Genomic DNA, 114,887 nt, shown 5'->3' with positions numbered 1-114,887 from the left:
CCAGCGCGGGGGCGGTACCACCAGAGCTGGTCACGCCGGTAGCGCCTGTTATGCCCGTTGATCCGGGGGTGCCCGTCGATTCGGGAACCCCGGTGGCACCGGTCACGCCGGTCACGCCGGTAAATCCTGTGATTCCCGCTGATCCGGTCAAGCCACTGGACCCGATCACGCCGCCACGGCCGGTCGATCCGGCACCGGCGCATCTGTCCAAGGGAGCCAACGCGGCCATCGCCGCGCACACCGCTGGCGCCAGCCTCTGGGGCGCGCAAATGAATGCCTTGGTCAAACGCCTCGGCGAGCTGCGCATGGGCGAGGATGACGGCGGAATCTGGAGCCGTGCCATCGGCAAACGCCTGGAGGTCAGCGAACGCTCCAGCCGTGCCTACGCCCAGGACATCAGCGGCGTGGAGATCGGCGCCGACAAGGCGTTCGCGGTGGACGGCGGCAAGCTTTATGTCGGTGGCATGTTCGGCACTGCCCGCTCCGACCTGGATTTTGGCGAAGGCGCCAGCGGCAACATCGAGAGTCGCATGCTCGGTGTCTACGCCACCTGGCTCAACGACAACGGTGTGTATGTCGACAGCGTGTTGAAGTACAGCCGTTTCGATAACGAGATCAAGACGCCGACCAATCTCGGTCAGGCGGTGAAGGGTTCTTACAACAGCAACGGCATCGGCGTGAATGTTGAAGTCGGCAAACGCATCAAATTGCGCGATGGCTGGTTCGTCGAGCCGCAAGTGGAGCTGACGGCGACCCGCACTGAGGGCGCGAGTTACACCGCCAGCAACGGGCTGCGGGTCAAGACCGACGACCTCGACTCGCTGCAGAGCCGCGTCGGCGCGATGTTCGGCCGCAGCCTCACGCTGGGCAACGGCATGCAGGCCCAGCCCTATGTAAAAGCGTCTTACATCACCGAGCACAAAGGCAGCAGCCAGGTCAGTGTTAACGGCAACCGCTTTGATGCCGAACTGCCCGGCAGCCGTGTCGAACTCGGTTTCGGCGGCGTGTTGCAGCTCAGCGAGCGCAGCAAGGTCTCGCTGGATGCCGAGTACGCCAAGGGCAATGGTATCGAGCAGCCGTTCGGTGTAAGTGTCGGTTATCGCTACCTCTGGTAGTGCACGGCCGCCACCTCGGCCGGCGCCGACGTGGCGTTTACCCGTAGGGCGCTCGGAGAAATCCCGGTGTCTTTTCAGATCCGTCCTACATGCTCCGGCGACTTATTTGCCTAGTGTGGGTTCTCGCGCGAGCTAGTGCGGTAACTTTTCCTCTGACAGCCGATACCAATGACCTACAAATGCTGGCGAATCCTGATAGCCGAAGAGCAGCCCCTGCTGCAACTCAGGGTCGGGCAATGTCTCAGAACGCTGGGCTACCGTGCGCTGACACCGGTGCGCTCGTTCCGCGAGCTGTTGGGCATGACCCATTACTCGTGCGAGCCCTTCGAGCATTTCGATCTGCTGTTGATCAACGGCGAACTGCTGGCGGCCGCGGGAATCGATCCGGTGGGTTTTTTTGTCAGCAATTCGCAGATCCGGCATGGCGTGATCTACGACGCACGACGCGGTCAGCCCCGCGCCGAATCGATCTACGCCAATCAACGACGCCAGTTGAGCCTGATCCATACGCCGGACCGCCGAACCCTGGTACCTCTGTTGGAGCAGCTCAATGGCCAGGCAATTTTCCGAGGTAACCGAGATGTTCACTGACCAATCGATCACTGCCGGGTCCGATCTGCCGCTGCGGGTCCTGGTCCTTGAAGACCAACCTTTCCAGCGCTCCGTCGCGGTCAAGATGTTGCGTGGCCTCGGTTGTCGCGAAGTTTTCGAGGCGAGTGACGGCGCCCAGGCGCTGGCGTTGCTCGACTCAGTCGGCAGCGTCGATGTCGCCCTGTGCGACCTGCAGATGGAGGGCATGGACGGTCTGGAATTTCTGCAACGGGTCGGGGCGTCCGCCCAGGTCAGGTCGGTGATCATCAGCAGTTCGTTATCGGTGGATTTGCGCCGTGCCGTGCAGCAGATGGTGGCATTGCTCGGCCTTGATCTGCTAGGCGACGTCGGCAAGCCGCTGCACCAGGACGTGCTCGCGGATCTGTTGCGCAAGTTCGTCGCCAGGCCTGTCGTGCCTATGCCCGTTGCGGCGGCGCCGACGCTGGCCAGCGAGTCCGAGGTGCGTCAGGCGTTGGCCAGTCAGCAGTTGCATGCCTGGTATCAGCCCAAGTTCAACCTTCGCAGCGGTGAAATCTGTGGTGTTGAAGTGTTGTGTCGCTGGCTGCACCCGGCGCGCGGCATCCTTTCGCCGGCGCTGTTCATGCCGGTGCTCGAGCGCTGCGGTTTGCTCGATGAGTTGCTGTTCGCTCAGGTTGAACAGGCCTTGGCCGTGCAACGTAGCGCCCGCGAACAAGGTTTTATGTTGAACATGGCGTTCAATCTGCAGGCGGTGCAGCTGGCCAATGCCGAGTTGACCGGCAGTCTCAAAAGCCTGTTGGCCGGGCAGGGGGCTTGCGGCGCGGGCCTGACGTTCGAACTGACTGAAAGTGGCTTGCTCGAAGCCCCGGCCACCAGCCTCGAAAGTCTGGTGCGCCTGCGCATGATGGGCTGTCGGTTATCGATCGATGATTTTGGTGCAGGGTTCTCATCCTTGCAGCGCCTGTGTCAGTTGCCCTTCAACGAGATCAAGCTCGACGCCGATTTTGTCCGCAACCTTGCCCATGAACCGCGTTGCCGCGCCGCTATCAGCAGCACCCTGGCGTTGGGCGAAACCCTGGGCATGAGCGTGGTGATCGAAGGCATCGAGACCGATGCGCAGCGCCGCGAACTGCTGGCACTGGGCTGCACGCAAGGCCAGGGTTACTGGTATGCGCGACCGATGGCTGGGGCAGATCTGCTGGTGTGGCTGCGACAGCGCCGCGCCCGCACAGCCTCGGATAAATGACTGCTTTTTTAGGAAAAGTCCTACAGAGCCCGGTACGGGCGATTGCGTAGCCTTGCCGCACCCAGAAACCCTGGAGGGAGAATGACCATGATCAACAAAGCCCTGCGAATCCTGATCGCCGATACTCAGCATTTTCACCGGATGAAAATCGAGCGCCTGTTCAACAGCCTCGATTATTACCGCGTGGCTCCGGTGCAAAGCCTTGCCGAGCTGTTGACGCTGGTCGACTACGGTTGCGAGCCGTTCGATGCGGTCGTCATCAATGCCGATCTGGCGGGTCCGCTCGACCTGCTGGGTTTGTTCCTCGATAACCCGCAGGTGCGGCAGGCAATGATCTACAACGAACGCACGGCGCCGTTGCAGTGCGCTGCAGGCTTCGCTCAGGACAACGTGCAGATCAGCCCGCTGGCCCTGCCGAGCCTGCAGTCGGTCGAGCAGCTGATGGCGTTGATCGATCCGCCCGCCAACCGGCGCGAGACGTTGCTCGTGCAGCCATTTGCGGCGGTGCGCAGGGCAGCTCATGCATAAAAGTTCAATGCGCACAACTGTCAGACCTGACAGGTGATTTACCCATCGTTCCGTGTAACAGTCCCGGCGCAGCCACTGAGTCCGGATCCGCCCACACCGGTGCGCTGTTCGTCCGGCTTTGCACTGGGAGTGGCCATGAAGTCAGCGCTGATCGTCGACGATCATCCGGTGGTGCGTGCCGCCATCCGGATCGTACTGCAAGCTGAAGGATTCAAAACGATTCACGAGGCTTCCCAGGGCAACGAGGTGCTGGCGCTGATTCGTGAACATCAGCCGCAACTGGTGATCCTCGATATAAACTTGCCGGGACTTGGCGGGCTTGAGGTGCTGGCGCGGATCAAGGCCAATAACCTGCCTTGCCGCGTACTGGTTTTCAGTACCCACGATCCGTTGTTCTATCAGGAGCGCTGTCTGCGCGCCGGGGCCATGGCGTATGTGACCAAGACCAATCAGTTGCAGCAGTTGCACAAAGCCATTCAGGCACTGATGTCCGGTTACACGTATTTTGCCGCGCTGTCGGATAACGCCAGCGTGCTGAATGCGGTGCAAACCACCGAGAAGGAAATGATCGATCAGCTCTCCAACCGTGAGCTGATCATTCTCGAGCAATTGGGGCACGGCAAGTCCAACAAGTCGATTGCCGAGGGCATGCACCTGAGCCACAAGACCGTCAGCACTTATAAAACACGGCTGATGAAAAAAATCGGAGTCTGTTCACCGATGCTCTTGCGCGATTTCGCCAAGCGCAATCATCTCATCTGAGCGCGCGATCATGTGCCAGGGAGGCTGGATCGTCGGGCTGTGGCTGAGCCTGACTGCGTTGTGCGCGGCGAGTGAGCCACCGCAGGTGCTGCAAGTGCTGACCCGGACTGGCCTGGAAAATGTCCAGTTGCGCCTCGACGCCCAGGACCGGCAATGGCTGCGTCAGCACCCGCTGTTGCGCATGGGCATTTCCGGGCCGGATTACCCGCCATTCGAACTGACCCGCAACCAGCATGAACTCGAAGGATTGACCGCCGATTACGCTGATCTGTTGGCGCAGTTGCTCGGGGTCCGCATCGAGGTGCGCCGGTTTACCGACCGGGAGGCGTTGATGGCCGCGCTCAAACGTGGCGAGCTCGATCTGCTCGGCACCTCCAACAGCTTCGAAATCGCCGATCCGGCCTTTGTGTTGTCTCGGCCGTACGCCGAAGATCAACCGATGCTGGTCACTCGCTTCGACGAGCAATTGCCGGCCGATCTTGCCGGCAAACGCCTGGCGATGGTCGAGGACTATTTGCCGCTGGCGACCGTGCGGAGCTTTTATCCGCAGGCTCAGGTGCAGCGTTACCCGTCGGCGATGGACGCACTCGGTGCGGTGGCATTCGGCGCGGACGACGTGTATCTCGGTGATGTCATCAGTGCCAACTACCTGATCAACACCAATTATCGCAACGACTTGCAACTGGCCGGGCCGTCAGGCCTGGACGCCAATGCGTTCGGCTTCGCCCTGCTGCGCAGTGATGCGCGCCTCAAGCGCATCGTCGATGTGGCACTGGCGGCCATACCCATGGAGCGCCGACAACGCATCGAACAGCGTTGGAGCGCCGGTCTGGCGGAAATGGCGGAGCAATCGCGGGTACAACTCAGCGCCAGCGAACAGGCCTGGCTCGACCAGCACCCGGTGGTGCGAGTCGGCGCTATCGAAGATTTCGCGCCGCTGACGTTTTTCGATTCCGACGGCCGTCTCAGCGGGCTCACGGCGCAATTGCTGAGCCTGATCAGCCAGCGCAGCGGGCTCAACTTCGAGATCGTGCGCGGAACCTCGCTGGACCGTCAGATCGAACAGCTCAAGGCCGGCGAACTGGACTTGCTGCCGGTGGTAACGCCGAGCAGCGAGCGCGAAACCGAGCTGCAATTCACTCGCGCCTACCTGAACAATCCGTTCGTGCTGGTCAGCGCAAGCGCCTGGCAGGGGCCGCTCCCGCTGGACGAACTGGCGGGCAAGCGGCTGGCTATCTACCGCGGTCATCCGTTGCGCAGTTATCTGTTGGCTCGTGTGCCGCGCTTGCGTCTGGTCGAAACCGCGAGCCCGGCCGACGGCATGGCAATGATTCTCAAGGGCCAGGTCGACGTCACGGTGAGTTCGTTGGTGGTGGCGCGTTTTCTGATTGGCCGCCATTACCGCGAACGGCTGCGCATTACCGGCACAGTCGGCGATCAACCGGCGCGCATTGCCTTGGCGACCGCACCACAAATGCCGGCGCTGCATTCGATCCTGAACAAGGCGCTGTTGAGCATCGCCCCGCAGCAGATGGACGAACTGATCGAGCGCTGGAGCCATGAGGTGGTGGTCGATGACAGTTACTGGCTGCGCCATCGCCACGAAATTCTCCTCGGTTTTGCGGCAGCGGCGCTGCTGTTGGCACTGGCGTTGGGCTGGATCGTCTGGCAGCGCCGCCAGCTGCGCCGCCGCCAGCAATGGCTGCAGCAATTGCAGGACGCCAAGGATGCGGCGGACGATGCCAATCGCGCCAAGACCACGTTTCTGGCGACCATGAGCCATGAAATCCGCACGCCGATGAACGCCTTGATCGGCATGCTCGAACTGGCCTTGAAACGCGCGGAGGAGGGCGTGACCGATCGTTTGGCGATACAGGTGGCGTCCAACGCCGGGCAACAATTATTGGCGCTGATCGGCGACATACTCGATATCGCGCGGATCGAGACCGGGAATCTGTCCCTCGCGCCCGAACGCGCCAACCTGCGTGAACTGGTGCTCTCGGTGTGTCGGGTCTTCGAAGGGCTGGCGCGGCAGAAGCACCTGCTGTGGCATCTGCAACTCGATACCGGCAGTAATGTCGACGTGCTGATCGACCCGACACGTTTCAAGCAGGTGCTGTCGAACCTGCTGAGCAACGCGATCAAGTTCACTGACGAGGGCGAAGTCTGTCTGCATCTGACAGTGAGCGCCGCAACGGCCGAGCACTTGGCGGTGAAGGTGCTGATCGAAGACAGCGGCGTGGGAATCAGCTATGCGGACCGTAGACGGTTGTTCAGCCCGTTCGTACAGGCGAGCAATCACGCGCAATCGGCACGCAGCGGTTCCGGGCTGGGCCTGGTGATCAGCCGCAACCTGTGCGAGATGATGGGGGGCACGCTGCGACTGGACAGCGTACTCGGTGAAGGCACGCAGGTGGAAGTCAGCCTCGAATTGCCGCGGCTGGCGGCGCTTGCGCAAGCCTCTTCGGCTCCCGTCGCGGTTGTCACAGCGGCGCGTTCGCTCAATGTGCTGGTGGTTGATGATCATCCGGTCAACCGTTTGCTGCTGTGCTGGCAACTGAGTGAACTGGGCCATCGGACGGTAGACACCGACAACGGCGACGACGCACTGCAGCGCTGGCGGACGCAGGCGTTCGAGGTGGTGATTACCGACTGCAACATGCCGCGGCGCAATGGCTATCAGCTCGCGCGGGCGATTCGTGAGGAAGAAATGCGGGCCGAACGCACACCGTGCCTGCTGCTCGGCTTCACCGCCAATGCACAGGCCGAGGAACGTGCTCGCTGTCTGGCCGCCGGCATGGACGATTGCCTGTTCAAGCCTATCCGCTTGCACGATCTGGCACAGGCATTGGCCCCAGCCAGCCACTGCGCCATGCCGGCGGATCACGTTGCAACGGCTGCGCTGGTGGAAATCGACTTGAGCACGCTGGAGCAAATGGCCGGTAATGACCGCAACTTGATCGAACGTCTGCGTGAGGAAGTGCTGAGCAGCTTGCACGTGGATCGACAACGGTTGGCGGTATTGCAGAATGACCGCGACCGCGCCGGGTTGCGCGAGCTGGCGCATCACATCAAGGGCGGCGCGCAAATGGTCGGCGCGTCGCGGGTGGTGGCAGCCTGTGTAGCACTCGAGCAGGCCTGCGCTGACGGGCAAGCGCCGCTGTCGGGCACGGCAATCGAGGCGTTGCGCGAGGCCATGGACAGCCTCGCGCAACGTCTGCAAGCCTGACTGAGCCGTTTCGGTTGTTGTGGGAGCCAGCCTGCTGGCGATCGCAGCACCGCAGATTCTGTTGGGAGGCCACTGTTCCTCTGATGGGACGCTGAAGCTGGTTTTCGCCATCTAGTCCGATACTGGTCTGGCGGTTAGGATTAATCCAATGCTTTTATACAGATTGGAGTTCCCATGAAAAACCTTATCGGTATCTACACCAGCCCGCGCGGCCATTGGGTTGGCGATGGTTTTCCGGTGCGCACGCTGTTTTCCTACGACAACCTGGGCAAACACATCAGCCCGTTCCTGCTGCTCGATCATGCCGGCCCGGCCGAATTCACGCCGACCACGGAACAACGCGGCGTGGGCCAGCATCCGCATCGCGGTTTTGAAACCGTGACGATCGTTTACGACGGCGAAGTGCAGCACCGCGATTCGACCGGCAGTGGCGGGCTGATCGGCCCCGGCGATGTGCAGTGGATGACGGCTGCGTCGGGCATCCTGCATGAAGAGTTTCACTCGGAAAACTTCGCCAGAACCGGTGGCAAACTGGAAATGGTTCAGTTGTGGGTCAACTTGCCCGCCAAGGACAAGATGGCTGCGCCGGGGTATCAGACCATTCTCGACCGTGACATTCCGCGCATCGCGCTCAAGGACAACGCTGGCAGCCTGCGTTTGATTGCGGGTGAGTTCGGGGGGCATAAAGGCCCGTCACGTACTTTTACCCCTATTGATGTTTGGGATTTGCGGCTTAACGCTGGCAGGTTGGTGACGTTTGATCTGCACGATGGCCGCAATACCGCGTTGGTGGTGTTGAAGGGCTCGGTGCGGGTCAATGATGGGGAATCGGCGTCTGTCGGGCAGTTGGTGTTGTTCGAGCGCGCGGGGCGGGCGGTGTCGCTTGAGGCGGCTGAGGATGCGGTGGTGTTGCTGCTCAGCGGCGAGCCGATCGATGAGCCGATTGTCGGGCATGGTCCGTTTGTGATGAATTCGGAGGAGGAGATTCATCAGGCGTTTGTTGATTTTCAGTCGGGGCGGTTTGGGCGGATGCGGGGTTGAGGCCGCGCTGAAGCACTGTGGGAGCGAGCCTGCTCGCGAAGGCTTTTTTCCAGGCGCTGGTTTTTTGTTTTGTGTACATATCCGTTGCTGCGGGTGTGGCTTCTGGCGGTTTCGCCCTTACGGCGAGGCACTTTTTCCAGACGCCGAAAAAGTACCCAAAAAGGCTTGCTCCTGCGTTCGGCCCTCGCAGGCTCGGGTCCCTTCGCTGCGGGATCGATCCGGGCGCAGCGGCTACGGTTTGCTTCGCTGCACCTCCTTCCGCTGTGTCTGGCTGCGCCAGACGGTCGCTGCGCTCCCACGCCCGGAGCAATCCCTCCGCTCAGCCTTCCGATGTCGCTGGTTAGGCAAGATCAAGATCAAGGGCACTCGAGCTAACGCTCATTGTTGAGTGGTTAGAGGCGGGTGGTTGGCTTGGGATTTTCGGTGGATTCGCCCCTCACCCCAGCCCTCTCCCCCTGGAGAGGGAGCCGATTTGTGTTGGCTTTGAAGTTTGGGTTCGACTCGGTATTGCGCGTCGGCGTATTTCTCGAATTCGTCGAGGTCAATCCCCTCTCCCTCCGGGAGAGGGCCAGGGTGAGGGGCTTTTGATTTTCAGGATGATTTCAAGCATTACTCAGCCTCCAGATGTCGCCGGTTAGGCAAGATCAAGGGCACTCGAGCTAACGCTCATTGTTGAGTGGTTAGAAGCGGTTGTTCGGCTTGGGATTTGCGGTGGATTCGCCCCTCACCCCAGCCCTCTCCCCGAGGAGAGGGAGCCGATTTGTGGGCCGTTCAAAACCTGAGTTCGACCCGATATTCCAGGTCAGCGTATATCGCACATCCACCAAGGTCAGTCCCCTCTCCCTCCGGGAGAGGGCTAGGGTGAGGGGCTTTTGATTTTCAAGCATCACTCAACCTCCGGACGTCACGGCTGTACCGAGATCAAAACTGCACCGAAATCATTTGCTCCTACACTGTGCCAATCTGTGCGATCTTTTCGCGATTGGCCTTCGTCGGAGTTGTTTGATGCTGTCTCTGCTGACCGAACATCCGCTGTTTTGCGCGTTCATCCTGATCCTGCTCGATCTTGGTCTGTGGCGGTTGATCAGTTCTCGTGGCAGTGAGTGGAAGCTGTTGGTGCGGGTGCTGATTTTTGCCTTGTTCAGCGTGTTGCTGTTCAACGAAGGGCTCAATCCGATGGAGCCGGCGCCGTGGGCCGAGAATGTGCCGCTGCACCTGGCAGCGACCGGGTTGCAGATCGGTTGGTGGCTGTTCGGTGCGCGGACGCTGACGGTGTTGATCGGTGCGGTGATGATGCAACGGGTCGGGCATACCGGGCGGCTGTTGCAGGATCTGCTCGGGGCGGTGATCTTTCTGGTTGCGATCATTGCGGCGCTGGCCTATGTGCTCGATCTGCCGGTCAAAGGTGTGTTGGCGACCTCTGGTGCGTTGGCGATCATCGTTGGCCTGGCGTTGCAGAGCACGCTCAGCGATGTGTTCTCCGGGATCGTCCTCAATACCACCAAGCCTTATCAACTGGATGACTGGATTTCCATCGACGGCACCGAGGGCCGGGTGACCGATATCGATTGGCGCGCCACGCGTCTGCAAACCAGCCAGGGCAGCATGGCTGTGATACCCAACTCGCTGGCGGCCAAAGCCAAGATCATCAACTTCAGCCGGCCGAGCAATATGTTCGGCGTTGCGGTGAGTGTGCAGGTCAGCCCGCATGCGCGACCCAGTGCGGTGATCGAGGCGCTGGAACGGGCGATGCAGGGTTGTCGGCAATTACTCGACACGCCGGCACCGAGCGTGGCGCTGAAGAGCTCTGCCAGCGCTGGCGCGGAGTACGAGATCAGCGGTTTCGTCGCGTCGATGGGCGAGAAGCGCGTGGTGCGCAATCAGCTGTTCGATCTGGCGTATCGGCATTTGCAGGCGTCCGGGGTCAGTCTGCTGTCGAGCAACGAAACCAGCGCCGCGCCGCATTTGTCGCGGCAGCGGGCGTTGCTCGACAGTTCGCCAATTTTCTCGACCCTGCGCGAGGAGGAGAAGGACACCTTCAGCCAGAACATGAGCCTGCAGACCTTCCGCGCCGGCGAGATCATTCTGGCGGGCGGGGAGGTCAGCGATCATTTGTTCATTATCGAGTCCGGGGTAGTCTCGGTGACATTGAAGCGCCACGGCACTACGTTCGAATCCGGACGCATGGGCCCCGGCGAGGTGATCGGCGAAGCGGGGATCCTGTCTGACACCGCGCTGCCAGCGGATTTTTCGGCGAAGACTTTCTGCGCCTTGTACCGCATTGAAAAGTCCTATCTGAAACCTTGTCTGGATGCCCGCCACGACATCCACGACGCAATGCAGGCCTTGCTCGATTTCCGCCTGCACAAGGCGCAAGCGCTGACCGAGGAAACCCCGGTGATTGCGCCCAAACGCGGCTTCCTGCAATGGCTGCGCAATCGCACCTGAGGTCACCGCTGTTATCGAATGCAACCTGCGCGGCGCTCTCAGGGTCACTATTGGCATACCCACTGGCCGGAGTTGCAGACGATGAAAAACCTGCGGATCGCCACCTTCAACGTCAACGGCATGCGTGCGCGGCTGCCGAATCTGCTGGAATGGCTCAAGCGCGAGCAACCGGACATCGTTTGCCTGCAAGAGCTCAAATCGGTGGACAGCGCCTTTCCCGCCGCCGAGCTGGAAGCTGCCGGTTATGGCGCGATCTGGCAGGGCCAGGCGTCGTGGAACGGCGTGGCGATTCTGGCACGTGATGCGCAGCCGCTGGAGAGTCGCCGCGGGCTGCCGGGCGACCCCGATGACGCGCAGAGCCGCTACATCGAAGCGGCGGTGCACGGCGTGCTGGTCGGGTGTCTGTATCTGCCCAACGGCAACCCGCAACCAGGGCCAAAATTCGATTACAAACTGGCGTGGTTCGAACGGCTGATCACCTACGCCAAAGACCTGCAAAGCGGCGATCATCCGGTGGTACTGGCCGGCGATTACAACGTCGTGCCCACCGACATGGACATCTACAACACGCGCTCATGGCTAAAAGATGCCTTGCTGCAACCCGAGAGCCGCGAGTGCTACCAACGGCTGCTCGATCAAGGCTGGACCGATTCGCTGCGTCATTTGTATCCCGAGGAGCGCATTTATACCTTCTGGGATTACTTTCGCCAGCATTGGCAGACCAACTCCGGCCTGCGCATCGATCATCTGCTGCTCAACCCGGCGCTGAGCCCGTATCTGCATGATGCCGGGGTAGACGCCTGGGTGCGTAACGAGCCGCATGCCAGCGACCATGCCCCCACGTGGATTCGCATTGGCTCGCGGAAGAAGCGCTGATGGCGATTGGCGAAATCAATTGTCGAAAAGTGCGCCCGATCCGTATACATGGCGAGCAGCAACGCAGTGATCTGCGGCCTCCCTGCATAAGGACCGAGCAATGAGTGCGCCACGCCTGAAGAATTTGAAACTGTACCTGCAACGCCTGGGGTTCGATTCACCGCCGCCCGCGACGCTGGAGACGCTGCGCCAGTTGCAGTTGCGCCATACCGGGGTTTTTTCTTTCGAAAATCTGGCGACCATCACCGGCGCGCCAGTGCTGATCGATCTGCCGTCCATTGAACAGAAAATCCTGCTCGGTGGTCGCGGCGGTTATTGCTACGAACTCAATCATCTGTTCTTCGCGCTGTTGCTGGAATTGGGCTTTGACGCACGGGCGATCAGCGGGCGCGTGGTGATGAATCAGCCCGAAGGCAGCTGGACGGCACGCACCCATCGTTTGAGCCTGGTGACAATCGACGGCGAGCGCTACATCACTGACGTCGGCTTCGGCGGCATGGTGCCCACCGCACCGTTGCTGCTCGACACCGAAGCCGAACAAGCGACCCCGCATGAACCCTATCGCTTCGAACAACAGGCCGATGGCTACTTGCTCCGCGCCAACGTGGCCGATGAGTGGCGGCCGATGTACCTGTTCGACCTGCAACGTCAGGAGGACATCGATTACACCGTCGGCAACTGGTACGTCTCGACGCACCCGCAATCACCGTTCACTCAGCGGCTGATGGTTGCCCGTACTGGCGATGGCTGGCGCAAGACGCTGAACAATGGCTTCTTCGCTATCCATCACATGGGCGCGGAGAGTGAGCGGCGCGAGGTGGCCGAGGTCGATGAGTTGCTCGATGTGCTGCAACGCGAGTTTGACCTTCACGTCTCTGAATTGCCGGGTGTCCACCAGGCGCTGGCGCGGGTAATGGCGCCTGTCTCGGCCTAGGGTTTGACGTCCGGTTCGAGCACGCGACGGATTTCGCCGATCGCTGCCGAGAGTTTCCTTTCCAGGCTTTTGAGGTCGGTGGCCGTGATGCCTTTTTTGAATTGCCCGCTCAGGCCCGAATCATCAGGCGGTTGGCGGGCAGTTTCGAGAAGGGCGTGGCGCAGCGTGTTGTTGATGACCGTCTGATAGCCGAACCCCTCATTCTCCGCGGCGGTACGCGCCGCTTCGATCACCGCGTCATCCAGCATGATGGTGATGCGCGTCTTGCCTTTGTTGGGCGCCACTGCGCCGCGTTTGCCCGCGGAAAAATCATATTCGTCTTGCATGGTTCAAGCCTCCTGAAAAAAGGCACGTCGTTCGCTCGGTGTGGCGAGGCGTGCGGAAATGATTCGAACCACAGTATGCATATTTTATATGTATAAAAAAGAGCGCGACCGCACCGCCGGTCGCCATGAACACTTCAGCCTAGTGGTCATGGGCACGGACGCCGTCGAGGATGTGTTGCCGGATTTGTGAAGGTAAAAGCCGCGGACTAGAAGGTTGGGTGGCTAACTAACCATTATGTGACCGACAAGTTGTATACAACTCTATGGACATTTGTCACGAGTATTGAATACAGTGTGCGCATAACAAAAACCAGGGAACCCCCCACCATGAAAACGCCCCATGTTTCACACCCACGGCCCGAGGACGAAAATCTCGGGGTCGGCGCGAATATGGCTTACGGCCTGCAACATGTGCTGACCATGTACGGCGGTATCGTTGCGGTGCCACTGATCATCGGCCAGGCGGCCGGCCTGTCGCCGGCGGACATCGGTTTGCTGATTGCTGCTTCATTGTTTGCGGGGGGGCTGGCGACGCTGCTGCAAACCCTGGGTCTGCCGTTTTTTGGCTGTCAGTTGCCGCTGGTGCAGGGCGTGTCGTTTTCCGGCGTGGCGACCATGGTCGCGATCGTCAGTAGTGGCGGGGAGGGCGGCTTCCAGTCGGTGCTCGGCGCGGTGATTGCGGCGTCCTTGATAGGGCTGTTGATCACCCCGGTGTTCTCGCGCATCACCAAGTTCTTTCCGCCGCTGGTCACCGGCATCGTGATCACCACCATCGGCCTGACGCTGATGCCAGTGGCGGCGCGCTGGGCGATGGGCGGTAACAGTCATGCGCCGGACTTTGGCAGTATGCAGAACATTGGTCTGGCGGCGGTCACGCTGGTACTCGTGTTGCTGCTCAGTAAAGTCGGCAGTGCGACCATTTCCCGTCTGTCGATCCTGTTGGCCATGGTGATCGGCACGGTGTTGGCAGTGTTCCTCGGCATGGCCGATTTCTCAAGCGTCACCACCGGGCCGATGTTCGGCTTCCCGACGCCGTTTCACTTCGGCATGCCGACCTTCCACTTCGCCGCCATTCTGTCGATGTGCATCGTGGTCATGGTGACCCTGGTGGAAACCTCGGCGGACATTCTGGCGGTGGGTGAGATCATCGGCACCAAGGTTGATTCCAAGCGCCTGGGCAATGGCTTGCGCGCCGACATGCTGTCGAGCATGTTTGCGCCGATCTTCGGTTCGTTCACCCAGAGCGCCTTCGCGCAGAACGTCGGTCTGGTGGCAGTGACTGGCATCAAGAGCCGTTACGTGGTGGCCACCGGCGGCCTGTTTCTGGTGATCCTCGGCCTGTTGCCGTTCATGGGCCGAGTCATTGCCGCAGTGCCGACTTCGGTGCTTGGCGGTGCCGGTATCGTGCTGTTCGGTACGGTGGCCGCGAGCGGTATTCGCACCTTGTCGAAGGTGGATTACCGCAACAACGTCAACCTTATCATTGTCGCCACCTCGATTGGTTTCGGCATGATCCCGATTGCCGCGCCGAGTTTCTACGATCAGTTCCCGAGCTGGTTCGCGACGATTTTCCATTCGGGTATCAGTTCGTCGGCGATCATGGCGATCCTGCTCAACCTGGCGTTCAACCACTTCACCGCCGGTAACTCGGATCAGCAATCGGTGTTCGCTGCAGCGGAGGAGCGCACCTTGCGCTACCGCGATCTGGCCGCGCTGCGTGAAGGCGACTACTTCAGCGACGGCAAGCTGCATGATTGCGATGGCAAGGAAGTGCCGGTGATCGAGCTTGACGAACACGACCATGGGCACGGCGCAGCGAAAGTGCAGATCAAAAGCAGCGAACACGTTTGACGGCTGCGACTGAATAGAAAAGGGCCGGTCTGTCATGGACAGATCGGCCCTTTTCATTGGCGCTTTTCGAGCGCCCACAAAAAAGCCCCTGAATCTTTCGATTCAGGGGCTTTGCTATTTGGCTCCACAACCTGGACTCGAACCAGGGACCCAATGATTAACAGTCATTTGCTCTACCAACTGAGCTATTGCGGAATTGGTGCGTATGTTACTGATTTAAAAAGACTAGTCAAGCGCCTGATGCAAAATTTCAGGAATCGTCGGGATGGACGGTGATTTGTCCGTGATTGGCGGTTACCAGAAAAGCCTCAGAGGTCTACCATGACCGCCCGGAAGTGGTCACACGCGCTACCGGCCATTCGCCGCAAAGGTACGCGCCATGCCTCAAAACACTCGCAACACCGAGGTGCTCGCATGAGCACTGCACAGATCAGCTTGCCCAAAGGGATCGGCCCGCACGCGGAAAAACTCTTCGATGCAATCGCCGGGGCCGGTACTGCCGAAGAATTGAACCGCGCCGGCGGCAAGGCCGAAGGGTTCGTCCTCGGGCTGGAAAGCAGCAAGACCATCAAGAGCCAGGTGGCCGAATCGCTGTATGTGATTTACGACGATGCCGCCGCTCAGCGCTCGGCTGAACTGGCTTAACTGCCGAAGGTAATCGTGCCCAGCATCAGCTTGGCATACGCCGCCGTTGCCGCCAGTTGCACCAGCCACAGGGCCAGGCCGCCGAGGAATACCCCGGTGGCGACTTGCAGCACCAGGCTCTTTTCGCGTTTGGCCGAGGCGCGCGGGATGAAATCATCCAGATCGTCACGGTCGGCGCGCAGGTTGTCGTTTTTCATGTGGGTTCTCACAAAATATTCGGATGTTCACAAAACCCTGTAGGAGTGAGCCTGCTCGCGATAGCGGTGTGTCAGGCAAACATACTCATGCTGAAAGAACGCTATCGCGAGCAGGCTCACTCCTACAATTTGAATGGTGTGCAGTCTAGAGGTTGCGGGGCGTTTTCAAAGACAAATAAAAAACGGGAAGCCCAAGGCTTCCCGTTTTTCATCAAGCTGCGAAATCAGATGACCTGAACAATCGCATCCGTCACAGCCTTGATGTTGCTCTGGTTCAACGCCGCCACGCAGATGCGGCCGGTGTCCAGGGCGTAGATGCCGAACTCGTTGCGCAGGCGATGAACCTGTTCAGTGGTCAGGCCCGAGTAGGAGAACATGCCGCGCTGACGACCGACGAAGCTGAAATCACGGTCGGGTGCTTTCTCTGCGAGCAGATCAACCATTTGCGTGCGCATGCCGCGAATACGCAGACGCATTTCCGCCAGTTCGGCTTCCCACTGTGCGCGCAGCTCAGGGCTGTTGAGCACGGCGGCGACGATGCTCGCGCCATGGGTCGGCGGGTTGGAGTAGTTGGTGCGGATCACGCGTTTGACTTGCGACAGCACGCGCGCGCTTTCTTCTTTCGATTCGCTGATGATCGACAGCGCGCCAACGCGCTCGCCGTACAACGAGAACGATTTGGAGAACGAGCTGGAGACGAAGAAGGTCAGACCCGACTCGGCGAACAGGCGCACCGCGGCGGCGTCTTCGTCGATGCCGTCGCCAAAGCCCTGGTAGGCCATGTCGAGGAACGGCACGTGGCCTTTGGCTTTGACCGCTTGCAGTACGTTGTTCCAGTCCGCCGGGCTCAGGTCGACGCCGGTCGGGTTGTGGCAGCAAGCGTGCAGGACAACGATCGAGCCGTTCGGCAGGGCGTTGAGGTCTTCGAGCATGCCGGCACGGTTCACGTCGTGAGTGGCGGCGTCGTAGTAACGGTAGTTCTGTACCGGGAAACCGGCGGTTTCGAACAACGCGCGGTGGTTTTCCCAGCTCGGATCGCTGATCGCCACAACGGCATTCGGCAGCAATTGCTTGAGGAAGTCAGCGCCGATTTTCAGTGCGCCGGTACCGCCGACAGCCTGGGTGGTGATGACGCGGCCAGCATTGATCAGCGGCGAGTCATTGCCAAACAGCAGCTTTTGCACGGCCTGGTCGTAGGCGGCGATGCCGTCGATCGGCAGGTAACCGCGCGAAGCGTGTTGCGCGACGCGAATCGACTCGGCTTCGATCACTGCGCGCAGCAGTGGAATTCGCCCCTCTTCGTTGCAGTACACACCCACGCCCAGGTTGACCTTGGTGGTCCGGGTGTCGGCGTTGAATGCTTCGTTGAGGCCCAGGATTGGATCGCGGGGTGCCATTTCGACAGCGGAGAACAGGCTCATTATTGCGGCGGCTCTGAATGGGATAGGGAGGGACGTGTCGCGCTCCAGCCGGATGCACTAGAGCGGTGCACAAACGGGGAGCTAGTATAGAGGCCATCAGCGCGCAATGGCGACAGGCGAATCGGTTTTTCCGGTAAGTTTTTCCGATTATTTCTTGACCGTTAGTCGATTGCCTTTGTCAGACTCTTTACCCGGATGTAGGACGTTTGCCTTGAAAGCTCAGGCAATCGCCACCACATTACGAACTATCCAGGTTTTTTCTTGCGCGACATAGGTCGTTTGCGGTCGTCCCCGTGGTACTCCGTCTGACCCGGAACGCCGCGATTCCAGAGGTGTGTATGTCGGAATTCCAGCTAGTCACCCGCTTCGAGCCCGCCGGCGATCAGCCGGAAGCGATCCGCCAGATGGTCGAAGGCATCGAGGCCGGGCTGGCGCACCAGACGCTGCTCGGTGTGACCGGCTCGGGCAAGACCTTCAGCATCGCCAACGTTATCGCCCAGGTGCAGCGCCCGACACTGGTGCTGGCGCCGAACAAGACCCTGGCCGCGCAGTTGTACGGCGAATTCAAGGCGTTCTTCCCGAACAATGCCGTTGAGTACTTCGTTTCTTATTACGACTATTACCAGCCGGAAGCCTACGTGCCGTCGTCCGATACCTTCATCGAGAAGGACGCGTCGATCAACGATCACATCGAGCAGATGCGTCTGTCCGCGACCAAAGCGCTGCTGGAGCGCAAGGACGCGATCATCGTTACCACGGTGTCGTGTATCTACGGTCTGGGCAGTCCGGAAACCTATTTGAAGATGGTGCTGCACGTCGATCGCGGCGACAAACTCGATCAGCGCGCGCTGCTACGGCGTCTGGCCGATCTGCAATACACGCGCAACGACATGGATTTTGCCCGCGCGACGTTCCGTGTGCGTGGCGATGTGATCGATATTTTCCCGGCGGAGTCCGATCTGGAGGCGATCCGCATCGAGTTGTTCGATGACGAGGTCGAGAGCATTTCCGCGTTCGACCCGCTCACCGGCGAAGTCATTCGCAAGATGCCGCGTTTCACTTTTTATCCGAAGAGTCACTACGTGACGCCGCGCGAGACCTTGCTCGACGCCATCGAAGGCATCAAGGTCGAACTTCAGGAACGTCTGGAATACCTGCGCAGCAACAACAAATTGGTGGAAGCTCAGCGCCTGGAACAGCGCACCCGCTTTGATCTGGAGATGATTCTCGAGCTGGGTTACTGCAACGGCATCGAAAACTACTCGCGCTACCTGTCCGGGCGCCCGGCCGGTGCCGCGCCGCCAACGCTTTACGATTACCTGCCGGCCGACGCCTTGTTGGTCATCGACGAATCCCACGTCAGCGTGCCGCAGGTCGGCGCGATGTATAAGGGCGACCGCTCGCGTAAAGAAACGCTGGTCGAATACGGCTTCCGTCTACCTTCGGCGCTGGATAACCGGCCGATGCGTTTCGACGAGTGGGAAGGGGTCAGCCCGCAGACCATTTTCGTCTCGGCGACGCCGGGTAATTACGAGGCCGAACACGCCGGTCGCGTGGTCGAGCAAGTGGTGCGTCCGACCGGTCTGGTCGACCCGCAGGTCGAAGTGCGTCCGGCGCTGACCCAGGTTGATGACCTGCTCTCGGAAATCACCAAGCGCGTAGCGGTGGAAGAGCGGGTGCTGGTTACCACGCTGACCAAGCGCATGGCCGAAGACCTCACCGATTACCTCGCCGACCACGGCGTGCGCGTGCGTTATCTGCACTCGGACATCGACACCGTCGAGCGCGTCGAGATCATCCGCGACTTGCGCCTTGGCGTGTTTGACGTGCTGGTCGGCATCAACCTGCTGCGCGAAGGCCTGGACATGCCGGAAGTGTCGCTGGTGGCGATTCTCGATGCTGACAAGGAGGGGTTCCTGCGTTCCGAGCGTTCGCTGATCCAGACCATCGGCCGCGCGGCGCGTAACCTCAATGGCCGGGCCATTCTGTATGCCGATCGCATGACCGGTTCGATGGAACGGGCAATTGGCGAAACCGAACGCCGCCGTGAGAAACAGATCGCTTTCAACCTCGAGCACGGCATCACTCCAAAGGGCGTGATCAAGGACGTCGCCGACATCATGGAAGGCGCCACCGTGCCGGGCTCGCGCAGCAAGAAGCGCAAAGGCATGGCCAAGGCTGCCGAGGAGAACGCCAGGTACGAAGCCGAACTGCGCTCGCCAAGCGAAATCACCAAACGCATCCGCGCGCTGGAAGAAAAGATGTATCAATTGGCGCGCGATCTGGAATTTGAAGCGGCGGCGCAAATGCGCGATGAAATTGCCAAATTGCGCGAGCGGCTTCTCACTGTTTGATGTGGGTCGCCTGGTCGGGCCTCTTCGCGAGCAGGCTCGCTCCCACAGTGGAATAGTGTGACTCACCTATCTCCTGTGGGAGCGAGCCTGCTCGCGAATGGCGGCGACACGGTCTCAATGAGACTCCCCAGCCTTCAGCCCTTGCGGCAACTTCTTGGTCAGCAAAATCGCCAGCATGCTGATCCCCAGCGCAATCCCGACAAAGTGAAACGCATCGTTGTAGGCCATGATCGCGGCCTGCTGATGGACGATCTCACTCAGCTTGCCCAGCGCTGCCGTGTCACTGCCAAAGCGATCGGTCATCGACGCGAGCCGCTCGGCCACCTGCGGATTGGTCGGCACCACCGCCTCACGTAAATAGTCGAAGTAAGTCTTGGTTCGTGCATCCAGCAACGTTGCCAGCAACGCAATGCCGATCGCGCCGCCCAGGTTGCGCAGGATGTTGAACAGGCTTGACGCCGAACCTGCGTCCTGCGGCTGTATATAAGCGGTGGCGATCAGCGAAATGGTGACCATGATCAGCGGCTGGCCGAGGGCGCGGATGATCTGGATCTGATTGAACTGCGGCCCGGCGAAATCCGGATTCAGCACGCCTGACGAGAAACTCGCCAGCCCGAACAAACCGAAGCCCAGCGTGCACAACCATTTCGGCGAGATGAACTTCATCAGTTTCGGCACCAGCGGAATCAGGAACAGCTGCGGCACGCCCATCCACATGATCACTTCGCCGATCTGCAGGGCGTTGTAATTCTGAATCTGCGCCAGGTACAGCGGCAGCAGATAGATCGAGCCATACAAACCGACGCCCATGCCGAGGCTGGAAATGCTCGACAAGCCGAAATTGCGATTACGCAGAATGCCAAGGTTGATCAGCGGATTGGGTTTGGAAATCTGCACGATGACAAAGGTGATCAAGCTCAGCAGGGCGATGCTGCCCAGCGTGACAATCAGGCTCGACTCCAGCCAGTCCTTGCGATGACCTTCTTCGAGAAACACCTGCAAACACCCCAGGCCAATCCCCAATGTGAGAATGCCGGTGTAGTCGGTGCTTTTCAGCAATTCCCAATGCGCGGCTTTTTTCTCCAGGCCATACAGCAGCCCGGCGATCATGATCAGCCCCGGCGGGATGTTGATATAGAAGATGTATTCCCAGCCCCAGTTTTCGGTTAGCCAGCCGCCCAGCGTCGGCCCGATGGACGGGGCGAAGGTGGCGGTCATGGCGAACATTGCCATGCCTTTGGCACGGTGATGTTCGGGGAGCTTGATCAGGGTCAGGGTGAACGCCAGCGGGATCAGCGCGCCGCCGGTAAAGCCTTGCATCGCACGAAAGACGATCATGCTTTCCAGGCTCCAGGCCATCGAGCACAGCAGCGATGAAACCAGAAAGCCCAGCGACACCCAGACCGCCAGACGCCGCGCCGAGAGTAGCTGCACCAGCCACGCGGTCAGCGGAATCATGATGATTTCCGCGACCAGATACGACGTTGAAATCCACGAACCTTCTTCCAGCGTCGCCGACAGGGCGCCCTGAATATCCTTTAGCGACGAGTTGGTGATCTGAATGTCGAGCACCGCCATGAAGGCGCCGAGCATCACACTCATCACCGCAATCCAGTCGCGCCGGGTCGGTTCGCCGACCGGGCGGATCAGCGCATCACCGGCCATTGTCCGGGGCGTCTTTGATGTTCACGGTAGCGGTGACGGACATTCCCGGACGGATTTTGCCATGCAATGGATTGTCGGTCTGGAAGGTCAGTTTCACCGGGATTCGCTGCACGACTTTGGTGAAATTGCCGGTGGCGTTGTCCGGTGGCAACAGGCTGAACTGCGCGCCGGACGCGGCGAACAGGCTTTCGACACGCGCCTCGATCGGCGTGTCGCCGTACGCGTCGAACACCAGTTCGGCTGTTTGCCCCGGCTGCATATGGCCGATCTGGGTTTCCTTGAAGTTGGCCTGCACCCAGATGTCTTCGTCCGGGACGATCGACAGCAGATAGGCGCCGGCCTGCACCACCTGCCCATTGCGCGCGGCGCGCTGACCGACGAGGCCGCTGATCGGCGCATGGATTTCGCTGCGGGTCAGGTTGAGTTCGGCCTGGGCGAGGTCGGCGCGGGCGTTGGCGATCTGCGCGTCGAGGCGTTTGATTTCTGCATTCAGCGCGTTGACCTGCTGGCGCTGACTCTGCGCATCGGCCTGCGCCTTGGCCACCTGCGAGCGTGCGATGTGCGCATCGGCGGAAAGCGTGGTCACGCGTTCTTCGGAGACGTAACCGGGTTTGCGCAGCGCCTGCACGCGGGACAAATCGATCTGCGAACGGCCCAGTGTCGCTTGGGTGGTTGCCACTTGCGCGTCGCTGGCGGCAATCAGGCTCGCTTGCTGGGTCAGTTTGCTTTGCGCTTGCAGGCGCTCGGCTTCGCGGGTGGCGAGGGCGGCGTTGGCGCGATCGACCGCGAGGCGAAAATCATTCGGCTCGAGGCGCACCAGCAACTGGCCTTTTTCGACGTGCTGGTTGTCTTGCACCAGCACTTCATCGATGCGCGCGCCCAACTGGCTCGAGACGCGGGTGATCTCGCCCTGGACATAGGCATTGTCGGTGCTTTCATAAAAGCGTCCCTTGAAGAACCAATGGCCAAAAAAACCCCCGGCGATCAGCGCGACGAGCAAAAGAAGCAGTAACAGGCGACGCTTGAGTTGGGCAGGCATGGGCAAACTGTAGTCGAGGAATTGTAAGGAAAGTTATCAGCAGGCGAATCTGGCATACAGCCGATAGGCGGTAAATGGCCTTCGCTGATATTCGCCCATTCACTGCGGCTAAGCGGCGTTTCAGGCGCAAACTTGGCTTAAATGCCCTGCCTGCTGGAGCCGGGCGGGTGTCGCCTGTTACCATTCGCCGCTTGATTGTTCTGCTTTTCATTCTTTTCGAGACATGCCATGACCACCGTCCGCACTCGCATCGCGCCATCGCCTACCGGGGATCCCCACGTAGGTACCGCTTACATCGCATTGTTCAACTACTGCTTTGCCAAGCAGCATGGCGGTGAGTTCATCCTGCGCATCGAAGACACCGACCAGTTGCGTTCGACCCGCGAGTCCGAACAGCAGATCTTCGACGCCCTGCGCTGGCTGGGCATCGACTGGAGCGAAGGCCCGGACGTCGGCGGCCCGCACGGCCCGTACCGGCAGAGCGAGCGCGGCGACATCTATCAGAAGTATTGCCAGCAACTGGTCGACATGGGCCATGCCTTCCCGTGCTTCTGCACCGCTGAAGAACTCGACCAGATGCGCGCCGAACAAATGGCCCGCGGCGAAACCCCGCGCTATGACGGCCGCGCACTGCTGCTGTCGAAGGAAGAAGTCGCGGCGCGCCTGGCCGCTGGCGAACCTCACGTGATCCGCATGAAGGTCCCGAGCGAAGGCGTTTGCGTGGTGCCGGACATGCTGCGTGGCGACGTCGAGATCCCGTGGGACCGCATGGACATGCAAGTGCTGATGAAGACCGACGGCCTGCCGACGTACTTCCTTGCCAACGTGGTCGACGATCACCTGATGGGTATCACCCATGTGCTGCGCGGTGAAGAATGGCTGCCGTCGGCGCCGAAACTGATCCTGCTTTACGAGTACTTCGGCTGGGAACAGCCAGAGCTGTGCTACATGCCGCTGCTGCGTAACCCGGACAAGAGCAAGCTGTCCAAGCGCAAGAACCCGACTTCGGTGACGTTCTACGAGCGCATGGGGTTCATGCCCGAGGCGATGCTCAACTACCTGGGTCGCATGGGCTGGTCGATGCCGGACGAGCGTGAAAAGTTCTCGCTGCAGGAAATGGTCGATAACTTCGACCTCAAGCGCGTATCCCTCGGCGGGCCGATTTTCGACATCGAGAAACTGTCGTGGCTCAACGGCCAGTGGCTGCGCGATCTGCCGGTGGAGGAATTTGCCGCGCGCGTGCAGAAGTGGGCGTTCAATTCCGAATACATGATGAAAATCGCGCCGCACGTTCAGGGCCGCGTCGAGACCTTCAGTCAGGTGGCACCATTGGCCGGGTTCTTCTTTGCCGGTGGGGTCAATCCGGACGCCAAACTGTTCGAGTCGAAAAAACTCTCCGGCGATCAGGTGCGTCAGTTGATGCAGTTGATCCTGTGGAAACTGGAAAGCCTGCGTCAGTGGGAAAAGGACAGCATCACCGCGACGATTCAGGCAGTGGTCGAATCCCTTGAGCTGAAGCTGCGCGATGCGATGCCGCTGATGTTTGCGGCGATCACCGGCCAGGCCAGTTCGGTGTCGGTGCTCGATGCGATGGAAATTCTCGGGCCGGACCTGACCCGTTTCCGTCTGCGCCAGGCGATCGACCTGCTGGGCGGCGTGTCGAAGAAAGAAAACAAGGAGTGGGAAAAGCTGCTGGGCGCCATTGCTTAAGCAGGTCTGACCCAGTGTGATGGCAGCCGAAGGGCGCGATCTTTTGATCCGGCCTTCGGCGCTTCTGCCTGATTTACGGGGGGAGGGCGGTAAGTGATTGTTATCCCGACGAAAAATTTTGAAATTTTTCAAAAATAAGTTTGACAGGGTTTCGATACGCCCTTAAGATTCGCCCCGTCCTCAGCGATGACATCAACGATGAGGGGCTATAGCTCAGCTGGGAGAGCGCTTGCATGGCATGCAAGAGGTCGACGGTTCGATCCCGTCTAGCTCCACCAATTTACACTTCAAGGCCTGGCCACACCGGCCTTGAAGCGATCAACACTCAGCGTTGATCAGTTGTATAGAAGGGTTTGCGTCCCCTTCGTCTAGTGGCCTAGGACACCGCCCTTTCACGGCGGTAACAGGGGTTCGAGTCCCCTAGGGGACGCCAGTTTTACAGAAGTGCTGTTGCAAAACGTCACTCCGCCGCGAGGCGAAAAATCCGGGGCTATAGCTCAGCTGGGAGAGCGCCTGCATGGCATGCAGGAGGTCAGCGGTTCGATCCCGCTTAGCTCCACCAATTTTACAGTTCAAGGTCTGGCCACACCGGCCTTGAATCGATCAGCACTCAGCACTGATCAGTTGTATAGAAGGGTTTGTGTCCCCTTCGTCTAGTGGCCTAGGACACCGCCCTTTCACGGCGGTAACAGGGGTTCGAGTCCCCTAGGGGACGCCACGATTACCCGCTCTGCGGGATTTTATAAGGGTCATTCAATTATTGAATGGCCCTTTTGTTTGTCTGGCGTTTGGCCAACTCTCCTTTTTCCTTACACTGTGCTTCAGACCAGCGGTCATATCCTTGACTTGCGGAATATTATTATGCGAATAATATTCTAGTCGTAATATTCGGAGGCAACGATGAACGATAAAAAAGCTCAAACCCGCGAACGCATCCTCAAGGCTGCCAGCGCCGCACTGATCCAGCGCGGCCCGGCAGACCCCAGCGTGGGCGAAGTAATGGGCGCGGCCGGCCTGACCGTCGGCGGCTTCTACGCGCACTTCGAAAGCAAGGACGCGATGATGCTCGAGGCGTTCAAGCAATTGCTGGGGCGGCGTCGTGACCTGATTGCCGACATGGATGCCGAACTGACCGGCGAAGAGCGTCGCGCTTTGGTTGCCGCGTTTTATCTGTCGCGCAAACACCGTGATTCCAGCGAGGCGGCGTGTCCGATTCCCGCTTCGATCGGTGAGCTGGGTCGTTTGCCGGAGTCGTTCCGCCTGGCGCTGAACGAGCATTTGGAGCTGATGGTCGCGCAACTGGCGGCCAGCCCCGAAGACACCGACAAGGCCTTGGCTGACGTGGCGTTGATGGTGGGTGGCCTGGCGCTGGCACGTGCGCTCGGCCCTGGAGATTTATCCGATCGATTGCTGCGCGCCGCCAAGTCGGCGGTGCGTTGACCTGAAGGCATCCTGCCTGAGGAGAGAGCGATGAACGCGTTGAAGTGGGTTCGTGGCGTTAACGGCACCTTGGGCTGGATTGCACCGAAACGGGTGGCGAGCAAAATGCGTCTGGTGTTCATGACACCGCGCGCGCTGCCCCTGCGTGACTGGGAACTGCCGATGCTGGCCAGTGCTGAGCGCATTACCTTGCGCTTCGGCCTCTCCGCATTGCGCTGGGGTCAAGGCCCGGCCGTGCTGCTGATGCATGGTTGGGAAGGGCGGCCAACCCAGTTCGCCGCGTTGATCACGGCGCTGGTCGATGCCGGTTACACCGTCGTTGCTCTGGACGGCCCGGCCCATGGCCGTTCGCCGGGGCGCGAAGCCAATGTGGTGTTGTTTGCCCGGGCCATGCTCGAAGCAGCGGCAGAGTTGCCGCCGCTGCAAGCCGTCATCGGCCATTCCATGGGCGGCGCCAGCGCGATGCTCGCGGTGCAAATGGGCTTGCGCACCGAAACCCTCGTCAGCATCGCCGCGCCGGCACGCATTCTCGGCGTGCTGCGCGGTTTTGCGCGTATGGTCGGCATGCCGCCGCGCGCGCGCTCGGCATTCATTCGCCAAGTCGAACAGGACGTCGGCATGCGCGCTGCCACTCTTGATGTAGCGCGCTATCAACTGGATATGCCCGGCCTTATCGTGCACGCCGAGGACGACAATTTTGTCTCGGTAAAAGAATCGCAGTTGATCCACGAAGCCTGGTTTGACAGCCGTCTGCTGCGCCTGGAAAGCGGCGGGCATCAGCGCGTGCTGGCCGACCCTCGGGTGATTGATGGCGTGTTATCACTGCTGGCCGGTCGCAGCCTTCAGGCGCGCCAATCGGCGTAGGCATCCGTTACACTGCCCCGGTTCAATACATCGACCGGGAGTGGGGCATGGGTTGGGATCGGGCAACGCCGTTTATCATTGATCTGCAAGTAGGTGCCGAGGATATCGACGGACTGGGGCACGCCAACAATGCGGTTTACGTGACCTGGCTGGAGCGCTGCGCCTGGCGCCACTCACAGCGCCTGGGTCTGGATCTGGTCGAATACCGGCGACTGGATCGTGCGATGGCTGTGGTGCGTCACGAAATCGATTATCTCGCCGCTGCCTACGAAGGCGACGAACTGCAGTTGGCGACGTGGATCGTCGATTGGGACCAGCGCCTGAAAATGACCCGGCATTTCCAGCTCAAGCGCCCGAGCGACAATGCCACGCTGTTGCGCGCACAGACCACGTTTGTCTGCATCGAATTGTCGACGGGCAAGCCAAAGCGCATGCCGGCCGAGTTCATCGAAGGCTATGGCCCGGCGATTCAACTCCCGGCAACAACTCAAATTTGAACCTGTGGGAGCGAGCCTGCTCGCGAAGGCGCCGGATCAGTTATGCATCAATCAACTGACCGACCGCTTTCGCGAGCAGGCTCGCTCCCACAGGGCGTAATCCAGTAAACTGCCGCACGTTTTTCTTCAAGTAGTGTTTCCCATGCAAATTGCTCTGGCGCCCATGGAGGGGTTGGTCGACGACATCCTGCGTGACGTGCTGACCCGCGTTGGCGGTATCGACTGGTGCGTGACCGAGTTCATTCGAGTCAACGATCAGTTGCTCACACCGGCCTATTTCCACAAGTTCGGCCCTGAGCTGCTCAATGGCGCACGCACCGCAGCCGGTGTGCCGTTGCGCGTGCAATTGCTCGGTTCCGATCCGGTGTGCCTGGCGGAAAACGCAGCGCTGGCCTGCGAACTCGGTTCTGAAGTGATCGACCTCAACTTTGGCTGCCCGGCCAAGACCGTCAACAAGTCCCGTGGCGGTGCGGTACTGCTCAAGGAGCCGGAACTGCTCAACCAGATCGTCGAGCACGTCCGCCGCGCCGTGCCTGCGCACATTCCGGTCACGGCGAAAATGCGCCTCGGCTTCGACAGCCCCGACGGCTCGCTGGTCTGCGCCACGGCGCTGGCCGAGGGCGGCGCCGAGCACATCGTAGTTCACGCGCGGACCAAAATGGACGGCTACAAACCGCCGGCACATTGGGAGTGGATTCCGCGGGTACAAGACGTGGTCAAGGTCCCGGTGTTCGCCAATGGCGATATCTGGAGCGTCGATGACTGGCGTCGTTGCCGCGAGATCAGCGGCGTCGAAGACATCATGCTCGGTCGTGGACTGGTGTCGCGCCCGGATCTGGCCCGGCAGATCGCTGCGGCCCGCGCTGGCGAAGAAGTGGTCGAGATGACCTGGGCCGAGCTGATGCCGCTGATTCAGGATTTCTGGTTGCAAGCCAAAGCGCAGATGACCGCGCGCCAATCGCCGGGTCGCTTGAAGCAATGGCTGGCGATGTTGACGCGTAATTACCCGGAAGCCACCGAGCTGTTCACGGTTTTGCGCCGCGAAACCGAGCCTGAGCAAGTCTCGCGTCTGCTCGGTCTGCCGTTGGTCGAGGCCGCATAAAAAATTTGAAAATAATCTCTTGAAAACAAAACAGCGGTCCCTATCTAAGGGTTACGCGATGCCGAATCCGGGTCGCGGAGACACAAAAACTTGCTGATTGTTTTCAGGAGATTTGAATCATGAGTACTGCATTTTCTCTCGCGCCACTGTTCCGTTCCTCGGTAGGTTTCGACCGTTTCAACGACCTGTTCGAAACCGCCCTGCGCAACGAGCCAGGCAGCAGCTACCCACCTTACAACGTCGAAAAACACGGTGATGACCAATACCGTATCGTCGTTGCCGCCGCCGGTTTCCGGGAAGAAGACCTGGAACTGCAGGTCGAAAAAGGTGTGCTGACCATCAGTGGTGGCAAGCGTGACGCCAACGAAGGTGTGACCTTCCTGCATCAGGGCATCGCCCAGCGTGCGTTCAAGCTGTCGTTCCGTCTGGCCGATCACATCGAAATCAAGGCCGCGGACCTGAGCAACGGCCTGCTGAGCATCGACCTGCTGCGCGTGGTCCCTGAAGAGGCGAAAGCCAAGCGCATTCCAATCAATGGTGCGCAGCAGCCGGCGCTGCAGCACTGAGTAACGTGCAGCAACACAATCGTCTGAACAGACGATAAGCCGCTGAACAAAAGGCCCCGATACGTCGGGGCCTTTTTTGTGGGCGAAGGAAAACTGACGCGGCGTTTGCTGCTGTTGTCGGGGCTCTTTACAATCTGCGCAGTTTTGCCGACTCCCATTTCGCAGCAGTCGGCCTGGAGCCTTCTTTCATGGACGAGATTCAACAGCGCTGGCTGTGTGCGTTGTCCGCACCCATGGCCGCGCTCAATACCGGCGCCGGGTATGACGACCCCGCGTTCTGCAACGATCAATACATCAACCTCAAAGAGAGTTGGGGTATCGATGATCGCCAGCAATTGTTCGGCATGCTCGAAGCGATGACCGACGACGGCCATGCCAGTCATCTCGCTGCGGCCTATCTGGCGTGGCAGCGTTGTTTGCCGAGTGAATGGCAGTCGTTGCTGGATGATCTGAGCCCGCGTGAGCGTGTTCTCCATGAATTTGCCAGCCGCACGTTCGGCAGCTGCGGCCCCGGTGGAATTCTGTCATGGGATTACGGCCGCATGGGCTTTCTGTTGCGCTGTGCGGTGCGCAATCACTGGATTGATCTCGCCGAGAGCAACTGGTTGCACAGCCGTCTGGCCGTCAGGGCACGGTTTCATTACGCGAGCTGGATGGCTTACTTCAACGGCTTTCTGGTAGGGCGAACCTTCTGGACCTGTCTGAGCAAAAGCGATGATGAAGTGGCTGTCGAAATGAGTCGCGAGGGTGCCAGCGCCTTCAATACGAGGATTGCTCGCGGTCTGGCGCTGAATATGCCGCATTTTCTCGCCGATCTGCCGTGGGAGATGGACATTGATCCTCTGCCGCGTCCGGCATCGCTTGAGGAGTTCGACTGGTCATGAGTTGCTGGATTCGACTGGGCATAGAGCCTACAACCGACGAAAGCCTGATCCGCAATGCCTATCGTGCGTCGTTGCCGGCACATCACCCTGAAACCGACCCTGAAGGCTTTCAAGCGCTGCGCACAGCCTATGAACACGCCTTGCGGCTGGCGCGAGAAGAAGAGACTGAGAAATTCGAGCCAGCGTTCGAAGCCTCCGGGCAGGCAGGCATTGAGATTCCTCAGGTCTTCGTGGATTTTTGCGAGTTGCTTGATGATTCCGCTCGCCGGTTCAATTTCGCAGCGTGGCAAGTATTTGTCCGGGAGCTGGACCAACAGCCGTTGGAAGTACTCGATGAGCTGAGTTGGGCTCTTTATCGCCGGCTGGCTGACGCGGGCCCTTTGTCGTACCGCTGCGCGAACCTGTTGGCCAAACGTATGGCTTGGGATCAGCAGTTGCTGGATCTGGAGTTCGACGACGCCCATCAAGTGGGATTTTTCCTGGAGCGAATCGCAACGCCTGACCCGTTCGACACGGATCTGATGAGCGCTTGGTCAGAAGCCGCGCAGACCGAATCACTGTGGTACGCCCGTAGCCTGGATTACATCTTCACCCACCGTCCCCTGCATGAGTTCGCCGATTTTGCCACTCGGCACACCTGCTTGCCGTTGCCGGATGATGCCGCGTACGTCAAACGTTTGCTGGTACAGCTCACGCAAGCGGGAATGGGGGCGCCGACGTTCTTGCAGTGTTGTGCCGAACAGCACCATGCCTCGCCGGATAACATCGACTGGCTTTACCTGCTCGCGTGTCAATACAGCTTGTTGGGACTCGATGACCAGGCATTTCCGTGCTGGATGCGGCTCTGGGTCGAGCACCGTCATCCGATGGCTGAGGGACGCCTGCTGGAACTTTGCGCCAGGCGCCAGCCGACTTTCCTGCCGCTGCTGATCCAGGCGTTCGACTGTCTGGAGGACTTCTGTGCGTGGTCTGCCGATCTTGGCGATCACTGCCAGCTATTTGGCAGTCCGTCGCAACGACCGGAGACGCTGGCTCGGTGGCTGGGCGTCGGACAGCTCAAGCTTGATCCATTGGCGCAAAGTTTTATCGATTGGCGCATGACGGGTGATGAACTGCCCTTGCTCGCGCAATTACTCGGAGAGAACCACGACAGCCGTTTGCTGCGTCTGTACCGGCACGCCTGGGCACTTCATCGAGGAGATTCGGCATTGCTACAGCAGATTGTCGATGATCCGCTGCCGGTGGACGCGCTCGAATGCCTGGTTCTCAACGCCTTCAAACATCAGGCCGGACAGCACTTGCGCTGGTTGAGCAGGGCGCCGATTGCCTTGGCGATGAAAGCGTTCACCGATGCGCAAGCGATGTCTCGACGCTTGCCGTCCGTGTTGTCAGAGGGCGAGCCGCATAAAGTCTGTCGTCTATGGTTGCGCCGCTTGCGGCCTTACAACGACAGCGCGCTGGAGCGACTGGCCGAAGCGTTCGAGCTGAACGCGGTCAAGGACGGTGTTGATCTGTCAGAACTCGATCTGATGCTGCAACTGAATCGTCGCACGTCGGGATTGCCGCCGATCGGGTTGGGAATGGCCACATGGGAGTGGCACGCTCAGACAGTGTTTCTGCTGGCATTGCTGGAGCAACCCGAGCGCTGGCTGCAGTTGATTGATGCGCAGTGTCTGGAGCGTTTGCCGTTCAATCCTGCTCACCCCTTGAACAGGCTGCAGCCATTGTTGCGGCGCTTGCTGCGTGAGCAGGGCAATTGCGCCGGTTTGCTGGGCTGGTTGCAGGGAGATGATCCCGTACACGGCTTGCTGATGCAGCGATTGTTCAGCGTGCAGCAGGCACTCGACAGTGTGCGGTTGCCGGCCAATAGCCTGCTTTACACCTGCGTCGAAAGCGACCGTGCCGCCTGCGGCGACGATCTGCTGGGCTTGTTGATGTTCTGGGGCGTGCTCTATCACGACCCAAGCCTGAGCGCGGAGCAACACCGGGCATTGTTGCAATCGATCGCAGCGGTCACGTGTGAGGACGACTGGTTCGAAGGCTTTCGTGATGGTCTGATCAAGGGCGAACCGGTGTGGCCGCCGCGCAAGGTATTGGCAGACTTCGGTGTCGACAAACTGTTGACCTACGAGGCGCTGGAGGCGCTGAAAAGCTTGATTCGCTACGGCGCTGCGGGTGTGCCAAAAACGCGAGTATTGCGCCAGTTGCAGCAGGGCAAGGATGACGTTGAGAACAGCGTGGGCATGCGCCTGGCCCTGTGTGCGTTGCTGTCCTGGTCGGAGCGTTTATTGCTGGCCAACAGTAATGTTCAGCCCGTATCGGCGAAGGCTTTCTGGCGCCTCGGACCGCGGTTGGGGCGCAAGGCTTTTATCGCTCAGGTCGTGGGATGCGTCGTGGCAGCACCGATAGCCGGACTGATAACGGGCACGACGATCGGCGGGATTATCATCTTGTTGCTGGGCGTTCTACTGTTGTTCGCGGCGGTGCTGCGCCGGTTGCATGACATGGGCCGTGGCATTCCCACGCTACTGCTATTTCTTGCGCTGTCGCCGTTTCTGCCATTCCTGCCGCTGGTGCTGTTCGGGTTTCCTGGAGACAAGTTGCCCAATCGGTACGGCGTGCCGCCGGACAGCGGGGAAGATATGTTGTCCGGCGGGCTGCAAGCCGCTTTACGACGACTGAATGGCTAAAGACGCAACTCATCCAGTGCGTCATTCAGCGCAGAGCGCTGGCTGGCGATCTCGGCGGATTGCTGGCCGCCGAGCACTGCGGTGAAGCTGTGCAACCATTCGGCGATCTGCTCGCGCTGGCTGCCCAGGCTTTGCATCCATGCTCGCTCCAGCCGCGCCAGTAACGTACGGTTGGGCAAAGCGTCGCGTGGGTGCACTTTTAGCGTCGAAAGACGATCGTGGCTGGCCTCCCGGGCCTGTTCGTCAAGACCGGTGGGGCTGCGGTCGATGATGTGGCTGTGACGTTCGCCTGTGTTGAGCAGCGTGACGTCAACTTCAAGCAGGCCATTGATGTCATAGCTGAAGCGCACGTCCAGCGCTTGTATGTCTTCGCTGGGCTGCAAGGTGACATCGAAGGCATCGATCAGAATGTTGTCGCGTACCCATGGGCGCTCACCTTGGTAAACCGCAATCCGGATCAACCCTTGCCGTGGATGAGCGGTGTAGTAACGCTCGACTCTAGAGGTCGGAATAATGGTGTTGCGTTCGATGATTGGCGAAAAAGCGCCTTCGATGCCTTTGCCGCGCAGGGTTTCAATCCCCAGCGTATAAGGACAGACATCCGTCAGAATCAGCTCCTCGACCGCACCGTCGCGCGCCTTGCACGCTGCCTGCGTCGCCGCGCCCAGCGCGACGATGGTGTCCGGATCGAGATGCCGGTAAGGCAGACGCCCGAAAAGCGTGGCGACCATTTGCTGCACTGCCGGCATGCGCGTTGCACCGCCGACCAGGACCAGGCTGTCGAGGTCGCGCGGTTTTAGCCGGGCATCGCGCAGGGCCTGTTCGATCGGTGCGCGCAAGCGCGCGAGCAGTGGTTCCCAGATCTTTACGGCAGCGGCTTCGTCCAGCGCCCATTCGAATGTCTGCTCGGCCTGGCGCCAGCTTAACTGTTGGGTGCCTTCGCCGAGCGTGCGCTTGAGTTGTTCCAGCGCATCACCGAGGCTGGCCATGGCTTGCGCATCGATTTGCGTTGCGTCCAGTTGCCAGTGCTTGAGGCAGGCCTGCAGCAGGGCGGCAGTGAAGTCTTCGCCACCGAGAAAATTGTCGCCGGTGGAGGCGTGCACTTCGATCAGCGGCAACGCATATTCCAGTACTGTGACGTCGAAGGTGCCGCCACCCAGATCGAAAATCAGCGTGCGTTCGAACTTCTGCTCGTGCAGCCCGTACGCCATGGCGGCCGCGGTCGGTTCATTGATCAGGCGGGTCACAGACAGCCCCGCCAGTTCGGCGGCAAACAAGGTGCGCTTGCGCTGCTCGTCACTGAAATACGCCGGGACCGAAATGACCGCCTCCGAGACCGCGTGGCCGAGGAAGGCCTCCGCGTCTTGCTTGAGCGAGCCGAGCACCAGCGCCGACAACTCTTCGGGGCTGAAGAGGCGAGCGCCGAGGCGGATTTGCCTGTCGCTGCCCATGAAGCGCTTGAACGCGGCGGCAGTGCGTTCCGGGTGCGTGGTCAGGCGGGCGCGGGCGGCTTTGCCAACCAGAATCGTCTCGTCTTCATCAAGGCTGACCACCGACGGTGTCAGCACATCGCCGAGGGCGTTGGGGATCAGTTCGGCGCGGCCTTCACGCCAGACGGCGATCAGGCTGTTGGTGGTGCCAAGGTCGATGCCCAGCAGGGCCGGGCGGGGAAGGGATGCATCCTGCATGGTTGATCTCGAAGCGGCGCAAAAAACGCGACCCTACAGGCTGACGCAAACCGTGGCAATTATTGCTCTGTTGCCAGGCTGTGCGGCCGCCGATTCAGGGCAGCAGTTTTTTCAGATCCTCTAACGCCACCGGTCGACTGTGCAGATACCCCTGATACAAATGACAGCCCAACCCCTGCAAAAACGCCAACTGCTCCGGCGTTTCCACGCCTTCGGCAATCACCTCCAGCTCCAGACTGCGTGCCATCGCGACAATCGCGCGGATGATCTCGGCATCGTTCGGGTCGGAGGTCGCGTCGCGGATGAATGACTGATCGATTTTCAGCGTGTCCACCGGCAAGCGTTTCAGATAAGTGAGCGATGAATAGCCGGTGCCGAAATCGTCCATGGCAAAACTGACGCCGAGCTTTTTCAAGCGGCGCATTTTGCCGATGGTGTCTTCCAGATTCTGGATGACGATGCCCTCGGTGATTTCCAGTTTCAGCAGCGAGCAGGGCAGACCGTGGCTGGTCATGCTGTGTTCGATCCGTTCGACGAAATCGTTCTGGCGGAACTGCCGTGGGCTGATGTTCACGCACAGGCTGAAAGCGAGCGGGTCGACGAGGTGCAGCGCGATCAGTTGTTTGAAGGCATTGCAGGCTTCGTCGAGAATCCAGGTGCCGACTTCGAGAATCAGCCCGCTGTCCTCCAGAACCTTGATGAACTCGGCAGGCGATTGCGCACCCAGCTGCGGGTGGTTCCAGCGTACAAGGGCTTCGGCGCCGATGATGCGGTTGTCGCGCGCATCGACCTGCGGCTGAAAGTGCACATTGAACTCGCCACGTGACAGCGCCAGACGCAGATCGGTCTCCATGCGCAGCCGTTCGCTCGCGGCTTTCTGCATGGTGTTGTGATACATCTGCGTGGTGTTGCGCCCCGAATCCTTGGCCCGATACAGGGCAATGTCGGCGCGTTTGAGCAGGTCGGTCGGCGTTGAGCCGTGATCGGGAATCAGCGCCACGCCGATGCTCGGCGTCACTTGCAGGCGCTGGCCGTCGAGAAACATCGGCTCGGAAAGCAGTTCGCGAATGGTGTCGGCCAGCGCGCGCACCTGCTCGCTGACTTCACTGCGCGAGCCTTCGAGGCCGCTGAGCAGCACGACGAATTCGTCGCCACCCAGGCGCGCCACGGTGTCCTCCATCCGCACGCTGGCTTCGAGCCGCGCGGTGATGATCTTCAGCACGGTGTCGCCGACCGGATGGCCGAGCGAGTCATTGATGTGCTTGAAGTGATCAAGATCGAGAAACAGCAGGGCGCCGCGCAGGTTATGGCGCTTGAGCAGGGCGATCTGCTGGCTCAGCCGGTCCATCAGCAAGGCGCGGTTGGGCAGGTTGGTCAGTGGGTCGTGATAGGCCAGATGGCGGATCTGCGCTTCGGCGTTTTTCAGCAGGCTGACGTCTCGTGCGGTCAGCAGCAGGCAGGCGGTTTCGTTGAGCGTGATCGGCTCGACCGAAACCTCGACGGTCAGCAATTCCCCGCGCTTGTTACGCCCGAGCATTTCCTGATGATGCACGCGCCCTTTGATCTGCAACTCGGCGAGCAGCGCTGAACGCTGCTTTTCCTCGGCCCAGATGCCGACCTGATACACGGTTTTGCCCACCACTTCGTCGGCGCGATAACCGGTCAGACGGCAGAAACCATCGTTGACTTCCAGATAACGACCGGTGTCGCGCTCCGTGATAGTGATCGCATCAGGGCTGGAGTGAAACGCCTTGGCAAACTTCTCTTCGCTGGCCTTCAGCGCCGCTTCCGAGCGTTGTTGTTGGGTGATATCGCGCAGGGTGGTGACGATGCACGGCTGATCGCCGACGCTGATCTGCCGACTGGAAATCACACAGGTCAGCGACTGGCCATCCTTGTGCTGGACGATGATCGCGACGTTGCTCAAGCCCTGCTCGCGAATGACCCGCTCAATGCGTTGCAGGCTTTTTGCCGAGGCGTCCCACAGGCCGATCTCTTCGGCAGTGTGGCCAATCACGTCAGCCGTGCTCCAGCCGAATGTCTGGGTGAAGCTGGAGTTGATCTCGATGAACTCACCGGTTTCCTGGCGGGTGACGCAGATCGGGTCGGGGCTGACTTGAAACAGCGTGGCGAATTTTTCTTCCGAGGCCACCAGTCGTTGTTCGCGCTCGACCTGATCGGTGATGTCCAGCAGCGTGCCGGCCATGCGCAGCGGCGCGCCGTTGTCATCGCGATACAGGCGCGCGCGACTTTCCAGATAACGCGAGCTGCCGTCCGGCAGTTGTACCCGATACGTCAGCTGATAATTACCTGCCGGGCCTTCGCGCAGGCTGCGGTAGGCATCGCGCATGCTGTCGCGTTCTTCACCGGGCACACCCTCGAAAAACGCTTCGAATGACTCATGAAACGGTATCGGGTCGAGCCCGTGCAATTGCGCGGCGCGTGCCGAGCCGTAAAGCATGCCGCTGGGGATGTGCCAGTCCCAGGTGCCGAGCTGCGCCGAATCCAGCGCCAGGTCGAGGCGTTCCTGGCTGTCTTTCAAGGCCAGTTCGGCGGCTTTGCGTTCGGTGGTGTCGAGAAAGGTGCTGAGCAGGTACGGCTGACCTTCGAGTTCGACTTTCTGCGCGCTGAGAATGCCGTCATGCACCTGACCGTTGCTCGCGCGAAACTGCACTTCCATGCTGATCAGTTCGCCTTTGGCCTTGGTCTTTTTCACCAGTTCGGCGCGTTGTTCGGGGTGCACCCACAGGCCGAGTTCGAGGGTGGTGCGACCAATGGCATTCTGCACTGGCCAGCCGAACAGGCTTTCAAAATACTGATTGGCCTCGCTGATCAAACCGTCTTCCTGACGGGTCAGCAGCACCATGTTGGGGCACAGGTGGAAAAGTGTGGCGAAACGTTTCTCCGAACTACTGAGCGCCTGTTCACGTTGACGCTGGTGGGTGATTTCGCGGATCACCCCGATCATTCGGGGGCGGCCGTTTTTGTCCGGCAGCAGGCTGCCGTTGATCTCCAGCCAGTGCAGGCTGCCGTCGGGCCAACGGATGCGGTGGTGCATCGCCTGCTCCAGGGGCGCGCCGGCGATCACCGCATGGAACGCGCGTACGGTCTTTGCCCGGTCCTCCGGTGGCAGCAAATCGAGATATTCCAGATCTTCGGGCAGCGGCTGCCGTGGATCGAAGCCGAACAAGGCCTGGGTGCCGCGCGACCAACTGATCTGCCCGCGCTCGATGTCCCAGTACCAGGCGCCGAGCCGGGCGCCGTTGAGCGCCGCCAGCAATTGCGGCGCGCTTTCCCAGCTCTGCTCGGAATGACGCGGATCAATCGCCTGGATACGCGGCATCGGCGGAGTTCGGTCAACAGATTTCGGCATTGTGGACAGGCCTTGAGCGGATGGTGGCGTTAGGCACAGCAATCGCGGCTCTACAGGAGTAGCACAAGTCGGCCTCAATTCCCTGGCAGATCGATTTGTGCATCCAGCAAGGCCATGAAGGCTCTTGCCGCATTCGAGAGCGTCCGTTCGGTGTGCAGGATATAGCCTAGCTGGCGACTGAGCTGTATGCCCGGCAATGCGATGCTTGCCACTTGCTCATCGAGCATGGTGCGTGGCAACACGCTCCAGGCCAGGCCGATCGAGACCATCATTTTTATGGTTTCCAGATAGTTGGTGCTCATGGCGATGTTTGGCGTCAGGCCCTGGGCCTCGAATAAACGCTGGACGATGTGGTGGGTAAAGGTGTTGCCGCCAGGGAATACCGCCGGATGGCCGGCAATGTCGATCAGACTGACGGCGCCGTTATTGATCAGCGAGTGCTCCGGGGCGACCACGAAATCCAGCGGGTCGTCCCAAACTGGCGTGGCCTTGACCAGCGCGTGAGGCTCCGGCGCCAGTGTGATCACTGCCAGTTCAGCGCGGCCGTGGAGAATCTCTTCGTAGGCCACTTCCGAATCGAGGAACTGAATATCCAGCGCGACCTGTGGGTAGCGGCGGGTGAATTCCCTCAATAAGGGCGGCAAACGGTGCAGGCCAATGTGATGACTGGTGGCCAGCGTCAGGCGACCGCTGACTTCGCCGGTCAGGTTGGTCAGGGCGCGGCGGGTGTCATCCAGCACGTTGAGAATCTGGTAAGCCCGCGGCAGCAGGGCGCGGCCGGCCTCGGTCAGGCCGACTTCACGGCCCAAACGGTCGAACAGGCGCACCTTCAGTTGCTGCTCCAGCCCGGCGATGCGCTTGCTGATCGCTGGTTGGGTCAGGTGCAGGCGCTCACCGGCACCGGAGAAGCTGCCGGTCTCGGCAATGGCGATAAAAGCATTGAGGTTGGCCAGATCCATTCAGTATTCCAGTCGGTTATCCAAAGCATGAAAAATATGAATTTGAGTTATTTAATCTAACCCCATAGGATCGGCCTCACAAGCCAAAGGGTTATTGATAAACCCAGGGCATAGAAACAAGCTGATGAGGAACCGTCTGATGGCCGGCAAAACGCTGTACGACAAGCTCTGGGATTCGCATTTGGTCAAGCAGCGCGACGATGGCTCTGCGCTGATCTACATCGACCGTCACATCATTCATGAAGTGACCTCGCCGCAAGCCTTCGAAGGCCTGCGTCTGGCCGGGCGCAAGCCGTGGCGCATCGATGCCAACATTGCGACCCCGGACCACAACGTACCGACCACCCCGGAACGCAAGGGCGGCATCGCAGCCATTGCCGACCAGGTCTCGCGTTTGCAGGTGCAGACCCTCGATGACAACTGTGATGAATACGGCATCGTCGAGTTCAAGATGAACGACGTGCGCCAAGGCATCGTCCATGTCATCAGCCCGGAGCAGGGCGCGACCTTGCCGGGCATGACCGTGGTCTGCGGCGACTCGCACACCTCGACCCACGGTGCCTTCGGCGCGTTGGCTCACGGCATCGGCACTTCCGAGGTCGAGCACGTGCTCGCCACCCAGTGCCTGGTCGCCAAGAAAATGAAAAACATGCTGGTGCGCGTCGAAGGGCAATTGCCATTCGGCGTCACCGCCAAGGACATCGTCCTCGCGGTGATCGGCAAGATCGGCACCGCCGGCGGCAACGGCCATGCGATCGAATTCGCCGGCAGCGCGATCCGCGATCTGTCCGTCGAAGGTCGCATGACCATTTGCAACATGTCCATCGAAGCCGGCGCCCGCGTGGGGCTGGTGGCGGCGGACCAGAAAACCATCGATTACGTGGAGGGCCGTCCGTTTGCACCGAAAGGCGCGGAATGGGACATGGCCGTCGAAGCCTGGAAAGACCTGGTCTCCGACGCCGATGCCAAATTCGACACCGTGGTTGAACTCGACGCTGCGCAGATCAAGCCGCAAGTCAGCTGGGGTACGTCGCCGGAAATGGTTTTGGCCGTTGATCAGAACGTGCCGGACCCGGCCAAAGAGATGGATCTGGTCAAACGCGACTCGATCGTCCGTGCCCTGAAATACATGGGTTTGACCGCCAATCAGGCGATCACCGACATTCAATTGGATCGCGTGTTCATCGGGTCCTGCACCAACTCGCGGATCGAAGACTTGCGCGCTGCAGCTGTGATCGCCAAGGGCCGCAAGGTGGCGTCGACCATCAAGCAGGCGATCGTGGTGCCGGGCTCGGGTCTGGTCAAGGCGCAGGCGGAAGCCGAAGGTCTGGACAAGATTTTCCTCGAAGCCGGTTTCGAATGGCGTGAGCCGGGTTGCTCGATGTGCCTGGCGATGAACCCGGACCGTTTGGAGTCCGGCGAGCATTGCGCCTCGACGTCCAACCGCAACTTCGAAGGCCGTCAGGGCGCCGGAGGCCGTACCCATCTGGTCAGCCCGGCCATGGCCGCGGCCGCAGCGGTGAACGGTCGTTTCATCGACGTTCGTGAATTGATCTAAAAGGAGCGCAGCATGAAAGCTTTTACCCAGCACACTGGTCTTGTCGCGCCTCTGGATCGTGCCAACGTCGACACCGATCAGATCATTCCCAAGCAGTTCCTGAAGTCGATCAAGCGCACCGGTTTCGGTCCGAACCTGTTCGACGAGTGGCGTTATCTGGACGTTGGCCAGCCGTACCAGGACAACTCCAAGCGCCCGTTGAACAAGGATTTCGTGCTCAACGCCGAGCGTTATCAGGGCGCCAGCGTGTTGCTCGCCCGCGAGAACTTCGGTTGTGGCTCCAGCCGTGAGCACGCGCCGTGGGCGCTGGAAGAGTACGGTTTCCGCAGCATCATCGCGCCGAGCTACGCCGACATTTTCTTCAACAACAGTTTCAAGAACGGCTTGCTGCCGATCATCCTCAGCGATGCTGAAGTCGATGAATTGTTTAAGCAGGTTGAGGCCGAGCCGGGTTATCAATTGCAGGTCGACCTGCAAGCGCAAACCGTGACCCGCCCTGATGGCAAGGTGTACCGTTTTGAGATCGATGCGTTTCGCAAGCATTGCCTGTTGAACGGTCTGGACGATATCGGCCTGACCCTGCAGGACGGCGATGCGATTGCGACGTTCGAAGCCAAGCATCGAGTTAGCCAGCCGTGGTTGTTCCGCGACGCCTGAGCAGGATTCGAGATTGATGTAGTCAGGGCCGGCCTCTTCGCGAGCAGGCTCGCTCCCACAGGGGAATGCATTTCAAATATGGGAGCGACGGTGCGACGATTCGACCTGCTCGCGAAGACGGTAGCTCAAACAACACAGATACAGGATGTGACCATGACCAGTACCGCCCAGCACACCCAGGTCGTCCAGAAGCAATTCGGCGAACAGGCCGCCGCTTACCTGAGCAGCGCCGTTCATGCGCAGGGCAGCGAATTCGCCCTGCTGCAAGCCGAGCTGGCCGGGCAGAGCGGGGCCCGGGTGCTCGATCTTGGTTGCGGCGCCGGTCATGTGAGTTTTCATGTCGCACCGCTGGTCAGCGAAGTGATGGCCTATGACCTGTCGCAGCAGATGCTCGACGTGGTCACCGCCGCTGCGGCCGAGCGCGGCATTGGCAATATTTCCACGGTCAACGGTGCCGCCGAGCGTCTGCCGTTCGCCGATGGCGAGTTCGACTTTGTATTCAGCCGTTATTCAGCGCATCACTGGAGCGATCTTGGTGTGGCCCTGCGCGAGGTACGCCGGGTGCTGAAGCCGGGCGGCGTCGCAGCCTTCGTGGACGTGTTGTCACCGGGCAGCCCGCTGTTTGACACTTACCTGCAAAGCGTCGAAGTGCTGCGTGACACCAGTCATGTGCGCGATTATTCCGCCGCCGAGTGGCTGCGCCAGGTCAGTGAGGCCGGGTTGCATGTGCGCAGTACCACGCGTCAGCGCCTGCGCTTGGAGTACACCAGTTGGGTTGAGCGCATGCGCACGCCCGAGGTGATGCGTGCGGCGATTGTTCAGTTGCAGCAGTCGATGGGCAACGAAGTGCGCGAATATTTCGAGATTGAGGCCGACGGCTCCTTCAGTACCGATGTAATCGTATTGATGGCCGAGCGATAAGCATTTTTCCGGGCGCGCCGGTGAAGGCGCACCGATTGAAGACACGAGGAAAACATGAGCAAGCAGATTCTGATTCTCCCAGGTGACGGTATTGGTCCGGAAATCATGGCCGAAGCGGTCAAGGTGCTGGAGCTGGCTAACGACAAGTACAGCCTGGGCTTCGAACTGAGCCACGACGTCATCGGTGGCGCGGCCATCGACAAACATGGCGTGCCGCTGGCCGACGAGACCCTCGACCGCGCCCGCGCTGCCGATGCCGTGCTGCTCGGCGCTGTCGGTGGGCCGAAATGGGACACCATCGAGCGCGATATCCGTCCTGAGCGCGGTCTGTTGAAAATTCGTGCGCAACTGGGCCTGTTCGGCAACCTGCGTCCGGCCATCCTGTACCCGCAACTGGCTGACGCTTCGAGCCTGAAGCCGGAGATCGTTGCCGGCCTGGACATCCTGATCGTTCGCGAACTGACCGGCGGCATCTACTTCGGCGCGCCGCGCGGTACCCGCACGCTGGACAACGGCGAGCGTCAGTCCTACGACACCCTGCCGTACAGCGAAAGCGAAATCCGCCGCATCGCCCGCGTCGGTTTCGACATGGCCATGGTCCGTGGCAAGAAGCTGTGCTCGGTGGACAAGGCCAACGTGCTGGCGTCCAGCCAACTGTGGCGCGAAGTGGTCGAGCAAGTGGCCAAAGACTATCCAGAAGTCGAGCTGAGCCACATGTACGTCGACAACGCCGCCATGCAACTGGTGCGCGCACCGAAGCAGTTCGACGTGATCGTCACCGACAACATGTTCGGCGACATTCTGTCCGACGAAGCGTCGATGCTCACTGGTTCGATCGGCATGCTGCCGTCCGCCTCGCTGGACTCCAACAACAAGGGCATGTACGAGCCTTGCCACGGTTCCGCACCGGACATCGCCGGCCAAGGCATTGCCAACCCGTTGGCGACCATCCTCTCGGTGTCGATGATGCTGCGTTACAGCTTCAATCTGCACGACGCCGCCGATGCCATCGAGAAAGCCGTCAGCGTCGTGCTCGATGAGGGCTTGCGCACCGGCGATATTTATTCGGCCGGTTGTACAAAAGTCGGTACGCAGCAAATGGGCGACGCAGTAGTCGCCGCGCTGCGGAATCTGTAATCTCTCGGGCCCGCTGCGAAATTCAATACAAAGCAGCGGCCCACTTTTCAAGAAGGTGTAGTTGCGATGAAACGTGTAGGTCTGATCGGTTGGCGCGGGATGGTCGGTTCCGTGCTCATGCAGCGGATGCTGGAAGAGCAGGATTTCGATCTAATCGAGCCGGTGTTTTTCACCACTTCCAATGTCGGTGGCCAAGGCCCGTCCGTGGGCAAGGACATTGCTCCGCTCAAGGACGCTTACAGCATTGACGAGCTGAAGACCCTCGACGTGATTCTGACCTGCCAGGGCGGCGACTACACCAGCGAAGTGTTCCCCAAGCTGCGCGAAGCCGGCTGGCAGGGTTACTGGATCGACGCAGCCTCGAGCCTGCGTATGAACGATGACGCGGTGATCATTCTCGACCCGGTCAACCGCAAGGTCATCGATCAGCAGCTCGATGCTGGCACCAAGAACTACATCGGTGGCAACTGCACAGTCAGCTTGATGCTGATGGGCCTGGGCGGTCTGTTCGAAGCCGGTCTGGTCGAGTGGATGAGCGCCATGACTTATCAGGCGGCCTCCGGGGCCGGCGCGCAGAACATGCGGGAACTGATCAAGCAGATGGGCGCGACCCACGCCGCTGTCGCCGATCAACTGGCCGACCCGGCCAGCGCGATCCTCGACATCGACCGTCGCGTGGCCGATGCCATGCGCAGCGAAGCGTATCCGACCGAGAACTTCGGCGTTCCGCTGGCCGGCAGCCTGATCCCGTGGATCGACAAGGAACTGCCGAACGGCCAGAGTCGCGAAGAGTGGAAGGCCCAGGCCGAGACCAACAAGATTCTCGGTCGCTTCAAGAGCCCGATCCCGGTCGACGGTATCTGCGTGCGCATCGGCGCCATGCGTTGCCACAGCCAGGCGCTGACCATCAAGCTCAACAAGGACGTGCCGATCGCTGATATCGAAGGGCTGATCAGTCAGCACAACCCTTGGGTCAAGCTGGTGCCGAACAACCGTGAGATCAGCATGCAGGAGCTGAGTCCGACCAAGGTCACCGGCACCCTGAATGTTCCGGTTGGCCGTCTGCGCAAGCTGAACATGGGGTCGCAGTTTGTCGGTGCGTTTACCGTGGGCGATCAGTTGTTGTGGGGTGCGGCGGAACCGTTGCGTCGCATGCTGCGGATTTTGCTTGAGCGTTGATTGGTTGATGTGATGAAGAAACCCGCGCCTTTTGTGAGGTGCGGTTTTTTTTTGTCGGGTGGTTGGGGGAGTACATATCCGTTGCTGCGGTAACGGCTTCTTATGGTTTCGCCCTTACGGCGACTCACTTTTTTTCAAACGCCAAAAAAAGTAAGCAAAAAACGCTTGCTCCTACGTACGGCCCTCGCAGGCTCGGGTCCCTTCGTTGCGGGATTGATCCGGGCGCAGCGGCTACGGTTTGCTTCGCTGCACCTCCTTCCGCTGTGTCTGGCTGCGCCAGACGGTCGCTGCGCTCCCACGCCCGGATCAATCCCTCCACTCAGCCTTCCGATGTCGCCGGTGGATCAAGATCAAAAGCACTCGAGCTGGCGCTCATTGTTGAGTGGTTAGAAGCGCCGCATGGCTTGAAATTTTCGGTGGATTCGCCCCTCACCCCAGCCCTCTCCCGGAGGAGAGGGAGCCGATCTTTGGGCTTTTCAGAATTTGTGTTCGACTCGGTATTTCAGGTCTGTGTTGCTCTTGCATCCACCACGGTCAGTCCCCTCTCCCTCGGGGAGAGGGTTAGGGTGAGGGGCTTTTGATTTTCGGACTGAGTCAGGCATTTGCCTGAGCGATCGCTGGCAGAAATTGCCTGCACGCCAGCCACCCGGTAAAGTGCCGCTCCCCCCGTTTCACCAGAGGCTCGCAGCATGACCCAGACCTTAGATATTGCCGTGATCGGCGCCACCGGTACTGTCGGCGAAACCCTCGTGCAAATCCTTGAAGAGCGCGACTTTCCCGTTGGCAATCTGCACCTGCTGGCCAGCAGTGAATCGGCTGGCAGCTCGGTGCTGTTTCGCAATAAGAACGTACGCGTGCGTGAAGTCGACGAATTCGATTTCAGCAAGGTCAAACTGGTGTTTTTCGCCGCTGGCGCAGCGGTCTCGCTGAGCTACGCGGCCCGTGCGCATGCCGCTGGTTGTACGTTGATCGACCTGTCTGGTGCCTTGCCGGCCGATCAGGCGCCGCAAGTGGTGCCGGAGGCCAATGTCGAGCTGCTCGCCACGCTGAGCGCGCCGTTCCAGGTCAGCAGCCCAAGCCCTTCGGCCACGTCGCTTGCCGTGGTGCTGGCGCCATTGCGTGATCTGCTCGATCTGCAATACGTCAATGTCACCGCCAATCTGGCGGTTTCCGCGCAAGGTCGCGAAGCCGTGGCCGAGCTGGCGCGGCAGACCGCCGAGCTGTTGAACATGCGTCCGCTTGAGCCGACCTTCTTCGATCGGCAGATGGCGTTCAACTTGCTGGCTCAGGTCGGTACGCCTGATGCGCAGGGCCACACGCTGCTGGAAAAGCGTCTGGTGCGCGAGTTGCGTCAGGTGCTTGCGCAGCCTTCGCTAAAGATTTCCGCAACTTGCGTTCAAGCCCCGGTGTTTTTTGGCGATAGCTTTAGCGTGACCTTGCAATCTGCACGGGCTGTCGACCTGGAAAAGGTCAACGCTGCGCTGGAAGCGGCGCCGGGCATCGAACTGGTCGAGGCTGGCGATTACCCGACCGCCGTCGGCGACGCGGTGGGGCAGGATGTGGTGTATGTCGGTCGCGTACGCCTCGGTGTCGACGATCCGGCGGAACTAAATCTGTGGCTGACGTCAGATAACGTACGCAAAGGTGCAGCGCTCAATGCTGTGCAGGTGGCTGAATTGTTGATAAAAGACCTGCTGTAAAAGATACTTGGCAACAATTTGTCGACTGATTCTAGGTCAGCGCTATGCTTGATCCGAAACGTCGATGACGTGTCAGCCCTCCGGGACTTTCCGGGGCATCAAAGAAATGATCGCGCGCGACATCTGTCGTCGTCGCGCGCAATGCCTTACGGCAGCGCTATTCAAAAGCTTCTCGCTGGCCGAGGAACGTTCAAACAAAGGATGAGGCTATGGTTCAAGTTCGCAAACTGGTGTTAGCAATAGCGGCCGCCTCGGCGCTGTCCTCCGGTATGGCGCATGCCCTCGGGCTCGGGGAGCTGACCCTGAAGTCGACCCTGAACCAGCCGCTGGTGGCTGAAATCGAGCTGCTCGATGTCAAGGATCTGACCGCGGCAGAAGTGGTGCCGAGCCTGGCGTCACCTGAAGATTTCGCCAAGGCCGGCGTTGACCGCCAGGCTTTCCTCAATGATCTGACATTCACCCCGGTGCTCAACGCCAGCGGCAAAAGCGTTTTGCGGGTGACTTCGAGCAAACCGCTGTCGGAACCGATGGTGAAATTCCTCGTGCAGGTGATGTGGCCGAACGGCCGCTTGCTGCGCGATTACAGCGTGTTGCTGGATCCATCGAAATTCTCGCCGCAGACCGCTGACGCTGCAGCCCAGCCGGCGCCGTCGCAAACCATCGCGGCACCGACCACGGGCGCCACGCACCGCGGGCAATACACCACCACGCCACGCGATACCCTCTGGGAAATCGCCGCGAAGGCGCGCAATGGCGGCTCGGTGCAGCAAACCATGCTGGCCATTCAAGCCCTGAACCCGGATGCGTTTATCGGTGGCAACATCAACCGCCTGAAAACCGGCCAGGTACTGCGTCTGCCAGACCCTGTACAAAGCACGGCGTTGCCGCAGTCTGCAGCCATCGCTGAAGTCGCGGCGCAGAACGAAGCCTGGCGTCAGGGCCGGCGTTATGTGGCCAAGCCGGGTAGCGGTCAGCAACAACTCGACGCTACCAATCGTGGTCGCGGCAATACCGGCGCTGCGCCGAATGCGCAGGACAACCTCAGCCTGGTCTCCGCCGAAAGCGCCAAGGCTGGCCGCAAGGGCCCGGCCGGCGACGCTCAGGCACTGAGCAACAAACTGGCAATCACTCAGGAAAACCTCGACACGACCCGTCGTGACAATGAGGAACTGAAAAGCCGCATGGCCGATCTGCAAAGCCAGTTGGACAAACTGCAAAAGCTGATCGAGCTGAAGAACAATCAACTGGCGAAGATGCAGGCCGACGGCGCTGTTGCTGCTCCTGGCGCTGCGCCTGGGGTTAATGGCGCGGTGCCGCCGGTACCGGCAATCACCGCTGAATTGGCGGCGACACCGCCAGCCACTCCGGCTGACGCTGCCTCGGCCTCGCCAACCCCGGAATCGGCCATCGCGCCACCGACTGAAACGCCGGTTGAGCCAGTGGTCGAGCCGGTTGTCGAAACCACCCCGAGCGCTGACAACGACAAGACCTTCAATGAACTGCTGACCAATCCGATCCTGTTGGGGCTGATCGGCGGCGGTGCGGTAGTGCTACTGCTTCTGCTGTTGCTGCTGGCCCGTCGCCGCAAAGCTCAGCAGGAAGCCGAGAAGCATGTGCGCATGGCTCGTGCGCTGGCTGAAGAGCAGGAGTTCTCCGCCGAACAGGATCTGCCGGAAAGCAGCTTCGAAGGCTTGGAAACCCCGGCAGCGAGCGTCAAGCTCAATACTCCGGCACCTGCGCCCGCGCCAATTCCCGCACCGATTGTGGCGCCGGTGGTCATGGCCGAGCCGATTGCCGCGCCGCTGGTCGCGCCGGCCGCGGATCGCTCCGATGATGTCCTCGACAAGGCCCAGTCGCATATCAATGCCGGTCGCCTGAACCAGGCCGCCGCGCTGCTGGAGGAGGGCGTCAGCCTTGAGCCGGAGCGCAGTGACCTGCGTCTGAAGCTGATGGAGGTCTACGGTCAGCAGGGCGATCGCGACGCGTTCGTCGCGCAAGAGCGGCAACTGGTGGCCAACGGCGACAACTTCGCCAAAGTTGAAGCGCTGAAAAGCCGCTTCCCGGCGATGGCCTTGGTGGCTGCGGGCGGTCTGGCCGCTGCGGCGGTCGCCGCCGAGCTGGACGCGCAATACGTCAAGGACCTGCTGCTGGACGAGCCTGAAGCGCCTGCGCCTGCTGAAGATGACCTGGACAGTGCATTCGACCTGAGCCTGGACGATCTTGACAACATCACCCCGGTTGAGTCCGCGCCAGTGGTCGAGCCTGAAGCGCCGGTCGAGCTGGATGCGTTTCCAGCCGACGATGAACTGAGTTTCGAATCGGTGCTGCAACAGCAGACCGAAGTGAAAGAGAATCTGGACGATCTGTCGGACTTCGACCTTGATATGGATCTCGGCGCCGAGCCGTCACCTGCAACCCTGGCTGAAGACGAGTTCCTGCTTGATCTGGACGAGGGTGTGAAGGATCTGCCGCCAGTCGAGGCGCCGGTGGTGGCCGACTTGCCGCAGGACGATCTTGAGCTGCCGGCCGATTTCGATCTGTCGCTGGCTGACGAAATGGACAGCAATCCGGCCACCGAGCCGAACGCGTTCACCACCGAGCTGGACGATGTCAACGCCGAACTTGATCGCCTGTCGCAAAGCATCGCCGAGCCGACCTTCACCGAAGCCGATGCGGCGCTGGGTGACGATCTGGGCGAAGACGATTTCGATTTCCTCGCCGGTACTGACGAAGCGGCGACCAAGCTCGATCTCGCTCAGGCCTACATCGACATGGGCGATGCCGACGGCGCGCGCGACATCCTCAATGAAGTGTTGACCGAGGGTAATGAAACCCAGCGGGGCGAGGCCAAGGACATGCTTTCCAACCTGGCGTAGGTTCTGCGTTGCAGCGAAAACGGCAGCCTTTGAGGCTGCCGTTTTTGTTTGTGCCCGAACATCTGTTGTCAGGGCTATTGCTATCGCGAGCAGGCTCACTCCTACATTTGGAATGCATTCCCCTGTGGGAGCGAGCTTGCTCGCGAAGAGGCCGGAGCTACCGATAGAGAACTCTGGCATCCCTGAACCGCCGCCTTATAATGCCCGCCTTTGTAAACACAGCAGGCTGTCCCACCTTGGCAAACATAGATAACCCGGTCGCCGAAATGGCCCCCGACGGCTTTTACCGCGTCGCGCTGGGCGTCGAGTACAAAGGTTCGCGCTACAGCGGCTGGCAGCGGCAACTGACGGGTGTCGCTACGGTGCAGGAAGAACTTGAAAAGGCCTTGTCGAAAGTTGCCAATTCGCCGGTTTCCCTGCAGTGCGCCGGGCGTACCGACGCCGGCGTGCATGCCTGCGGGCAAGTGGTGCATTTCGACACTCAGGTAGATCGCTCGCTGAAGGCATGGGTCATGGGTGCCAACATCAATCTGCCCCATGACATCAGCGTCAGTTGGGCGCGGGTGATGCCGGCGCACTTTCACGCGCGCTTCAAAGCGATCGCCCGGCGCTATCGTTATGTGATCTACAACGACCAGATCCGCCCGGCGCATCTCAACGAAGAAATCACCTGGAATCACCGTCCGCTGGACGTCGAACGCATGGCCGAAGCCGCGCAGTACCTGATTGGCACCCACGATTTCAGTGCGTTTCGCGCCGGCCAGTGTCAGGCCAAGTCACCGATCAAGAAGATGCATCACCTGCGTGTGACCCGGCACGGCAAAATGATCGTGCTGGATATTCGCGCCAATGCCTTTCTGCATCATATGGTGCGCAATATTGCTGGTGTGCTGATGACCATCGGTGCTGGCGAGCGTCCGGTGGAGTGGATGAAAGAAGTACTGGAAAGCCGCGAACGCCGCTCCGGCGGGGTGACCGCGCATCCTTACGGTCTGTATCTGGTGCAAGTCGAATACCACGATGAATTCCCGCTGCCGGAACGTTTCATCGGGCCACATTTCCTTACGGGTTTCTCCGAACTTGACGGCTGACGCCCTCGAGCGCTTTTGTTACCATCCGGGACTTTCCCGGATTTAGCCTCGGAGTTTTTCCACATGTCAGCCGTTCGCAGCAAGATTTGCGGGATTACCCGCATCGAAGATGCGCTCGCCGCGGTTGAAGCCGGCGCGGATGCCATCGGGCTGGTGTTCTACGCCAAGAGTCCGCGGGCGGTCAGCGTGCAGCAGGCGCGGGCGATCATCAAGGCGCTGCCTCCATTCGTTACCACGGTCGGCCTGTTTGTCAACGCCAGCCGTTGCGAATTGGGGGAAATCCTCGATGCGGTGCCGCTGGACCTGCTGCAGTTCCATGGTGACGAAGCCGCCGAAGACTGTGAAGGCTGGCATCGCCCATACATCAAGGCGTTGCGGGTCAAGGCGGGCGATGACATTGCCGCGGCCTGTGATGCCTATCCGGGCGCCAGTGGCGTGCTGCTCGATACATACGTTGAGGGCGTGCCTGGTGGAACCGGGGAGGCGTTCGACTGGTCACTGATTCCGCAGCATCTGAGCAAGCCGTTGATTCTGGCGGGCGGGCTGACTCCCGAGAACATTGCCGACGCGGTTACGCGGGTAAAGCCTTACGCGGTGGACGTCAGCGGCGGGGTGGAGCTGAGCAAGGGCATCAAGGATCACGCAAAGATTCGAGCCTTCATCGAGGCGGTACGCAAAGCACCATAAGGATGTGACGGCTGGCAGTCTGCCGCCGTCCATCAATGCACCTGCACACGGCAGGCGCGGCTGAGGGTTGTCGTTTCGCACGCAGGTCATTTTTCGCACTGATCGTGGCTTGCGGCAATCATCGCCACACACATGAATTTAGCTCAAGGGCATACGCGGGGCTGCGAACCAGAGCGTTCGGGCCGCCGGTACTGGAGAAAGAAAGCATGAGCAACTGGTTAGTAGACAAACTGATCCCTTCGATCATGCGCTCGGAGGTCAAGAAGAGCTCGGTGCCTGAAGGTCTGTGGCACAAATGCCCTTCGTGCGAGGCTGTGCTGTACCGCCCGGAGCTGGAAAAGACCCTGGATGTTTGCCCAAAGTGCAACCACCACATGCGCATCGGCGCACGCGCGCGCATCGACATTTTCCTCGATGCCGAAGGTCGCAACGAACTGGGCGCTGATCTGGAGCCGGTTGACCGTCTGAAATTCCGCGACGGCAAGAAGTACAAGGACCGCCTGACCGCGGCGCAGAAGCAGACCGGCGAGAAAGACGCGCTGATCTCGGTCAGCGGCACGCTGCTGGGCATGCCGGTGGTGGTTTCGGCTTTCGAATTCAATTTCATGGGCGGTTCGATGGGCGCTATCGTCGGTGAGCGCTTTGTGCGTGCTGCCAACTACGCGCTGGAAAACCGTTGCCCGATGATCTGCTTCGCCGCTTCCGGCGGTGCGCGCATGCAGGAAGCGTTGATCTCGCTGATGCAGATGGCCAAGACCTCGGCCGTGCTGGCGCGCCTGCGCGAAGAAGGCATTCCGTTCATCTCGGTGCTGACCGACCCGGTCTACGGCGGCGTTTCCGCCAGTCTGGCGATGCTCGGCGACGTCATCGTCGGTGAGCCGAAAGCCCTGATCGGCTTCGCTGGTCCACGTGTGATCGAGCAGACCGTGCGGGAAAAACTGCCGGAAGGTTTCCAGCGCAGCGAGTTCCTTCTGGAGCACGGCGCGATCGACATGATCATCCATCGTCAGGAGCTGCGCCCGCGTCTGGGCAACCTGCTGGCGCAAATGACTGGCAAGCCGACACCGAAATTCGTCGCTGCGCCCGTCGAGCCGATCGTCGTGCCACCGGTCCCTGCCGGCCTATGACCGAGCGCACCCTTGGCGAATGGCTCGCCTACCTTGAGCAGTTGCATCCCTCAGCCATCGACATGGGGCTGGAGCGTTCGCAACAGGTAGCGTCCCGCATGGGGCTTGGCCAGCCGGCGCCTCGGGTGATCACGGTCACTGGCACCAACGGCAAGGGTTCGACTTGCGCATTCGTGGCGTCACTGCTGCGTGCGCAGGGCTTGAACGTTGGTGTCTACAATTCTCCGCACCTGCTGCGTTACAACGAGCGGGTGCAGCTCAATGGCGTCGAAGCCACTGATGCGCAATTGTGCGAAGCCTTCGCTGCAGTCGAGGCCGGGCGCGGCGACACTTCCCTGACTTACTTCGAAATGGGCACGCTGGCGGCGTTCTGGCTGTTTCAACAGGCCGGTCTGGATGCTGTGGTGCTGGAAGTCGGCCTGGGCGGGCGGCTGGATACGGTCAACGTCGTCGATGCGGACATCGCGCTGGTGACCAGTATTGGCGTCGATCACGCTGACTATCTCGGTGACACCCGCGAATCCGTGGCCTTTGAAAAGGCCGGTATCTTCCGACAGGGCAAACCTGCCTTGTGTGGCGATCTCAATCCTCCGCAACCGCTGCTCGACAAGGCACGTGAACTGGCGTGCCCGTTTTTTTTGCGCGGGCGTGATTTCGATCTTGGTATCACTGATCAGCACTGGCAGTGGCGCGGTACCGATGCGCAGGGCCAAGTGGTTGAGCTGCACGACTTGCCGCTGCTCGACCTGCCGATGGAAAACGCCGCGCTGGCCTTGCAGGCGTATCTGTTGCTTGGGTTACCCTGGGATGCGCAGCGGATCGTGGCTGCATTGCAGGCCACGCGTGTAGTCGGGCGCCTTGATCGGCGGACCTTCGAGTGGAAGGGCAAGCGTCTGAACCTGTTGCTCGATGTCGGCCACAATCCGCATGCCGCTGAATACCTGGCCCGTCGTTTGGCTTCGCATCCGCCGCTCGGCAAGCGTCTGGCAGTGTTCGGTCTGCTGGCCGACAAGGATCTGGATGGTGTTGTCGGCGAATTGAATGCTAGTGTCCAGCACTGGGCGGTGGCGCCGCTGGGTTCGCCGCGTGCACGCCCGGTTGCGGAGCTGCACGCAGCGTTGCGGGGGCTTGGCGCCTCGGTCACGTCTTACGCCAGTGTCGCTGCCGCTTTGCAAGGGCAGTGCGCGCTGGCGACCGCTGACGACGAGATTCTGTTGTTCGGCTCATTTTATTGTGTCGCCGAGGCCCTTGAATGGCTGTCCCGGCGCTCCACGGAGGAAGCGGCAAATGGCTTTGCTGGATAAAGCGTACAAGCAGCGCATGGTTGGCGCACTGGTGCTGGTAGCGCTGGCGGTGATTTTCCTGCCGATGCTGTTTTCGCGTCAGGACGAACAGCGCCAGGTGACGGTCGATGCGCCCGCCGCGCCGCAAGCGCCGGTCGTGCCGCAAGTGCAGATGGAACCGGTGGCCGTGCCCGAGCCGCAAGCCTTGCCGCAAGAGCCCGTGCCCACCGACGAAGAAGTCGCCGAAGATACCGCGCCGGCCGCTCCAGCGGCGCCCTCCGCACCAGCGCCAGCGCCAGCACCCGCTGCGCCTATCGCAATCGCCAAGCCGGCAGCGCCGCCTGCGGTGTCCAAGCCGATTCCGGCACCGGCACAGCCGATCACCTCATCGTCGACCAAGCCTGACCCGGCGCAAAGCCGCGTCGATGCCAACGGTCTGTCGGTGAGCTGGTCGGTGCAACTGGCCAGTCTGTCGAGCCGCGCCAGTGCCGAAAGCCTGCAGAAAAACCTGCGCAGTCAGGGCTATAACGCCTACATTCGTTCCGCCGACGGCAAGAATCGGGTGTTCGTCGGTCCGCTGATCGAGCGCGCCGAAGCCGATCGTCTGCGCGATTTGCTCAGCCGTCAGCAGAACCTCAAGGGTTTTGTTGTGCGTTTCCAGCCCGAGCGCGGTTAAAAACTATCGCCTCGATTGAAAAGCACAGAAAATCGCAGCTTACCGAGAGGCATGCGCTCTGCTAAAATGCGCCGCCTTATCCGTCTGTAGGCTGCACTGTGCCATTTACCTGGGTTGACTGGGCGATCGTTGCAATCATCGCCATCTCCGCTTTGATCAGTCTGAGCCGCGGCTTCGTCAAGGAAGCATTATCGCTGGTGAGCTGGATCATCGCAGGAGCCGTCGCCTGGATGTTCGGTGGCTCATTGTCCGAGTACCTCGCCGGATACATCGAAACCCCATCGGCTCGCGTGATCGCGGGCTGTGCCATCATGTTTGTCGCCACGCTGATCGTGGGCGCAATGATCAATTATCTTATCGGCGAGTTGGTTCGCGTCACCGGGTTGTCCGGGACCGATCGATTCCTCGGCATGGCCTTCGGCGCAGCGCGTGGCGTGTTGCTGGTGGTCGTGGCGGTCGGGCTGTTGAGCCTGGGGCCGGTACAGCAGGACGGGTGGTGGAAAGAATCACAGCTCGTACCCAAGTTTCTATTGGTCGCCGACTGGTCCAAAAACCTGATTCTCGGGTGGAGCAGTCAGTGGCTTGCCAGCGGAATCAGCGTACCCGCTGATATTCCGTTCAAGGAGCAACTCTTGCCGACGGCGAAAACGCCTCAGTGAGTGTTGTTCAGTTCAGATCCATTAAGTAGGGGTTGCGTCGCATGTGTGGCATCGTCGGTATCGTCGGTAAGTCGAACGTCAATCAGGCGCTGTATGACGCGCTAACCGTGCTCCAGCACCGCGGCCAGGACGCTGCCGGTATCGTGACCAGCCATGATGGCCGGTTGTTCCTGCGCAAGGACAATGGCCTGGTGCGTGACGTGTTCCAGCAGCGTCACATGCAGCGTCTGGTCGGCCACATGGGTATCGGCCACGTCCGTTACCCGACGGCGGGCAGCTCGACTTCGGCCGAAGCCCAGCCGTTCTACGTCAACTCGCCTTACGGCATCACGTTGGCGCACAACGGCAACCTGACCAACGTCGAGCAGTTGGCCAAGGAAATCTACGAATCCGATCTGCGTCACGTCAACACCAGTTCCGACTCGGAAGTGCTGCTCAACGTGTTCGCCCACGAGCTGGCCCAGCGTGGCAAGCTGCAACCGACCGAAGAAGACGTGTTTGCCGCCGTGACTGACGTGCACAACCGTTGCGTCGGTGGTTACGCCGTTGTGGCGATGGTTACCGGTTACGGCATCGTCGGTTTCCGCGATCCGCACGGCATCCGTCCGATCGTCTTCGGTCAGCGTCACACCGACGAAGGCGTCGAGTACATGATCGCCTCGGAAAGCGTTTCGCTGGACGTGCTCGGTTTCACCCTGATCCGCGACCTCGCGCCGGGCGAAGCGGTGTACATCACCGAAGACGGCAAGCTGCACACCCGTCAGTGCGCGACAAACCCGTCGCTGACCCCGTGCATCTTCGAGCACGTCTATCTGGCGCGTCCGGATTCGATCATTGATGGCGTGTCGGTCTACAAGGCGCGTCTGCGCATGGGTGAGAAGCTCGCCGAGAAGATCCAGCGCGAGCGTCCAGAGCACGATATCGACGTGGTCATCCCGATTCCGGACACCAGTCGCACCGCGGCACTGGAGCTGGCCAACCACCTGGGCGTGAAATTCCGCGAAGGTTTCGTCAAGAACCGCTACATCGGCCGGACCTTCATCATGCCGGGCCAGGCGGCACGCAAAAAGTCGGTGCGCCAGAAGCTCAACGCCATCGAACTGGAATTCCGCGGCAAGAACGTGATGCTGGTCGACGACTCGATCGTGCGCGGCACCACCTGCAAGCAGATCATCCAGATGGCCCGCGAAGCCGGCGCGAAAAACGTCTACTTCTGCTCGGCGGCGCCGGCGGTACGCTTCCCGAACGTCTACGGCATCGACATGCCGAGCGCGCACGAATTGATCGCCCATAATCGTTCGACTCAGGACGTGGCGGATCTGATCGGCGCTGACTGGCTGATCTATCAGGATCTGCCGGACTTGATCGAAGCGGTCGGTGGCGGCAAGATCAAGATCGAGCAGTTCGATTGTGCGGTGTTTGACGGCAAGTACGTCACCGGCGACGTCGACGAGGCCTACCTGAACAAGATCGAGCAGGCACGCAACGATGCCTCGAAGGTCAAGACCCAGGCGGTCAGTGCGATCATCGATCTGTACAACAACTGAGTTTCTACCGGCCCTGAGGGGCCGGTTTCGTATCTGATATCAATCGAGAACAGGGCAAGGAGTGACAGCATGAGTCAGGAATGGGATGCCGGTCGGCTGGACAGCGACCTCGAAGGCGTAGCGTTCGATACTCTGGCCGTACGCGCCGGTCAGCACCGTACGCCGGAAGGCGAGCACGGCGATCCGATGTTCTTCACCTCCAGCTACGTGTTCCGTACCGCTGCCGATGCGGCCGCGCGGTTTGCCGGTGAAGTGCCGGGCAACGTCTACTCGCGCTACACCAACCCGACCGTGCGCGCATTCGAAGAGCGCATCGCTGCGCTGGAAGGTGCCGAACAGGCCGTTGCAACCGCCACTGGCATGGCCGCAATCATGGCGGTGGTAATGAGCCTGTGCAGCGCTGGCGATCACGTACTGGTTTCACGCAGCGTATTCGGTTCGACCATCAGCCTGTTCGAGAAGTACTTCAAGCGCTTCGGCGTGGAAGTCGATTATGTGCCGCTCGCCGATCTGTCGGCGTGGGATGCGGCGATCAAGTCCAACACCAAACTACTGTTTGTCGAGTCGCCATCCAATCCGCTGGCCGAGCTGGTCGATATCGCCGCGCTGGCGGAGATCGCTCATGTCAAAGGCGCGATGCTGGTGGTCGACAACTGCTTCTGCACCCCGGCGTTGCAACAACCGCTGAAAATGGGCGCCGATATTGTTGTGCACTCGGCGACAAAATTCATCGACGGCCAGGGTCGTTGCATGGGTGGTGTGGTCGCTGGTCGCAGCGAGCAGATGAAAGAAGTGGTCGGCTTCCTGCGTACCGCCGGGCCGACGCTGAGCCCGTTCAATGCGTGGATTTTCCTCAAGGGTCTGGAAACCCTCAACCTGCGCATGAAGGCGCATTGCGCCAACGCGCAGGAGCTTGCCGAATGGCTGGAGCAGCAGGAAGGCATTGAGAAGGTCCATTACGCCGGTTTGAAGAGCCATCCGCAGCACGAACTGGCGCAGCGTCAGCAGAAAGCCTTCGGTGCAGTGGTGAGTTTTGAGGTCAAGGGGGGCAAGGAGGGCGCCTGGCGCTTTATCGACGCCACTCGGCTGATTTCGATCACTGCCAACCTGGGCGACAGCAAGACCACCATTACCCATCCGAGCACCACCTCCCACGGCCGTCTGGCGCCGCAGGAGCGCGAAGCGGCAGGGATTCGTGACAGCCTGATCCGCATAGCGGTCGGTCTGGAAGATGTGGCCGACCTGCAGGCCGATCTGGCGCGCGGTCTGGCTGCGTTGTGATTGAGTTGTCTACGCCGAGCGCAGGCACCCATGGCCGCGTTGCGCTGGTCACGGGGGCCGCGCGGGGCATCGGTCTGGGGATCTCGGCCTGGCTGATCAGCGAAGGCTGGCAAGTGGTGCTGACCGATCTGGATCGCGCGCGGGGCTCGAAAGTGGCGAAGGTGCTGGGTGAGAATGCCTGGTTCATCGCCATGGATGTTGCCGATGAAAGTCAGGTCGCCTTGGGTGTGGCTGAGGTGCTGGGGCAGTTTGGCCGGCTCGATGCGCTGGTTTGCAACGCCGCTGTGGCTGATCCGCACAACATCACTCTGGAAAGCCTCGATCTGGCGTACTGGAATCGTGTGCTGGCGGTGAACCTCAGCGGGCCGATGCTGCTGGCCAAGCACTGTGCGCCGTACCTGCGCGCGCACAACGGTTCGATCGTCAATCTGGCCTCGACCCGTGCCCGCCAGTCCGAGCCGGATACCGAGGCGTACGCGGCGAGCAAAGGCGGGCTGCTGGCCCTGACTCACGCATTGGCGATCAGCCTCGGGCCAGAAATTCGCGTCAACGCCGTCAGCCCCGGCTGGATTGATGCTCGCGACCCGTCTGCGCGGCGCGCCGAACCCTTGGCGGATGCCGATCATGCCCAGCATCCGGCGGGCAGGGTAGGCACGGTCGAAGACGTCGCGGCGATGGTGGCGTGGCTGCTCTCGAGGAATGCCGGGTTTGTCACCGGGCAGGAATTCGTTGTCGATGGCGGCATGACCAAGAAAATGATTTACGAGCAGTGAGCATCAGCTTCAAGCTTCAAGCTTCAAGTTGAAGAAGGGCGGTGATGTCCCTGATTTGGGTGTTCATGCTTTTTCTTGCAGCTTGCAGCTTGCAGCTTGCAGCTAAAATCTGTTTTTGAAAAAAACTTCAATCCTGCTATTGACTTAGGTTCGCTACCTGCGTAAATTTCGCGGCCTCGGAGATGCAAACGGGTGATTAGCTCAGCTGGGAGAGCGTCTGCCTTACAAGCAGAATGTCGGCGGTTCGATCCCGTCATCACCCACCACTCTCGAGAAACTTGCGCAAGCAAGAACGTAGGTTGAAAGTGCCTGCACCGACGCGCAGCGGTAGTTCAGTCGGTTAGAATACCGGCCTGTCACGCCGGGGGTCGCGGGTTCGAGTCCCGTCCGCTGCGCCATATTTAACGAGTCAGATCAGTCTGGTTCGCGATTGTCAGGCACCGAAGCCTGCAGTCAAAACGAGTTACTTGAGCGCAAGCTCAAAGCGATACGCAGCGGTAGTTCAGTCGGTTAGAATACCGGCCTGTCACGCCGGGGGTCGCGGGTTCGAGTCCCGTCCGCTGCGCCATATCTGCTCCAGGGCCCACTGAACGCCTTGAAGCACCGAAGTCAACCAACAGTTGATTCGGAATCGATAGCAAAGACCCTGGTCGAAAGACCGGGGTTTTTTGTGTCTGAAATTTGGTTTTTCCTCTCTGCTCCTTCCTCCTGATTCTGAATCCAGCATAAATCCCTATGTGGGAGCGAGCCTGCTCGCGAATGCGGTGTATCAGCAAAAAAAAATGCACTGACTGACACTACGCTTTCGCGAGCAGGCTCGCTCCCACAGGGTCTGTGACATCGGGTGCGGTACCACGCCGCATTGATTTTTTGATTATTTAGTCAACTTTTTTGTGTCTGGTTGTTTGCTGCGGCCTCGGAAACCTTTAAAGTTAACCTTTCGGTCAGCTTTGCACTGTCAACACAGCTCTTTGCTTCGCCAGAAAGAGCTTCTGCAAGACTCGAGATCCCCAGTAGATAACCACAAGGGCGGATATATAACCGCCCAGAGGATGATCCATGTCCAACCGTGAAATATCCCGGCGCTCGTTCCTCCAGGGCGGGCTGGTGGCGGGTGTGAGCGTCACGCTCACGCCGCTCAGCAGTCAGGCGCTGGCTGCCTTGATGGAAAACAGCGTCACCGTGCCGTCCGAGCAGTGGCTCGGCAACAATGGCAAGGCGCGTCAGCGTAACGATGCCTTGTCCAAGGTCTGCGGCAGCAAAGTATTTGCACGCGATATTCGTTCCAAAGACATGCCGGGCTGGCCTGAACAACAAGGCCATGCCATGTTGCTGAAAACCATCAAGGCTGACCGAATCTACAGCGGCTTCGACCTGTCCTGGCTCGGCACCGAGTTGCAGCCGGACCGTATCGTCACCGCCGCTGACCTGGACAAGGACGGCATCGTCTTCCCCGAAGAGCACGCGCCCGATCCGTTGTTGCCGGAAGGCAAGGTGCCGATGTTCATCGGCCACCCGGTAGCCATCCTGATCTGGAACGATTTCGAGCGTTTCCGCCAGGCCAAGAATCAGCTCAAATTCAATGACAAAGCGATTCGTTACGGCGACAAAGTGCCGTTTTACGAAGGCGATCCCTACGGCAGCTTCCGCTATGTACGTGTCGGCGGGCCGACCTCGGCGGATGAAGACGAGTTTGCCAGCCTCAAGGACTCGATCCTGTTCCCAATGCTGAAAAACCGTCGCCCGGTGTGGAATTCCCAGCCGAACCTGCACGGCAACCTGACCGAGCGCGGCCTGTTCTACGCCGATCGCATGAAGAAAGAGATCGATACGCCGCCGGACAACTGGCTGGTGTTCGACGAGCGCTACAAGACGCCATCGATCGAGCCGGCCGCGCTGGAGCCTGACAACGGCAACGGCTGGTACGATCCGCAGACCAAGACCCTGCACTTCGTCGTGGCCACCCAGTGCCCGCTGGAAGTGGCGACCGAGACCGCGAAAATGATCGCGCCGTCGCGTTTTGGCCTCGCCAACCTGAACATGCACCCGGGTTACACCGTCGGCTACGGCTCCAAGGATCACAACATTTTCGTCTACTACGCAGCCCTCGCTGCGCTGTATGGCGCCGGGGTGCCGGTGCGTCTGGCCAACGATCGCTACGAGCAGTTCCAGAGCGGCATCAAGCGTCACCCGTTCGACATCCGCTACCAGTTGGCCATGGACAAGAACGATTACACCTTCAAGATTTTCCGCGCTGAAATGAGCGTCGACGGTGGCGGTCGGGTCAACTACAGCCCGTCAGTGGCGGCGGTCGGTGCGACAGCGGCGCAGTCGATCTACTACATGCCGCAAAACGATCTGCAGGTCACCGCGTACCACTCGCGTGCGGTGGAAGCGGGTTCGATGCGCGGTTACGGCACGCTGCAGAGCATGGCGTCGACCGAAATGATGGTCGATGAAATCGCCGATCGCCTCGGTGTCGACGCGATCGATCTGCGCCGCAAGAACGCCCTGCGTTCGGGCATGAAAAACACTCAGGGCGCGATTCCAGCCGGTGCGCTGCGTCTGCACGAAATCCTCGACAAGGCCGCAGTGCACGAGGTCTGGAAAAACCGCGACGCGATCAAGCAGCAGCGCGAAGCGGCAGACCCGGACAACTGGTATGGCGTTGGTTTCGCCATTTGCCAGAAAGACTTCGGTACCGGCTCCGAGGCGCCGATGGCCAGCATCGAATTCAGCGCTGACGGGCGCATCAGTCTGCGCCACATCGGTATCGAAATCGGCACCGGCATGTCCACCTCGCAAGCACTGGTTGTCGCCGATTTCCTCGGCAGCCCGGCCCATGAAGTGAAGACTGGCGAAACCGAATGGAAGGAAATGCAGCTGATCACCAGCGGCAACCCTTACATCATGAGTCAGGCCGAGCAGGACAACCTGCTGCGCAACCCGCGTTGGGTCGGCAAGCTGGCTTCGGCATCGTCGGCAACCAACTCGGCTTACTACTTCAGCCACGCCACCCGTGAAGCAGCGCGCGTGCTGTTCAATCATGGATTGTGGCCGGCCGCGCTGGAGATCTGGCGTCAGGGCCCGTATGGCGGCCAGGCCAACCCTTACGTGGTGCGTCGCGAAGATGCGCATTGGGTTGACGGCAAACTGACCGCCAACGGCATGCAGCCGTTGAGCTTTGAAGAACTGGCCAAGCGTGCTCACGAACGCGGTCTGGTCACCGCTGCCACCGTGCACGGTTTCAACCGCTGGAGCTGGGCCGAGGCTGAATACAGCATCGACGGCGTACGCGAGCGCTTGCCGCTCGATGGTCTGGCGGTGAAGTACGGTGATGGCGCGCCGCAAGCGAAAAAAGCGCAGATGAACAGCGCCGGTTTCCATTTGCTTGATCGTCAGAACATCCACTATCCGGTGGTGCAACTGAATAACGCCGCAGTGACTTATTACAGCCCGGTCGCCACGCTGGTCGAGCTGAAGGTCAACAAGGGCTCTGCAGAAGTTGAAGTGCTCAACCACCACTCGTGGATCGAGTGTGGTCGTGTGCTGGTCGAAGAACTGGTCAAGGGCCAGCTCGAGGGCGGTATCGCCATGGGCATCGGACACGCCTTGATGGAAGAGATGCCGCTTTACGAAGGCGGGCCGGGGGAGGGTGACTGGAACTTCAACCGCTATCGCTTGCCGATGGCCCGTCACGTTGCAGTGTGGAAGCAGACCGCGGAAATTCTGCCGCCGCTGTCACCGAGCGATCCGTCCAAAGGCATCGCCGAAGTGGTGATGATCCCGATTGTCGGTGCCATCGGTAATGCCGTGGCCCACGCCATCGGTAAACGTGTTCGCGATCTGCCTATCACTGCTGCGCGCATCAAGGAGGCCCTCAATGGCTAACCGTCCGCTTCAACTGACCCTCAACGGTCAATCCGTCGGCCCGGTGGACATCCCTGATGACCTGCCGATGATCGACTATCTGCACGAATACAAGAACCTCACCGGTTCACGTCTGGGCTGTGGCCAGGGCATCTGCCACGCCTGCGTGGTGATCGTCGACAACCCGGACGGCACCAGCGAAGAAGTGCGCACCTGCATCACCGGCGCGCATTACTTCGAGGGCAAAAAGGTCCGCACCATCGAATCCCACGCCAAGCGTGACGAGCATGGGCAGGTTACTGAGCTGAATCCGATCCAGCAACGTTTCGTCGATGAGTTTGCCTTCCAGTGCAGCTACTGCGCGCCGGGCTTCGTCAACGCCGCGACGGTATTGGTGGAAAAGCTGCAGCGTCAGCCAATCGTCAAAAGCCAGCTGGAGCAGGTCATCGAGGACAGCCTCGGCCATCACATCTGCCGTTGCACCGGGTACGTGCGTTATTACAACGCCACCCGCAACGTGCTGACCGATCTCGGCCTGGTCAAGGAGGGTTAAACATGAAGCGTTTACTGACCCGCCTGACGCTGGCGGTCGGCCTTGCCGCGCCAGTGCTGTTCGCCCACGCCGATGAGCAAGTCAAACGCGGCGAATACCTCGCCCGCGCGGCTGACTGCATGGCCTGCCATACCGCAGCGGGTGGCGCGCCGTTTGCTGGAGGACTGCCGATCGTCTCGCCGTTCGGCACGATCTACGGCACCAACATCACTCCGAGCAAAAAGTACGGTATCGGTTTGTATAACGATGACGAGTTCTTCGCGGCGCTGACCGCAGGCAAGCGGCGCGACGGGGCGAACCTGTATCCGGCGATGCCGTACACCTCGTATCACCTGATGCCTCGCGCAGACTCTGACGCGATCCATGCCTATCTGAAAACCATCGAGCCGATCGAGCGTGCCGCGCCAGTCACCAGCCTGAGTTTTCCGTTTAACGTGCGCCCGGGTCTGATGGGCTGGAACATGCTTTACGGGAAAGACTTGAAGCTGGACTCGGCCGAAGGCAAAAGCGAACCGTGGAAGCGCGGCCAGTACATGGTCGAAGTGCTCGGTCACTGCGGCGAATGCCACACCCCGCGCGGCCTGCCGGGCGCAATGCAGCTGGACAAGCGCTTGACTGGCGGCATCCTCAACGGCTACCTGGCGCCGAGCCTGCTCGCCACCGATCTGGCTGCGCGCGGCTGGAATCAGCAGGATCTGGCGACGTTTCTTAAACATGGCATGAGTGCGCAGGGCACGATGTTCAACGAGATGTTCCCGGTGTTTCACAACAGCACTCAAGGCCTCAAGGATGCGGATCTGGCAGCCATGGCGACTTTCCTGTTGGGCGAGCAACCGCCCGCAGCCAAGGCGCTGGTTGAGGTGCCGGTCGAGCAGCTCGGTGCCAGTGCCCAGCGCGGTCGTCAGGAATACCTGAACGTCTGCGCCGGTTGTCATGCGGCGGGTGGCGAAGGCAAGCCGCACATCGCGGTGGCCATGCGCGGCAATACCACGTTGCGTCTCGAAGATCCGCGCAACCTGCTGCGGGTGATCGAGGATGGCATCGGCGAACAGAAGTTTTCCGGGTTCGAGCGCATGCAACCCATGCCGGGTTTCGCCGACAAGCTCAGTCCTGAGCAACTGACCGATCTGCTCAACTACCTGCGTCAAGGCTGGGGCGGGCAATCGACAGAGCTGGCGGTGAGCGAGGTACAAAAGCTGCAAGCGGACGCACCGTCGATCGAGCACAAGGCGCACTGACATGCAGCATCTCGATCTGCAAGTGGTGCGCCGGGCGTTGGAGTGGTCACTGGCCGGGCAGCGCATCTGGCTGTGCACGGTGTTGGCCACCTACGGCTCGGCACCGCGCGCGCCGGGTTCGCTGCTGGCGGTGAACGACGGCGGGCAGTGGATCGGCTCGCTGTCCGGTGGTTGCGTCGAGGAGGATTTTCTCCAGCGCGTCGCCGAGGGTGCGTTTCACGATGCCGTCAACGTTGTGCGTTACGGCGAGGGGGATGATCCGCGCTCGCGGGTCAGTCTGCCCTGTGGCGGCATTCTTGATGTGCTGGTGGAAAAACTCGACGCCGACTGCGAGGTGCAGGCGCATCTGCGCGAACTGGAGTCGGCGCTGCTGGGGCAGCGTCGTTTGATTCGTGAGGTCGATCTGGCCGATGGTGCGCGTGGTCTGTTCGCTGACCGCGAGCAGGGCGCGCGAATCGAACGCGAGCTTGATCGGGTACGCATTCGTTTCGGCGCGGCGCAGCGCTTGCTGCTCGCCGGGTATTCCAGTGTCGCGCAGGCATGCGCCGAGTTCGCCGTAGGCCTCGGCTTCCAGGTGATTCTCTGCGACCCGCGCGATGAAGTGCTCGAAGGCGTCAGGCTGGATGGCGTGGAAATTCGCCGGCAGTTGCCGTCGGTGTTCATCGCTGACGGCGGCTGTCATCGCGACACTGCGGTGGTGGCGCTGACGCACGATCCACGCATCGACGATCTGGCGATGATGGAAGCAGTGCGCACCGAAGCGTTCTACATCGGCGTGATGGGTTCGCTGCAGACTTCGCAAAAGCGCTTCGAGCGTTTGCGTCGGATAGGCGGGCTGGGGGAGGGCGAGCTGGCGCGGATTCATGCGCCTATCGGTCTCAATCTCGGCAGCAAGACGCCGGCAGAAATCGCCTTGGCGGTGCTGGCCGATATCGTGCGGATCCGTAGCGGGATTCCTCGGGACCAGCTCTGAGTCACGTTTCATGAAAAAGGGGCCGCTGTTCAGCGGCCCCTTTTTTACATTCCGAATTTGTCGCGCAGTCCGTAATACCACGCGCCGAGTGCGGCGAACGGTGTGCGCAGCAGCTGCCCGCCGGGGAACGGGTAGTGCGGCAGATCGGCGAACGCATCGAAGCGCTCGGCCTGACCGCGCAACGCTTCGGCTAACACCTTGCCCGCCAGGTGCGTATACGTGACGCCATGGCCGCTGCAACCTTGCGAGTAATAGATGTTGTCGCCGAGACGACCAACCTGCGGCAAACGCGACAGCGTCAGCAGGAAGTTTCCGGTCCAGGCGTAGTCAATCTTCACATCCTTTAGCTGCGGAAAAGCCTTGAGCATTTTCGGGCGGATAATCGCCTCGATATTGGCCGGGTCCCGCGCGCCATACACCACACCGCCGCCGAAGATCAGGCGCTTGTCGCTCGTCAGGCGATAGTAGTCGAGCAGGTAGTTGCAGTCTTCAACACAATAGTCCTGCGGCAGCAGCGCCTTGGCCAACTCATCGCCCAACGGCTCGGTGGCGATGACCTGAGTGCCGCACGGCATCGATTTGGCCGCCAGCTCCGGCACCAGATTGCCGAGGTAGGCGTTGCCCGCGACGATGATGAATTTTGCCCTGACCTTGCCCTGCGGCGTATGCACAGCCGGATTGGCACCGCGTTCAATACGCACCGCCGGTGATTGTTCATAAATGGTGCCGCCAAGGGATTCAACCGCCGCAGCTTCGCCAAGAGCCAGGTTCAACGGATGGATATGACCGCCGCTCATGTCGAGCATGCCCCCCACATATTGCTCACAGCCGACGACTTCGCGAATACGACGCTGATCGAGCAGCTCAAGCTGAGTGTGGCCGAAACGCTCCCAGAGGCGCTTCTGCGATTCCAGATGGCCCATCTGTTTGGGCGTGAGCGCGGCGAACACGCCACCGTCCTTCAAATCACATTGAATAGTGTATTTGGCGACGCGCTCGCGAATGATCCGCCCGCCTTCGAAGGCCATCTCCCCAAGCAATTGCGCTTGCTTCGGGCCGACGCTGCGTTCGATGACGTCAATGTCCCGGCTGTAACTGTTGACGATCTGCCCGCCATTGCGCCCCGAGGCGCCGAAGCCGACCCTGGCCGCTTCGAGCATGGTCACGCGAAAACCGCTCTCCAGCAGAAACAGCGCCGAGGACAGCCCGGTGTACCCGGCGCCGATCACACAGACATCCGTCTCCACATCATCCTGCAGCGCCGGACGTGACGGCGCGGCGTTGGCCGACGCAGCGTAATAAGACTCTGGGTAAGGGGTGTTCGCCATCCTGCCGCCTCTGTTTAATATATTTTACGAGTGAGCTGATCCTACCTGAGTTGAAAAACCTCCGCCAGCCACCGGAAAAAACCGCGTCGCCAAGGGCAAATTAAATATTTTGCATATTCATAGGGTTAGGTGAAAAAAAGGTGTTGACACCCCTTCGGAATTCCGTAGAATGCCGCCTCACAGCAGGCACGTAGCTCAGTTGGTTAGAGCACCACCTTGACATGGTGGGGGTCGTTGGTTCGAGTCCAATCGCGCCTACCAAACAAAATCCGCTCTGCTGGGCGGTCTGGAAGGGCTCACCGAAAGGTGGGCCCTTTTTTGTTGTCTGCGATTTGCCAAATTCGCTTGGTGGCCAGCGTAGCTGAAAGGGCTTTCAAGCGTGTACGGTCAGGCACGCTGCGGATTGCTACGTGCGTTTTCTTCCCCTGCCAGATTTGTAAAGAATATGCAGCCTATGAGCCTTGCGAACAGCGTCAGTGTTTCGGCGAGGTCCGGGTTATCGAACAGCACTGCTCGAGAATCCAGCGCGCACAAAGCCCCCCACAATCTTCCGTCCGGCAGAAACACAGGTGCGCCGGCATAGCTCTCGATCGCAAATTGCTTGACGACTGGACGTGAGCACAGCCGACCGTCTTCACTGATTCTCGGCAGGAAAAGCACCTTGGGGTCGCGCCGGAACTCGCTGCAAAGCGTGGTCTCCAGATCCAGGGTATCGCCGACGTTGATACCTAGCTCAATCGGATCGTACGCCGAGCAAACTATCCATTCGGTCTCGGTAAATTTTGCGATCCCGGCAAAGCGTGTTCCGGTCAAGCGCGTTACGAGCTGCAAGATATTGGTTGTTGCTTCGATTTCGGCAATCGCCGAGCGTTCTTCTGCACTCAGGGATGCTTTGAGAACAGTCTCACTCATTTCCATGCGTTCAAATCTCCGGATTTCTTCTACGTTGCCCGGCCTGTCCCTGACATCGTCTCTTCCAAGGTTCTTGCCAGCGTCGTTAGCGTAGCCTTCCTCGCGTGCCTTTGTCACAGGACCATTTCCTGCATCGACCGTTCGCTTTCAGGTACGTTAGTCCAGCATCCACTAAAATAATGTGGATATTGAAGGGGTTACGGTCGTATTGAACCAGCCGGTTATCAGAAAATTGTTGTGACGGCAGATGGGATTGAGTAACATCCGCCCCGCGTTCACCACCACGGTTTATGCATTTTTAAATCCCAAGCTTCCATCAGCTGCTTGGGATTTTTTTTGCCTGCGATTTGGCTTTTTCTTTCGTGACGATTCGGTTCGACAAGGGCGTTACGCGTGTCACGATTCTCTGAACGGATAGCTTTGGCCCATGACGTGACATTTGTTTAGCGGTGCGAATTCGCTGCGCTCTATCGGAAACGTCCGACAGCCAGTCTTTGAGATGGCAGGTAGTATCTGGCGGGCAACGGGAGGATTGGCGTGATGAAGTGAAGGCGGGGCTTGCGTGTCAGGCGCCGTGCCCAGCGATGTGGGAAGCGGATGGCAAAACGGCGCGTAAAGCTCTAGCCAGTCATTCCACAAGGTAAACGGACTGGCTACTGACTGCGATGCGACTCAAGGCGTTTGGGGCTTGTCCGGAGCGGTCAGGCCAGCCTGGATGCGCTGGTAAATCTCTTCACGGTGCACGGCCACGTTTTTCGGTGCGTTGATGCCAATGCGGACCTGTTGGCCGCTAACGCCCAGAATCGTGATAGTGATGTCGTCGCCAATGTTTATGCTTTCACCGACTTTGCGGGTGAGTATCAGCATGGTCTTCTCCTTGATTGCTTTGTAGGGCACCTGATTCAGACAGTGCAGAGGTCGGTGGTACGTATAGATTAGTGCGAAGTCTCACGGTTTGGGTGCCTCTTTCTGACGCGCAGACGCGGCATTAATTCCCAGGGCGTAACTATACAGAGGCTGCAAGCATCAATCTCGTTGTTTTGTGCCCATTTTGCGGGGCTCGCGAAGATTTATGAATGATAAGATCGTGGCTTTGGCATTTTCGAGGAAAGCGTTGTGCGCAAATTGGTCTGGGTAATCGCAGCACTTGTACTGGCGGGCTGTGGAGAGGGCAAGCAAGGTGATCTGCCGACACCGAAAACTGCCGTTGCAGCGCCGGCAGTCGCCGCTGCTCCGCAGTGGGATCTCGAGGTGCGTGGAGAAACGCCGCAGGCGGTCAGTGATCTGAGTGGCTGGTTGATCGAGCATGCTTTCGTGCCGACGGTCATCAAGGACAGCAGCGGTAAAACGCGGATTCTGATTGGCCCGTTCAACTCCAGGGAAGAAGCTGAAGCCCGGAAGGTGCAGGTGGACGCGGCGCTGGTAAAGGCGAAAAAACAGAACATCGAATCGGTGCTGATCGAGCATCCGCTCGCGCCATAAACGATCCGTTCGGCGGAGCCTCCTAAAGGTTGTCAGGCGCGACTCGTTCCTTGTCCAGTCGCTGATGATTTCCAGAAGGAGTTCCCATGGCCTCCGCCAACCCGTACAAGCTGTTTGATACAACCCTGCATCGCAAGACCCGGTTGAGTCCGCACCTGATGCGCATCACATTGTCGGGCCCATCGGTGGCCGAGATGGCTACGTGGGCCCCGGATCAGCGAGTGAAACTGTTTTTCCCGGCGGCCAATGGTTCGCACGCGAAGCTCGCGCAGGAGGACGGCTGGTACGCTCGGTTTCGCGCGATGCTGGCGGATCGACGCCCGGCGATGCGCACCTATACCATTCGCAACTTGCGCGCCGGGCAGGGCGAAGTCGATATCGATTTTGTGCTGCATGGCGAGACCGGACCGGCATCGCGCTGGGCACTGCATTCGCAGCCAGGCGATGCGATGCAGATCCTTGCACCTGACCGGCAATTCTCGGCGAAGGAGGCGGGCGGTTTTGAGTGGAAGCCGCCGCAAACCCTCAAGCAAGTGCTGCTGGTTGCCGATGCGACAGCGCTGCCGGCCGCGATGGGCATACTGGAGCAGTTGGCGATGTCTTCGGCGCCGCCGCAAGTCAAGGCGTTTTTCGAAGTGGACAGCCTGCAGGACATGCTTGCCGTTCCTGATTGGCCGGGGTTGTCGGTGCAGTGGCTGGTTCGCGATCAGGCGAGCGAGTCGGTCGCAGGAACCTTGATGGTGCAAGCCGTGCGGGCGGCTGCTCTGCCAATCCATGCGGCCTCGGTTGCTCAATTACCTGAACTGGCTGATGTTGATATCGAAAAAGACATTCTCTGGGAGATCGCCGATACCGCCCCGGATGGATTTTATGGCTGGATTGCCGGAGAGTCTGCGGCGGTGATGAGCTTGCGCAGATACCTGATCAAGGACTGCGGCCTACCGCGCGAATCGCTCAATCTGATGGGGTATTGGCGGCAAAACAAGGCGGCCAACTAGCCAATAAAAAAGCCTCGAACATCACGTACGCGGCTTTTTTTGTGGCTGCCGATTCAGCCGCAGGCTTTCATGTTCACCGGGCCGACGAACTCATTGCCGCGTCCCATCACACACGCCACGCTCTGATTGCGCTGAAGCTCCCAGTCCTGCACCGGGTAAGTCTTGTCCCACGCCTCATACAATTTTCGATCCTGTTTAGAAAGGCGCAGGCCGTATTGCTTGCTCATATAGAAGTACGTCCGGGCAATCATGCCGCGGATGGAAGGGCGGGGCATGACCTTCTTTGCCTTGAAGTCGACTTGGGTCAGGCACGAGCCATATTGGCCCGATTGCACCGGCAGCCAGCCAAAGCTGAAGTTGCTGCGGTCGCCATTCACCTCGCCAATGCTCGGCACCAGGTTGTGCAGATCGGCCTCGGCTTTCTGATAGACCGGGTCGTAGCGTGTGCAGTTCTTGCGTCCACCGGTCTGCCAGCATTGGCGCTGATGGCCGATTTGCCAGGCCGGAACAATGTGTTCCCACTCGATGCGCGACGCACGCTTGGCATTCTTGCGCGGTACGTAGCCGCAGGCTTTCAGATCAACCCGGTTCCCGGTGTATTTGCACCCACAATAAAATTCGGTGGACTGTGGGGCATAGAGTTTCCAGGCCGCCTTCTTGGCTTCGGAAAAGGTTCGGGGGGCCCCAGCCTGAGCACCCACGGTGACAAACAACAGCAGCAACGCAAAACAGCGGACACTCATTGAATCAATCTTCCTTCGGCACAACCCAAAAAATCTGTACGCCACCGTCGTCGCGATAAGCGAGGGTGACATTGTCGTTCTCGTCGATTTCCTCGAGCAGGCGCTCCCAGTCATCCATCGGCTCGTCTGGCAGACGGAAGATCAGCGCGGCTTTGGCTTTTTGGGCGGTGGGGGAATTGATGATTTTCTGAACGCGCATACCCATGCGTTCGTAAGCGTCAGGAGCATCAGGGGAGGTAGCCACGAGGTTATCCTTATTAAGCTGTACGTGCATACAGTATTTAACTGTAAGCGTTTTCGCAACTGCTTAAAATTCAAGAAAATCCTCTGACAGTGGTTTTCCGGTTTTGGTGTGGGAGGAATCGAATTTTTTGTAGGAAAAGTGCGCGATGACGGTAAGCAGCGCATCACCCGCTTTTGTACACGGATGATGCGCAGATTGCCCGGTCAGGGATGGACCAGGCGAAGGTCAATCAGTATTCCCAGAACATCCGTTGCAGTTCTTTGCTGTCGTTGGTCTTGGTCAGCGCGACCATCGCCAGAATGCGGGCTTTCTGCGGGTTCAGGTCATGTGCAACGACCCAGTCGTACTTGTCGTCAGGTTGCTCTGCGTTGCGCAGAACGAAGCCGCCAGCGTTGACATGGGAAGAGCGGATGATCTGTACACCATCCTTGCGCAGCGCTTGCAGGGCCGGGACGACACGGGAGGACACCGAGCCGTTGCCGGTGCCGGCGTGGATGATCGCCTTGGCGCCGGACTGGGCAAGCGCTTTGTAGGCGGTATCGCTGACGTTGCCGTAGGAATAGGCGATTTCTACGTCAGGCAGGCTCTTGATGTTCTTGATGTCGAATTCCGAATCCATGGTGTGGCGCTTGGCCGGCAAGCGGAACCAGTAGGATTTGCCTTCAACGACCATGCCCAGCGGGCCCCAGGCACTTTTGAACGCCTCGGTCTTGATATTGATCATTTTGCTGACGTCGCGACCGGACTGGATTTCATCGTTCATGGTCACCAGTACGCCTTTGCCGTGCGCCTCTTTGCTGCTGGCCACGGCCACGGCGTTGTACAGGTTGAGCATGCCGTCAGCGGACATGGCGGTACCCGGACGCATCGATCCGACCACGATGATTGGCTTGTCGGTTTTTTCCACCAGGTTCAGGAAGTACGCGGTTTCTTCCAGGGTGTCGGTGCCGTGGGTGATGACGATGCCGTCGACATCCTTGCTGTCAGCCAGTTCGGCGACGCGGCGGCCCAGTTGCAGCAGGTTTTCGTTGGTGATGCTTTCCGAGGCGATCTGCATGACTTGTTCGCCACGCACGTTGGCCAGCTTGCTCAGTTCGGGAATGCCGGCAATCAGTTGCTCGACGCCGACTTTTGCGGCCTGGTAGGTAGCGCTGTTGGCGGCGCTGGCGCCGGCACCAGCAATCGTGCCGCCGGTGGCGAGTACCACGACATTGGCGAGCTTGGTCTGGGTTTCGGCTTCTTTTGCCTGAAGGGCGGTGGGCAGGAGTAGCAGGAGAGCCAATGCGCCCGGAACCAAAGTGTTGAAAGCAGATTTCATTATTTTTCTCTCTAGTAGTGAGACGGTGCTGATGCAGGTTCATCTAGATGCGCCCCAAGCCGATCTGGATGCCCGGGGTGCGATGAAGGGAGCAGGATCTGTACCAGCCGTACTGTGCCCCGCCAAAATGCTTAACCTGATGATTTACATCAAGATTTCAGGTGTAAGTAAAAGTGGGACGCAAGGGTTTATCCGGTTTCCCGAACAAAGCGCGCTTTCGTGTTCGGCTCTCCGAAAAAGACTACGACCGCTGTCGAGCCCGTCGGCTGGTCGATTTTCGATTTTCTGCTAAAGAAATTCGGCCAAGGGCCGATGGGTGTTCAAGGAATCTGAAATCTGGGGATACACATGTCACTGACGGTCGGCTTTGCAAATCCGGGTGCTGTCACCATCGGCGGGAAAACCGCAGCAACGATCAACACGTTGAACGAGGCGGGTAAAGACGCTTCTGCCGAAGCTCTGGGCGTTGAAAAAGACCAAAGCAATCAGGTCAGGACCGGCGGCGCTGCGCCAGAAGAAAGCAAAGCCGAGAGCAGCAGCAACCTCAGTACCACCGTGAAAATGCTGCTCAAGCGCATGCAGGAATTGCAAAAGCAGCTTCAGGAGCAGCAACAGCAGTTGGCCGCCGCCCAAGCCAGAAGCTACCCGACGCCGGAGGCGAAGTCGCAGGCGGTCATGTCGATTCAGGGGCAGATCGCGCAAACCAGCGCCGCAATGACGGAGGTCGCTGCTGCACTGGTCAAGGAAATGTCCAAGGGTTCAACCAGCGGCAATGTGGTGAACACCACGGTCTGACGCAGAAGGGGCGCATCGGGAGATTCGCCCTACAACAAATGACGATTTCTGATTGTTGACAAATGTCGGCGGGATTCGCATAGTTCGGTCTACGCAAACGTTTGCGTCGCTTGCCTCCGGTGCTGTCGCCCCGTTTGCAAGCGATGTAGCTTACGCCAGCGCAAGCGTTGCTCACAATAATCATAAGATCGGAGTGAACCCATGAAGCTGCCATTCGCTGGACGTCTTCTTGCTGTCGCTATGCTGGCTGCCACAGCCGCCGCGCTACCTGTCTCTTCGGCGTTCGCCGAATCCGCTGCAAAACCCAAAGTCGCCCTGGTCATGAAATCGCTGGCCAACGAATTCTTCCTGACCATGGAAGATGGCGCCAAGGCCTACCAGAAAGAACATTCCGCAGATTTCGACCTGATCTCCAACGGCATCAAGGACGAGACCGATACCGCAGGCCAGACAAAGATTGTCGAGCAGATGATCCTCGCCAAAGTCGACGCACTGGTTATCGCACCCTCGGACTCCAAAGCCATGGTGCCGGTGATCAAGAAGGCCGTCGACGCGGGCATCACCGTGATCAACATCGACAATCAGCTTGATCCGGCAATCGTCAAAAGCAAAAACATCAGCGTCCCTTTCGTAGGACCCGACAACCGTAAAGGTGCGCGACTGGTTGGTGAGTATCTGGCCAAGCAGCTCAAGGCCGGTGACGAAGTCGGCATCATTGAAGGTGTGTCCACGACCACCAATGCCCAGCAACGTACTGCTGGCTTCAAGGATGCGATGGAGGCTGCACAGATCAAGATCGTTTCCCTGCAATCCGGTGATTGGGAAATCGACAAGGGCAACAAGGTTGCCGCTTCGATTCTCAGTGAATACCCGGATGTCAAAGCGTTGCTGACCGGCAACGACAGCATGGCAGTCGGCGCCGTTTCCGCCGTCCGTGCTGCCGGCAAGGCGGGTCAGGTGAAGGTCGTCGGTTACGACAACATCAATGCGATCAAGCCGATGCTCAAGGACGGTCGCGTGCTGGCCACGGCTGACCAGTTCGCCGCCAAACAGGCGGTGTTCGGCATCGAGACCGCGCTGAAGATCATCAAGGGCGAGAAAGTCGACAGCGGTGCCAATGGTGTGATCGAAACACCGGTCGAGCTCGTCACTCAGTAAGCTTCTGGCGACACAATGGCGCTCGTCCGTCCGGACGAGCGCACGGAGAGTTTTCTATGTCAGTTTCCGCCCCGAACGCTGTCCTCTCGGTCAGCGGTATCGGTAAGACCTATGCGCAACCGGTGCTGACCGGCATCGACCTGACGCTGATGCGCGGTGAAGTGCTGGCGCTGACCGGTGAGAATGGCGCCGGCAAAAGCACTCTGTCGAAGATCATCGGCGGGCTCGTTACGCCGACCACCGGCCAGATGCAATTCCACGGCAAGGACTATCGCCCGGGCAGTCGCACCCAGGCCGAAGACCTCGGTGTGCGTATGGTCATGCAAGAGCTCAATCTGTTGCCGACCCTGTCGGTGGCGGAAAACCTGTTTCTCGACAACTTGCCGAGCAATGGCGGTTGGATCAGCCGCAAGCAACTGCGCAAAGCCGCTATTGAGGCGATGGCGCAAGTCGGTCTCGACGCGATTGATCCGGACACTTTGGTCGGCGAGCTGGGTATCGGCCATCAGCAAATGGTCGAAATCGCCCGCAACCTGATCGGCGATTGCCATGTACTGATTCTCGACGAGCCGACCGCGATGCTCACGGCGCGTGAAGTCGAAATGCTCTTCGAGCAGATCACCCGATTGCAGGCGCGCGGCGTCTCGATCATCTACATTTCCCACCGTCTCGAAGAACTCGCCCGCGTCGCGCAGCGCATTGCCGTGTTGCGTGACGGCAATCTGGTTTGCGTCGAACCGATGGCCAATTACAACAGCGAGCAACTGGTCACGCTGATGGTTGGTCGCGAACTGGGCGAGCATATCGATATGGGCCCGCGCAAGATCGGCGCCCCTGCCCTGACGATCAAAGGCCTTACCCGCGCCGACAAAGTCCGCGATGTTTCGTTCGAAGTGCGTGCCGGGGAAATCTTCGGAATTTCCGGATTGATCGGGGCAGGGCGTACAGAACTGCTGCGACTGATCTTTGGTGCGGACGCGGCCGACAGCGGCACCATCGCCCTTGGCTCGCCAGCGAAGGCTGTCAATGTGCGCTCGCCGGTCGATGCCGTGCGGCATGGCATTGCGCTGATTACCGAAGATCGTAAAGGCGAGGGTCTGCTGCTCAGTCAGTCGATCAGCGCCAATATCGCGCTGGGCAACATGCCAGAAATCTCCAGTGGCGGTTTCGTCAACAATAGCGATGAAATTTCCCTCGCACAGCGTCAGATCGACGCCATGCGCATCCGCAGCTCGAGCCCGACGCAACTGGTTTCTGAATTATCCGGGGGCAATCAGCAAAAGGTTGTCATCGGCCGCTGGCTGGAGCGTGATTGTTCGGTGTTGCTGTTCGACGAGCCGACCCGTGGGATCGACGTCGGCGCCAAGTTCGACATTTATGCCTTGCTCGGCGAGCTGACGCGCCAAGGCAAAGCGCTGGTGGTGGTATCCAGTGATCTGCGCGAACTGATGCTGATCTGCGACCGCATCGGCGTGTTGTCGGCGGGGCGTCTGATCGATACGTTCGAGCGCGACAGCTGGACCCAGGATGATTTGCTTGCCGCCGCTTTCGCCGGCTACCAAAAACGTGATGCGTTGCTCAATGAAGCGGCGCCTAGGGATCTCCCATGAAAACTGCATCTCCTGCCGGCAAACGTAGTGGCAACTTCTATGGCCTGGGCACCTATCTGGGTCTGGCCGGTGCCTTGCTGGCGATGATTGCGCTGTTCTCGGTCTTGAGCAGCCACTTTCTGTCCTATAACACCTTCAGTACGCTGGCCAACCAGATCCCGGATCTGATGGTGCTGGCGGTCGGCATGACGTTCGTATTGATCATCGGCGGCATCGACCTCTCGGTCGGTTCGGTGCTGGCACTGGCGGCTTCGACCGTCAGCGTGGCGATTCTGGGCTGGGGCTGGGGTGTGTTGCCGTCGGCGTTGCTCGGCATGGCGGTAGCGGCACTCGCTGGCACCGTCACCGGTTCCATCACGGTGGCCTGGCGCATTCCTTCCTTTATCGTGTCGCTCGGTGTGCTGGAAATGGCTCGTGGTCTGGCGTATCAGATGACCGGCTCGCGCACTGCCTACATAGGTGATTCGTTTGCGTGGCTGTCGAACCCGATCGCGTTCGGTATTTCGCCGTCGTTCATCATTGCCTTGCTGGTGATTTTCATCGCGCAGGCCGTGCTGACGCGCACCGTATTCGGTCGCTACCTGATCGGCATCGGCACCAACGAAGAGGCGGTACGGCTCGCCGGGATCAATCCGAAGCCCTACAAGATTCTGGTATTCAGCCTGATGGGCCTGCTGGCCGGCATCGCGGCGCTGTTTCAGATTTCCCGTCTGGAAGCCGCTGACCCGAATGCCGGCTCCGGTCTGGAGCTGCAGGTGATCGCCGCGGTGGTGATCGGCGGCACCAGCCTGATGGGCGGCCGCGGTTCGGTAATCAGTACGTTCTTCGGCGTGTTGATCATTTCGGTACTGGCGGCGGGTCTCGCGCAGATCGGCGCGACCGAGCCGACCAAGCGCATCATCACCGGCGCCGTCATCGTGATCGCGGTGGTGCTTGATACCTACCGCAGTCAGCGCGCCAGTCGGCGGGGCTAAGACATGGCAACGATCAAGGATGTGGCAGCGCTGGCCGGCATTTCCTACACGACCGTGTCGCATGTGGTGAACAACACCCGGCCGGTCAGCAAGGAAGTGCGCTTGAAAGTCGAGGCGGCGATCAAGAGCCTCGATTATGTGCCGAGCGCGGTGGCGCGTTCGCTGAAAGCCAAGACCACGGCAACCATTGGCCTGCTGGTACCGAACAGTCTCAACCCGTACTTCGCCGAGCTGGCGCGTGGAATTGAGGATTACTGCGAGCGTAACGGCTACTGCGTGATCCTTTGCAACTCCGACGACAATCCCGACAAGCAGCGCAGCTATTTGCGTGTATTGCTGGAAAAACGCATCGACGGTCTGATCTTCGCGTCTGCCGGCGGTGACAGCGCCCTGGCGCAGGGGCTGGCCGGGGTGAAAACGCCCATGGTCATCGTCGATCGCGGGCTTGAGGGCGTCGACGCTGATCTGGTGCGTATCGATCATGAATACGGCGCATACCTCGCAACCCGTCATCTGCTGGAATTGGGGCATCGCGACATCGCCACCATCGGCGGCCCGGCGAGCACCAGTGTTGCGCAGATGCGTCAGGCCGGATATTGCCGCGCGTTGGCAGAGGCGGGTATCGCGGTGCGGCAGGAGCGCATGCTGGAAAGTGACTTCACCAGTACAGGCGGTTACAACGCCGCGGCGAAGCTGCTGGAAAACAATCCGCCGAGCGCGATTTTTGCCGGTAACGACATGATCGGCATCGGTGTGTTGCGCGCGGCAGCAGAACGCAACGTGCGGGTGCCTGGCGAGCTGTCGGTAATCGGCTTCGACGACATTCAGATGAGCCGTTACGTGTACCCGGCGTTGACCACGGTGGGGCAATCGATCCTGCAGCTCGGTGAAATGGCGGCCGAGGTGCTGCTGCGCAGGATCGCCACGCCGAATCTGGGCACCGATCAACGCATCGTTACCCCGAGTATTGTCTTGCGCGAATCCACCGCACCGCTGTCCGGCGTGTTCACCGAATACCGCTGAAACCGAATTGATGAGTAATGATGTATGCCCGCAAATGTAGTGGTAATAGGCAGCCTGAACATGGATCTGGTGACCCGCGCGCCTCGGCTGCCGGTCGGCGGTGAAACCCTGATCGGTCATTCGTTTGCCACGGTGTCCGGTGGCAAGGGTGCCAATCAGGCGGTGGCTGCTGCACGGCTCGGCGCGCAGGTGGCGATGGTCGGCTGTGTCGGCAACGACGATTACGGTGTGCAGTTGCGCGATGCGCTGCTGGCCGAGCAGATCGACTGCCAGGCCGTGAGTAGCGTTGACGGTTCCAGCGGGGTGGCGCTGATTGTGGTGGATGACAACAGCCAGAACGCCATTGTCATCGTCGCCGGTGCCAACGGTGCAATGACGCCAACCGTGATCGATCGGTTTGACGCGATACTGCATGCGGCAGACGTGATCATCTGCCAGCTGGAAATTCCTGACGCCACGGTGGGGCATGCGCTCAAGCGTGCGCGGGCCCTCGGCAAGATCGTCATTCTCAATCCAGCGCCAGCCAGTCGTCCGCTGCCGGCGGACTGGTTTGCGGCGATTGATTATCTGATTCCGAACGAGAGCGAGGCGGCCGCACTGAGCGGCATGCCGGTGGACTCGCTGCAGACCGCAGAAAGTGCGGCCACTCGGTTGATCGCCATGGGTGCTGGCAAGGTCATCGTGACCCTGGGGGCGCACGGTTCGCTGTTTGCCAATGGCCAGAGCTTCGAGCATTTCCCCGCGCCGAAAGTGCAGGCTGTCGATACCACGGCGGCGGGGGACACGTTTGTCGGCGGTTTCGCCGCGGCCCTGGCCAGTGGGCAATCCGAAGCTTCAGCCATTCGCTACGGGCAGATTGCCGCCGCGCTGTCGGTCACCCGCGCGGGTGCGCAGCCGTCCATTCCCACCATTTCCGACGTACAGGCTTTTGAACCCGCATGAAAAAAACTCCTTTGCTCAACGTCGCCTTGTCGCGACTGATCGCGTCTTTGGGCCATGGCGACATGGTAGTGATTGGCGACGCCGGTTTGCCCGTCCCGCCGGGTGTCGAGCTGATCGACCTGGCGCTGACTCACGGCGTGCCGGATTTCATCAGCACGCTCAACGTGGTGCTCAGCGAGATGCAGGTGGAAAGCCATGCAATCGCCAAAGAAATCTTCGATAAACAACCGAGCGCCTTGAGTGCGCTCGAAGCGTTGAACGAAGAGGGGGCTCTGGGCCGGCGCGATCTGCTCGGCCACGAGCAATTCAAGGTACTCAGCCGACAGGCGCGGGCGATTGTTCGTACGGGCGAATGCCAGCCGTACTGCAACATCGTGCTGGTCGCGGGAGTTACGTTCTGATTTTTCGATTTCATCTGCACAAGGAATGCGCCATGCAACGCTATGCTCAGAAACTGCACCAACTGCTCCGGAGTCTTCTGCTTTTGTCCGTCATCACTGCCACCGGCGCCCAGGCGGCGGAGAAAATCGACCTGATCATCGACACCGATCCCGGCGCTGACGACGTGGTTGCCTTGCTGTTCGCACTGGCCTCGCCGGACGAGCTGAATATCCGCGCGCTGACCACCGTGGCCGGCAACGTGCGTCTGGACAAAACCTCGCGTAACGCCCGACTGGCTCGCGAATGGGCTGGGCGCGAAGATGTACCGGTGTACGCCGGTGCGCCGAAGCCGCTGATGCGCACGCCGATCTATGCCGAAAACATCCATGGCAAGGAAGGTCTGTCAGGTGTCACCGTGCACGAGCCGAAAAAGGGTCTGGCTGAAGGCAGCGCGGTCAACTATCTGATCGACACCTTGAAAAAGGCCAAGCCGCACAGCATCACCATCGCCATGCTCGGACCGCAGACCAACCTGGCGCTGGCGTTGATCCAGGAGCCGGAGATTGTTCAGGGCATCAAGGAAGTGGTAATCATGGGCGGCGCGCATTTCAATGGCGGCAACATCACGCCTGTGGCCGAATTCAACCTGTTCGCCGACCCGCAAGCGGCGGAAGTGGTGCTCAAAAGCGGGGTGAAGCTGACTTATCTGCCGCTGGACGTGACGCACAAGATCCTCACCAGCGATGCCCGCCTGAAGCAGATTGCCGCGCTCAATAACAATGCGAGCAAGATTGTCGGCAACATCCTCAATGAATACATCAAAGGCGATATGGAGCACTACGGCATTTCGGGTGGCCCGGTGCATGACGCCACTGTTGTTGCGTATCTGCTTAAACCGGAGCTGTTCACTGGTCGCGCGGTCAACGTCGTGGTCGACAGTCGTGAAGGTCCGACGTTTGGTCAGACCATTGTCGATTGGTACGACGGCCTGAAGGCGCCAAAGAATGCATTCTGGGTCGAGAATGGCGATGCCCAGGGGTTCTTTGATTTGCTGACCGAGCGTCTCAAGCGCTTGAAATAAACGACCCGCCCGCAGGTGCCAGCCTGCGGGTTTTTTTATCCTTTCCCGGTCAGTTCCTGCGCCGTTATCTCGACCGGGTAGCGCTCGAAAACCTGCTTGATGAATTGCTGCGCCGCTTCGGTGCCCAGAGCCTTGACCAGCAGATCAATGCCAATCAACGCAAGCTCCTCGGCGGTGCCCGGGCTGTAAGAACTGTGTCCGTCTGCCCATTTGGCTTTGATGTCGGCGTCGATGCTGATGGTGTTCATGGGGCGCTCGGAGAGTGGGAAGGTCTGTACGTCGAGTTAACCATTTTGTCGCGCGCTTGGCACTGCGACTTAGGCATGAGCGGGGCGCTATGCGACACTTGGTCTTTTTCAGCGATCCAGGGACCATGCTGTGCAGATTGATTTGAACACACCTGATGGCCTCAACCTTGAAGCTGTGCGCCAGTTATTGGCCTCGGCCAGTGATGACGTGCACGTGCAACTACGTGTGACCAAGGGCGGCATCGCCTATTTGTCGACGGTTACGGGTGGGCAGGATATCGACGGTCTGCTGTTTCGCCTCGAAACGTGGGCGAAGGGGTCGGGTTATGTGGGCAATGTGGCGGCCAGTGATGAGGTCTGGGTCATGCAGATCTACAACGCGCTCAAGGACAACTGGCCGAATCCGCCTTTCGACTACATCGACGTCTACTGAGCGCCATTAATACTCAGTCACGATTGCGGGCTGAGAACGTTGGTGCGCTCAGGCACACTCGGCATTTTTCCGATTGTGCGGCCGGGTGACGGCTTGGCTGGTGAAACCAAACGCCTGATTGGCGGTCGCACGATCTCAGCTTAACCATTTTGAAATCAAGGAGGCTTCATGCCTTTGAAGTTCGCGACACTGGGTGCACTTATCGCCGCTGCGCTGTTGGCCGGTTGCAGCACGAGCTCCAGCGAGTCGGCAAAGGAAAGCGTGGCGACCGAGACCGGTCACAGCCGCTGTGAAGCATCGGCGGCGCAGTTCACCGTCGGCAAGAAGGCTTCGCCGGAACTCTTGGAACAGGCGCGCGCCAAGGCCGGTGCGCAAAATGCGCGATTCCTCAAACCGACCGACATGATCACCCTGGAATATCGTTCCGATCGCCTGAATCTGAACACTGACAACAATCTGGTGGTCACCCGCGTCAACTGCGGCTGATCGCACCGCTTTTGTTGCAGGCATAAAAAACCCCGTCACATGGACGGGGTTTTTTTAGTGCGCCGGGAAATTACTCTGGGCGAACTTGTGCAGCTTGCATACCCTTTTGGCCTTTCTCAGCCACGAAAGAGACGGTCTGGCCTTCTTTCAGGCTTTTGAAACCGTCGGATTCGATAGCTTTGAAGTGTACGAACAGGTCGTCACCGCCACCTTGAGGAGTGATGAAGCCGAAGCCTTTTTCATCGTTGAACCATTTAACGGTGCCGGTTTGGCGATTAGACATGGTGTATCTCCAAGAAACATATATTTTCAGTAGTACTGTGCTGCTCAGGCCAACTGGGCACACCCGGGTATCATAGTCGAAATGTTCGCTTTGGGAGCCCCCCGGACGTGCTGTTTGCCAATCAGTCGTGTTTTCTTTACCACCTGTTTCTGCTGAAAGCCCCGGTTTGAAAGGCTTGCAGCGAAACGTAAAGACGATAAAAAAACCTGTAAAACCTGCATAAATCGTCTGAAAAGCTTCATTTCCAGCACTTTTTTCCAGCTTTTAGCCGATCAAAATGCCCGGTTTTCTCACTTTTTCGCTGGGGGATTTGCCTTGCATTTGGCGATCTGGCCGAGGGCTTTCTGTTGCAGTTCAGGGGTCGCCTTGTTGTCCATCAATGCCTGAATGTCGCTGGCAGGGTAGGACTTGATGGCATCGGCGCCGCAGGCGCAATGAGATTTGGCTGCGGCAGCGCCAATTTGCTGCGTTGCCGCCTGGGTGCACTGCGCCATATATTTTTCACGCTCGCCCTTCGGCCAGTCGGCGTGAGCGCTCAGCGGCAGCAATAGAGCAAGAGGGGCGACGACGGCGAATAAGGTGTTCAGACGCATACGAGGATGCTCCTTGTGGGTCAATGTCTTGTTATCTGAGGGCTGAAGTGCCGATCTAGTTCAGCACTCTGGCATAAATACGGACGGTTTGCCTTCTGCCAAATCAGCACGTAAGCGACCGCTCATCTGTGCTAGGATGCCGCTCTCATGCGTTTTCAGGTGTCGGATGACCTTCAGTCCCGGTCGCGGTCAGCGTACGAATATTCTGATTTGAATCCCAGTCACTCTGGTTCGGTTTTCCGGTTGGCCGCAAGGCTCCTGCCGCTGTAAGGCAGGCGTTCGTCATTGAATGGCCTGGACCGGATCTTGTACTGGCTCATCCCAACCCACGTGACCTTTGGTAGGGGTCACCACTAGGAGAGGAGGCGCCATGCCAACTATTACTCTTCCCGACGGCAGTCAACGTTCATTCGATCACCCGGTTTCCGTAGCCGAGGTCGCCGCATCGATTGGTGCCGGTCTGGCCAAAGCCACCCTGGCCGGCAAGGTCAATGGGCAACTGGTAGACGCCAGCGACATCATCAGCAGCGACGCGACCCTGCAAATCATCACGCCAAAGGATGAAGAGGGGCTGGAGATCATTCGCCACTCTTGCGCACACCTGGTTGGCCACGCGGTCAAGCAGCTGTACCCGACTGCCAAAATGGTTATCGGGCCGGTCATCGACGAAGGCTTCTATTACGACATCGCCTTCGAGCGTCCTTTTACTCCGGACGATATGGCCGCCATCGAACAGCGCATGCAACAGCTGATCGAGAAAGATTACGACGTGATCAAGAAAGTCACTCCGCGCGCCGAAGTGATCGAAGTGTTCAAGGCCCGCGGCGAAGACTACAAGCTGCGCCTGGTCGAGGACATGCCGAACGAGCAGGCCATGGGCCTGTACTATCACGAAGAATACGTCGACATGTGCCGCGGTCCGCACGTGCCGAACACGCGTTTTCTGAAATCCTTCAAGCTGACCAAGCTGTCCGGCGCCTACTGGCGCGGCGACGCCAAGAACGAGCAGCTGCAGCGCGTTTACGGCACTGCGTGGGCCGACAAGAAGCAACTGGCGGCCTACATTCAGCGCATCGAAGAAGCTGAAAAGCGCGATCACCGCAAGATCGGCAAGCGTCTGGGCCTGTTCCACACCCAGGAAGAAGCGCCGGGCATGGTCTTCTGGCACCCGAACGGCTGGACTCTGTACCAGGTGCTTGAGCAGTACATGCGCAAGGTGCAGCGCGACAACGGTTATCTCGAGATCAAAACGCCGCAAGTGGTTGACCGCAGCCTGTGGGAGAAATCCGGGCATTGGGCCAACTACGCTGACAACATGTTCACCACTGAGTCGGAAAGCCGCGACTACGCGATCAAGCCGATGAACTGCCCGTGCCACGTGCAGGTGTTCAATCAGGGCCTGAAAAGCTACCGCGAGCTGCCGATGCGTCTGGCCGAGTTCGGTGCCTGCCACCGCAACGAGCCATCGGGCGCGCTGCACGGCATCATGCGTGTGCGTGCGTTCACTCAGGATGACGCCCACATTTTCTGCACCGAAGAGCAGATGCAGGCCGAGTCCGCCGCGTTCATCAAGCTGACCATGGACGTTTATCGTGACTTCGGCTTCAGCGATGTCGAGATGAAGCTGTCCACTCGTCCGGAAAAACGCGTCGGTTCCGACGAGCTGTGGGATCGCGCTGAGGCCGCACTGGCTGCAGCCCTTGATTCTGCGGGCCTGCCGTACGACCTGCAGCCGGGCGAGGGTGCGTTCTACGGTCCGAAGATCGAATTCTCGCTAAAAGATTGCCTCGGTCGCGTCTGGCAATGTGGTACCTTGCAGCTCGATTTTAACCTGCCTGTCCGTTTGGGCGCTGAATACGTCTCCGAAGACAACAGCCGCAAACACCCGGTGATGCTGCACCGCGCGATCCTCGGTTCCTTCGAGCGTTTCGTCGGGATTCTGATCGAGCACTACGAAGGTGCGTTCCCTGCCTGGCTGGCGCCAACGCAGGCGGTGATCATGAATATCACTGATAAACAGGCAGATTTTGTTGCAGAGGTTGAAAAAACTCTCAACGAAAGCGGATTTCGTGCCAAGTCCGACTTGAGAAATGAAAAGATCGGCTTTAAAATCCGCGAGCATACTTTGCTCAAGGTTCCCTATCTTTTGGTTATCGGAGATAAGGAAGTCGAGATGCAGACTGTCGCTGTGCGTACTCGTGAAGGTGCTGACCTGGGCTCGATGCCCGTCGCCCGGTTCGCTGAGTTTCTCGCGCAAGCGGTTTCCCGGCGTGGTCGCCCAGATTCGGAGTAATTATTATTAAGCGTGAAATGAGACAAGATAAACGAGCTGCACCGAAAGCCCCGATCAACGAGAATATCTCGGCACGCGAGGTTCGGTTAATTGGCGCTGATGGCGAGCAGATTGGCATCGTCTCGATTGATGAAGCGCTTCGTATCGCTGAAGAAGCAAAGCTTGATCTGGTGGAAATCTCCGCAGACGCAGTCCCGCCGGTTTGCCGTGTGATGGACTACGGCAAGTCGATCTTCGAAAAGAAGAAGCAGATTGCCGCGGCGAAGAAGAACCAGAAGCAGATTCAGGTTAAAGAAATCAAGTTTCGTCCAGGGACGGAGGAAGGGGATTACCAGGTAAAACTGCGCAACCTGGTACGTTTCCTGAGTGACGGGGACAGGGCCAAGGTATCCTTGCGATTCCGCGGCCGTGAGATGGCCCACCAGGAGCTGGGGATGGAACTCCTCAAGCGGGTTGAACAAGACCTGCTCGAGTACGGTTCGGTCGAACAGCATCCTAAGATGGAAGGACGCCAGCTGATCATGGTCATCGCCCCGAAAAAGAAGAAGTAATCAACAGGGCACGGCAGGCCTTCTGATTATGTTTATCAACTGAATGCGGAGTATCCGAACATGCCAAAAATGAAAACCAAAAGTGGTGCTGCCAAGCGGTTTCTGAAAACTGCTAACGGCATCAAGCACAAGCACGCTTTCAAGAGCCACATCCTGACTAAAATGTCGACCAAGCGTAAGCGTCAACTGCGCGGTAGCAGCTTGCTGCATCCGTCTGACGTGGCAAAAGTCGAGCGCATGCTGCGCCTTCGTTAATTTAGTCAAGAATAGAGGAAGTAACTCATGGCTCGTGTAAAGCGTGGCGTCATTGCCCGTAAGCGTCACAAAAAAATTCTGAAACTTGCTAAAGGCTACTACGGCGCACGCTCCCGCGTATTCCGTGTTGCCAAGCAAGCGGTAATCAAGGCAGGCCAGTACGCCTACCGTGACCGTCGTCAGAAAAAACGTCAGTTCCGCGCTCTGTGGATCGCTCGTATCAACGCTGGTGCTCGTGTTAACGGTCTGTCCTACAGCCGTTTCATCGCTGGCCTGAAAAAAGCGTCCATCGAGATCGACCGTAAGGTTCTGGCTGATCTGGCAGTGAACGAAAAAGCGGCGTTTGCTGCGATTGTCGAGAAAGCTAAAGCCACCTTGGCTTAAGTACCCCCGACAGTCACCTGGCCTCACCTTTGTGGGGTCAGGTGTTAAACGTCATAAATAGGGGAAGAGCCTTCAAGCTCTTCCCCTATTTTGTATCTGGAGTCTGTACATGGAAAACCTGGATGCGCTGGTCGCTCAAGCACTAGAGGCTGTGCAAAGCGCTGAAGATATCAATGCCCTGGAGCAAATCCGGGTTCAATACCTTGGCAAAAAGGGCGAATTGACTCAGGTGATGAAGACCCTGGGCAATCTGCCGGCAGAAGAGCGTCCGCAAGTCGGCGCCCTGATCAACGTTGCCAAGGAGCGTGTCACAGGCGTTCTCAATGCGCGCATGGCTCTGTTTGAAGAAGCCGAACTGGCTGCCAAACTGTCCGCCGAATCCATCGACGTGACATTGCCGGGCCGTGGCCAGACCTCCGGTGGTCTGCATCCGGTGACCCGCACGCTGGAGCGTGTCGAGCAGTTCTTCACCCGCATTGGCTACGGCATCGCCGAAGGCCCCGAGGTTGAAGACGATTATCACAACTTCGAAGCGCTCAACATCCCAGGCCACCACCCGGCCCGGTCGATGCATGACACCTTCTATTTCAATGCCAACATGTTGTTGCGCACCCATACCTCGCCGGTACAGGTCCGCACCATGGAATCGAAGCAACCGCCGATCCGCATCGTCTGTCCGGGCCGTGTGTATCGCAGCGACTCCGATATCACCCACTCGCCGATGTTCCATCAGGTCGAAGGCCTGCTGGTCGATCGCGACATCAATTTTGCCGATCTCAAAGGCACCATCGAAGAATTCCTGCGGGTGTTCTTCGAGAAAGAGCTGGCCGTACGTTTCCGTCCTTCGTACTTCCCGTTCACCGAGCCATCCGCTGAAGTCGACATGGAATGCGTGATGTGCAGAGGTAAAGGCTGCCGAGTCTGCAAGCAGACCGGCTGGCTGGAAGTGATGGGCTGCGGCATGGTTCACCCGAACGTGCTGCGCATGTCCGGCATCGACCCGGAAGAGTTCTCCGGCTTTGCTTTCGGCATGGGCGTCGAACGTCTGGCCATGCTCCGTTACGGCGTGAACGACTTGCGTCTGTTCTTCGACAACGACTTGCGGTTCCTCGCGCAATTTCGCTAGTCGTAACGAATTTTTAGGAGAGCAGGATGAAATTCAGTGAACAATGGCTGCGTGGCTGGGTTAGCCCGCAGGTAGATCGCGACGAGCTGGTTGCCCGTCTGTCGATGGCCGGTCTGGAGGTCGACAGCGTGACCCCGGCCGCCGGTGTATTCAGCGGTGTGGTGGTGGGTGAGGTGCTGAGCACCGAGCAGCACCCTGACGCCGACAAATTACGCGTGTGCCAGGTCAGCAATGGCGCGGAAACCTTCCAGGTCGTGTGCGGTGCACCGAATGTGCGTCCGGGCCTGAAGATTCCGTTCGCCATGATCGGCGCGGAGCTGCCGGGTGATTTCAAGATCAAGAAAGCCAAGCTGCGCGGCGTCGAGTCCAACGGCATGCTGTGCTCGCAAGCCGAGCTGCAGATTGGCGAAGGCAACGACGGTCTGATGGAGCTGCCGGCCGATGCGCCGGTGGGCGAAGATTTTCGGGTTTATCTGAATCTGGAAGACGCGAGCATCGAGGTCGACCTGACCCCGAACCGTGGCGACTGCCTGTCGCTGGCCGGTCTGGCCCGTGAAGTCGGCGCGCTGTACACCGCGCAGGTAACCCGTCCGGTGGTGACCGCCGTGCCTGCCGCACATGACGAAGTCCGCTCGGTCGAAGTACTGGCGCCCGCCGCATGCCCGCGTTATCTGGGTCGTGTGATCCGTAACGTTGATTTGTCGAAACCGACGCCGCTGTGGATGGTTGAACGTCTGCGTCGCGCCGACGTGCGCAGCATCGACGCTGCCGTCGACATCACCAACTACGTGATGCTTGAGCTGGGGCAGCCGCTGCACGCGTTCGATCTCGCCGAAATCAATGGCGGTATCCGCGTGCGCATGGCGGAAGAAGGCGAGAAGCTCGTGCTGCTCGACGGTCAGGAAGTCAGCCTGCGTAGCGATACGCTGGTGATCGCTGACCATAGCCGTGCGCTGGCTATTGCCGGTGTCATGGGCGGTGAGCACAGCGGTGTGTCCTCGACTACGCGCGACGTTTTCCTGGAAAGTGCTTTCTTCGACCAGATCGCTGTCGCGGGCAAAGCTCGTTCGTATGGCCTGCACACTGATGCCTCGCACCGCTACGAGCGTGGCGTTGACTGGCAACTGGCCCGTGAAGCCATGGAGCGCGCCACTGGCCTGCTGCTGGACATCACCGGTGGCGAAGCCGGCCCGATCATCGAGACCGTCAGCGAGCAACACCTGCCGTCGATCGCGCCGATCACCCTGCGTTCCCAGCGCATCACGCAAATGCTGGGCATGGAAATGGATTCGGCTCAGGTCGAAAGCCTGCTCAGCGGGTTGGGTCTGAAGATTACCGCCGATGGGGCAGGGCAGTGGCGCGTTGAAGTGCCAAGCCATCGCTTCGACATCAGCCTGGAAGTCGATCTGATCGAAGAACTGGCACGTCTTTACGGTTACAACCGTCTGCCGGTTCGTTACCCGCAAGCGCGTCTGGCGCCACAAGCCAAGGCAGAAGCACGTAGCGATCTGCCGGAGCTGCGTCGTCTGCTGGTCGCTCGTGGTTACCAGGAAGCGATCACTTACAGCTTCATCGATCCGCGTCAGTTCGAACTGTTCAGTCCGGGCGTTGAGCCACTGTTGCTGGCCAATCCGATTTCCAATGACATGGCTGCCATGCGTTCGTCGCTGTGGCCGGGTCTGGTCAAGGCACTGCAGCACAACCTCAATCGTCAACAGGATCGCGTGCGTCTGTTCGAAAGCGGTCTGCGTTTCGTCGGCCAGCTCGACGGCCTGAAGCAAGAGCCGATGCTGTCGGGCGTGGTTTGCGGCAGCCGCCTGCCGGAAGGCTGGGCGCAAGGTCGCGATACCGTGGACTTCTTCGACGTCAAGGCTGACGTGGAAGCGGTGCTGGGCTTCGCCGGTGCGCTGGATTCGTTCACCTTTGCACCGGGCAAACACCCGGCGCTGCACCCGGGCCAAACCGCGCGCATCGAACGCGAAGGCCGTGAGGTCGGTTTCATCGGTGCAATTCACCCAGAATTGTCGAAAGCGCTGGGCCTGGATCGTCCGGTCTTCGTTTTCGAGCTGATTCTGGCTGAAGTGGCACTCGGTAAAATGCCGAAATTCCACGAGTTGTCGCGCTTTCCTGAAGTGCGTCGTGACCTTGCACTGATCGCGCACAAAGACGTCGCAGCCTCGGCTGTACTGGACGTAATCCGTGCAAATGCAGGCGAATGGCTCACAGATCTCAGGCTGTTTGACGTGTATCAGGGTAAAGGCATTGATCCTGATAGAAAAAGCCTCGCCGTTGGCTTGACCTGGCAGCATCCATCGCGCACTCTTAATGACGATGAGGTGAATTCGACGACGCAAAATATCCTCACCTCGCTCGAACAAAGGTTGAACGCCACGTTAAGGAAGTGACGTATGGGGGCTTTGACGAAAGCTGAGATGGCGGAACGTCTGTATGAAGAGCTGGGCCTGAACAAGCGGGAAGCCAAGGAATTGGTAGAACTGTTTTTCGAGGAAATCAGGCACGCTCTTGAAGACAACGAGCAGGTCAAATTGTCCGGTTTCGGCAATTTCGACCTTCGGGACAAACGCCAGCGGCCTGGCCGCAACCCGAAAACGGGGGAAGAAATCCCGATCACGGCTCGCCGTGTGGTCACCTTTCGTCCAGGGCAGAAGTTGAAGGCCCGAGTTGAGGCTTATGCTGGAACCAAGTCATAACGACGAACTACCCGTCATCCCGGGCAAACGCTACTTCACCATTGGTGAAGTCAGCGAGCTGTGTGCCGTAAAGCCACACGTGCTGCGCTACTGGGAGCAGGAGTTTCCTCAGCTCAACCCCGTCAAACGGCGCGGAAACCGCCGGTATTATCAGCGCCAGGACGTGCTGATGATCCGGCAGATCCGGGCGCTCCTTTACGATCAGGGTTTCACCATCGGCGGCGCACGCCTGCGCCTGTCCGGCGACGAAGCCAAAGACGACACCACCCAGTACAAGCAGATGATCCGGCAGATGATTGCCGAGCTCGAAGACGTGCTGGTAGTGCTCAAGAAATAAAAAGCAGCGTATGAATACTTCCAGTTTTCAAACGCTTGCGCTATATTCTTGAGCGTTCTTCGAAGCGAAGAACGAGATGCAACATCAGTCGGGGCGTAGCGCAGTCCGGTAGCGCACTAGCATGGGGTGCTAGGGGTCGAGTGTTCGAATCACTCCGTCCCGACCATATTTTTCAATGACTTAGCCGAACTCTAGCCAGTTCGGCTTTTTCATGGGCGGGGACTTTTGCGGGGCATGCTGTTTTTTTCTTGGAATGGTCAGCGCCGGCCCGCGTGGGTCGTGCTTAGAGTTTCCGTGAAGTAATGCTCTATGCCGTGCATGGCGGTAGGAGGCTCGCTTTCGCCTCACTGCTATGACGCGGCCGTGTTCATTGGCGCAGCCTCTGGTATATTCGCTGCGCCGAAGGACACATTGGATGCGCAGGTATGAAGGATAGCAATAGGCTTGAATCTTTAACGTTCTTTAGGTTTATCGCTGCGGCGTCTGTCGTGATATTTCACTATGGAAGAGAGACCCAGTTTTACAAAATGCTTCCTACCGTTCTTGCTGCTGGTTCAATCGCAGTAACGTTCTTTTTTGTTCTTTCGGGATTTGTTATTGCATTATCATCTATCAAGAAAGATTTTTCTGTTGGAAGTTTCTATCTTGATCGACTTGCCAGAATTTTGCCGGTGTATCTTATAGCGTTGGTTTTAACTCTAGCGCTGATAGGTGTTGTGGGGAAAGAAGTTGATTTGACTTTATCTGTTTTAATGTTGCAATCATGGTTTAGTCCATATCCATTGTCGCTGAACATGCCAGCGTGGTCTGTGTCCGTTGAGATGGCTTTCTATTTGCTTGCACCAGCGTTAATCGTGTTGGCGAGAAAAGGGGTGGGCTCGCCAGTAGTGTGGATCGCTGTGTCGTGCGTTTTTTGGCTGGCGACACAGTTTGTGTTGTCCTCGATCAACATGTCTGATTTCGCAACAGTCAACCCATCACGTGCGGTAGATATTGTTTACTATTTCCCACCTGCGCATTTTTGCAGCTTCGTACTTGGTTTTTCCGGAGGCTACGCGTATTCCAGGCTCAAAGCTGGTGGTGCTTATGAGCAGGCAAAGAATATCGTTTTATTTATTCTGTCAATTCTTGTTATCTACGCATTGTCAAGAACTGGCAGAATGATCAATGATTTTTTTGGGGAGAAGTTCGCATATGGATCAAGTTTCTATGCGGTAGTCTTTTTATTTTTTATTTATAGTTGTGCAGTTTGCAATCGGGCTATACCTGGATTCATGAAAGGCAAGATATCGACGTTGCTTGGGGATGCAAGTTACGCGCTTTATATCATGCAGATGCCAATGTATCTTTTGCTTTCCAGGTTTTATCCATCGTCTGCTACGGGATACGAACTCCAGTTTTGGACTTACTTTGCAATACTCGTTGCGGTTTCGGTGTCGCTTCACATTTTGGTCGAGAAGCCCATCGTAAAAGCCGTGAAAAAAAGACGCCTGGAAGCGAATGAGAAAATAGTGGTTGCCGCTTAGCGAGGTTAACTCCCGCTCGTCGAGCGAATCGCACTCCTTGGCGTGGGATCTTCTCTCAGTAGTAAGCGCAGACCTGCGCCAATGACGGGAGAGAATGATGATTGACGACAACAACGGCCCTGAAGCTCCATATCCGGGACCAAGCGAGCAAACGCCGGACTCTGGCGCGGGCCATGATTCTGGCCTGGAACAGGCTGTCTCTGAGCCAAAGCAGGGTGCGGACGAGCGACCAGAGGACTGGAATCCGCCACCCGGGAATCCTGGTTCCGATCAGGATGCCCAGACGGGGCGGGAGAACGGCGGCGCGAAACAGGCACCATGACCTTTTACCATTACAAGACCCGGCCACCGTGCCGGGTTTTTTGTTGCCGTCGACTGATGAACAAGTTCTGAAAAAGACGAACTCGCCACCCTGCGTTTCTTTCGAAAGCCGGAGCGCCAGCGCTGGATACTTCGATCCAGGCGCGGGCGGTCCGCACGTTCACTCCACGATACAGATCCAGCGATGGTTGTATCGGTAAGGTGCGCGGGTGAAATGGATGTCTGAAACTCTATTCATGCCTCGTTCTTGAAGCGCTTCAGTCAGTTTTGCGAGTGTCTCTGCCTGGATAGTCATTACTGTCACCTCGTCAGATTTACTGCATTCATAATTCTTGACCGAAGGATCAGGTGGCTAATTCATTTTTTCTAAGTTAATGATTGAGGTCGCGAAAATATCTTTGCGCCACTCCAAGGCAGTCGTAAAACCTCATCGGGAGCGACGCTAGCTTTCAGCCATTAGCACATCCGACCTAATTGCCCCTGTCCCGGCTCGACTTTAAAGTCCTATCGCCTGACAGCTTGCTGTCAAATATTCCGGCATAAAAATCAAAAAGGTCGATCTGCAATGAACTCATCAAGGACTGTCCCGGTTCTGGTTTTACTCGCAACATTCGCGCTCGCGGTCTCTGGATGCCAGACCGTCAAACCGGCAGAAAGTGATCTGAAGGATCGAGCGCAGACTACCATTGGCAAACCCGTTACCAAGGTTTCAAACATCCGCAACGACTTCAATACAACCTACTACACCGCTCAAACCGATGGGGGTGAGTACAAGTGCGAACTTCCGAGCGGCCCGATGGTTGCGCTGGGTTCCATGGGAATGGGGTTGGGCGCTCAGTGCACCAAGCAATAACACACCGGTTTCTTCGGCACTGAAATGAAAAGGCCAATGTCGATGACATTGGCCTTTTCATTTATGGAGCCCGAGCACAGACCGGACGGTCTGTGAGTTGTCCATTGGATATTACTGCGTGGGCTTTTTCTCCAGGTCTTTGGAGTCGCTGGACGTGGCGGCATCCTTCTGCGTCTCATGAGGCTCCGCCCCCGCGTTTGCGCCTGACGACTCTTCGCCTTTCTTGTTCGCCTTCTCATCATGGTCGCGGGAGCTTTCTGCATGATTGACACCGGGCAGGGCGGTGGCGGGGGTGGCGGCGCCCGCTGTCGTTTCTGCTGCCGATGCGTGAAGGGGGCCGATCAGAAACAGACTAACGAACGATAAGGCGGCGATTATCCTGTTCATTGCAAGAGCCTTCTGCGCGACGGGATGTATCGTTTTGGATAAGCCAGCCCGCCAAAGGTGCGAGGTACTGGACGAGCGGCAGAGCTCGGGATGTACTCGGGTTAAGGATTAGTCACCGCAAGAAGGCAAATTGCTGGCCCCCAGACTTGATCTGCCCCGGCAAAATCGCCTTTTTTCAAAAGGTTAGGTCGGCTAAATGCGGACGATTGTTATCACCGTTGCGACGCTTTCCCTGGCTTTGATCGTCTCGGGCGTACAGGCAAAAGAGCTGAGCAAGGGCCACCGCTTTGCCTGCACGTGGGGCTCGGACATTGCTGCCGGCGCGCAGCGGTCAAAACTGTCTGGAGTTTCGCTGTATGGGGCACGCAAACAATTGCAGGTTCGGCGGTTCCAGCAGCCCTGGATGCGCATGACCGCGATGGGCATTACCGAGCAAACCTATAACAGCAGTTCGAAGTTAAACCCCGCGGCGGTCAAGCAGACCTATTACGAACAGTGCGTACGTCACGAACTGGCACGGCGCTGATGCCGGTGAGCATAGGTTGAACAGCTCAGGAGTCGCGAGAGCCCTTGGCCACTGCCGGCCCGGCAACCCGCGGTGACGGTTTGGTCTGCATCAACGCATCCAGTGCCTTGCGATAGCCCTGGCCCCCGAGCGCCATGCTGTTGTTGTGCGTCGCACCGGGTACCAGCAGCAGGCGTTTGGGCTGCTCAGCGGCATTGAACAATTGCTCGCTGAAGCGCGGCGGTACGAAGGCATCAGCCTGGCCATGGACCACCAGCAGTGGCATGTGAATGTCGGCTATCTTGTCGATGGAGTCGAATTTCTGTGACAACAGCCAGCGCACGGGTAGCGAGGTATTGGCGACGGCGGCAGCTACGTCGGCCAGCGACGTGAACGTCGACTCAATGACCAGGCCGCGCACGGGTAAGGGGGCGTGGTTGCGAGCAGCGTGCTGCCCAAGTTCAGCGGCCAGATCAATCGCTACCGCGCCGCCGAGAGAGTGACCGTAAATCAGGCGCTTGTTCGGGTCCGGTTGCAGCAGTTGGAAGCGCTCCCATGCAACGCGAGCATCTTCATAAACACTGCGTTCCGACGGTAGATCACCTTTGCTCTGGCCAAAGCCACGGTAATCGATGGCCAGCACCGAATAGCCCGCCGCGCGCAACTGTTCGATGCGGAACAACTGCCCGGTGAGGTTCCAGCGCACGCCGTGCAGATAAAGAATCGCCGGCGCATCGGCTTTCTCCGCCGGCCACCACCAGGCATGAATGTTTTGTCCGGCCTTGAAGCTTTTCGGTTGCAGGGTGAGTTCCTGCACGCTGCCGGGCAAGCCGCGATACCAGCCAGCGTTGCCCGGTTCGATGCGAAACAGCAGGGTGCGCTCGGTGTGTTCGAGCACGGCACAACTGGTCGGCACACCGATGATCAACGCGGCCATGCAGACGAATGCCAGGCGGCGGCGGCGCAGTCGCGTCATGAAGGACCGGAACATTAAACGTTTCACCTGAGCGCAGACAAAGAACGCCTTTTACCAGATGCCTCGGTCTGCGCGTAATTTTTTCGACCGCTGTCCGGCGGCATTGATTACAAAATGCTGCGAGGCTCAACTCACCTGCAGCACGATCTTGCCGATATGGTCACCTGCCTCCATGTGAGCGTGTGCCTCCGCTGCCTCGGTCAGTGGGTAGACCTCGTCGATCATCGGCAGACAGCGTCCGGCAGCCAGCGCTGGCCAGACGTGTTCGTGCAGTTGTGCAGCTATCTCGGCTTTTTCTGCCGCGGTGCGAGCGCGCAGCAGCGAACCGGTGACCACCGCGCGTTTGCCGAGAATGGCCAGCAAATCAATGTCATTGGCTCGGGCACCACCAAGAAAACCGAGCATGACCAGCCGGCCGTCCATTGCCAGTGCGCTGACATTACTGTTGAAGTACGAGCCGCCCATGATGTCGAGAATGACGTTGACCCCGTGATTGTCGGTCTTCTCGGCGATCACTGCGGCGAAATCTGCATCGCGATAATTGATCGCCTCGCCACCCAACGCACGGATCGCTGCGCATTTATCGGCGCTGCCAGCCGTGGCAAAGGCTTCGATGGCGAACTCGCGGCACAGCATCAGCGCGGTAGTGCCGATGCCGCTGGTGCCACCGTGAATCAGCACGCGCTGGCCGCGACTCGCGCCGCCGAGGCCGAACAGGTTAGCCCAGACGGTGAAGAAGGTTTCCGGAATGGCGGCAGCATGCACCCAATCGAGCCCGGCGGGGATCGGCAAAGTCTGGCCGGCTGGAACCGCACAATATTCGGCATAGCCGCCGCCATTGGTCAACGCGCAGACTCGGTCACCAACAGCGAATTGCTTGACACCTTCTCCGAGCACGACGACTTCGCCGGCGACTTCCAGCCCTGGGATCGGGTTCATGCCGGGCTTCATCGGGTACTTGCCGGCACGCTGCAACGCGTCCGGGCGATTGATGCCGGCAGCGTGCACGCGAATCAGTACTTCGCCGGCGGCAGCGACCGGCAGCGGTACGCGCTTGGACCGCAAGACTTCGGGCCCGCCGGGCTCGGTGATTTCGATACGGGTCATTTCATTGGGCAGGGACATGTCGACTCCTGTAGGCGTACGTTCAGTAATGGGAGCTTGCCGGGCGGGCAATGATTCCCCTCAATTTGTGCAACGGTGTGGTTGAGCCGTGGCGGGCAGCCACTTCACCGCATGTTCCAGCAGCAGCGCTACGACGATCGCGCCAGCGGCGATCATGAACAACAACGCATGATGACCCCCACTGGCATTGAACAGCGCCGAGTAGGCAAACCCCGCCAGCGCTTGAAAGGTGGCGAATGACACCGTGGCGCGGCTCCAGGCGATCTGCTGGGGATGATGCTCCGGCACCAGCTCATGCACCCGCGCCAGGGCCAGCGGCACGATGCCGGGCGGGAAGGAACCGAGAATCACCGCCAGCAACGCCAGTGCCAGAAACGAGTGAGACACTGCCAGCAGACCGAGCGCAATCGCTTGCAGCACCAGCACCAGGCGGATGCCGGAGCGTGCGCCCAGGTGATCGGCGAGAAAACCATAACTCACCGGCCCGACAATCGCGCCCAGACCGTACATCACCCAGATCAGCGCACCGGTGTGCGCACCAGCGCCAAGACCCCGCGCTACAAAGTCCACCAAAAACACCATGGCCGGCACCAGACCTGCGGCCATGAAGGCGTACTGAGCGAACAGCAGATAGACCGCGCGTGGGGTTTGCTCGACGCCTGTGGTTTCGTGCATCACCACTGGATGCGCAAAGTCGTCCGGCCAGCCAAACCAGCTCAGTGCAGTCAGTGCCAGCGCCAGACCGCCGAGGCCCAGCCACGTAGCCTGCAAACCAAGGCTCAACAGCGGCGGCACCAACGTCCCGGAGCCAGCGATGCCCAGGCCGATGCCGAGGAAGATCGCGCCGCTGGCCAATCCCTTGCGTGCTGCCGGCACATGCGGCAGAACGGTCGCAGCCACCAGCACCATGATTGCGCCACCGGCAATACCTGACAGCAGCCGCCAGCCGAAAAACCAGCTCACCGACAACGGAAATGCACAGGCAAAAAACGCCGCCGTGACCACCAGCATCATCAGCCGCAAGGCATTTTTATTACCGAGCTGGCGCGCCGTCGGCCGACCGAGCAGGGCGCCGATCAGGTAGCCGACGAGATTGGCCGCGCCGAGGTAGACCACATCATTGGCGCTGAACCACCGGGCTTCAATCAGCGAAGGGATCAACGGGGTGTAAGCGAAGCGCGCCAGACCGATGCTGACCAGACTGGCACAGAGCCCGGCGAAGATCGGCATCCAAATGCCTGAGGAGGTTGAAGTACGCATGACAGCGATCTCGTGAAAGGTTTATGGCGTCGAGCATATCCGCTATCGTTGCTGCGATAACGCAGCGATTAAGCGGCGCACTGATGCGATTTTGCATCACGGGGGGACACATGAACTGGGATGATGCGCGAGTGTTTCTGGCGGTTTGCCGGGAGTCGACGCTGCGGGGCGCGGCGCGGGTGCTGGGCGTGGATCAGGCGACTGTCGGGCGACGTGTTACTGCGTTGGAAAAGACCCTGAGTGCAACGCTGTTCCTGCGCACTTCCGACGGTTACGCATTGACTGCAGTCGGCGAAGCGGCGCTCAAGAGTGTGGAGAAAATGGAGCAGTCGGCGCTGGATCTGCAACGGCAAATCGAAGGGCTGGACGATCGCCTGACCGGCACCGTGCGGGTCAGCACCACCGATTCGCTGGCCATCGATTTCCTGATCCCGGCCATGGCGCGCTTGCATGCCCTGCACCCGGACGTGCGCGTGCAACTGGAGGCGTCCACACAGATTTTGAGCCTGGCCAAACGCGAAGCCGATATCGCCGTGCGCAATACCCGGCCGGACAATCCCGACCTGATCGCCCGACGCATTGCCCGCTGGCCGGTGGGCCTGTTCGCTTCGCAGGCTTACATCGACGCCAACGGTTCTCCGCAGCCAGACACGGCGTTCGAAGGCCACGATCTGGTGGTCTATCAACCCTATCTGCAAAGCAAGAAGGACTTGACGCTGGGCTCCGAACCGTTGGGTCGCGGGCGAATCGTCGCCAGCCTCAGCTCCAGCCTGCTGGTGCGTCGCTCGATTGCGGCGGGTCTGGGTGTAGGAGAAATCCCGGTGTACATGGGCGAACGCGATGGCCTGATCAGATTGTGGCCGCAACGTACACGACCGCTGCCGTACGACGTGTGGTTGGTGACCCATGCGGATTTGCGCCACACGGCGCGGGTGAGGGCGGTAATCGAGCAGATTGTCGAAGCGTTTGCGCAGGAAAATCAATGAACTCAAGGCTGTTTGGATGAGGCTACGTCGGCTGACGAAAAAGACTACAAACGTGGCCGAATCGGCCGGCTTGTTGGTATTGGGTAACGGCTTTATCGTTTCCACAGTCTGGTGAGAGTCGCAGGGCTCGCACTGAAACGATCGACCACGGAAGGTCTCGGTAACCGCCAAAGGTGACGAATTGAAAGCCAGGGAATTGGGGCAATATTCAGACAGTGATCCATTCAACAACAGCCGGAATACGCACATCATGAGCAGTATAAGCCGCGAAGAGTTCGATGCCAGGATCGAGACCATAGAAGCGAGAATGGATGCGCGGATGGAGGGCGTATCGATGCGTATCGATGCATTTCTGGCGGCTCAGGCCGAGCGGGACAAGGCAGACTCCCGAATTCGGTCAGAGATGGACAGGGCGCAGTCGGAGCGGGACAGGGCTCAGTCGGAACGGGACAAACGCTTCGAATTGATGTCCTCAGCCATCCAGAACATTGCACAGGAATCGAAAGAAGCCATCAGGCAGGCAAGCACGACGAAAGCCAATGTCTGGGCGGCGGCCGCCGTCCAGTTGGTCGGGCTCGTCGCCATTGTCGTCGGTGCCTGTTATGCCAATCAGGCCAACACCTATGCAGCGGTCCAGACGACGTTGGCGGCGATTCAGGCCGGCAAGGAATTTACCGTACCCATGCCGCCCTCGCTGCCATGGAGTAAATCACCCGAATAAAAAACGGCCTTCATCGGTAGGCCGTTCTCGTAAGTGTAGAAACACTGCGTCATGGCATCTGCGGCAACTCCTGGGGTCGCAAGTCAAACACCAGCACCTCGGCATCGGCACCGTTGCTCAAAGTCAGCAACTGTTCTTCGCGAACCCGAACGCCATCGCCTTCCTGCAATGGCTGGCCATTGAGTTCAACACTGCCGCGTGCCACATGCACATAAGCGTAGCGGTTGGGCGGTAGTTTCAGCGTGGCGCTTTCTTCTCCGTCGAACAGCCCGGCGAACACACGTGCGTCCTGGCGTACTTTCAGCGAGCCGTCCTTACCGTCAGGCGAGATGATCAATTGCAGGCGACCGCGTTTTTTCTGCGCGCTGAAATGCTCCTGTTGATAGCGCGGTTTGGCACCGCTGACTTCCGGTACGATCCAGATCTGCAGAAAATGCACAGGCTTGGTGGCTGAATGGTTGAACTCGCTGTGCGCCACGCCGCTGCCGGCGCTCATCAGTTGCACGTCGCCGGGGCGGATGACCGAGCCGGTGCCCAGCGTGTCCTTGTGTTCCAGCGCACCTTCCAGCACGTAGGAAAAGATCTCCATGTCGCGATGCGGGTGCTGGCCGAAACCTTTGCCGGCAGCAACGCGGTCGTCGTTGATCACCAGCAGGTCCGAGAAACCTTGTTCGCGAGGGTTGCGATAGCTGGCGAAGGAAAAAGTATGAAACGACTTCAACCAGCCGTGATTGGCGAGGCCACGATCGGAGGCTTTGCGAAGAGTCAGCATGATTAGAATCTCCTGGCGGGACGTGAATTCGTCCGAGTGAGGAGAAGGTTACTATTTACCAAGCGATCCAATAAGCAGGTGAAAACTGAAAGACTGTCCCGTTCAGGTTGACAGTTGCGAGGCCGCTCACACATTTTTTCGCGCCTGAGAAGCCTCGCTTGGTCATAATGTCCAGCCTGTCTCATGTTCTCCGATTGAAGCGACGTACTCCCATGAAAACCGTGGCAATGGTGCTGTTTCCCGACTTTCTTTTGCTCGACATGGCCGGGCCGCTCGAGGTTTTTGCGGTTGCCAACCGCTACCTCAAGCCCGACGCGCACTATCAATTGGTCACTCTGGGTACCGAACCCGGCGCGCTGCGGGCATCCAACGGCGTGATGGTGCAGGCCGACCGGACAATCGACGAAGACACCGAGCGCTATGACCTGTTGCTCGTGCCCGGCGGCCCCGGCGCCTACAACCAGCAGTTTCCTGCCTTGTTTACCTGGCTCAAGGGCGCCGTGCAGCGGGCCGAGTATTACGGTTCGATTTGCACCGGCGCTTTTGTGTTGGGGCACGCCGGTCTGCTTGACGGTTATCAGGTGACCACGCACTGGAATTACACCGAGCGGCTGATCCGGGCGTTTCCCAAAGCCGATGTCGCCACTGATCAGATCTATATCGAAGACCGCAACCTGATTACCTCTGGCGGTGTCACCGCAGGCATCGATATGGCGTTGGCCGTGGTGGCCCGCGATCACGGCAAGAAGCTTGCCCAGGATGTGGCGAAAGTCTTGCTTGTGGTGATGAAGCGGCAGGGCGGGCAGGCCCAGTTCAGCCCGTTGATGGCGGCCGTGGCGCCGCAGGAAACCCCGATCACCCGCGCGCAGAGCTACGTGCTCGAACATCTCGACGAAGCGTTTACGGTCGAGCGCATGGCGGCTATTGCCAATATGAGTGCGCGGCATTTCGCCCGGGTTTTCGCCCGGGAAATCAACATGACGCCGATGGAGTTTCTGCAAAGCGCCCGCGTCGACTGCGCGCGAAATCTTTTGGAAACCAGCGAGTTACCGCTCAAGACCGTGGCCTACAAAAGCGGCTTCGGCAGCGTCCGGCACATGCGTTCGCTGTTCGCCGAAAAGCTCGGCCTGACACCGGCGCAGTACCGCGAACAGTTCAGTTAGAGCGTTTCTGTCCGTCTGGCGCCTCGGTATGTCCGTGTTGCGCCCCGTGTCGCCATTGTCGCGTCATTGAAGGCTGCCAAGATGGTTGGCATGAACAGCCCCAACGATTTCAACCTGGCGTCAGTGCTGCGTTTCGGCCCTTTCACCTTTCATGTGCGGCAAAGACTGATCCTCAACGGGGATCGGCCATTGCGCGTGGGCAGTCGTGCGCTGGACATCTTGCAGGTGCTGGTCGAGCGTGCCGGTCGGGTGATCACCAAGGAGCAATTGATCGCACAGGTGTGGCCGACGTCGGTGGTCGAAGAAATCAACCTGCGGGTGCACATCGCGGCACTGCGGCGCGCCCTGGGAGACGGTGGCAACGGTCAACGTTACATCGTAAACGTGCCGCAATGCGGCTACAGTTTTATCGCCCCGGTGCATCACGAGAACGCAGCATCGGATACGTTCGCCAATCGAGCACCGCCATCGCACAACCTGCCTGCGCGGTTGACCACGGTGATCGGCCGCGATGCGCTGGTGGGCAGTCTGATGCGACACGTGCCAGGGTGTCGGCTGCTGACCATCACCGGCCCGACCGGCGTGGGCAAGTCCACCGTGGCCCTGCGCGTAGCGGAACTGTTGGTGCAGTACTTTCGCCATGGCGTCTGGCATGTCGATCTTGCGCAGATCAGTGACGACATTTCATTGCTGGAGCATTGCCTGCACCGGCTCGGCAGCGATCTGGCCGGGCTGTGCGAACGTCATGCCTTGCTGGTTCTCGACAACGCTGAGCATCAGCATGCGGCCTGCAAGACGCTGATCGAAACCCTCGCAGGCGCGGCGCCACGTGTGTCCATTCTGGTCAGCAGTCGAGAGCCCTTGCAGGTCTGCGGTGAAGTCGTCACGCAACTGCCACCCTTGAACATGCCAAAGCCTGTGGCAGTCAATGATGTCGCCGAGGCCATGGGATGCCCGGCGGTGCAGTTGTTCATCAGTCGCGCGCGGGCGCGCCAGCATGATTTCCAGCTGCGCGCTCAGGATGTGCAGCCGCTGCGCGAAATCTGCCGACAACTCGACGGCTTGCCGCTGGCGATCGAACTGGCGGCGGCGCAGATCGATGCGCTGGGCGTGGTCGGGTTGCACACGCACGTGGCCAACGGTCTGCAAGTGCTCAGCCAGGGGCGGCGCACTGCCGTGCCGCGCCACCAGTCGATAAAGGCGGCGCTGGACAGCAGCTTTCAGCGCTTGAGTGAGCCGGAGCGGCGCGTATTTCAGCGTTTATCGATATTCAAGTTGCCTTTCACATTGGAGGCGGCGCTGGCAGTGGTCAGTTGCACGCAATTGGCGTCATCGGGCCTCGCCGCAATCATCACAAGCCTGGTGCACAAATCGCTGCTGACGGAGGAGGGTAGCGGCAGCGCTTGCCGATACCGCATGCTCAACACCACTCGACGTTATGCGCGCGAGCAGCTTGAGCGCAGTGGGGAAGAAGTCGAGCTTGAGCGGCGGCATGCGTGCTACGTCAATCGGCTACGCAGCACTTCAGGCGTGTATGTGTTCATTTAGGGTGTCGATCACCAAGCGTGCTCTGCGCAAATCCGGGGTCGCAAAACCTTCGCTGAACCGCTCAACCACAGGGCCCAGCAGATTCAGTGCTTGATGACCGCGCGACTGGCGTTGCCAGAGTTGCGCCAGTGATGTGGCGCTGCGCAGTTCCCAGGCGAGGGCGTCTTGGGCGCGGGCGGTGGTCAGAGCTTGTTGCAGGAGGTGTTCGGCTTGCTGAGTATTGGTGGTGCCGGTGATGGCCTCTTCGCGAGCAGGCTCGCTCCCACAGGTATTGGCAAACACAGATCTCGTGCGGGAGCGAGCCTGCTCGCGAAGGCCTTCCACCGAAGCCGAATCCTGCAATAGCAACGCCAGTGCTTGAGCGCGCAATATCTCCGCCGTACTCCATCCGGCCTCGCCAATCAGTGCCCGCTGCAGCAACGCATCATCGACAAAGCGTGGATCCAGCGTGACCATCATTTCACCGATCAACCCGCTGCTCTGCGTTGGTGGCAGGTCGATGGCGTCTGCATCGATGACCTGCGCGTACTGGCGACCCCAATTATTGAACAACAACACCGAATGCTTCTGCGATTGCTCCAGCAACAGGCGCAATAGCATCCGTGCGTTCTGTTGATCACCGTTGTAATGGGCGATCGGGCAACTGGCCAAGGCCAGCGTGTAACAGATCGAGGTGCCGTGGTCGATCTGCACGGCGATGTCCAGCGCTTGCCGCGCCGCACGCCACGCCTGCTCGGGCAGACCCTGCATCCACAAGACGCGCGCCAGCACCGTCAACGAGGCCACGCTCTGGTCGTATTGCACGCCAAAGCCGTGGGTGAAACGGTTGACGTTGCCGCTCTGCGCCATGCGTTGCAACACCTGCTCGGCATGCGCGCGCGCCTGCGACTGGTCGCCGGCATAATGCAACGCCAGTACTCGCAAGCGGTGCGTGCTCAGTGACAGCAGCGGGTCGCCGTGCAGGCCGAGGCGGTCGAACTGCTCGCTCTGCGCCAGCGCCAGGCGGTAATGCCCGCAACTGAGGTTGACCGCCATGTGCCCGGATACCGCACGCAATTGGCCGGCAACGTCGTTGTTCGCCTGCGCCAGTTGTTGCGCCTGTGCAAAGGCCTCGATGGTTTCGGCGGTGCCTCCCCAGGTGTGGTAGCAGGCACTGCCCAGTGCCAGTTTCAAGGTGATTTTCAGGCGCGGGCAAGGCTCGTCGCGTTCATCGAACAGGCGCAGTGCCCGGCGCACATGGCCGCCATATTCCTTGAGCAGTGAGAGTTCTTGCCACAACGGCGCCGAGGCCGCCGCCAGACGAATCCCCAACCCCGCGGAGCCGGCCCCGTGCAGGCTCCACTCCAGCGCCGCGCGCAAATCTTCCAGCCCACGGGCGTAGCGTTCGATCCACAGCGCCGTCGAGGTGTGCTCCCACTCGCTTTTCGCTTGCTGCATCAGCGCAAGACAGCGTTCGGCATGGCGGTCGCGAGTGTCATCGAATTCGGCGGCCTGCTCGAGTTTTTCCAGCGCATAACGGCGGGTGGTGTCGAGCAAGCGATAGAACACCTGTTCATCGCCGACCTCGACGCTGAGCAAGGATTTGGCGACCAATTGCGTGATCGAGACGAACACCACACTGGGGTCGATCTGCTCGCCAACGATCACGGCCGCCGCCGATTCCAGAGTAAAACCGCCGCGAAACACCGCCAGACGACGCAGGCAGGTCTGCTCGCAGCGCTCCAGCAGATTGAAACTCCAGTCCAGCGTGGCGCGCAGCGTCAGGTGCCGTTCGTGACTGCTTTGCCGGCCTTTGTTCAATGGTGGCAGGCGACCCTGCAACTGCCCGAGCAAACCGTCGAGGCCAAGCTCGGTAACCTGCGCGGCCGCCAGTTCCAGCGCCAGTGGCATCCCGTCCAGTCGGTGGCAGATTTCGATCACTTGCGGCAGTTGGCTATCGCTCAGTTCGAAACTTTCCTGGGCGGCCGTGGCTCGCTCGATGAACAGTTGCAGTGCCGAAAATTCGAGTACCTGTTCGCGACTCAGCATCGTACTCATCGACGGGTAGGCGAGCGCGTCCAGGCGCTGGACACACTCACCTTCGGCCCGCAGGCTTTCGCGGCTGGTGGCGAGAATGTGCACTTTGGGCGCGCCGCGCAGAATGCTTTCGCTGAGGGTCGCGACGGCCTCGATCAGGTGCTCGCAGTTGTCGAGCAGCAACAGCATCTGCCGTGGTTGCAGCGCGTCGACCAGTGCTGCCAGCGAGTCGCCCTCAGGCAGCACCAGATCAAGCAGGGTGGCGAGGTGCGAGCCGATCAGCGCGGGGTCGTTGAGCGGCGCCAGATCCACCAGGCGAATACCGTCGCGGTAAAAGCCGATCAACTGCTCGGCGACCCGCAGCGCGACGGTGGTCTTGCCGATTCCGCCAGGGCCGACCAGCGTGATGCAGCGTCGGCGCGGCAGCTCGCTCATCAGGCGGTCGACCAGTGGCTGGCGGCCAATCATGCGCGTGCGCCGCAAGGGCAGATTGTGGCGACCGCCGGCATCGTCCAAAGGACGCTCCTCCATGGAATGCAGCAGGAGCGGCGCGACAAAACTGTAGCCTCGCTGCGCCACCGTGACGATGTAACGCTGGCCGGCCTGACCGTCACCGAGCGCCTTGCGCAATGCCGCCATGTGCACGCGCAAATTGATTTCTTCGACAACACTGTCCGGCCAGACCCCGGCCATCAGTTCCCGCTTGCTCACCACTTCCCCGGCACGCGCCAGCAGAATCAGCAGAATGTCCATTGCCCGCCGGCCCAGACGCAGCGGTTGCTCGCCTTCGAATACGCGGCGTTGTCCGGGATGAATCCGATAGGGGCCAAAGCCGATGGCCTGATTCGGGGAAAGACTCAACAGCTCACTCCTGCGGCGCTGCGGCGGACGATACCGAACTGTCGCGCGCGCAGGCGCGGGCTCTCTGGTTCGGGTGTCTGGGCATGATCCTCAGGTTTGCGCATCGGTGCAACGGGCGTCTCGATCAGAACATGCCGGGCTGCGAACGCGGCGACCGCGGTTCGCGCATGATCTGGCAGCGCCAGGCGAACGGATTGATACCTTCGCTGCGGGTAAACATGTGACAGAAATGCGCCTGATCGCAGAAGCCGCATTCCAGGCTTATATGCGTCAGGCTCAGATCGGTGTGCTGGATCAACAGTTTGGCGCGGGCGATACGCTGAGTGCGAATCCAGTCCTGCGGCGAAAGCCCGGTGCTGCACTTGAAGGCGCGGGAGAAATGACTGCGCGACAGTGAGCAGGCGCGGGCCAGTTCGGCTACTTCCAGGCTGTCACCGAGGCGTTCGAGGATCAGTTGTTTGACCTGCCGTTCGCGTTGCGGACTGAGCCCGCCAATGGCAGGTGTATCCGGTTGGCGGGCAGGGGCGAGGGCGACGGTGGGTTGCAATTGAGCCATGGCCAAGGTCCGTGTCGATGGGGAATGCACGAAAGGCGCATCCCGTCAGGTCAAAAAACAACGCTGTGCGAGTGACGGCATTGTTCAGCGCGGGCGCCAGGCTGACGAGTTAATCGTTGTTAATTGCCGCGCATCGATCGGAACTCAGCACATGCTTGCAAGTCTGCGCCCGGCGTTTGCGCCACGATCAGGGCAAGCGTGGCGAACCGACAGGGCCGCCGCAGTCGGTCAGGTTCAGGAGAATTCGATGAAAAGCATGTTCAAAGCCGCGACAGCGATGACGCTCGCACTGGCGATGTCCTGCGCGATGGCGCAAGCGCCACAAGTGGGCACGCAGGCGCCGGGTTATTTCCGCCTGGCGGTGGGTGATTACGAAGTCACGGCGTTGTTCGACGGCTACAACGACTTGTCGCCCAAGTTATTGCAAGGCATGAGTCAGAGCCAGATTCGTGCGCTGCTGGCCCGCCGTTCGATTGAAACGCCGGGCGTGCAGACCGCGTTCAACGCTTTTCTGGTCAATACAGGCAAGCAACTGATTCTGGTCGACAGCGGCGCCGGCCAGTGCATTGGCGCCACTGCCGGCCAGTTGCTGAACAACATGCAGGCGGCCGGTTACAAGCCGGAACAGGTCGATACGATCCTGCTGACGCACCTGCATCTGGACCACGTCTGCGGTCTGGTCGACGGGCAACAGCAGGCGCTGTTCAGCAATGCCACGGTGTACGCGGCCAAGGCTGAAGCCGATTACTGGCTCGATCCGGCCGCACTGGCCAAGGCTCCGGCCGGCGCCAAAGAGTTCTTCAAGATCGCCCAGCAATCCACCGCCGCTTATGTCGCCGCCGGGCGTTTCAAGACCTTCAGCGCAGGCGAGTCGCCGCTGCCGGGCGTGGTCGAAGCGACGCTCGAAGCCGGGCATACGCCGGGCAGCACCACCTATCGTTTCACCTCGCAGAAGCAAAGCATCGTGTTCATGGGGGATTTGGTCCATAACCTCGCGGTGCAGTTCTTGCACCCGGAGGTGTCGATCGGCTTTGACGTCAACAGCCAACAGGCGATCAATAGCCGTCAGGCGGTGTGCAGTGCGGCTGCGGCGAGCAAGACCTGGGTTACCGCCGCGCACCTGCCGTTCCCGGGCATCGGCCACATCATCGCCGAAGGCAAACATTTCCAATGGGTGCCGGTGGAGTACGGCCCGTACAAACGCGCGGCCAAAGTGCCGTTGATCGAGTAAAGTGCCTGGCGCCGATCCGCTTGAGCGGCTGACATTGATAAGGACGACCTGCCCATGAACCGTAACGATCTGCGTCGCGTCGACATGAACCTGCTGGTGATTTTCGAAGCGCTGATGTTCGAGAAGAACCTGACCCGCGTCGCCGAAAAACTGTTCATGGGCCAGCCCGCAGTCAGTGCGGCGCTGGGGCGGTTGCGCGACCTGTTCGACGATCCGCTGCTGCTGCGCAATGGGCGTGGCATGGAACCGACCGCGCGGGCGCTGGCGATTCTCAAGGAACTGCAGCCGGCGATGGACGTGATTTCCGGAGCGGTCAGCCGGGCCAAGGAGTTCGAGCCGGCGAGCAGTTGCGACGTGTTTCGCATCGGCCTGTCGGATGACGCCGAGTTCGGTCTGTTTCCGCCGCTGTTGCGCCAGCTTCAACAGGAAGCGCCGGGGATTGTCGTGGTGGTGCGCCGGGCCAACTACCTGCTGATGCCAGCGCTGCTGGCCTCCGGGGAAATCTCGGTAGGGGTCAGCTACACCACGGATCTGCCGGCCAATGCCAAACGCAAGAAGCTGCGCGACATTCACTGCAAGGTATTGCGCGGCGATGACCGTCCGGGGCCGCTGACGCTGGACGAATATTGCGAGCGTCCGCATGCGATGGTGTCGTTCTCGGGGGACCTGAGCGGCAATATCGATCTGGATCTGGCGAAGATCGGCCGCTGTCGCCGGGTGGTTCTGGGGGTGCCGCAATTCAGTGGTCTGCGGGCTTTGCTCGCTGGCACCGAGATGATTGCCACTGTGCCGGATTATGCTGCCTGCGCCTTGGTTGAGGGTTGTGCGCTGCGTGCGGAAGATCCGCCATTTCCGATCGATGCGGCGCAGTTGTCGATGGCCTGGAGTGGGGTGCATGACAATGACCCTGCGGAGAAGTGGCTCAGGTCGAGGATCAGTCAGTTCATGGCGGCGCCGCTGGATATTCGGCCTAGCTGAGGCTTTGCGTTTCTGGATGGATGGGGGCATATCCGTTGCTGCGGGTGTTGCGGCTGGCGGTTTCGCCCTTACGGCGAGTCCCTTTTTCAGACGCCAAAAAGGAACCAAAAGGCTTGCTCCTACGTACGGCCCTCGCAGGCTCGGGTCCCTTCGCTCCGGGATCGATCCGGGCGCAGCGGCTACGGTTTGCTGCGCTGCACCTACGTCCGCTGTGTCTGGCTGCGCCAGACGGTCGCTGCGCTCCCACGCCCGGATCAATCCCTCCACTCAGCCTTCCGATGTCGCCGGTGACGCAAGATCAAGATCAAGGGCACTCGAGCTAACGCTCATTGTTGAGTGGTGAAAAGCAGGTGTTTGGCTTGGGAATTGTGGTGGATTTGCCCCTCACCCCAGCCCTCTCCCCCTGGAGAGGGAGCTGATCTGCGTGCCATTCAAAACTCACATTCGACTCGGTATCTCAGGTGGCGTACCTCGCCCAAACCACTCGGTCAGTCCCCTCTCCCTCCGGGAGAGGGCTAGGGTGAGGGGCTTTTGATTTTCGAGTTGGGCCGTTGGATCAAGGGCAACATCAACAGCAGGCGAGCTGGCACTCGGCCTTAGGGTGAGCGCGGTTCTTGTACGAGCTTGCCTGCAAGCGATGGCGGCCTGACAAACGATCCGTTGCGCACGGGTGTCACAGACTCCCTGTAGGCCGTCACCCGCATTTTTCATCACTGTCTGCACACCCTCCATGCCCTGAAAACCAACTAAGCACACCCATCCAATTTCTTCCGCCCTTGCCTTGGCATGATTCTCGTCAATGACATTCAAAGGGTCGGGTCATGATTAATTCGAGGGATGAACAGGCGCAGGACTTCGGTTTGCTGTTCCTGCGGGTCAGCGCCGGCTTGTTTCTGCTGTGGGTGCACGGCTTGCCCAAGCTGCTGGATTTCACCGCGCAGTTGCAACTGATCGAAGACCCGTTCCACCTCGGTGCCCATCTCACGCTGTGCCTGGCGATTTTCGCCGAAGTCCTCTGTCCGCTGCTGATCGTCGCCGGAGTTCTGGCGCGATTGGCCTGCTTGCCTATTCTCTTTGTGCTGCTCGTTGCGCTGCTGGTCGTACATCCGCAATGGAGTGTGGCTGAAGGGCAGTTCGGCTGGTTGCTGTTGATTCTTTTCACCACTGTATTGATCGCCGGGCCCGGACGGCTGGCGATTCCTGTTCGTTTGCCCGGAGTACTGCGTTATGCCTGAAGCCCTGAATCAACCCACACCGGGGGCCGATGAGACCGTCACGTTGATCATCAAGCACCGGGTCAAGGCCGGTTTCGAGTCGGCATATGAAGCCTGGCTGCGCAATATCGTCCGTGTGGCGGGGCAGCGTGAAGGGCATCTGGGGGTCGATGTGGTGCGCGGCAAGCGCGGGCGTCTCGACTTTTATACCTGCGTGCTGCGCTTCAGCAGCACCGAAGCGATGCAAGGCTGGCTGGAATCGTCTGAGCGTCAGGCGCTGGTCGCCGAGGCGGCGCCGATGCTGGCTGACGGCGATCAGACCGAAGTCGCGCCGGTCAACGAATTCTGGTTCTCGCCACTGGCTGACGCCGCTTCGCCACCGCCGCGCTGGAAACAAGCCGTGGTGTCGCTGTTGGTGATTCTGCCGCACACCCTGCTGGTGCCGCTGATCTGGGGGCCGTTGCTGGCGCTGCATCCAATCCTTTCCAACTACGTGGTCGCCACCTTTTTTATCACCCTGACCATCGTCCTCTCGGTGGTGTACGTGGTGATGCCGCCGGTCACCCGTTTGTTCACGCCATGGCTGGAAGCCAGCCAGGCCCATGAACACCTCGATTCCCAAGAAACCTCGCCGCGTTGAGCGGGGTTTGCTTCTTTTCACTTTTGCTTGAGGAACTGCGATGAACGCCGATCTGATTCTGTTCAATGGCCAATTTCATACGGTTGACCGCGAAAAACCGCTCGCCAGCGCCGTGGCGATCAAGGACGGCCGCTTCGTCGCCGTCGGTAACGACGCCGAAGCCATGGCCCTCAAGGGCAGCGCCACGCAAGTGGTCGACATGAAGGGCCGCTGCGTCATCCCCGGCCTTAACGACTCGCACCTGCATTTGATCCGTGGCGGTTTGAACTACAACCTCGAACTGCGCTGGGAAGGCGTGCCGTCGCTCGCCGACGCGCTGCGCATGCTCAAGGATCAGGCGGACCGCACGCCGACCCCGCAATGGGTGCGGGTGGTCGGTGGCTGGAACGAATTCCAGTTCGCCGAAAAACGCATGCCGACCCTGGAAGAGATCAACCAGGCCGCGCCGGACACCCCGGTGTTCATCCTGCACCTGTACGACCGTGCCTTGCTTAACCGCGCGGCGTTGCGCGTCGCCGGTTATACCCGCGACACGCCTAACCCGCCGGGCGGCGAGATCGTTCGTGACAGCAACGGCAACCCGACCGGCATGCTGGTTGCGCGGCCGAACGCGATGATTCTCTACTCGACGCTGGCCAAGGGGCCGAAGCTGCCGCTGGAATATCAGGTCAACTCGACTCGCCAGTTCATGCGCGAACTCAATCGCCTCGGCCTGACCAGCGCGATCGACGCCGGCGGTGGTTTCCAGAACTACCCGGACGATTATCAGGTGATCGAACAACTGGCCAAAGAAGACCAGTTGACCGTGCGCATCGCCTACAACCTGTTCACCCAGAAGCCAAAAGAAGAACTGACCGATTTCCAGAACTGGACCGGCAGCGTCAAGTTGCATCAGGGCGACGACTTCCTGCGCCACAACGGCGCCGGCGAAATGCTGGTGTTTTCGGCGGCCGACTTCGAAGACTTCCTCGAACCGCGCCCAGACCTGCCGCAGACCATGGAACAAGAGCTGGAGCCGGTGGTTCGTCATCTGGTCGAACAGCGCTGGCCGTTCCGCCTGCACGCCACCTACAACGAATCGATCAGCCGCATGCTCGACGTGTTCGAGAAGGTCAACCGTGACATTCCGTTCAACGGTCTGCCGTGGTTCTTCGACCACGCCGAAACCATCACCCCGCAGAACATCGAGCGGGTGAAAGCGCTGGGCGGCGGCATCGCGATCCAGGATCGCATGGCGTTCCAGGGCGAATACTTTGTCGATCGCTACGGCAAACAAGCCGCCGAAGCCACGCCGCCGATCAAGCGCATGCTCGCTGAAGGCGTGCCGGTAGGCGCCGGTACCGACGCCACACGAGTGTCGAGCTACAACCCGTGGACTTCGCTGTACTGGATGGTCAGCGGTCGCACCGTCGGCGGTCTGGCTCTGTACGAAGAAGGTCTGCCACGCAGCACCGCGCTGGAACTGTTCACCCACGGCAGCGCCTGGTTCTCCTCGGAGCAGGGCAAGAAGGGCCAGATTCGCGTGGGCCAACTGGCGGATCTGGCGGCACTGAGCGCGGACTTCTTCAGCGTTGAAGAAGAAGCGATCAAGTGGATCGAGTCGGTGATGACCGTGGTCGGCGGCAAGATCGTCTACGCCGCCGGCGATTTCGAAGACCTCGGCCCGCGCTCCATTCCGGTGCTGCCGGACTGGTCGCCCGTGGTCAAGGTGCCGGGTCACTGGCGGCCGAACTCGCCGTTGCAGGCGCAGGTTCACCAGTGCAGCGGACCGTGCGCGGTGCACACCCACAGCCATGAAAAGGCGCGGATGTCGAACGCGCCGGTCAGTGACTTCGCCGGTTTCTGGGGCGCGTTCGGCTGTTCCTGCTTCGCCTTCTGATTTCGACAAAAGCGCCGGTCATCAGGGCCGGCGCTTCACGCAACAACCATCCATCCAGGAGTTTTGCCATGAGCGTTCCTTACAAGCGTCTGAACAAAGATGATGCCGTCGTGCTGCTGGTCGATCACCAGACCGGTCTGATCTCGCTGGTCCAGGATTTCACCCCGAACGAGTTCAAGAACAACGTGCTGGCACTGGGCGACATCGCCAAGTTCTTCAAGCTGCCAACCATCCTCACCACCAGCTTCGATGCAGGTCCGAACGGCCCGATCGTGCCTGAGCTGCGCGAGCAGTTTCCGGATGCACCGTTCATTCAGCGTCCAGGCCAGATCAATGCCTGGGACAACGAAGACTTCGTCAAGGCGATCAAGGCCACTGGCCGCAAGCAACTGATCATCGCTGGCGTGGTGACCGACGTCTGCGTGGCGTTCCCGACCCTGTCGGCGATTGCCGAAGGTTTCGAAGTGTTCGTGGTCACCGACTCGTCCGGCACCTTCAACACCACCGTGCAGCAAGCGGCGTGGGCGCGCATGTCGGCGGCCGGTGCACATCTGCTGAACTGGTTCTCGGTGGCGTGCGAGCTGCAGGGTGACTGGCGCAACGATATGGAAGGTCTGGCGCATCTGCTGTCGGAGCGTCTGCCTAACTATCGTAACCTGATCAACAGCTATACCAAGTTTACTGCGCAGTAATCGCTTCAAAGGTCAAAAGCCCCTCACCCTAGCCCTCTCCCGTAGGGAGAGGGGACTGACCGAGGGGCTCTTTCGAGATACTCCGACCTGCAATATCGAGTCGATCTCAGCTCCTGAAGCAAATGGAGATCGGCTCCCTTTCCCCCTCGCCCCCTTGGGGGAGAGGGCTGGGGTGAGGGGGGAAGCTTTTGATCGTGATCTTCAGCGCTTCTGCAACCAACCCAAAAACCCTCCCTTCTTCACCGCCACCGGTTTGGCCATCAACGCGAGGCGACTGTTCTGCTGACGCACCGCCTGCAATTTGTTCAACGCCCGACCCACTTCACTGCGTTTGCCCATGCACTCACGGGTCAACTGCTTGTCGAGTCGATAAACGATGCTCGACGTCAGCGCCGTGAATGTCGCTTGCGACGGCGTATCGGCAAGAATGCTTTGCTCACCCATTACTTCGCTCGGGCCCATGCGTCCGGCTTCGATTTTGTTGTCGCCATCCGGCACAGTCGCGCTGACCACACCGGTGGCAATCACGAACAGGCTGTCCGGCACTTCATCCAGGTCCAGCACCACCTGACCCGCCGTGTATTGCTGGGCAACCATCGATTCGGCGAGGCGATCGCGCTCCTCACTGCTCAGCGAGCGGAAGATCTTTACCTCATCGAGCAACGCGCGGGCGCGGCTCGAGGGTTCGATCACGCCGTCGGGATGCCGCGAGATGCCAGCCGCTTCGAGATGCCGGTGGGCGAGGTCGAACAATTGATTGCGCACTTCGCTTTTCTTGCCCAGTTCGGCAATGAAACCACTGGCAACGTACTCCGACATGGTTTCGCCAGCCTCTTTGAGCACGGCTTTCGGCGCCGGGCTGAGCAACAGCGAACTGCTGCCTTGCAGCGTGCGATCGAGCGCATCCAGCACCCGGCGAGGGCGGATATGGTTGGGCACTTTGATGCTGATCGACACGCCATGCATGTTGTTCGGGCGGCTGAGGTTGACGATCTTCGCCTTGGCCGCCACCGAGTTCGGCACCACCGCCATGGTCCCGGCGCTGGTCAGCAAATGGGTGGCGCGCCAGTCGATGTCGAACACCTTGCCTTCGACGCCGTCGATCATCACGAAATCGTCCACCTGATACGGCTTGGTGGTGTTCAGCACAATTCCGGAAAACACATCGGCCAGGGTGCTTTGCAGCGCCAGACCGACAACGATGGCGACCACGCCCGACGTCGCCAGCAGGCCTTTCACCGGCAATTCCAGCACATAACCGGCAGCGGCCACGGTGGCGACGAGAAACACCAGCGCGCCGATGACGTCCTGCAGCAGACGGCCGCTGTGACCGATGCGGCGCATCAGGGCCAGGCCGATGACTTCGGTCAGCACCCGCGCGGCGTACAGCCACCAGAGAATGCCCAGCGCCGTCGCGCCCAGTTGCGCTACGCGGTCATCGACAAATTGCGGCGCTTGCAACGGGCTGACACCGGCATTGATCACCAGCGCGCTAAAGGCCAGAAACAGCACCAGCCGCACACCGACCTTCGGCGCGCGATGCTTGTAGGGCGCGAAGTGCCACAGCGCGGCGTCGAGCAACAGCAGCACGGCGCTCCAGGAGAGCAGGTGAGCGAGAAGGAAAGTCATGGGCGTTACTCACACAAAAAGCCCGGCGCTTTTGGGGCGCCGGGCCTGGGCTCAGTTGAGGTGGGTTTTCAGCTCGGCGGCCGCTTGCCGTACCGCCGCTTGCACTTCGGGGATCTGGCTCAGTGGGTTGAGCAGGCCGAAGTCATGAATCATCCCGTTGTAGCGCACCGAGGTCACCGCGACGCCGGCCGCATCCAGGTGTCGCGCATAGCCTTCGCCTTCATCACGCAGCACGTCGAATTCGGCGGTCTGCACCAGTGCTGCCGGCAAGTCTTTGAGCTGTTCGCTGCTGGCGTTGAGCGGCGAGGCGTGGATCTGCGCACGCTCGGCCGCGTTGGTGGTGTAGTTGTCCCAGAACCACTGCATCATGCCTTTGGTGAGGAAATGCCCCTCGGCAAATTGCTGGTACGAACCGTCGTCGAACTGCGCATTGGTCACCGGCCACATCAGCAACTGGAAGCGCAACGCCGGGGCTTTTTGTTCCTTGGCCATCAACGCCACCACCGCAGCCATATTGCCGCCGACGCTGTTGCCGGCCACGGCGAGGCGCTTGCCGTCGACACCGATTTCCTTGCCGTGCTCAGCGACCCATTTCGTCGCGGCGTAGGCCTGGTTGATCGCGGTCGGGTACTGCGCTTCCGGCGACGGCGTGTAATCGACGTACACCGCGACCGCGCCGGAACCCACCACCAGATCACGAATCAAGCGCTGGTGCGTCGGGAAATCACCGAGCACCCAGCCGCCACCGTGGAAGAACATGAACACCGGCAACTCGCCCTTGACCTTGGCCGGACGCACCACTTTCAGGTTGATCGTCTGACCGTCGACCTTGATCGCCTTGTCGCTGACTTCAATTCCCGACAGATCCACTTTCACCGAAGCCTGCGCACCGGTCAGCACCGCCCGGGCGTCCTTCGGGCTCAGTTGTTCCAGCGGGCGGCCACCGCCAGCGGCGAGGGCCTCGAGGAACGCTTGGGTGTTGTGCTCAACGCCTGGGCTGCCTGCGGCAAAGGCGCTGCTGACGGAGAGGGCGAGCAGGGACGCGGCGAGGGTTTTCTTGACGATGTTCATGGTGGAAATCCTTTTGAATATTCTTGATTTTTTTGCCTGAGTTGCGGGCTGCTGTGGCGCTGGGTTGCAGGCCTCAGCAACACCGTGAGCACAGATTAATAGGCTGCTGAAAAGTGAAAAAGCAGCTATAAAGCGTTTAACTGTCCACCAGAGAGTGACAATGAACCCGTTCGAAGACATGCGTATTTTTTGCCAGGTCATGGACTCCGGCAGCTTCACCTCAGCGGCCGACCAGTTGGGCCTGTCCAAGCAATTCGTCAGTCGCCGTTTGATGCAATTGGAAGAGCGGCTTGGCGTGCGTTTACTGAACCGCTCGACCCGACGCCTCGACGTCACTCCGTTGGGGCAGAGTTATTACGAGGCGGCTTTGCGTTTGCTGGGCGAAGTCGAGCAGGTGGAGCAGGGCATCGCCGGGGAGACGGCGGAACCGCGCGGGACGATTCGCCTGAGCGCGCCGCTGTCGTTTGCGGTGGCGCATCTTGGGTGTTTGCTGCCGCTGTTTCTGCAGCGCTATCGTCAAGTGACGGTGGAAGTGGACTTGAGTGATCGCCCCGTAGACCTGCTTGGCGAGGGTTACGATCTGGCACTGCGCATTGGCACGCTGGAAGACTCGACGCTGATCGCCCGTCGCATCGCCAGCATCGAGCGCGTCTACTGCGCCAGCCCGGCGTACCTGGCCGAACGCGGCACGCCACTCAAGCCTGAAGACCTGCACAGCCACGATTGCCTGCCGTACGGGCACGGGCGCTCGGTGCAATGGCGGTTCAACGAAGGGCCGGGCAAACCTGTGTTGGTCAACGTCACCGGGCGCATGCGCGTCAACAATGGTGAATTGCTGCGTGACGCGGCAGTGCAGGGGATGGGCATTACCTACCTGCCGACGTTCATTGTCGGCGCGGCGCTCAAGGACGGTCGGCTGGTGCCGGTGCTGGATGATTTACGCCCCGAGCCGCTGACCTTGTCGGCGGTGTACCCGCAGCATCGCCAGGCGTCGCGGCCGGTGCAGGCGCTGGTGGAGTTTTTGCGTGAGCGGCTGAACCAGAGTCACGTCAATCTCTGATTTCATGCTGATCTGAATGTTGTAATCGCCACTGAACCCTGTGGGAGCTGGCTTGCCAGCGATGGCGTTGGATCAGTCAATGCAGCTGTGGCTGACAGACCGCTATCGCGAGCAGGCTCACTCCTACAATTGATGATGGTCGTCTGCGTAATCTGCGTGTGTCCCACAGGGGCTGGGGTTGCCTGCGAGCTTTTTGTAATCGCCACTGAACCCTGTGGGAGCTGGCTTGCCAGCGATGGCGGTGGGTCAGGCAATGCAGCTGTGGCTGGAAGAGCGCTATCGCTGGCAAGCCAGCTCCCACAGGGTTTGGTGGTATGTCTAATGATCAGTTGACGCGTTTGTCATCGCCCGGTTCTCCGCCGACATGCACGCCGCGATCGTCACCGACTTCACCGGCGCGGTGGATACCATGGTCATCCCCG

101 protein-coding genes and 10 tRNA genes (1 of these 111 running past the window's edge) are annotated in these 114,887 nt (G+C 59.9%); 84 read left to right on the top strand and 27 right to left on the bottom strand.

The annotated features are described in order from the left end of the window. The 10 genes from V6F91_RS00555 to V6F91_RS00510 all read left to right on the top strand — a co-directional run. Positions 1-1,115: the 3' portion of an autotransporter outer membrane beta-barrel domain-containing protein gene (locus tag V6F91_RS00555; RefSeq protein WP_332761542.1), read on the top strand. The gene continues 1,102 nt to the left of window position 1, outside the view; 1,115 of the gene's 2,217 nt are visible here — the last part of the coding sequence; its start codon lies beyond the left edge, outside the window; it ends in the stop codon at positions 1,113-1,115. 168 nt (positions 1,116-1,283) lie between these two features. Further along, positions 1,284-1,706: a hypothetical protein gene (locus V6F91_RS00550; RefSeq protein ID WP_332761541.1), complete on the top strand. Its 423-nt coding sequence runs from the start codon at positions 1,284-1,286 to the stop codon at positions 1,704-1,706. Further along, a complete protein-coding gene (locus tag V6F91_RS00545; protein WP_332761540.1) occupies positions 1,696-2,931 on the top strand; it encodes an EAL domain-containing response regulator in 1,236 nt (411 codons plus the stop codon). The genes V6F91_RS00550 and V6F91_RS00545 overlap by 11 nt, the downstream gene beginning before the upstream one ends. A gap of 87 nt (positions 2,932-3,018) precedes the next feature. Continuing rightward, on the top strand, positions 3,019-3,459 hold the full coding sequence (locus V6F91_RS00540) for a chemotaxis protein CheY (RefSeq protein ID WP_332761539.1): 441 nt from the start codon (positions 3,019-3,021) through the stop codon (positions 3,457-3,459). A gap of 135 nt (positions 3,460-3,594) precedes the next feature. Next, positions 3,595-4,221, top strand: coding sequence for a response regulator transcription factor (locus V6F91_RS00535; RefSeq protein WP_332761538.1), 627 nt, complete (start codon positions 3,595-3,597; stop codon positions 4,219-4,221). A 10-nt stretch (positions 4,222-4,231) separates the two neighbouring features. Next, positions 4,232-7,450, top strand: a complete 3,219-nt coding sequence (locus tag V6F91_RS00530) for a transporter substrate-binding domain-containing protein (RefSeq protein ID WP_332761537.1) — start codon at positions 4,232-4,234, stop codon at positions 7,448-7,450. A 174-nt stretch (positions 7,451-7,624) separates the two neighbouring features. Beyond that, on the top strand, positions 7,625-8,491 hold the full coding sequence (locus V6F91_RS00525) for a pirin family protein (RefSeq protein WP_332761536.1): 867 nt from the start codon (positions 7,625-7,627) through the stop codon (positions 8,489-8,491). A gap of 1,005 nt (positions 8,492-9,496) precedes the next feature. Next, on the top strand, positions 9,497-10,939 hold the full coding sequence (locus V6F91_RS00520) for a mechanosensitive ion channel family protein (protein ID WP_332761534.1): 1,443 nt from the start codon (positions 9,497-9,499) through the stop codon (positions 10,937-10,939). An 81-nt stretch (positions 10,940-11,020) separates the two neighbouring features. After that, on the top strand, positions 11,021-11,815 hold the full coding sequence (gene xth, locus V6F91_RS00515; RefSeq protein ID WP_332761533.1) for an exodeoxyribonuclease III: 795 nt from the start codon (positions 11,021-11,023) through the stop codon (positions 11,813-11,815). A gap of 100 nt (positions 11,816-11,915) precedes the next feature. Continuing rightward, positions 11,916-12,749 (top strand): arylamine N-acetyltransferase, encoded by an 834-nt coding sequence (locus V6F91_RS00510; protein WP_332761531.1) that lies wholly within the window; start codon positions 11,916-11,918, stop codon positions 12,747-12,749. Here the strand turns inward: V6F91_RS00510 and V6F91_RS00505 are convergent. Further along, a complete protein-coding gene (locus V6F91_RS00505) occupies positions 12,746-13,075 on the bottom strand; it encodes a BrnA antitoxin family protein (RefSeq protein WP_332761530.1) in 330 nt (109 codons plus the stop codon). The two genes, V6F91_RS00510 and V6F91_RS00505, sit on opposite strands and share 4 nt — an antisense overlap. Before the next feature lie 327 nt (positions 13,076-13,402). Between V6F91_RS00505 and V6F91_RS00500 the strand changes: the two genes are divergently transcribed. Next, a complete protein-coding gene (locus tag V6F91_RS00500) occupies positions 13,403-14,926 on the top strand; it encodes a nucleobase:cation symporter-2 family protein (RefSeq protein WP_332761528.1) in 1,524 nt (507 codons plus the stop codon). Between the two features lie 119 nt (positions 14,927-15,045). Here V6F91_RS00500 and V6F91_RS00495 read toward each other — a convergent pair. Next, positions 15,046-15,121, bottom strand: a tRNA-Asn gene (locus tag V6F91_RS00495). Between the two features lie 219 nt (positions 15,122-15,340). Here V6F91_RS00495 and V6F91_RS00490 point away from each other — a divergent pair. Then, positions 15,341-15,571 (top strand): hypothetical protein, encoded by a 231-nt coding sequence (locus V6F91_RS00490; protein WP_332761526.1) that lies wholly within the window; start codon positions 15,341-15,343, stop codon positions 15,569-15,571. Here V6F91_RS00490 and V6F91_RS00485 read toward each other — a convergent pair. Beyond that, the gene (locus V6F91_RS00485; protein WP_090282632.1) at positions 15,568-15,768 is read right to left on the bottom strand and encodes a hypothetical protein; all 201 of its coding nucleotides are present in this window, start codon (positions 15,766-15,768) and stop codon (positions 15,568-15,570) included. The genes V6F91_RS00490 and V6F91_RS00485 overlap by 4 nt on opposite strands. Before the next feature lie 224 nt (positions 15,769-15,992). Further along, positions 15,993-17,189, bottom strand: coding sequence for an amino acid aminotransferase (locus tag V6F91_RS00480; RefSeq protein ID WP_332761524.1), 1,197 nt, complete (start codon positions 17,187-17,189; stop codon positions 15,993-15,995). Between the two features lie 338 nt (positions 17,190-17,527). Between V6F91_RS00480 and uvrB the strand changes: the two genes are divergently transcribed. Then, positions 17,528-19,543 carry an excinuclease ABC subunit UvrB gene (gene uvrB, locus V6F91_RS00475; RefSeq protein WP_332761522.1) on the top strand — a complete coding sequence of 672 codons (2,016 nt, stop codon included), beginning with the start codon at positions 17,528-17,530 and terminating at the stop codon, positions 19,541-19,543. 114 nt (positions 19,544-19,657) lie between these two features. Here the strand turns inward: uvrB and V6F91_RS00470 are convergent, their stop codons facing one another. Both V6F91_RS00470 and V6F91_RS00465 read right to left on the bottom strand, forming a co-directional pair. Beyond that, positions 19,658-21,148 (bottom strand): MDR family MFS transporter, encoded by a 1,491-nt coding sequence (locus tag V6F91_RS00470; RefSeq protein ID WP_332762835.1) that lies wholly within the window; start codon positions 21,146-21,148, stop codon positions 19,658-19,660. Positions 21,149-21,197: 49 nt separating this feature from the next. Continuing rightward, positions 21,198-22,247 carry an HlyD family secretion protein gene (locus V6F91_RS00465; protein ID WP_332761521.1) on the bottom strand — a complete coding sequence of 350 codons (1,050 nt, stop codon included), beginning with the start codon at positions 22,245-22,247 and terminating at the stop codon, positions 21,198-21,200. Between the two features lie 228 nt (positions 22,248-22,475). Here V6F91_RS00465 and gltX point away from each other — a divergent pair, with 228 nt between their 5' ends. From gltX to V6F91_RS00405, 12 genes are all read left to right on the top strand, one after another. Next, positions 22,476-23,957 carry a glutamate--tRNA ligase gene (gene gltX, locus V6F91_RS00460; RefSeq protein WP_016773920.1) on the top strand — a complete coding sequence of 494 codons (1,482 nt, stop codon included), beginning with the start codon at positions 22,476-22,478 and terminating at the stop codon, positions 23,955-23,957. A 202-nt stretch (positions 23,958-24,159) separates the two neighbouring features. Then, positions 24,160-24,235 (top strand) — tRNA-Ala (locus tag V6F91_RS00455). 79 nt (positions 24,236-24,314) lie between these two features. Then, positions 24,315-24,390 (top strand) — tRNA-Glu (locus V6F91_RS00450). 53 nt (positions 24,391-24,443) lie between these two features. Then, positions 24,444-24,519, top strand: a tRNA-Ala gene (locus V6F91_RS00445). Between the two features lie 80 nt (positions 24,520-24,599). Continuing rightward, a tRNA-Glu gene (locus V6F91_RS00440) sits at positions 24,600-24,675 on the top strand. A 182-nt stretch (positions 24,676-24,857) separates the two neighbouring features. Next, the gene (locus V6F91_RS00435) at positions 24,858-25,397 is read left to right on the top strand and encodes a TetR/AcrR family transcriptional regulator (RefSeq protein ID WP_093102857.1); all 540 of its coding nucleotides are present in this window, start codon (positions 24,858-24,860) and stop codon (positions 25,395-25,397) included. 30 nt (positions 25,398-25,427) lie between these two features. After that, positions 25,428-26,261, top strand: a complete 834-nt coding sequence (locus V6F91_RS00430) for an alpha/beta fold hydrolase (RefSeq protein ID WP_332761518.1) — start codon at positions 25,428-25,430, stop codon at positions 26,259-26,261. A gap of 47 nt (positions 26,262-26,308) precedes the next feature. Beyond that, entirely contained in the window at positions 26,309-26,758 is a 450-nt protein-coding gene (locus V6F91_RS00425; RefSeq protein ID WP_332761517.1) for a thioesterase family protein, read from the top strand. A gap of 142 nt (positions 26,759-26,900) precedes the next feature. Next, a complete protein-coding gene (locus V6F91_RS00420) occupies positions 26,901-27,860 on the top strand; it encodes a tRNA-dihydrouridine synthase (protein ID WP_332761515.1) in 960 nt (319 codons plus the stop codon). A 119-nt stretch (positions 27,861-27,979) separates the two neighbouring features. Then, the gene (locus V6F91_RS00415; protein ID WP_258449800.1) at positions 27,980-28,426 is read left to right on the top strand and encodes an Hsp20 family protein; all 447 of its coding nucleotides are present in this window, start codon (positions 27,980-27,982) and stop codon (positions 28,424-28,426) included. Between the two features lie 188 nt (positions 28,427-28,614). Further along, complete coding sequence (locus V6F91_RS00410; protein ID WP_332761512.1) at positions 28,615-29,310, top strand: DUF1266 domain-containing protein; 696 nt, start codon at positions 28,615-28,617, stop codon at positions 29,308-29,310. Further along, positions 29,307-32,000 (top strand): DUF805 domain-containing protein, encoded by a 2,694-nt coding sequence (locus V6F91_RS00405; RefSeq protein WP_332761510.1) that lies wholly within the window; start codon positions 29,307-29,309, stop codon positions 31,998-32,000. Before V6F91_RS00410 ends, V6F91_RS00405 begins: the two co-directional genes overlap by 4 nt. On the opposite strand, the gene V6F91_RS00400 is transcribed toward V6F91_RS00405, so the two are convergent. From V6F91_RS00400 to V6F91_RS00390, 3 genes are all read right to left on the bottom strand, one after another. Then, a complete protein-coding gene (locus V6F91_RS00400) occupies positions 31,997-33,688 on the bottom strand; it encodes a molecular chaperone HscC (RefSeq protein WP_332761507.1) in 1,692 nt (563 codons plus the stop codon). The genes V6F91_RS00405 and V6F91_RS00400 overlap by 4 nt on opposite strands. Positions 33,689-33,782: 94 nt before the next feature. Next, positions 33,783-37,061 carry a PAS domain S-box protein gene (locus tag V6F91_RS00395; RefSeq protein ID WP_332761505.1) on the bottom strand — a complete coding sequence of 1,093 codons (3,279 nt, stop codon included), beginning with the start codon at positions 37,059-37,061 and terminating at the stop codon, positions 33,783-33,785. A gap of 74 nt (positions 37,062-37,135) precedes the next feature. Beyond that, positions 37,136-38,020, bottom strand: coding sequence for a LysR family transcriptional regulator (locus V6F91_RS00390; RefSeq protein WP_332761504.1), 885 nt, complete (start codon positions 38,018-38,020; stop codon positions 37,136-37,138). A 139-nt stretch (positions 38,021-38,159) separates the two neighbouring features. Here V6F91_RS00390 and leuC point away from each other — a divergent pair, with 139 nt between their 5' ends. The 23 genes from leuC (at position 38,160) to V6F91_RS00275 (ending at position 63,806) form a co-directional block, all read left to right on the top strand. After that, positions 38,160-39,578, top strand: coding sequence for a 3-isopropylmalate dehydratase large subunit (gene leuC, locus V6F91_RS00385; protein WP_332762834.1), 1,419 nt, complete (start codon positions 38,160-38,162; stop codon positions 39,576-39,578). 12 nt (positions 39,579-39,590) lie between these two features. Further along, a complete protein-coding gene (gene leuD, locus V6F91_RS00380) occupies positions 39,591-40,235 on the top strand; it encodes a 3-isopropylmalate dehydratase small subunit (protein ID WP_025111182.1) in 645 nt (214 codons plus the stop codon). 153 nt (positions 40,236-40,388) lie between these two features. Then, positions 40,389-41,156: a class I SAM-dependent methyltransferase gene (locus V6F91_RS00375; protein ID WP_332761503.1), complete on the top strand. Its 768-nt coding sequence runs from the start codon at positions 40,389-40,391 to the stop codon at positions 41,154-41,156. A gap of 54 nt (positions 41,157-41,210) precedes the next feature. Then, positions 41,211-42,293, top strand: coding sequence for a 3-isopropylmalate dehydrogenase (leuB, locus tag V6F91_RS00370; RefSeq protein WP_332761502.1), 1,083 nt, complete (start codon positions 41,211-41,213; stop codon positions 42,291-42,293). A 66-nt stretch (positions 42,294-42,359) separates the two neighbouring features. After that, the gene (gene asd, locus V6F91_RS00365; protein ID WP_039762046.1) at positions 42,360-43,472 is read left to right on the top strand and encodes an aspartate-semialdehyde dehydrogenase; all 1,113 of its coding nucleotides are present in this window, start codon (positions 42,360-42,362) and stop codon (positions 43,470-43,472) included. 689 nt (positions 43,473-44,161) lie between these two features. After that, entirely contained in the window at positions 44,162-45,172 is a 1,011-nt protein-coding gene (locus tag V6F91_RS00360) for an aspartate-semialdehyde dehydrogenase (RefSeq protein WP_332761500.1), read from the top strand. A gap of 209 nt (positions 45,173-45,381) precedes the next feature. After that, a complete protein-coding gene (locus V6F91_RS00355) occupies positions 45,382-48,048 on the top strand; it encodes a FimV/HubP family polar landmark protein (RefSeq protein ID WP_332761498.1) in 2,667 nt (888 codons plus the stop codon). Between the two features lie 266 nt (positions 48,049-48,314). Further along, positions 48,315-49,139 (top strand): tRNA pseudouridine(38-40) synthase TruA, encoded by an 825-nt coding sequence (truA, locus tag V6F91_RS00350; RefSeq protein WP_047600206.1) that lies wholly within the window; start codon positions 48,315-48,317, stop codon positions 49,137-49,139. 63 nt (positions 49,140-49,202) lie between these two features. Next, complete coding sequence (locus tag V6F91_RS00345) at positions 49,203-49,826, top strand: phosphoribosylanthranilate isomerase (protein ID WP_332761496.1); 624 nt, start codon at positions 49,203-49,205, stop codon at positions 49,824-49,826. A 206-nt stretch (positions 49,827-50,032) separates the two neighbouring features. Continuing rightward, positions 50,033-50,953, top strand: coding sequence for an acetyl-CoA carboxylase, carboxyltransferase subunit beta (accD, locus tag V6F91_RS00340; protein WP_090282652.1), 921 nt, complete (start codon positions 50,033-50,035; stop codon positions 50,951-50,953). Beyond that, complete coding sequence (folC, locus tag V6F91_RS00335; RefSeq protein ID WP_332761487.1) at positions 50,950-52,257, top strand: bifunctional tetrahydrofolate synthase/dihydrofolate synthase; 1,308 nt, start codon at positions 50,950-50,952, stop codon at positions 52,255-52,257. The genes accD and folC overlap by 4 nt, the downstream gene beginning before the upstream one ends. After that, entirely contained in the window at positions 52,241-52,912 is a 672-nt protein-coding gene (locus V6F91_RS00330; RefSeq protein ID WP_332761485.1) for an SPOR domain-containing protein, read from the top strand. Before folC ends, V6F91_RS00330 begins: the two co-directional genes overlap by 17 nt. Positions 52,913-53,010: 98 nt before the next feature. Beyond that, on the top strand, positions 53,011-53,571 hold the full coding sequence (locus tag V6F91_RS00325; RefSeq protein WP_332761484.1) for a CvpA family protein: 561 nt from the start codon (positions 53,011-53,013) through the stop codon (positions 53,569-53,571). A 41-nt stretch (positions 53,572-53,612) separates the two neighbouring features. Further along, entirely contained in the window at positions 53,613-55,118 is a 1,506-nt protein-coding gene (gene purF / locus V6F91_RS00320; protein WP_090282656.1) for an amidophosphoribosyltransferase, read from the top strand. Between the two features lie 69 nt (positions 55,119-55,187). Further along, positions 55,188-56,399 carry an O-succinylhomoserine sulfhydrylase gene (locus V6F91_RS00315; RefSeq protein ID WP_332761481.1) on the top strand — a complete coding sequence of 404 codons (1,212 nt, stop codon included), beginning with the start codon at positions 55,188-55,190 and terminating at the stop codon, positions 56,397-56,399. Then, a complete protein-coding gene (locus tag V6F91_RS00310) occupies positions 56,396-57,172 on the top strand; it encodes an SDR family oxidoreductase (protein ID WP_332761480.1) in 777 nt (258 codons plus the stop codon). The genes V6F91_RS00315 and V6F91_RS00310 overlap by 4 nt, the downstream gene beginning before the upstream one ends. A gap of 190 nt (positions 57,173-57,362) precedes the next feature. Further along, positions 57,363-57,438: transfer RNA gene (locus V6F91_RS00305), tRNA-Val, on the top strand. A 55-nt stretch (positions 57,439-57,493) separates the two neighbouring features. Then, a tRNA-Asp gene (locus V6F91_RS00300) sits at positions 57,494-57,570 on the top strand. A gap of 93 nt (positions 57,571-57,663) precedes the next feature. After that, positions 57,664-57,740: transfer RNA gene (locus V6F91_RS00295), tRNA-Asp, on the top strand. A gap of 491 nt (positions 57,741-58,231) precedes the next feature. Then, positions 58,232-61,063: a xanthine dehydrogenase family protein molybdopterin-binding subunit gene (locus tag V6F91_RS00290; protein WP_332761478.1), complete on the top strand. Its 2,832-nt coding sequence runs from the start codon at positions 58,232-58,234 to the stop codon at positions 61,061-61,063. Further along, on the top strand, positions 61,056-61,595 hold the full coding sequence (locus V6F91_RS00285) for a (2Fe-2S)-binding protein (RefSeq protein ID WP_332761476.1): 540 nt from the start codon (positions 61,056-61,058) through the stop codon (positions 61,593-61,595). The genes V6F91_RS00290 and V6F91_RS00285 overlap by 8 nt, the downstream gene beginning before the upstream one ends. A gap of 2 nt (positions 61,596-61,597) precedes the next feature. Beyond that, positions 61,598-62,833 (top strand): cytochrome c, encoded by a 1,236-nt coding sequence (locus V6F91_RS00280; protein WP_332761475.1) that lies wholly within the window; start codon positions 61,598-61,600, stop codon positions 62,831-62,833. Between the two features lies 1 nt (position 62,834). Then, positions 62,835-63,806, top strand: a complete 972-nt coding sequence (locus V6F91_RS00275) for an XdhC family protein (protein ID WP_332761474.1) — start codon at positions 62,835-62,837, stop codon at positions 63,804-63,806. Between the two features lie 44 nt (positions 63,807-63,850). On the opposite strand, the gene V6F91_RS00270 is transcribed toward V6F91_RS00275, so the two are convergent. Next, on the bottom strand, positions 63,851-65,134 hold the full coding sequence (locus V6F91_RS00270) for an FAD-binding oxidoreductase (RefSeq protein ID WP_332761473.1): 1,284 nt from the start codon (positions 65,132-65,134) through the stop codon (positions 63,851-63,853). Between the two features lie 184 nt (positions 65,135-65,318). On the opposite strand from V6F91_RS00270, the gene V6F91_RS00265 reads away from it, so the two are divergent. Further along, a tRNA-Val gene (locus V6F91_RS00265) sits at positions 65,319-65,395 on the top strand. A 126-nt stretch (positions 65,396-65,521) separates the two neighbouring features. Here the strand turns inward: V6F91_RS00265 and V6F91_RS00260 are convergent. Together V6F91_RS00260 and csrA are read right to left on the bottom strand one after the other, a co-directional pair. Next, positions 65,522-66,052, bottom strand: coding sequence for a GAF domain-containing protein (locus V6F91_RS00260; protein ID WP_332762830.1), 531 nt, complete (start codon positions 66,050-66,052; stop codon positions 65,522-65,524). 666 nt (positions 66,053-66,718) lie between these two features. Further along, complete coding sequence (gene csrA, locus V6F91_RS00255) at positions 66,719-66,913, bottom strand: carbon storage regulator CsrA (protein ID WP_003179932.1); 195 nt, start codon at positions 66,911-66,913, stop codon at positions 66,719-66,721. Between the two features lie 249 nt (positions 66,914-67,162). On the opposite strand from csrA, the gene V6F91_RS00250 reads away from it, so the two are divergent. Next, positions 67,163-67,528: an SPOR domain-containing protein gene (locus V6F91_RS00250; RefSeq protein ID WP_332761471.1), complete on the top strand. Its 366-nt coding sequence runs from the start codon at positions 67,163-67,165 to the stop codon at positions 67,526-67,528. 86 nt (positions 67,529-67,614) lie between these two features. After that, a complete protein-coding gene (locus V6F91_RS00245; RefSeq protein ID WP_332761469.1) occupies positions 67,615-68,526 on the top strand; it encodes a siderophore-interacting protein in 912 nt (303 codons plus the stop codon). Positions 68,527-68,579: 53 nt separating this feature from the next. Here V6F91_RS00245 and V6F91_RS00240 read toward each other — a convergent pair whose 3' ends face one another. The 3 genes from V6F91_RS00240 to V6F91_RS00230 all read right to left on the bottom strand — a co-directional run bounded on the left by V6F91_RS00240 (position 68,580) and on the right by V6F91_RS00230 (position 70,831). Continuing rightward, positions 68,580-69,269: an endonuclease I family protein gene (locus V6F91_RS00240; protein WP_332761468.1), complete on the bottom strand. Its 690-nt coding sequence runs from the start codon at positions 69,267-69,269 to the stop codon at positions 68,580-68,582. Between the two features lie 4 nt (positions 69,270-69,273). Continuing rightward, positions 69,274-69,543 (bottom strand): DUF1654 domain-containing protein, encoded by a 270-nt coding sequence (locus V6F91_RS00235; protein ID WP_090282667.1) that lies wholly within the window; start codon positions 69,541-69,543, stop codon positions 69,274-69,276. A gap of 199 nt (positions 69,544-69,742) precedes the next feature. Further along, on the bottom strand, positions 69,743-70,831 hold the full coding sequence (locus V6F91_RS00230) for an asparaginase (RefSeq protein WP_093102799.1): 1,089 nt from the start codon (positions 70,829-70,831) through the stop codon (positions 69,743-69,745). A gap of 348 nt (positions 70,832-71,179) precedes the next feature. Between V6F91_RS00230 and V6F91_RS00225 the strand changes: the two genes are divergently transcribed. From V6F91_RS00225 to V6F91_RS00190, 8 genes are all read left to right on the top strand, one after another. Further along, positions 71,180-71,626, top strand: coding sequence for a hypothetical protein (locus V6F91_RS00225; RefSeq protein WP_332761462.1), 447 nt, complete (start codon positions 71,180-71,182; stop codon positions 71,624-71,626). A gap of 201 nt (positions 71,627-71,827) precedes the next feature. Then, on the top strand, positions 71,828-72,784 hold the full coding sequence (locus V6F91_RS00220; RefSeq protein WP_332761461.1) for a sugar ABC transporter substrate-binding protein: 957 nt from the start codon (positions 71,828-71,830) through the stop codon (positions 72,782-72,784). Positions 72,785-72,840: 56 nt separating this feature from the next. Beyond that, entirely contained in the window at positions 72,841-74,394 is a 1,554-nt protein-coding gene (locus V6F91_RS00215) for a sugar ABC transporter ATP-binding protein (RefSeq protein ID WP_332761459.1), read from the top strand. Continuing rightward, on the top strand, positions 74,391-75,368 hold the full coding sequence (locus V6F91_RS00210) for an ABC transporter permease (protein ID WP_123448673.1): 978 nt from the start codon (positions 74,391-74,393) through the stop codon (positions 75,366-75,368). Before V6F91_RS00215 ends, V6F91_RS00210 begins: the two co-directional genes overlap by 4 nt. Before the next feature lie 3 nt (positions 75,369-75,371). Next, a complete protein-coding gene (locus V6F91_RS00205) occupies positions 75,372-76,391 on the top strand; it encodes a LacI family DNA-binding transcriptional regulator (protein ID WP_332761456.1) in 1,020 nt (339 codons plus the stop codon). A gap of 24 nt (positions 76,392-76,415) precedes the next feature. Beyond that, on the top strand, positions 76,416-77,333 hold the full coding sequence (gene rbsK / locus V6F91_RS00200) for a ribokinase (protein WP_332761455.1): 918 nt from the start codon (positions 76,416-76,418) through the stop codon (positions 77,331-77,333). Next, complete coding sequence (gene rbsD / locus V6F91_RS00195) at positions 77,330-77,734, top strand: D-ribose pyranase (protein WP_332761453.1); 405 nt, start codon at positions 77,330-77,332, stop codon at positions 77,732-77,734. The genes rbsK and rbsD overlap by 4 nt, the downstream gene beginning before the upstream one ends. Before the next feature lie 32 nt (positions 77,735-77,766). After that, complete coding sequence (locus V6F91_RS00190) at positions 77,767-78,795, top strand: nucleoside hydrolase (RefSeq protein WP_332761452.1); 1,029 nt, start codon at positions 77,767-77,769, stop codon at positions 78,793-78,795. Positions 78,796-78,830: 35 nt separating this feature from the next. Here V6F91_RS00190 and V6F91_RS00185 read toward each other — a convergent pair whose 3' ends face one another. Next, entirely contained in the window at positions 78,831-79,043 is a 213-nt protein-coding gene (locus tag V6F91_RS00185; protein ID WP_332761451.1) for a hypothetical protein, read from the bottom strand. Between the two features lie 130 nt (positions 79,044-79,173). On the opposite strand from V6F91_RS00185, the gene V6F91_RS00180 reads away from it, so the two are divergent. Both V6F91_RS00180 and V6F91_RS00175 read left to right on the top strand, forming a co-directional pair. Then, the gene (locus V6F91_RS00180) at positions 79,174-79,476 is read left to right on the top strand and encodes a hypothetical protein (protein ID WP_332761450.1); all 303 of its coding nucleotides are present in this window, start codon (positions 79,174-79,176) and stop codon (positions 79,474-79,476) included. 168 nt (positions 79,477-79,644) lie between these two features. Continuing rightward, complete coding sequence (locus V6F91_RS00175) at positions 79,645-79,962, top strand: I78 family peptidase inhibitor (RefSeq protein WP_332761449.1); 318 nt, start codon at positions 79,645-79,647, stop codon at positions 79,960-79,962. Positions 79,963-80,032: 70 nt separating this feature from the next. Here the strand turns inward: V6F91_RS00175 and V6F91_RS00170 are convergent, their stop codons facing one another. Together V6F91_RS00170 and V6F91_RS00165 are read right to left on the bottom strand one after the other, a co-directional pair. Beyond that, positions 80,033-80,245: a cold-shock protein gene (locus V6F91_RS00170; protein WP_003179963.1), complete on the bottom strand. Its 213-nt coding sequence runs from the start codon at positions 80,243-80,245 to the stop codon at positions 80,033-80,035. Between the two features lie 290 nt (positions 80,246-80,535). After that, positions 80,536-80,838, bottom strand: coding sequence for a hypothetical protein (locus tag V6F91_RS00165; protein ID WP_090282680.1), 303 nt, complete (start codon positions 80,836-80,838; stop codon positions 80,536-80,538). A gap of 370 nt (positions 80,839-81,208) precedes the next feature. Between V6F91_RS00165 and thrS the strand changes: the two genes are divergently transcribed. From thrS to V6F91_RS00110, 11 genes are all read left to right on the top strand, one after another. After that, positions 81,209-83,131, top strand: a complete 1,923-nt coding sequence (gene thrS / locus V6F91_RS00160; RefSeq protein ID WP_332761447.1) for a threonine--tRNA ligase — start codon at positions 81,209-81,211, stop codon at positions 83,129-83,131. Then, positions 83,131-83,682: a translation initiation factor IF-3 gene (gene infC, locus V6F91_RS00155; RefSeq protein ID WP_169432615.1), complete on the top strand. Its 552-nt coding sequence runs from the start codon at positions 83,131-83,133 to the stop codon at positions 83,680-83,682. Before thrS ends, infC begins: the two co-directional genes overlap by 1 nt. A 60-nt stretch (positions 83,683-83,742) precedes the next feature. Then, positions 83,743-83,937 carry a 50S ribosomal protein L35 gene (gene rpmI / locus V6F91_RS00150; RefSeq protein WP_002553160.1) on the top strand — a complete coding sequence of 65 codons (195 nt, stop codon included), beginning with the start codon at positions 83,743-83,745 and terminating at the stop codon, positions 83,935-83,937. Between the two features lie 27 nt (positions 83,938-83,964). After that, positions 83,965-84,321 (top strand): 50S ribosomal protein L20, encoded by a 357-nt coding sequence (gene rplT, locus V6F91_RS00145; RefSeq protein WP_002553161.1) that lies wholly within the window; start codon positions 83,965-83,967, stop codon positions 84,319-84,321. Between the two features lie 109 nt (positions 84,322-84,430). Next, on the top strand, positions 84,431-85,447 hold the full coding sequence (gene pheS / locus V6F91_RS00140) for a phenylalanine--tRNA ligase subunit alpha (protein WP_332761445.1): 1,017 nt from the start codon (positions 84,431-84,433) through the stop codon (positions 85,445-85,447). Positions 85,448-85,473: 26 nt separating this feature from the next. Then, positions 85,474-87,852, top strand: coding sequence for a phenylalanine--tRNA ligase subunit beta (gene pheT, locus V6F91_RS00135; RefSeq protein WP_332761444.1), 2,379 nt, complete (start codon positions 85,474-85,476; stop codon positions 87,850-87,852). Between the two features lie 3 nt (positions 87,853-87,855). Continuing rightward, positions 87,856-88,158 (top strand): integration host factor subunit alpha, encoded by a 303-nt coding sequence (gene ihfA / locus V6F91_RS00130; RefSeq protein ID WP_002553164.1) that lies wholly within the window; start codon positions 87,856-87,858, stop codon positions 88,156-88,158. Next, a complete protein-coding gene (locus tag V6F91_RS00125) occupies positions 88,139-88,495 on the top strand; it encodes a MerR family transcriptional regulator (protein ID WP_003179985.1) in 357 nt (118 codons plus the stop codon). The genes ihfA and V6F91_RS00125 overlap by 20 nt, the downstream gene beginning before the upstream one ends. Before the next feature lie 89 nt (positions 88,496-88,584). Then, a tRNA-Pro gene (locus V6F91_RS00120) sits at positions 88,585-88,661 on the top strand. Positions 88,662-88,920: 259 nt separating this feature from the next. Continuing rightward, complete coding sequence (locus V6F91_RS00115) at positions 88,921-90,021, top strand: acyltransferase (protein WP_332761443.1); 1,101 nt, start codon at positions 88,921-88,923, stop codon at positions 90,019-90,021. Between the two features lie 886 nt (positions 90,022-90,907). After that, complete coding sequence (locus tag V6F91_RS00110; RefSeq protein ID WP_332761441.1) at positions 90,908-91,195, top strand: hypothetical protein; 288 nt, start codon at positions 90,908-90,910, stop codon at positions 91,193-91,195. A gap of 111 nt (positions 91,196-91,306) precedes the next feature. Here the strand turns inward: V6F91_RS00110 and V6F91_RS00105 are convergent, their stop codons facing one another. After that, positions 91,307-91,582, bottom strand: coding sequence for a hypothetical protein (locus V6F91_RS00105; RefSeq protein WP_332761440.1), 276 nt, complete (start codon positions 91,580-91,582; stop codon positions 91,307-91,309). 196 nt (positions 91,583-91,778) lie between these two features. Between V6F91_RS00105 and V6F91_RS00100 the strand changes: the two genes are divergently transcribed. Continuing rightward, positions 91,779-92,108 carry a hypothetical protein gene (locus V6F91_RS00100; protein ID WP_332761438.1) on the top strand — a complete coding sequence of 110 codons (330 nt, stop codon included), beginning with the start codon at positions 91,779-91,781 and terminating at the stop codon, positions 92,106-92,108. A gap of 25 nt (positions 92,109-92,133) precedes the next feature. On the opposite strand, the gene V6F91_RS00095 is transcribed toward V6F91_RS00100, so the two are convergent. The 3 genes from V6F91_RS00095 to V6F91_RS00085 all read right to left on the bottom strand — a co-directional run bounded on the left by V6F91_RS00095 (position 92,134) and on the right by V6F91_RS00085 (position 95,448). Then, the gene (locus V6F91_RS00095) at positions 92,134-93,078 is read right to left on the bottom strand and encodes an alpha/beta hydrolase (protein WP_332761436.1); all 945 of its coding nucleotides are present in this window, start codon (positions 93,076-93,078) and stop codon (positions 92,134-92,136) included. Between the two features lie 111 nt (positions 93,079-93,189). After that, on the bottom strand, positions 93,190-94,188 hold the full coding sequence (locus tag V6F91_RS00090; RefSeq protein ID WP_332761434.1) for an NAD(P)H-quinone oxidoreductase: 999 nt from the start codon (positions 94,186-94,188) through the stop codon (positions 93,190-93,192). Between the two features lie 60 nt (positions 94,189-94,248). Continuing rightward, on the bottom strand, positions 94,249-95,448 hold the full coding sequence (locus V6F91_RS00085) for a YbfB/YjiJ family MFS transporter (RefSeq protein WP_332761432.1): 1,200 nt from the start codon (positions 95,446-95,448) through the stop codon (positions 94,249-94,251). 110 nt (positions 95,449-95,558) lie between these two features. Between V6F91_RS00085 and V6F91_RS00080 the strand changes: the two genes are divergently transcribed. Together V6F91_RS00080 and V6F91_RS00075 are read left to right on the top strand one after the other, a co-directional pair. Beyond that, the gene (locus V6F91_RS00080; RefSeq protein WP_332761430.1) at positions 95,559-96,434 is read left to right on the top strand and encodes a LysR family transcriptional regulator; all 876 of its coding nucleotides are present in this window, start codon (positions 95,559-95,561) and stop codon (positions 96,432-96,434) included. 181 nt (positions 96,435-96,615) lie between these two features. Then, positions 96,616-97,155 carry a hypothetical protein gene (locus V6F91_RS00075; protein WP_332761428.1) on the top strand — a complete coding sequence of 180 codons (540 nt, stop codon included), beginning with the start codon at positions 96,616-96,618 and terminating at the stop codon, positions 97,153-97,155. A 49-nt stretch (positions 97,156-97,204) separates the two neighbouring features. Here the strand turns inward: V6F91_RS00075 and V6F91_RS00070 are convergent, their stop codons facing one another. Then, positions 97,205-97,927 carry a pirin family protein gene (locus tag V6F91_RS00070; protein ID WP_332761426.1) on the bottom strand — a complete coding sequence of 241 codons (723 nt, stop codon included), beginning with the start codon at positions 97,925-97,927 and terminating at the stop codon, positions 97,205-97,207. 212 nt (positions 97,928-98,139) lie between these two features. On the opposite strand from V6F91_RS00070, the gene V6F91_RS00065 reads away from it, so the two are divergent. Both V6F91_RS00065 and V6F91_RS00060 read left to right on the top strand, forming a co-directional pair. Then, the gene (locus tag V6F91_RS00065; RefSeq protein ID WP_332761424.1) at positions 98,140-99,090 is read left to right on the top strand and encodes a GlxA family transcriptional regulator; all 951 of its coding nucleotides are present in this window, start codon (positions 98,140-98,142) and stop codon (positions 99,088-99,090) included. Positions 99,091-99,180: 90 nt separating this feature from the next. Further along, positions 99,181-100,638: an ATP-binding protein gene (locus V6F91_RS00060; RefSeq protein WP_332761422.1), complete on the top strand. Its 1,458-nt coding sequence runs from the start codon at positions 99,181-99,183 to the stop codon at positions 100,636-100,638. Here the strand turns inward: V6F91_RS00060 and V6F91_RS00055 are convergent. After that, complete coding sequence (locus V6F91_RS00055) at positions 100,615-103,515, bottom strand: ATP-binding protein (protein ID WP_332761420.1); 2,901 nt, start codon at positions 103,513-103,515, stop codon at positions 100,615-100,617. The two genes, V6F91_RS00060 and V6F91_RS00055, sit on opposite strands and share 24 nt — an antisense overlap. Positions 103,516-103,639: 124 nt before the next feature. Beyond that, positions 103,640-104,071, bottom strand: a complete 432-nt coding sequence (locus tag V6F91_RS00050) for an AraC family transcriptional regulator (RefSeq protein ID WP_332761418.1) — start codon at positions 104,069-104,071, stop codon at positions 103,640-103,642. A gap of 247 nt (positions 104,072-104,318) precedes the next feature. Between V6F91_RS00050 and V6F91_RS00045 the strand changes: the two genes are divergently transcribed. From V6F91_RS00045 to ycaC, 6 genes are all read left to right on the top strand, one after another. Then, a complete protein-coding gene (locus tag V6F91_RS00045) occupies positions 104,319-105,302 on the top strand; it encodes an MBL fold metallo-hydrolase (protein ID WP_423815300.1) in 984 nt (327 codons plus the stop codon). A gap of 54 nt (positions 105,303-105,356) precedes the next feature. Beyond that, positions 105,357-106,280 carry a LysR family transcriptional regulator gene (locus V6F91_RS00040; protein ID WP_332761417.1) on the top strand — a complete coding sequence of 308 codons (924 nt, stop codon included), beginning with the start codon at positions 105,357-105,359 and terminating at the stop codon, positions 106,278-106,280. Positions 106,281-107,101: 821 nt separating this feature from the next. Beyond that, positions 107,102-107,515, top strand: a complete 414-nt coding sequence (locus V6F91_RS00035) for a DoxX family protein (RefSeq protein WP_332761416.1) — start codon at positions 107,102-107,104, stop codon at positions 107,513-107,515. Next, on the top strand, positions 107,508-108,134 hold the full coding sequence (locus V6F91_RS00030; RefSeq protein WP_090282702.1) for an antibiotic biosynthesis monooxygenase: 627 nt from the start codon (positions 107,508-107,510) through the stop codon (positions 108,132-108,134). Before V6F91_RS00035 ends, V6F91_RS00030 begins: the two co-directional genes overlap by 8 nt. A gap of 40 nt (positions 108,135-108,174) precedes the next feature. Further along, on the top strand, positions 108,175-110,013 hold the full coding sequence (locus tag V6F91_RS00025) for an amidohydrolase (protein ID WP_208937974.1): 1,839 nt from the start codon (positions 108,175-108,177) through the stop codon (positions 110,011-110,013). 68 nt (positions 110,014-110,081) lie between these two features. Next, positions 110,082-110,705 carry an isochorismate family cysteine hydrolase YcaC gene (ycaC, locus tag V6F91_RS00020; protein ID WP_090282704.1) on the top strand — a complete coding sequence of 208 codons (624 nt, stop codon included), beginning with the start codon at positions 110,082-110,084 and terminating at the stop codon, positions 110,703-110,705. 201 nt (positions 110,706-110,906) lie between these two features. Here ycaC and V6F91_RS00015 read toward each other — a convergent pair whose 3' ends face one another. Next, on the bottom strand, positions 110,907-112,334 hold the full coding sequence (locus tag V6F91_RS00015) for a mechanosensitive ion channel family protein (RefSeq protein WP_332761411.1): 1,428 nt from the start codon (positions 112,332-112,334) through the stop codon (positions 110,907-110,909). A 51-nt stretch (positions 112,335-112,385) separates the two neighbouring features. After that, positions 112,386-113,405, bottom strand: coding sequence for an alpha/beta hydrolase (locus V6F91_RS00010; protein ID WP_332761409.1), 1,020 nt, complete (start codon positions 113,403-113,405; stop codon positions 112,386-112,388). Between the two features lie 160 nt (positions 113,406-113,565). On the opposite strand from V6F91_RS00010, the gene V6F91_RS00005 reads away from it, so the two are divergent. After that, positions 113,566-114,465: a LysR family transcriptional regulator gene (locus V6F91_RS00005; RefSeq protein WP_332761407.1), complete on the top strand. Its 900-nt coding sequence runs from the start codon at positions 113,566-113,568 to the stop codon at positions 114,463-114,465. Positions 114,466-114,887 lie beyond the last annotated feature (422 nt).

Origin of the sequence: Pseudomonas koreensis, from assembly GCF_036668835.1 — a bacterium.
Taxonomy (GTDB): Bacteria; Pseudomonadota; Gammaproteobacteria; order Pseudomonadales; family Pseudomonadaceae; genus Aquipseudomonas; species Aquipseudomonas koreensis_I.
Note: the sequence above shows the minus strand (reverse complement) of the source record. Positions and strands in the feature narration are given on the sequence as shown.

Excerpts from the sequence above, each read along its gene's own strand:
- V6F91_RS00550 (WP_332761541.1), top strand. The coding sequence starts at position 1,284 with ATGACCTACAAATGCTGGCGAATCCTGATAGCCGAAGAGCAGCCCCTG.
- V6F91_RS00545 (WP_332761540.1), top strand. The coding sequence starts at position 1,696 with ATGTTCACTGACCAATCGATCACTGCCGGGTCCGATCTGCCGCTGCGG.
- V6F91_RS00540 (WP_332761539.1), top strand. The coding sequence starts at position 3,019 with ATGATCAACAAAGCCCTGCGAATCCTGATCGCCGATACTCAGCATTTT.
- V6F91_RS00535 (WP_332761538.1), top strand. The coding sequence starts at position 3,595 with ATGAAGTCAGCGCTGATCGTCGACGATCATCCGGTGGTGCGTGCCGCC.
- V6F91_RS00530 (WP_332761537.1), top strand. The coding sequence starts at position 4,232 with ATGTGCCAGGGAGGCTGGATCGTCGGGCTGTGGCTGAGCCTGACTGCG.
- V6F91_RS00525 (WP_332761536.1), top strand. The coding sequence starts at position 7,625 with ATGAAAAACCTTATCGGTATCTACACCAGCCCGCGCGGCCATTGGGTT.
- V6F91_RS00520 (WP_332761534.1), top strand. The coding sequence starts at position 9,497 with ATGCTGTCTCTGCTGACCGAACATCCGCTGTTTTGCGCGTTCATCCTG.
- xth (WP_332761533.1), top strand. The coding sequence starts at position 11,021 with ATGAAAAACCTGCGGATCGCCACCTTCAACGTCAACGGCATGCGTGCG.
- V6F91_RS00510 (WP_332761531.1), top strand. The coding sequence starts at position 11,916 with ATGAGTGCGCCACGCCTGAAGAATTTGAAACTGTACCTGCAACGCCTG.
- V6F91_RS00505 (WP_332761530.1), bottom strand. The coding sequence starts at position 13,075 with ATGCAAGACGAATATGATTTTTCCGCGGGCAAACGCGGCGCAGTGGCG.
- V6F91_RS00500 (WP_332761528.1), top strand. The coding sequence starts at position 13,403 with ATGAAAACGCCCCATGTTTCACACCCACGGCCCGAGGACGAAAATCTC.
- V6F91_RS00490 (WP_332761526.1), top strand. The coding sequence starts at position 15,341 with ATGAGCACTGCACAGATCAGCTTGCCCAAAGGGATCGGCCCGCACGCG.
- V6F91_RS00485 (WP_090282632.1), bottom strand. The coding sequence starts at position 15,768 with ATGAAAAACGACAACCTGCGCGCCGACCGTGACGATCTGGATGATTTC.
- V6F91_RS00480 (WP_332761524.1), bottom strand. The coding sequence starts at position 17,189 with ATGAGCCTGTTCTCCGCTGTCGAAATGGCACCCCGCGATCCAATCCTG.
- uvrB (WP_332761522.1), top strand. The coding sequence starts at position 17,528 with ATGTCGGAATTCCAGCTAGTCACCCGCTTCGAGCCCGCCGGCGATCAG.
- V6F91_RS00465 (WP_332761521.1), bottom strand. The coding sequence starts at position 22,247 with ATGCCTGCCCAACTCAAGCGTCGCCTGTTACTGCTTCTTTTGCTCGTC.
- gltX (WP_016773920.1), top strand. The coding sequence starts at position 22,476 with ATGACCACCGTCCGCACTCGCATCGCGCCATCGCCTACCGGGGATCCC.
- V6F91_RS00435 (WP_093102857.1), top strand. The coding sequence starts at position 24,858 with ATGAACGATAAAAAAGCTCAAACCCGCGAACGCATCCTCAAGGCTGCC.
- V6F91_RS00430 (WP_332761518.1), top strand. The coding sequence starts at position 25,428 with ATGAACGCGTTGAAGTGGGTTCGTGGCGTTAACGGCACCTTGGGCTGG.
- V6F91_RS00425 (WP_332761517.1), top strand. The coding sequence starts at position 26,309 with ATGGGTTGGGATCGGGCAACGCCGTTTATCATTGATCTGCAAGTAGGT.
- V6F91_RS00420 (WP_332761515.1), top strand. The coding sequence starts at position 26,901 with ATGCAAATTGCTCTGGCGCCCATGGAGGGGTTGGTCGACGACATCCTG.
- V6F91_RS00415 (WP_258449800.1), top strand. The coding sequence starts at position 27,980 with ATGAGTACTGCATTTTCTCTCGCGCCACTGTTCCGTTCCTCGGTAGGT.
- V6F91_RS00410 (WP_332761512.1), top strand. The coding sequence starts at position 28,615 with ATGGACGAGATTCAACAGCGCTGGCTGTGTGCGTTGTCCGCACCCATG.
- V6F91_RS00405 (WP_332761510.1), top strand. The coding sequence starts at position 29,307 with ATGAGTTGCTGGATTCGACTGGGCATAGAGCCTACAACCGACGAAAGC.
- V6F91_RS00400 (WP_332761507.1), bottom strand. The coding sequence starts at position 33,688 with ATGCAGGATGCATCCCTTCCCCGCCCGGCCCTGCTGGGCATCGACCTT.
- V6F91_RS00395 (WP_332761505.1), bottom strand. The coding sequence starts at position 37,061 with ATGCCGAAATCTGTTGACCGAACTCCGCCGATGCCGCGTATCCAGGCG.
- V6F91_RS00390 (WP_332761504.1), bottom strand. The coding sequence starts at position 38,020 with ATGGATCTGGCCAACCTCAATGCTTTTATCGCCATTGCCGAGACCGGC.
- leuC (WP_332762834.1), top strand. The coding sequence starts at position 38,160 with ATGGCCGGCAAAACGCTGTACGACAAGCTCTGGGATTCGCATTTGGTC.
- leuD (WP_025111182.1), top strand. The coding sequence starts at position 39,591 with ATGAAAGCTTTTACCCAGCACACTGGTCTTGTCGCGCCTCTGGATCGT.
- V6F91_RS00375 (WP_332761503.1), top strand. The coding sequence starts at position 40,389 with ATGACCAGTACCGCCCAGCACACCCAGGTCGTCCAGAAGCAATTCGGC.
- leuB (WP_332761502.1), top strand. The coding sequence starts at position 41,211 with ATGAGCAAGCAGATTCTGATTCTCCCAGGTGACGGTATTGGTCCGGAA.
- asd (WP_039762046.1), top strand. The coding sequence starts at position 42,360 with ATGAAACGTGTAGGTCTGATCGGTTGGCGCGGGATGGTCGGTTCCGTG.
- V6F91_RS00360 (WP_332761500.1), top strand. The coding sequence starts at position 44,162 with ATGACCCAGACCTTAGATATTGCCGTGATCGGCGCCACCGGTACTGTC.
- V6F91_RS00355 (WP_332761498.1), top strand. The coding sequence starts at position 45,382 with ATGGTTCAAGTTCGCAAACTGGTGTTAGCAATAGCGGCCGCCTCGGCG.
- truA (WP_047600206.1), top strand. The coding sequence starts at position 48,315 with ATGGCCCCCGACGGCTTTTACCGCGTCGCGCTGGGCGTCGAGTACAAA.
- V6F91_RS00345 (WP_332761496.1), top strand. The coding sequence starts at position 49,203 with ATGTCAGCCGTTCGCAGCAAGATTTGCGGGATTACCCGCATCGAAGAT.
- accD (WP_090282652.1), top strand. The coding sequence starts at position 50,033 with ATGAGCAACTGGTTAGTAGACAAACTGATCCCTTCGATCATGCGCTCG.
- folC (WP_332761487.1), top strand. The coding sequence starts at position 50,950 with ATGACCGAGCGCACCCTTGGCGAATGGCTCGCCTACCTTGAGCAGTTG.
- V6F91_RS00330 (WP_332761485.1), top strand. The coding sequence starts at position 52,241 with ATGGCTTTGCTGGATAAAGCGTACAAGCAGCGCATGGTTGGCGCACTG.
- purF (WP_090282656.1), top strand. The coding sequence starts at position 53,613 with ATGTGTGGCATCGTCGGTATCGTCGGTAAGTCGAACGTCAATCAGGCG.
- V6F91_RS00315 (WP_332761481.1), top strand. The coding sequence starts at position 55,188 with ATGAGTCAGGAATGGGATGCCGGTCGGCTGGACAGCGACCTCGAAGGC.
- V6F91_RS00290 (WP_332761478.1), top strand. The coding sequence starts at position 58,232 with ATGTCCAACCGTGAAATATCCCGGCGCTCGTTCCTCCAGGGCGGGCTG.
- V6F91_RS00285 (WP_332761476.1), top strand. The coding sequence starts at position 61,056 with ATGGCTAACCGTCCGCTTCAACTGACCCTCAACGGTCAATCCGTCGGC.
- V6F91_RS00280 (WP_332761475.1), top strand. The coding sequence starts at position 61,598 with ATGAAGCGTTTACTGACCCGCCTGACGCTGGCGGTCGGCCTTGCCGCG.
- V6F91_RS00275 (WP_332761474.1), top strand. The coding sequence starts at position 62,835 with ATGCAGCATCTCGATCTGCAAGTGGTGCGCCGGGCGTTGGAGTGGTCA.
- V6F91_RS00270 (WP_332761473.1), bottom strand. The coding sequence starts at position 65,134 with ATGGCGAACACCCCTTACCCAGAGTCTTATTACGCTGCGTCGGCCAAC.
- V6F91_RS00260 (WP_332762830.1), bottom strand. The coding sequence starts at position 66,052 with ATGGAAATGAGTGAGACTGTTCTCAAAGCATCCCTGAGTGCAGAAGAA.
- csrA (WP_003179932.1), bottom strand. The coding sequence starts at position 66,913 with ATGCTGATACTCACCCGCAAAGTCGGTGAAAGCATAAACATTGGCGAC.
- V6F91_RS00245 (WP_332761469.1), top strand. The coding sequence starts at position 67,615 with ATGGCCTCCGCCAACCCGTACAAGCTGTTTGATACAACCCTGCATCGC.
- V6F91_RS00240 (WP_332761468.1), bottom strand. The coding sequence starts at position 69,269 with ATGAGTGTCCGCTGTTTTGCGTTGCTGCTGTTGTTTGTCACCGTGGGT.
- V6F91_RS00235 (WP_090282667.1), bottom strand. The coding sequence starts at position 69,543 with ATGCACGTACAGCTTAATAAGGATAACCTCGTGGCTACCTCCCCTGAT.
- V6F91_RS00230 (WP_093102799.1), bottom strand. The coding sequence starts at position 70,831 with ATGAAATCTGCTTTCAACACTTTGGTTCCGGGCGCATTGGCTCTCCTG.
- V6F91_RS00225 (WP_332761462.1), top strand. The coding sequence starts at position 71,180 with ATGTCACTGACGGTCGGCTTTGCAAATCCGGGTGCTGTCACCATCGGC.
- V6F91_RS00220 (WP_332761461.1), top strand. The coding sequence starts at position 71,828 with ATGAAGCTGCCATTCGCTGGACGTCTTCTTGCTGTCGCTATGCTGGCT.
- V6F91_RS00215 (WP_332761459.1), top strand. The coding sequence starts at position 72,841 with ATGTCAGTTTCCGCCCCGAACGCTGTCCTCTCGGTCAGCGGTATCGGT.
- V6F91_RS00210 (WP_123448673.1), top strand. The coding sequence starts at position 74,391 with ATGAAAACTGCATCTCCTGCCGGCAAACGTAGTGGCAACTTCTATGGC.
- V6F91_RS00205 (WP_332761456.1), top strand. The coding sequence starts at position 75,372 with ATGGCAACGATCAAGGATGTGGCAGCGCTGGCCGGCATTTCCTACACG.
- rbsK (WP_332761455.1), top strand. The coding sequence starts at position 76,416 with ATGCCCGCAAATGTAGTGGTAATAGGCAGCCTGAACATGGATCTGGTG.
- rbsD (WP_332761453.1), top strand. The coding sequence starts at position 77,330 with ATGAAAAAAACTCCTTTGCTCAACGTCGCCTTGTCGCGACTGATCGCG.
- V6F91_RS00190 (WP_332761452.1), top strand. The coding sequence starts at position 77,767 with ATGCAACGCTATGCTCAGAAACTGCACCAACTGCTCCGGAGTCTTCTG.
- V6F91_RS00185 (WP_332761451.1), bottom strand. The coding sequence starts at position 79,043 with ATGAACACCATCAGCATCGACGCCGACATCAAAGCCAAATGGGCAGAC.
- V6F91_RS00175 (WP_332761449.1), top strand. The coding sequence starts at position 79,645 with ATGCCTTTGAAGTTCGCGACACTGGGTGCACTTATCGCCGCTGCGCTG.
- V6F91_RS00170 (WP_003179963.1), bottom strand. The coding sequence starts at position 80,245 with ATGTCTAATCGCCAAACCGGCACCGTTAAATGGTTCAACGATGAAAAA.
- V6F91_RS00165 (WP_090282680.1), bottom strand. The coding sequence starts at position 80,838 with ATGCGTCTGAACACCTTATTCGCCGTCGTCGCCCCTCTTGCTCTATTG.
- thrS (WP_332761447.1), top strand. The coding sequence starts at position 81,209 with ATGCCAACTATTACTCTTCCCGACGGCAGTCAACGTTCATTCGATCAC.
- rpmI (WP_002553160.1), top strand. The coding sequence starts at position 83,743 with ATGCCAAAAATGAAAACCAAAAGTGGTGCTGCCAAGCGGTTTCTGAAA.
- rplT (WP_002553161.1), top strand. The coding sequence starts at position 83,965 with ATGGCTCGTGTAAAGCGTGGCGTCATTGCCCGTAAGCGTCACAAAAAA.
- pheS (WP_332761445.1), top strand. The coding sequence starts at position 84,431 with ATGGAAAACCTGGATGCGCTGGTCGCTCAAGCACTAGAGGCTGTGCAA.
- pheT (WP_332761444.1), top strand. The coding sequence starts at position 85,474 with ATGAAATTCAGTGAACAATGGCTGCGTGGCTGGGTTAGCCCGCAGGTA.
- ihfA (WP_002553164.1), top strand. The coding sequence starts at position 87,856 with ATGGGGGCTTTGACGAAAGCTGAGATGGCGGAACGTCTGTATGAAGAG.
- V6F91_RS00125 (WP_003179985.1), top strand. The coding sequence starts at position 88,139 with ATGCTGGAACCAAGTCATAACGACGAACTACCCGTCATCCCGGGCAAA.
- V6F91_RS00115 (WP_332761443.1), top strand. The coding sequence starts at position 88,921 with ATGAAGGATAGCAATAGGCTTGAATCTTTAACGTTCTTTAGGTTTATC.
- V6F91_RS00110 (WP_332761441.1), top strand. The coding sequence starts at position 90,908 with ATGAACTCATCAAGGACTGTCCCGGTTCTGGTTTTACTCGCAACATTC.
- V6F91_RS00105 (WP_332761440.1), bottom strand. The coding sequence starts at position 91,582 with ATGAACAGGATAATCGCCGCCTTATCGTTCGTTAGTCTGTTTCTGATC.
- V6F91_RS00100 (WP_332761438.1), top strand. The coding sequence starts at position 91,779 with ATGCGGACGATTGTTATCACCGTTGCGACGCTTTCCCTGGCTTTGATC.
- V6F91_RS00095 (WP_332761436.1), bottom strand. The coding sequence starts at position 93,078 with ATGTTCCGGTCCTTCATGACGCGACTGCGCCGCCGCCGCCTGGCATTC.
- V6F91_RS00090 (WP_332761434.1), bottom strand. The coding sequence starts at position 94,188 with ATGTCCCTGCCCAATGAAATGACCCGTATCGAAATCACCGAGCCCGGC.
- V6F91_RS00085 (WP_332761432.1), bottom strand. The coding sequence starts at position 95,448 with ATGCGTACTTCAACCTCCTCAGGCATTTGGATGCCGATCTTCGCCGGG.
- V6F91_RS00080 (WP_332761430.1), top strand. The coding sequence starts at position 95,559 with ATGAACTGGGATGATGCGCGAGTGTTTCTGGCGGTTTGCCGGGAGTCG.
- V6F91_RS00070 (WP_332761426.1), bottom strand. The coding sequence starts at position 97,927 with ATGCTGACTCTTCGCAAAGCCTCCGATCGTGGCCTCGCCAATCACGGC.
- V6F91_RS00065 (WP_332761424.1), top strand. The coding sequence starts at position 98,140 with ATGAAAACCGTGGCAATGGTGCTGTTTCCCGACTTTCTTTTGCTCGAC.
- V6F91_RS00060 (WP_332761422.1), top strand. The coding sequence starts at position 99,181 with ATGAACAGCCCCAACGATTTCAACCTGGCGTCAGTGCTGCGTTTCGGC.
- V6F91_RS00050 (WP_332761418.1), bottom strand. The coding sequence starts at position 104,071 with ATGGCTCAATTGCAACCCACCGTCGCCCTCGCCCCTGCCCGCCAACCG.
- V6F91_RS00045 (WP_423815300.1), top strand. The coding sequence starts at position 104,319 with ATGAAAAGCATGTTCAAAGCCGCGACAGCGATGACGCTCGCACTGGCG.
- V6F91_RS00040 (WP_332761417.1), top strand. The coding sequence starts at position 105,357 with ATGAACCGTAACGATCTGCGTCGCGTCGACATGAACCTGCTGGTGATT.
- V6F91_RS00035 (WP_332761416.1), top strand. The coding sequence starts at position 107,102 with ATGATTAATTCGAGGGATGAACAGGCGCAGGACTTCGGTTTGCTGTTC.
- V6F91_RS00030 (WP_090282702.1), top strand. The coding sequence starts at position 107,508 with ATGCCTGAAGCCCTGAATCAACCCACACCGGGGGCCGATGAGACCGTC.
- V6F91_RS00025 (WP_208937974.1), top strand. The coding sequence starts at position 108,175 with ATGAACGCCGATCTGATTCTGTTCAATGGCCAATTTCATACGGTTGAC.
- ycaC (WP_090282704.1), top strand. The coding sequence starts at position 110,082 with ATGAGCGTTCCTTACAAGCGTCTGAACAAAGATGATGCCGTCGTGCTG.
- V6F91_RS00015 (WP_332761411.1), bottom strand. The coding sequence starts at position 112,334 with ATGACTTTCCTTCTCGCTCACCTGCTCTCCTGGAGCGCCGTGCTGCTG.
- V6F91_RS00010 (WP_332761409.1), bottom strand. The coding sequence starts at position 113,405 with ATGAACATCGTCAAGAAAACCCTCGCCGCGTCCCTGCTCGCCCTCTCC.
- V6F91_RS00005 (WP_332761407.1), top strand. The coding sequence starts at position 113,566 with ATGAACCCGTTCGAAGACATGCGTATTTTTTGCCAGGTCATGGACTCC.